Source organism: Pseudomonas sp. 1176_21 (genome assembly GCF_052850635.1).
On record NZ_VXCV01000005.1, the window covers coordinates 168277 to 281034 of the forward strand.

Sequence of the window (112758 nt, forward strand, 5' to 3'; positions counted from 1 at the left end):
ATTCTCGGTCACGCCCTCATGTACGCCATGATCGGCCTGTCCTACGGCTTCCTCGCGCTCGCCGTGAAGCGCGTGCCGCTGGGTGTGGCCTACGCCCTGTGGGAAGGCATCGGCATCGTGCTGATCACCGTGGTCAGCGTCACCTGGCTGGGTGAAAGCATCGGCCTGCTCAAGGCCCTGGGCCTGGGCGTGATGATCGCGGGTATCCTGCTGATCAAGTCCGGTACCCGCAGCGCCCGCCGTGAAACCACCGGGGAGGCCCTGCCATGCTGAGCCTGCAAGTGATCCCCTTTGCCTGGCTGGCACTGGCCATCGTGCTCGAGGTGCTCGCCAACCTGCTGCTCAAGTACTCCGATGGCCTGCGCAAGCGCTGGGTCGCGGCGGCGTCGATCGTCTGCGTGCTGGCTGCCTTCACGGCGCTGGCCCAGGCGGTCAAGGACATCCCTCTGTCGATGGCCTACGCCATCTGGGGCGGCTTCGGCATTCTTGCCACCGTGGCCATGGGCTGGGCCCTGTTCGGCCAGCGCCTGGCCGGCCGCGGCTGGCTTGGCCTGCTGCTTCTGCTGGGCGGCATGGGCCTGCTGAAACTGGCCTGATCGCAGCCCTTAGAGCCATTCGCGAAAATGCTTATGCACAAGCTGCATGCCAACTCGGCGCGTAGTGCATCGCCAGTGGCCAGCCCGTTCGTCTTTGCGCAAATGGCTGTTTTTGCTCAGGTTTAGAAGGTGAACAAAAAATGACCAGCTGTCGCCAGCCCTTGTCGGGCGGCTTTTTCAGCGATTCATCAAAATGTTGCGCACAGACTTATCCACAGGTTTGCACGTCAACCGCGCTCTGCCAAAAGCATCAGATTCCGAGGCGTGAGAGGGTAGGGGCAGAAGCTGCCAAGGCGCACCTCGAAGCCCTGTTCGCCCAGGTACAGTGCGCGATCCAACACCAGCCATAGCTCCAGCGGGCGGCGGAACAGGTTGCGCACCTGTTCAAGGTTGCGCACCCGGGCCAGTCGCGCCCAGCCAGCCTGTTCCAGTGCCGCCCAGTCGGGCGCACCCGTCACATGCAGCCCCTTGAGTTCGGCCAGGTCCTGGCAGTACTGGGCGAAGGGCTTGTGCAGCCAGTGGCTGGGCAGCGAAGGGGTGGGCAGGTAACTGTCGCAGCCGCGTACCTCGCGCTGCAGCAGGTCGAAGCCCAGGCGCCGCGCCATCGATGCGTCACGCTGGCGGCGCACGCGGTTGCCGGCGGTGACGGTTTCGCTCAGCGGCAGGCCCAGGTCGTCGACCGACAGGCTCAACGTCGAAGCTTGAGCGGCTGTGGATAACGGTTGGTAGTGCGCTGCGCTGATACGGTTGTAGCAGCACGGCGCAATCGCCAGCTGACGGCAGCCGCCAGCGCTGGCCAGTTGCATCAGGCGCACGTGCAGGTCGCCGCAGGCATGCAGCGCAACGGCGGTGTGCTGGCTGCCCAGCTGGGTGGCGGCATCGGCGGCCATCACGTCCTGCAGGCGATGCTCCGCAGGCAAGCGGTGGTGCTGGCTGAGCTGTTCGCCGGCCAACACCAGCGCGGGGTCGTGTTCCAGGCAGGTCAGTTGCTGCGCCGGGCCCAGCAGGCGCCGGCCCAGGTGCCCCTTGCCCGCACACCAGTCCAGCCAGTGCGTGGGCTGGCGGGCAAAATCAAGGCGCCCGGCAAAGGCCTCGATCTGCTGCCATTTGCGCCCTGGCACGTCCACGTTCAGGCGCGGGTTGGCAGGGGCCAGCTCGATTGTGGATAACTCGCCCACCGCCGACAGCGCCTGGCACTGTGCGGCCAGCTGTGGATAAGGCGCGGGGGCATGTTCAGGCGGGGTGTCGGCCTCGCTCAGCGGCCGCTGGCGCAGCCAGTGACTCAGGGCGGGGTGCTCGCGCTCCCACGGCAGGTGCAGCTGGGTAAACGGCCGCGGCCGCCACAGGCCCTGGTGCTCCAGCAAAAAGCTGTCCAGGGCCTGGAAGCGGCTATGCAGTGGCTCGCCCTGCAGTACCTCAGCGGCCCTGGCAGGCATCGACCCGCAACCAGCGCTCGAGCACCTTGAAGCCCTGCACCAGCAGGAACGAGATCAGCAGGTAGAACAGGCCGGCGGCAAAGAAGATCTCCACCGGCAGGTAGGTACGCGCGATGATCGTGCGTGCCATGCCGGTCAGTTCCAGCAGGGTCACGGTGCTGGCCAGGGCGCTGGCCTTGAGCATCAGGATCACTTCGTTGCTGTAGGCCGGCAGGCCGATGCGCGCCGCGCGCGGCAGCATGATGTAGAACAGCGCCTTGGCCCGGGACATGCCCAGCGCCCGCGCCGCCTCGATCTCCCCGCGCGGGATGGCCTGCAGCGCGCCCCGCAGGATCTCGGCGATGTAGGCGGCGGTGTGCAGGGTCATGGTCAGCACGGTGCACCAGAACGGATCGCGCAGGTACGGCCACAGGGCGCTGTTGCGCACGATCTCGAACTGCGCCATGCCGTAGTACACCAGAAACAGCTGCACCAGCAGCGGCGTGCCACGGAAGAAGAAGATGTAGCCATACGGCAGCGCGCGCACGTACCAGTGGCGCGAGGAGCGGGCGATGCCCAGCGGGATGGCCAGGATCAGCCCGGCGATGACCGCGATGGCCACCAGCTCCAGGGTCAGGGTCGCGCCCTGGGCCAGGCGTGGCAGCCACTTGATGATCACTTCCCAGTTCATTGGTTGGCCCTCGCGAAGCCGCGTGCGGCGCGTTTTTCCAGGAAGTGCATGCCGATCATCGCAAGGATGGTCAGGCCCAGGTAGATGATTGCCGCCACCATGTAGAAGGTGAACGGCTGCTTGGTGACGGTCACGGCCACCTGCGAGTGGCGCATGATCTCTTCAAGGCCGATCACCGACACCAGCGCGGTGTCCTTCATCAGGATCATGAACAGGTTGCCCAGGCCGGGCAGGGCGATGCGCCACATCTGCGGCAGGATCAGCCGCGAGAAGATCCGCGCCTTGGACAGGCCCAGGGCCAGGCCCGCTTCGCGGTGGCCCTTGGGGATGGCCAGGATTGCGCCACGGAACACTTCGGTGGCATAGGCACCGAAGCACAGGCCCAGAGCGATCACGCCGGCAGCAAAGGCGCTCAGCTCAAGGCCGGGAATATTCAGGAGGTCGCCCAGCTTGCTCATCAGGCTGACGGTGCCGAAGTAGATCAGCAACACCCACAGCAGCTCGGGCACGCCGCGCACCAGGGTCGAGTAGAAACCGCCAAGCCACTGCAGCGGCTTGTACGGCGAGGTCTTGGCCAGGGCGCCGAGCAACCCCAGCACCAGCCCCAGGCACAGGGCCGACAGCGCCAGTTGCACGGTCATCAGGGTGCCAGCCGCCAGGGCCGGACCGAATCCGTAGAGATCAATATTCATGGGCAGGCTTGTTCAGGGACGGGCACCGCCGCAGGGGCGGTGCCGGTCGGGCGAATCAATAGATGCTGAAAGGGAAGTACTTGTCGTTGATCTTCTTGTAGGTGCCGTCGGCAACGATTTCCTTGAGGGCGGCGTTCAGCCTGTCGCGCAGCTGGGTGTCACCCTTGCGCACGGCAATGCCGACCTTGTCGCTCTCGTTGACCGGGTCGCCCTTGAACTCGTAGTTCTTGCCGGCATCGGACTTGAGCCAGTCGTAGTTGGCGTACTTGTCGGCCAGGATGGCGTCCAGGCGGCCGGAGGTCAGGTCCAGGTAGGCGTTTTCCTGGCCGTCGTACAGGTTGACCTTGAAGTCGCCGTCCATGCCGCCGTTGTCGTCCAGCCAGGTCGCGGCCTGGGTGGCGCGCTGGGTGCCGATGGTCTTGCCCTTGAGCGAGGCGCGGTCGGTCTTGAAGTCGACGTTTTTCGGGGCGATGAACTGCTGCTTGTTGGAGTAGTACGGGTCGGTGAAGTCAACGGCCTGCTTGCGCTCGTCGGTGATCGACAGCGACGAGATCAGGAAGTCGAATTTCTTGGCGTTCAGAGCCGGGATGATGCCGTCCCAGTCGGAGGTGACCACTTCGCATTCGACCTTCATCTTGGCGCACAGGGCGTCGCCGATGTCCTTGTCGAAGCCTACGACCTGGCCGCTGGCATCCTTGTTGTTGAAGGGCGGGTAGGCCGCTTCGATGCCCATTTTCAGCTTTTCGGCGGCCATGGCGTTGGCCGAGAACACCAGAGTGGCGGCAGCGGCCAGGAGGAATTTCTTGTAGTTCTGCATGCGTGTTGCTCCGTTAGCGGTTGCTGGACATGAATTGTTTACAACGCGCCGAGTTCGGGTTTTCGAAAACCTGCTGCGGCGATCCTTGCTCTTCCACCAGGCCCTGGTGCAGGAAGATGACTTCACTGGACACCTGCCGGGCGAAGCTCATTTCATGGGTAACCAGTAGCATGGTACGGCCTTCTTCGGCCAGCGCGCGGATCACGTTGAGCACTTCCTGGACCATTTCCGGGTCCAGCGCCGAGGTGGGCTCGTCGAACAGAATGACCTTGGGCTTCATCGCCAGGGTGCGCGCAATGGCGGCACGCTGCTGCTGGCCGCCGGAGAGTTCGGCCGGGTAGCTGTGGCGCTTGTTGTGGATGCCGACCTTGTCCAGCAGCGCCTCGGCGTGCTCGATGGCATCGGCCTTGCTCTGGCCGAGCACGCGGCGCGGCGCCTCGATGATGTTGTCGAGCACGCTCATGTGCGGCCACAGGTTGAAGTTCTGGAACACGAAGCCGATCTCGCTGCGCAGGCGGTTGATCTGCCTGTTGTCGGCGGCGATCAGTTCGCCGTTCTTGCCGGCCTTGAGCCTGAGCTCTTCACCGGCGACCAGGATCTGGCCTTCGTGGGGGTTTTCCAGCAGGTTGATGCAGCGCAGCAAGGTGGACTTGCCGGAACCGGACGACCCCAGGATCGAAATCACGTCGCCGTCGCGGGCGGTCAGCGAAATGCCCTTGAGAATCTCCTGCGCGCCGTAGCGCTTGTGCAGGTTGCGGATTTCCAGCGCGGGCGTGGCCTGGGCCATGTGCGGTCCTCTTGAGTTCTGGTGCGTGCCTGCTGTTGTCGGCCTTCCTGGCGAGGCGCAACGCTAGCATAGCGCTCGAACGACAGCCAACAACGGCGGGCGGGGCGAAGGGCCTGTGGGCAGGTGGGTGTCGCATCGATGCAGCGGACTGTCGCGCGGATGACCGCGCGCCCCATTTCCACGGGCCGTAGCCGTGATGAAAAAAGGCGCGATGGTGCCAGTTTTGGCCGATGCTGGAAAGCCGTTTTTGACCGGTTGCACAGCATCCGGGGGTTTTGCCGGCCCTGGGCTGCGGCGCAGCCCGGGTCGTTGCTCAACCGAATTTCTTCTGCTTGGAGACGATCTCCGAGGCCTGCACATAGGCGTCCTGGAACTCGTCGCTCTCCAGCCACTGCATCGCTTGGGCCTCTTCGGTGCCGTCCAGCCAGTGGCGGTAGGCGCAGAACACCTTGCAGATGTAGTCGGTGGAGTGTTCTTCCTTGTGCCCCTTGAGCACCAGGGCCAGCAGCGGGTCGACCAGGAACACGGCAATCATCGAGGCCAGGCCGGTGTCCTGGGCCTGTTTCATCTTTTCGAACAGTGCGGTGTAGCTGCCCGATTCCATGGCCTTGGTGAACACCTGCTCGACGCTGGCGCTGGCGCTCTCGCCGCTGCTCTTGACCGCCTGGCCGCTGCGTACCATGCGGTTCTCGCGGGCCTTGCTGGCAGCGCGCTTGGCGCGTTTTTGCTGTTTGCTGCTGGAAGCCATTGCGGGTAATCCTTGAAAGAAGGTGATGCGTGGCGCTATTGAACCCCACTCCACGAGGAAACCCAAGCCGTCGACACCGGCCGCTGTGGCCAGCGGGCCAACCGATGCGCACGAAAAAGCCCCTGGGTCTCGCGACCCAGGGGCTTGGCAGTTACCGCCTCAACCTGCCAGTCAGAACGCCCAGCGCACTTTCAGCGATGCCGACTGGTTGAGGAAGTCCTCACGGTATTCGGCATCGTAGTTGGCGCTCAGCTCGGTGCTGTCGGTGACGCGGTAGCTGACGCCCACACCGCCACGACCCAGCCACGGGCTAGGGTCCAGGCCCTGGGTACGGAACGACAGGCCTGGCTCGCCAGCGTAGGCACTGGTGAGCGAGGCACGTTCGCCGATGGTGTCATAGCCCACGCCCAGCTTGAGGCTGGTGGACAGCCGCTCGCTGAACAGGTGCACCAGTTCGGCGTCGGCACCCAGTACCAGGCTTTCGCTGTCACGGCGATCGACATCCAGGTTGAGCGCGCCGGCACCGGTTTCGCGGTAGCCCTCGTCCCCGACCCAGGTATAGTCCGCGCGCACGCTCGGCGTCAGCTCGGTGGCTTGGCCCAGGCGTAGCGTGTGGCCCAGGCCCACGCCTGCATGCACGACCTGGCTGTCGTACCTGGACTTGGCCTCGGTGCCCATGAACAGGATCTTGCGCTTGCCCTCGGTGCGGCCCTGGCCATAATCGAGCTGGTAGGTCAGTTGGGTCGCGTCGTCCAGGTCGTAGCTGCCGTAACCGATCAGCTGGTACATATCCATGTTGGCGCTGTTGGGGGCTGCCTTGGAGTCACCGTTGATGTCGCTTTTGGCGTAGGCGAAGGCCAGGCCCACACGGCTCTGAGGGTTGATGGCCGCGTCGGCGCCGAAGACGATGCCCTGGCTGTTGACCTCGAAGCCCGAGACGCCATTGCGCTCGTTCTGATCGCCCCACGAACCGAAGGTCTTGACCCACAGTTCGCGATCGCCCAGCACCTCGTCACCCGAAGACAGGCCGCGGCCCTGGCTGACCCGCGCCTGTACCACATCGTGGATCGCGGTGAGCGAAGCATTGGCGGCCGCTTGCGAACTGCCGACCAGCAGCGGCAGGGTCTGGCTGACCGCGTCGGAGACCTGCTGGTTGGTGCTCAGCTTGCCCAGCGAGGTGATGACCTGCTGCATGCCGGCGTTATCGGTGCCCTGGCCGATGATGGTGTCCAGTACCTGAGCCGCGCCGCGTGCCGGCTTGTTGCCGCTGATGGACGGCTGGTTGTCTTCAGGTGTCGGGGTAGGCTTGGTCGGCGGCTTCGGCTTGGTTCCGCCATCGATGATGTCGACGATGGTCGTGGCCTTTACTACCTGGAAGTCGACGTGGCCGCCAACTCCGTTAGTGGCGACACTCTTGAAGTCGAACAGCGCACTGTTGTCGGTGACTTTCGCGAAGTTGCCGCTCAGCGCTGCGCTGGTGTACACCACGTTGTCCAGGCTCTGGCCGATGGCCAGGCGATTGGCCTGGGCCACGTCCACGGCAGCGTTGCCGGCCAGGGTGACGTTGCCCGAGGCGGACAGCCGGCTGTAGCCGCCCTCGCTGTCATTGGACTCGGCGGCAATGCGGTACACGCCATTTCTGCTCTGGCTGAAGCTGCCGTCCACATAGACATAGGGGCGGGGGCTGGCGGCGTGGCCCAGCTGCAGCGTGCCGTCGTTTACCAGTGCGCCATTGATGCGAGTGTTGCCCAGTTGCAATGTGCCGCCCTGCTGCACGTTGACGCTACCCGTCAGGGTGGTGCCGTTCGCGGTGCGCAGGGTGCCCTGCTTGACGTTCCAGCGAGAGAGGGTGGTGCCGGTGCTGTCGCCGCTCAGTGTCCAGGTGCTGGCATCGCGCTTGTCGAACGTGCCGAAACCGATGTACCGGGTGTTCAGCTCGCTTAGGTTGAAGGCGCTGTCTGCCGACCCGCCTAGGGCGAACGTGTCGGCGCTGCCGGCAAAGGTCAAGCCCTGGATGTTGGAGCCGTTTTCCAATACCAGGGTGTTGCTGCCCCCGCTGAGCATGATGGCCGTGCCGGAAATCGAGCTGTTGCTGATGGTGCCGGCGTTGTAGATGGTGGAGCCGCCGCTGCTCTGGATGGCAGGCCCACTGCCCATGAACATGCCACCCGGAGCGCTCGCGCCGCTGCTGATGGTGGCGCCGGTGTTGTTGCGGACCTCGAAGTTGGAGCCCGAGATGCCGCTACCGCCTTGCGAGCCGATCGGCATCATCGGGCTGCTGGTGCCACCGGCACCGCCAAGGACAATGCCGTTGTTGACCACGACAAAGCCATCGCCGCTCACCGCAGTTGCGCCACTGCCACCGATGCCGCCCATGCCTGGCATGGCCCCCATGCCGGCACTACCGCCCGCGCCGCCGACCACACTGCCGTCGTTGATCAGGGTGAAATGGTTGCCCGCCACGGCCTCGCCACCGTTGCCGCCGCTACTGTTCGCGCTGGGGAGCGGATTGATGTTGTCGCCACCTGCCCCGCCGTTGCCGCCAGCGATGGCGCTCTGGTTGCTCAGCCACAGGCCTGATGCAACAACGCCAGTGCCGCCTTTGCCACCGTTGCCTGGAGTGCTGTTCGGCAGAGCGCTGGAATTGCCGCCACGGCCACCGGCGCCGCCGCTGATGCTGGCGTTGTTGATGAAACGGCCGGCACCGCTCAAGCCCGCGCCACCTGCACCACCGGCGCTGCCGATACCTGCTTCGCTGTTGCCGCCCTGGCCGCCACCGCCGCCCACCAGTGTGGCGCTGCTGCTGTAGTCATAGCCGCTGCCTGTGGCGGCGGCAGTGCCGCTGCCGCCCGGGTCGCCGCTGGCGCCTGGTGCCGACATGCCGCTATCGCCCTGGCACACACCACTGAGGGTGCCGGTGCCGACCAGTGTGCAGCTGCCCGATGCAGCCATTGCCAGCGGGCTGCTCCCCAGCAGTGCCAGCAGTACCGCGTGTGCCAGAGGGCGCAGCCGTGCGCCCGTACCAATCGTGCCACTCCCCTTGCCGGCCGACCGTGCGGTCTCCGGCGCTACCTGAAAAACGCCCAGGTGGCGGTTCAAGATCAGCTTGTAGCTCTTGTTCATGGTGGTGCTTGCTCGATTGTAGTTTTAGGGTGTTGGCAGGGGCCTTTTCGGCCAAAAAGCATGCGATGCTAGCAGAGTGGCATCACGCTTTTAACATCCCCAAACAATTAGTTTTAGCGCTGTAGAATTGGCGTCAAAGCGCCGTCATCAGGACAATTCCGTGCACTATCTGATCATCCAAAACGCGTTGTCGGCGCCCTTGTTCACACAGGTTCGCGCAGCGCTCGGCAAGGGTTCTTTCAGCGATGGCCGGGCCACCGCCAACGGCCTCGCACAGGCGGCCAAGCGCAACCTGCAACTGGCGCCGGAGGGCCATGCTGAGCTGCTCGACTGCATCGCCCAGGCGCTGCTGGAGCAGCCGCTGCTGCAGGCTTTCGCGATGCCCTGGCATGTGGGTCGGCCGATGATCAATCGCTACGCGGTGGGCATGGCCTACGGCATGCATGCCGATGCTGCGCATATCGGCGACTTGCGAACCGATATCTCCTACACCCTGTTTCTGGATGATCCGGCCAGCTACGCGGGTGGTGAACTGGTCATCGACAGCGAGGGGCAGCAGTTCAGCTTCAAGTTGCCGGCCGGCAGCCTGCTGCTGTACCCGAGCGGGGCGCTGCATGAGGTAAGGGAGGTCACGGCAGGGGTGAGGCATGCCGCAGTGGGCTGGATCCAGAGCCGTATCCGTGATGCCGGGCAACGCGAGATCGTCGCCAAGCTCAAGGCAGTGCCGCCTGCGCTGGGGCAGGGCGGGCAGCATCAGGCACTGGCCGTGCAGACCAACGAGTGCATCCAGCGGCTGGTTCGCATGTGGTGCGACTGAGCGCCTGGCGGGTCAGGGCAGTCGCCCGCACAGCGCATTGCCTTCATAGCCGTGCATGATCGGCGCCAGGAACATGAACGGGCCGCAGGCATTGAGGTAGGGGTTCTTGTCGACGCTGTGGGTGGTGTACATCAGCACGCGCTCGTCGCCGAACCTGTCGTGGCCGAACGCGGCTTCGGTGTAGGTCGAGCACACCGGCAGCTTCAGCGGCACGGGCAGCACCACCAGCCACAGGCTGATGCCGCACCATTCCCGGGTGGCATCGGAACGTTCGGTGCGGGTGATGTGCGGGGTGATATCACGGCCGAGCAACTGGCGGTAGGTCTCGGTCTTTTCGACGCGGGTCTGGGGCGAGGCGGACTTGAAGCCGACGCAACCGTTCAGGCACACCAGCGCAAGCGCTGTCATCACAAGCCTTTTCATCCATGAACCCTGGTAGGCGCCGGCCTGGCCGGCGAAGGTGACGACCTGGCGAGCACCAAATCGCAGGCAATAAAAAACCCCAAGGAATCACTTCGCTTGGGGCTTTTCGGTATTAGTGGTGCCCAGAGACGGAATCGAACCGCCGACACGGGGATTTTCAATCCCCTGCTCTACCGACTGAGCTATCTGGGCAACGGGGCGCATTAAAAGCGTTTTTCGGATTTGCGTCAACGACTTTTTGAAAATTTATTAAATTAATTCCGTCGCTTACGAATTTCCGGGGTTATTCGGCAGGCGGCACGTAGCCTTCGGCCTTCTCGTATTCTTCGCCGGAGAAGAACTTGTCCATCTCGCCCTGGAGGTACTTGCGGTCCTCGGCGTTCATCATGTTCAGGCGCTTCTCGTTGATCAGCATGGTCTGTTCCTTCTGCCAGTCGGCCCAGGCCTTCTGCGAGATATGCTCGAAAATGTCCTGGCCCTTGGCGCCGGGATACGGCGGGCGCTCCAGGCCAGGCAGCTCTTCTTTGTACTTGCGGCACATTACGGTGCGGGTCATGACGACTCTCCTGCATTCAATACGTGGGCCGCGCGTTTGAGCAGTTTCTTGACCGGGGCAGCAAGGCCCAGGCGCGGCGGGGTGGCGAGGTTATACCAGAGCCAGTCGGCCTCGGTCACGTGGTCACCCTGGGGGGCCACCGGCACCAGCCAGGGTTGGATCGCCAGCTGGAAGTGGCTGAAGGTGTGGGTCAGGCTGTCCAGCGCCACGGGCTCGCCCAGGTTCACCCCGTGCTGCTCGGCCAGGTGTTGCAGGTCGTCGAGGCTGTCCAGCTCCGGCAGGCTCCACAAACCGCCCCACAGGCCGCTGGACGGGCGCCGGTACAGCAGGATGGCGCCCTCGTTGTTGGCCAGCAGCGGCATCAGTGTGCTGCGCTGGGGCAGGGTCTTGCGCGGCTTGGGGATCGGGTAGCGGATCTCCTGGCCGAGCATGTGCGCCTCGCAGCCGCGCTCCAGCGGGCACAGCAGGCAACTGGGCTTGCTGCGCGTGCACAGGGTGGCGCCCAGGTCCATCATCGCCTGGGTGTAGTGGTTGACCCGGCTGTGGGGGGTAAAGCGCTCGGCGTTGGCCCACAGCGCCTTGGCCACCTTGGGCTCGCCCGGGTAGCCTTCCTGCGCGGTGTAGCGGGCCAGCACGCGCTTGACGTTGCCGTCCAGGATCGGCGCACGCAGGCCCATGCTGATGCTGGCGATTGCCCCGGCAGTGGACAGGCCGATGCCGGGCAGCTCGGTGAGCTTCTCGACATCGCGCGGGAATTGGCCGGCGTACTGCTCCACCACGATCTTCGCGGTCTTCTGCAGGTTGCGCGCGCGGGTGTAGTAGCCCAGCCCGGTCCACAGGTGCAGCACCTCGTCCTCCGGCGCCGCGGCCAGGGCCTCGACGCTGGGCAGGGCTTGCATGAAGCGCCCGAAGTAGTTGAGCACGGTGCTCACCTGGGTCTGTTGCAGCATGATCTCCGACACCCACACCCGGTACGGGGTGATGCCCTGTTGCCAGGGCAGGTCGTGGCGGCCGTTACGGTCGTACCATTCCAGCACGGCGCTGGAAAACTGCTCGGGATTCATCGTTTGAACAGGCCCTTGAGTGCGTCTTTGAGTTCGGGACTGACCTTGTCACCCAGCTTTTCGTTGAGCTTTTCCTGCAGCTTGTTGCCCAGCGCCTTGCCGGCCAGCTTGCCCAGGCCGTCCTTGTCCACGCGGCAGGCCTTGGCGCCCAGCTCCAGCGGGCCACGGCAGCGCAGCGGGAACTCCAGCCCCACGTAGCGCTCGTTGACCTGGCAGGCCGGGTCGGGCATGTCGCGCTTGTCGCCCTCGACGATCACGCCCACGCGGTAGTCCATGCCCAGCACGCGCAGGTCGAGGTCGCCGTGGCCGTTGACGGTCAGGCCCGGGATGCGCACCTTCAGGTCCGGGTTGCTGGCCACGCCGTTGCGCAGCACCAGGCTGCCCTTGAGTTCCTGGAACGGGGTGTCCTTGCCGCGCGGTTCCCCGCTCAGGGCCTTGCGGTTGAGGGTGGCGATGCCCTGGCACAGCTGCTGCTCGAGGTTGGCATTGACCAGCACACCGTTGTTGATGACGAAGCTGGCGTTGCCATTGAGGGTGTCGATCAGCGCCTTCTGGCTATTGCCGCTGCCGGTCAGGTTGCTGCTCAGGGTCAGCAGGCCCTTGACCGGCGGGGTGTCGGTCTGGCTCTTGATGAAGTGCTCCACCGGTACGCGGTTGACCTGGGTACTCAGGCCGATCTGCGGTACCGCAGGGCGCACGTCGAGGGTGCCCTTGGTAGCGAAGTCGCCGTTGTAGAGGCCGCCCTGCAGGGTGTCCAGGGTGATCAGGCCACCCTGGCCACGGGCCTTGAGCACGGCGTTCTGGATAGGCAGCTGTTCAAGGGTGAGCACGCCGAAGCTCAGGTCTGCCTGCAGGTCGAGTACGCGCAGGCGGTCCACCGGCAGCAGCTTGTCGGTGCTCCAGGCGGTCTTGGTGGGTGCGTCCGGCAGCGGTGTGGTGCCGGCTCCTGCCAGCGCGCCGGCTTCGTTCTGCTGCACCTCGGCCTGGCGCGCGGCCTTGGCGCCGGTGGCGGCCTCGCTCTTGGCCGGCAGGTAGCGGTCGGCATTGAACGTGTCGGCTTTTAGCTGCACGCGCAGGGCTTGCTTGGCGAAGTCATCCACCGCCAGGCGGCCGGTGAAGGTGCTGTCGTCGAGCTTCACTGCCAGGTCTTCCAGAGCCAGGCGGGTGGGGCTGCCTTCCAGGCGGCTGACCAGCTCGAACTTGCCCAGGGTGGCGGCATCGGCCATCGGTGGCACTGCCACGCCGACGCTGTCGAGGAACGTGCGCAGGTCGAGCTGGGCGATGGACAGGCCGCCGGTGAGCTTGGGCGTGCTGTTCAGGTCACGCACGTTCAGCTCGCCCAGGGCGCGCAGCTGGTTGGCCGACAGCTTCAGGCCGTTCCATTCGGCGACGTTCGCGGCCATGTCCACCAGCAACTGGCCCTGGGCGGCGAAGGTCATGGTCTTGCCCTGCAGCGGCTCGCCGGAGGCTTCGCCGCTGAGCTTCATGTCTTCGAACTGGTAGCGCTTGAGCGCACGGTCGAAGCGCAGTTCGCCCTTGAGCTCGGTGCGGGCGCGCAGGGCCGGCTGGCCAGCGCTGAAGAAGGCGGTCATGGTCAGCGGAATGTTGACCCCTTCGTGAACCGCGCCGGTGCTCAGCTGGATGCTCTCGGCGCTGAAACTCTGGCCGCTTTGCGCATCGCTGTACTGCACCTTGGCGTTGTTCACGGTGAGGCTGTCGATGTCCAGCTTGACCGGGCGCTCGGCGGCGGCCGGCTTGGCCGGGGCCTCGCCTGGGGCCGGTGCGCCGGCGCTGCCTTCGGCCGGTGCAGCCGGGGTGGCGGCCGGCAGCGGCTTGCCGATGTCTTCCCAGTTGCCGTGGCCGTGTTCGTCGCGGGCCAGGGTCAGGTTAAGGCCCTCGACGCGCACGTCGCTCATCTGCACTTCACGGCGCAGCAGCGGCAGTACGCGCACCGACAGGCCGAGCATCTGCAGGTCGGCGAATGGCACCTTGGGATTGTTGAGCGTGGCGATGCTCGCCTCGTGCAGTTCCAGCCCCAGCCACGGGAACAGGCTCCAGCCGATGTCGCCGTTGAGCGTCAGCTCGACGTGGGCCTTGTCGCGTGCCAGCTGGCGGATCTCGTCTTTGTAGTCGTTGGGATCGAAGAGGTGGGTCAGGGCAAAGCCCAGCGCCACAATGATCAGCAACAACCCGAGTATCACCAGCCCCAGGATTTTGCCGAACGCTTTCATGGGCGAGTCCTTGTAGTCCGATTGTAAAATTCAGCCGCAGAGTATAGCCCCGTGCAGGGCGCGCGGGCGCGGCGCGACCCGGGTTTGGACAGCAACCGGCGGGGCAGTTCCTGACACGGGGGTATCAGTTTTCGCAAAAACCACAGTATCAGCCTAATTTCAGCGAGTGCGGCGAATGGTACTCTCTCGCGCCTCCACGGTCCCGTTGCGGCCGATTGTCGCGTCAAAGGGCCGGTTGCCAGATAAACGACGTGCTGCCCCTGGCAGCCAAAGTCGCAGGCAGCAGGCCTGGTCGGTGGAGCATCCATATCACGAGGGGAACAACAATGAGCAGCACTACGGTGGGCGGCATCGCCAGTACACCCGGCTTCCTGTCCAAGGAACGCATTGTCGCCAGGGCCGGTTTCAACCGCTGGCTGGTGCCACCGGCGGCCCTGGCCATTCACCTGTGCATCGGCATGGCCTATGGCTTTTCGGTGTTCTGGCTGCCGCTGTCGCAGGCCATCGGTATCAGTGCGCCGGAGATGAGCTTCGTGGCGCGCCTGTTCACCGCCGAGTGCGACTGGCCGATCTCGATGCTGAGCTGGATCTACACGCTGTTCTTCGTGTTCCTCGGTTGTTCGGCGGCCATCTGGGGCGGCTGGCTGGAGCATGCCGGGCCGCGCAAGGCCGGGGTGGTCTCGACCCTGTGCTGGTGCGGTGGCCTGCTGATGTCGGCGCTGGGGGTGTACACCCACCAGCTGTGGCTGATGTGGCTGGGCAGTGGCGTGATCGGCGGTATCGGCCTGGGGCTGGGCTACATTTCGCCGGTATCGACGCTGATCAAGTGGTTCCCGGACAAGCGCGGCATGGCCACCGGCATGGCGATCATGGGCTTTGGCGGCGGCGCCATGGTCGGCGCGCCACTGGCGGCGGCGCTGATGAGCCACTTCGCCGGCCCTGACGGGGTGGGCGTGTGGCAGAGCTTCGTGGTGATGGCGCTGATCTACTTCGTGTTCATGCTCGGCGGCGCCCTGGCCTACCGCGTGCCGCCCACCGGCTGGAAGCCCGAAGGCTGGAGCGCGCCGCAGAAAAAGGCCGGCAACGCGATGATCACCCACCGCCACGTGCACGTCAGCGTGGCGTGGAAGACGCCGCAGTTCGCGCTGATCTGGCTGGTGCTGTGCCTTAACGTGTCGGCCGGCATCGGCATTCTGGGCATGGCCTCGCCGCTGCTGCAGGAAGTGTTCGCCGGCAAGCTACTGGGCAACGACCTGAGCTTCAGCCAGCTGGATGCCACGCAACTGGCACAGATTGCCGCCATTGCCGCGGGCTTCACCGGGTTGCTGAGCCTGTTCAACATCGGCGGGCGTTTCTTCTGGGCCTCGTTCTCCGACTACATCGGGCGCAAGAACACCTATTTCGCCTTCTTCGCCCTGGGCGTGGCGCTGTATGCGCTGATCCCGAACATGGGCCACCTGGGCAACATCGCGCTGTTCGTGGCGGCGTTCTGCATCATCCTGTCGATGTACGGTGGCGGCTTCGCCACGGTGCCGGCGTACCTGGCCGATCTGTTCGGCACGCAGATGGTGGGCGCCATTCACGGTCGCCTGCTGACCGCCTGGGCGGCAGCCGGGGTGCTGGGCCCGGTGCTGATCACCTACCTGCGCGAATATCAGCTGGAGATGGGCGTGGAGCGGGCGGCGGCGTATGACATGACCCTGTACATCCTGGCCGGGCTGCTGGCGCTGGGCTTTTTGTGCAACGCGCTGGTGCGGCCGGTGGCCGACAAGTACTTCATGACCGATGCGCAACTGGCGGCCGAACAGGCGCTGGGGCACGACAAGGGCGCCAATGGCAGCACCGTGCTGGAGTGGAAGGCCGCGCCGGGCAGCCGGCCGCTGGTGATTGCCGCGTGGCTGGTGGTGGGCGTTCCGCTGGCGTGGGGGGTGTGGGTGACCCTGCAGAAGACTGCGGTGCTGTTCCATTAAAGGCATCGCGGGTCAAGCCCGCTCCTACAAGGATCTCTGCTGACCGTGTGGGAGCGGGCTTGACCCGCGATGAGGCCGGTACTGCTGACGCAAATTCCCCGCCAACTGTCTTCTTCGTTCCAAGCCACGCGTATCTAGGCCTATAATGGACACCTTTTTCGCCCAATGATTTTGCGGAGCTGGTGATGGTCGAACGTACGGCTAGCGTCGAGCGCAATACTCTGGAAACCCAGATCAAGGCCTCGATTAACCTGGATGGCAGCGGCAAGGCCCGATTCGATATCGGTGTGCCTTTCCTCGAACACATGCTCGACCAGATCGCCCGACATGGGCTGATCGATCTGGACATCGAGTGCAAGGGCGACCTGCACATCGACGATCACCATACCGTCGAAGACGTCGGTATCACCCTGGGCCAGGCATTCAACCAGGCCATCGGCGACAAGAAGGGCATCCGCCGCTACGGCCATGCCTACGTGCCGCTGGACGAGGCGCTGTCGCGCGTGGTCATCGACTTCTCCGGCCGCCCGGGCCTGGAGATGCACGTGCCCTTCACCCGCGCCACCGTGGGCGGTTTCGACGTCGACCTGTTCCAGGAATTCTTCCAGGGCTTCGTCAACCACGCCAACGTCTCGCTGCACATCGACAACCTGCGCGGGCACAACACCCACCACCAGATCGAGACCGTGTTCAAGGCCTTCGGCCGCGCACTGCGCATGGCCATCGAGCTGGACGAACGCATGGCCGGCCAGATGCCGTCGACCAAGGGCTGCCTGTAATGCAGACGGTAGCCGTTATCGACTACGGCATGGGCAACCTGCACTCGGTGGCCAAGGCCCTGGAGCACGTGGGCGCCGGCAAGGTGCTGATCACCAGCGATGCTGCGGTGATCCGCGAGGCTGACCGCGTGGTGTTCCCGGGTGTGGGCGCGATCCGCGACTGCATGGCCGAGATTCGCCGCCTGGGCTTCGACAGCCTGGTGCGTGAAGTCAGCCAGGACCGCCCCTTCCTCGGCATCTGCGTGGGCATGCAGGCCCTGCTCGACCACAGCGAAGAGAACGACGGCGTCGATTGCATCGGCCTGTTCCCGGGCAATGTGCGCTTCTTCGGCAAGGGCCTGCACGAGGACGGCGAGCACCTGAAGGTGCCGCACATGGGCTGGAACGAAGTGTCCCAGGCCATCGACCACCCGCTGTGGCACGACATCCCCGACCGTGCGCGCTTCTACTTCGTGCACAGCTACTACATCACCGCCGCCAACGCGGCGCAGGTGGCGGGCAGTGGTCACTATGGCGTCGACTTTGCCGCCGCGCTGGCCGACGGCTCGCGCTTTGCCGTGCAGTTCCACCCGGAGAAGAGCCATACCCATGGCCTGCAGCTGCTGCAGAACTTCGCCGGCTGGGATGGTCGCCGGTAATGGGCAAGTCCCGCGCCAAGCGGCCGATCCTCACCCTCGCGCCTGAAGAAGAGCGCGAGGCGCTGGCCAAGCTCAAGCGTTTTCTCGAAGACCGCTTCGAGCTTGAGCTGGGTTCGTTCGAGGTGGCTGAAGTGCTGGAGCTGTTCAGCCAGGAGATTGCACCGCATTACTACAACAGGGCGATTTTCGATGTGCAGGCGCACCTCAAAGAGAGGTTCGAAAGCATTGAAAGCGACTTGTGGTCGCTCGAGAAGAACTGACTTCCCGAGCTCACTGTTTACCGAATAGACAGGTTCCCCAGATGCTGATTATTCCCGCTATCGATCTCAAGGACGGTGCTTGCGTACGTTTGCGCCAAGGCCGCATGGAAGATTCCACGGTATTTTCCGATGACCCGGTGAGCATGGCCGCCAAATGGGTCGACGGTGGCTGCCGCCGCCTGCACCTGGTCGACCTGAACGGTGCCTTCGAAGGCCAGCCGGTCAACGGCGAGGTGGTGACTGCCATTGCCAAGCGCTACCCGAACCTGCCGATCCAGATCGGCGGCGGCATCCGCTCGCTGGAAACCATCGAGCACTACGTCAAGGCCGGCGTCAGCTACGTGATCATCGGCACCAAGGCGGTCAAGCAACCCGAGTTCGTGGCCGAAGCCTGCCGTGCGTTCCCCGGTAAGGTGATCGTGGGCCTGGACGCCAAGGACGGCTTCGTGGCCACCGACGGCTGGGCCGAGGTCAGCTCGGTGCAGGTCATCGACCTGGCCAAGCGTTTCGAGGCCGATGGCGTCTCGGCGATCGTCTACACCGACATCGCCAAGGACGGCATGATGCAAGGCTGCAACGTGCCGTTCACCGCCGCCCTGGCTGCCGCCACCAAGATCCCGGTGATCGCCTCCGGTGGCATCCACAACCTGGGTGACATCAAGGCCCTGCTCGACGCCAGGGCACCGGGGATCATCGGCGCCATCACCGGCCGTGCGATCTACGAAGGCACGCTGGATGTGGCCGAGGCGCAAGCCTTCTGCGACAGCTACAAAGGCTGAGGAGAACGGCATGGCGCTGGCCAAACGCATCATCCCTTGCCTGGACGTCGACAACGGTCGAGTGGTCAAGGGCGTCAAGTTCGAGAACATCCGTGATGCCGGCGACCCGGTGGAAATCGCCCGTCGCTACGATGAGCAGGGTGCCGACGAGATCACCTTCCTCGACATCACTGCCAGCGTCGATGGCCGCGACACCAAGTTGCATACCGTCGAGCGCATGGCCAGCCAGGTGTTCATTCCGCTGACCGTGGGCGGCGGCGTGCGCACTGTGCAGGATATCCGCAACCTGCTCAACGCCGGTGCCGACAAGGTCTCGATCAACACCGCAGCGGTGTTCAACCCCGAGTTCGTGGGCGAGGCCGCGCAGCATTTCGGCTCGCAGTGCATCGTGGTTGCCATCGATGCCAAGAAGGTCTCCGGCCCGGGCGAAACCCCGCGCTGGGAGATCTTCACCCACGGCGGGCGCAAGCCTACCGGGCTGGATGCGGTGGAGTGGGCGAAGAAGATGGAAGGCCTGGGCGCGGGCGAGATCCTGCTCACCAGCATGGACCAGGACGGCATGAAGAGCGGCTTCGACCTGGGCGTGACCCGCGCCATCAGCGACGCGCTGGGCATTCCGGTGATCGCCTCCGGTGGTGTGGGCAACCTGCAGCACCTGGCCGACGGCATCCTGGAAGGGCATGCCAGCGCAGTGCTGGCGGCCAGCATCTTCCACTTCGGCGAGTACACGGTGCCTGAAGCCAAGGCCTACATGGCGCAGCGCGGCATCTGCGTGCGCTGAGCGGCCGCATTCGCCGGCAAGGCCGGCTCCTACACTGCAGCGAACCTGTAGGAGCCGGCCTTGCCGGCGAAGCATTTGCTGTTAAGGTAATGCAGGCACATCGCCAGGGAATCGGGTCCATCCTATGTTCACACGCTTGCTCGTCGTGCTCGTCAGCCTCTTCTCCCTCGCTGCCACCGTCCGCGCCGCGGACCCGATGGTGCTGCTCACCGAAAACTTCCCGCCCTACAACATGGCCAGCGACGGCAAGAACTTCGCCCGCGAAGACAAGATCCAGGGCATCGCCGCCGACCTGGTTCGCGAGATGTTCAAGCGCGCCGCCATCCCCTACAGCATGACCCTGCGCTTCCCGTGGGAACGCGTGTACCAGCAGGCCCTGAACAGCCCCAATCACGGTGTGTTCGTGATGGCCCGCCAACCCGACCGCGAAAAGCTCTTCAAGTGGGTCGGGCCGCTGGGCCCCGACGACTGGATTCTGCTGGCCCGCCCCGACAGCCCCATCACCCTCGAACACCTCGGCGACGCGCGCGGCTACCGGATCGGTGCCTATAAAGGCGATGCCATCGCCCAGCACCTGAGCAGCAAGGGGCTCAAGCCGATCACCGTGCTGCGCGACCAGGACAACGCGCGCAAGCTGCTCGAAGGCCAGATCGACCTGTGGGCCACCGGTGACCCCGCCGGGCGCTACCTGGCCCGCCAGATCGGTATCACCCAGCTCAAGACCGTGCTGCGCTTCAACGGCGCCCAGCTGTACCTGGCACTCAACCGCCAGGTACCCGATGCGGTGGTGGAAAAGCTCCAGCACAGCCTGGACCAGTTGCGCGACGAAGGCTTCGTCGACGCCACCTTCGCCCGCTACCTGTAAGCGCCTAACTATGTAGTGCCGCGGCCATGCACCGGGCTGCTGTGATGGATCGTCGCTGTGAATTGCACAGCCCGATCACTCATGGAAGGTGTTAGATGCCACTGCATATCCTGCAAGACCTGCCCACGCCCGAACCCGACAATGCCCTCGCCGCCATGGTGGCCGAGCAGTTCGCCAGCCGCCCGACCCTGCGCAGCGCCAGCGTCACGCTGCTGGAGCGTTTGCTGCGCGAGTACTTCCCCGGGCTGTCCGCCGATGTGGAGGCGTTGCGTTTGTACGTGCCCGACAGCAGCGCGCAGTTCTATCAGGTACGCCCGCTGGTGGACGCTGCACTGGACAATCTGTGCACCTGGGAACCGTTGCAGATGCATGCGGGGGGCTTGTCCGGTTTTCTGGGCCAGGCCGACGCGGTGAAACTCAAGCTGCAGGGCCATGCACTTGATGCGGACACCCTGCGCGAAATGATCAAGGTGTTTGCCGACGGCATCGTGGCCGAGTTCCAGCGGGCCCTGATGAACTACTGGCAGGCCAGGGGCAGTGAAGGCGTTCCGCGCCTGAGCTGGCTGGCCAGAACCCTGGCCCAGGCCCTGGTGCCACACGCCGGCGGCAAACAGGCCTGGGCCGGGATGCTGGGCCAGGTGCTGCAATGGCCACGCTGGTCGCTGCGTCAGGCCCAGGGCGAGCAGGCCGTGCGGGTGTACCTGGTGCAACTGCAGCTCGACGCCAGCCTGACCAGCACGCAGATGCTGCTCAGCGATCTGGTGTTGGTCCGCGGCGAGCAGGTGCTGCGCTGTACGCCCGCAGGTCAGGTCAGCGCCCACGCCTCGCTGAAGGCGTTCGGCGAGGCGTTGACCGACGAACTCGAAGGCGCCTATCGGCTGGTCGGGCTGCAGTGGCAGTTGCTGGAGGTCGAAGGCAATCCGTTCAGGGTCCAGGCCGAGGCGTTGCTCGATCAGCAACTGCGCGACGTGCAGGCGCTGCGCCTGGGCGGGCAGTCGGTGACCGAGCTCGAGGGGTTGTTTGCCACGGTGTCCGATGTGGCTGCGTGCCTGGCCGGCAACCGGGCATTCGTGCCGACGCCTGCCGACACCCAGGTGCTTGGCCAGCTGCCGGCATGGCTCAAGCAGGCTTCGGGGGCCGATTACCTGGACTACCGCATGCAATGGCTGAGCATGGCGCTGGCGCACCAGCACAATGCCGGCAAGGCCTATGACCACGGTATCCCGACCCTGCGTGACTATGCCGCCAAGGCGCTGGGCGAGCGCATGGCGGCAGATCAACCGGGCGGGCCGACCTACGACCCCTACAAGCTGGTGCTGACCTTCCAGGTGCCCTATGGCCAGGGTGGCTTCGGCTTCGTCGAGACGGTCAGGCTGCTGCTGGTGGATGCCGCGCTGGAAAACCTGTCCGGCCTGCCCAAGGGCCCGATGAGCATTGCCCATGCCGATGGCGACGAGATCGCCGCATGGCTGAGCGCCGAGTATGTGATGACGCTCATCACCGCCGTGGATGTCGGGGCCAACTACCTGGCAGTGATCGAACAGGCCATGCGCACCGATGCACGCCAGGCCGACGAGCGTCGGCAGCTGTTCGCCGACACGCTGCGCGCACAACTGCCATTGCTGGCGCTGGAATACCGGATCAGGGGCGAGCAGGGCTTCACCCGCCAGGGCCTGCGCTGCGTGGACTACGCCATGAGCACCGACCAGACCGACCGGGTCGAGGTGCGCCCGCTGACCTTCCTCAGTGGCGAAGGGGCCAGCCCCGACGTGGTCGACAACATGTTCGTGTTCGCCCTGCCCGGCAGGCCCGAGCGGGTGCTGTACCGACCGCTGTTCGAGCCCCTGCTGCGCGAATTTGCCAGCGAGGCTGCATTGTTCAAGGCCCTCGAGGAGCCCGAGCTGCAAGCCAGCGTGCTGAGCTGGATGGGACGGGACGCCCGGCGCATCTATGCCAACGGCGGCTTTGCCAACCCTCACCTGGGTATCACGGTGGATGAACCGGTGGCTGTGCCGGGGGCGAACGTGCCGCGTCTTGGCGGCGCTGCGCTGACCGGTGACCTGCTGGCGCATTTCTACACCAGTACGGTGGATGCGCTGATCACCCTGGGTGACCGGCAATCGGTATCCAACGCCGAAGATCGCTGGCTGCGCTTCAAGGAGGCGGGCTGGCTGCTGTTCAATATCGCGCTGCCTTACCTGCGTGGGCCGACAGCTGTCGCCGGATGGCTGGTGCAACTGGTCAGCAGCCTGGACAGCGACTTCAAGGCGCTGCGCGAGGGGGATGACACCACGCGCGCCCAGGCCGTGGTCGACCTGCTGTTCAACCTGAGCACGGTGTTCATGCACGGGGCCGGGGAGGTCGGCATGGCGCGCGCGACGCCGATCAAGGTGCAGCCCTCGATGCTGCAGCAAACGTTGCCGGTGCGCGGCGAGCTGCCAATGACCGGCGTGCTGGTACCGGTGCAGCAACCCCTGGGTCCGCAACTGCGCAGTGCCGGTGCGTTGCCGACAGCCATGGACTTCTCCTGGAGCGGCATGCGCAACGAAGCGGCGCCCGAGCTGCGTGCGTTCCTGCGCCCGATGCAGGTCATGCCCGGCCAGGAGCCGACCGGCCTGATCGAGACGGGGGAGCGCCGCGGCCTGGCGCTGATCGACGGGCAAGCGCATGTAAAACTCGATGACCGCTGGTACCGCGTGCTGGAGGTGGAGGGGCGCTTCTGCATCGTCGACCCCCTCGACAGCAGCCGCCGTGGCCCGTGGCTGCGGCGCAGCAGCGAAGGCAGCTGGCAACTGGACCTGCGCCTGGGGCTGCGCGGGGGCGGGCCGAAAAAGCGCATGAGCCTGCAGGAGAAGAAGGCGCAGAACAGGCTGCAGCTTCAGCAGCTCAACGCCACGCTGGAGTCGGCGCAGCAGGATTGCCTCAGGCGCATTGTGGCCATGACCCCCAAGGTCAACGAGCTCAACGCCTTGCTCGACCCGATGTTCAAGGCCCAGCGCGAGTACCAGCTCGATCGCACGGCGACCCGGCTGGTAGCGATGAAGCAGGCACGCACGCGTGCGCAAGTGGCCGAGCAGGCACTCAAGGTCGAGCAGGACGCCTTCATCGAGGTGGCCAAGGACCTGCTGCGCACCACCCTCGAAGCCCGCGAAACCCTGAAACTGGCGGATTTCTACGGCCATATCACTGCGGCCGACTACAGCAAGGCGCTGAACCTGAACTTCAGGATGAACTTCCAGGCGCGCCTGCAGTTGCAGGCCCAGTACCACAGCAAGCAGTTCAAGATCTCGTTGCACGATGCCTGGATCGAGAATGCGTTCCAGGTCACCCTGGGTGATACCGCACAGCCGTTTTCCGCGTTGCTGGAGGCCAACACGCAGAACGAGACGTTCCACCTGCTGGCCCTGGAGCAGGCCGAGGCCTGCAGCGCCCTGGTCGAGGAGGTTCGCCGCGAGCCGGCCGTCAAGGCCACGGCCGACGAGATCATCCGCTATGGCGAGGCCAAGCGTGAAGAGCTCAAGGTGTTCAGCGCCCAGCGCATCCGTACGGCCTATCTGGAAATCCTCGGCTACATGAGCCTGGACACGCGTATCGCGGACGCCAACCAGCGCCCGTTCTACAAGGACTTGCTGCTGGACCCGGACATCGTCGCCGGGGTGCTTTCGCATGAGCAGCTGGGCATCGATGCCCAGGAGTTCACGCCCCAGGAGCGCATCCAGGTGCTGCGCGAGGCCTCGCACTGCTACTCGCGGGCCAAGGCGGTTGCCCAGTATGTGGGCGACCTGTTCGCGCCGGTGCCCGGCAAGGACTATCTGGCGGCGTTCGTGCAGACCCTCGACGAGCTCGATGCCAGCGCCAGGGCAGAACTGGACAGCCTGGTCACGGTGCCGGCCACCAGCACGGCGCCCCGGCCGACGCGCAAGCGCAAGGTGATCGTCACGCGTACCCGCCGGGTAGTGGTGGGGCGGGTACGGGCGCCATCGCCCGGCGAGCCGGTGCCGATCGTGGATATCGAGGATGCCAACCACCGCATCGTGGCGTCCTACCGCGAGCACGGCGGCGATGACTGGAACCCGATCAAGACCGTACTGCCCGCCACGCCGGTCGGCCTCAAGCCGCGCAAGGCCCTGCGCAGCGAGGCGCGCCAGGTGCTCGATCAGGTCGCCCCGCTCAAGGCCAAGCAGCAGGGGTTGTCCGGCAGCGGGCATCAACCGGGGGATATCGTGTTCCCGCTGACCATCCTGGCCGATCGGCTGATCCGCGTGGCGGATGACTTCGAGCGCCACAGCGGCCTGCCCGATACCGAGCAGGCCACCGTTGCCCAGCTGCGCCAGGAGGCCCAGGGGCTCAGGGACGCAGCCGATGCCCTGCGCCTGAGCATGTGCAAGGCGCAGAAGCCCACCGCGCGCAACCTGCTGTATCTGTGGGAGCGCAAGCAACTGCACATCGAATTCAAGGCGCCGCGCAAGGCCCTGGCGGCCGGCGACTTCATCGACGAGTACGAAGTGCGTGTGGCGGGCGGCGACAGATGGTACGTGCACCTGCACTATCCTGCCCTGGACACGCCCACGGCAGCGTTCAGCAAGGGCCACATCAAACTGGAGGCGCAACGCACCAAAGGCTATGCCGACCTGCTCGAAGAGGCGAAAACCACCGGCAAGATGGGCGTGATCTGGCGCGCCGACCTCACCCCGGCCTTCATCAAGGGCTGGTTTCCGCTACGCCCCCTGGCGTAGGCGCCTCACTGGCCGCCGGCGCTGGCGCGATAGCGCCCGCCGGCACCGTGGGCCGCCATTGCCTGGTTGCTGCGCAGGGCAATCATCTGGTGGATCTCGACCCACTCGATGCCCTGCGCCTTCAGGCGAGGCAGCTCGCGTTCGAGCACCTCCAGGGTTTGCGGGTAGGGGTGGCCGATCAGCACGGCCGAGCCCTGTCGGCGCGCCAGCTCCACGGCGATGCGCAGTTGCCCGGCAATCGCCTCGGGGGTGCGCACGTCATCCAGGAACACATCCCGCGACAGGCTTGCCAGCCCCTGTTCCTGTGCCTTGGCCGCAGCGACCGTGGCGGCGCTGGTGCGGCTGTCGACAAAGAACAGATGGCGGCGCTGCAGCTCGCCCATCAGCCAGGCCATGGGCAGCGGCTGTGCAGTCATGCGGCTGCCCATGTGGTTGTTGATGCCGCTGGCATAGGGCACCTTGGCCAGGGCTGCGCCCAGGCGTTGTTCCAGCTCCGGCAGCGGGGTATCCGGGTGCCAGGCGTAGGGGCCGGTGGCCGGGTCCATGGGCATGTGCAGGATCACCGTCTTGCCGGCCTTGTGCGCCTGGCGGGCGAACGCGGTGGCGTGCGGGGTATCGGGCATGATCGCGAGGGTGACCGGGCCGGGCAGGGCCAGGGTGCGCGCATCTCGCGCAGGGCTCTGCCCCAGGTCGTCGATGATCAGCGTGAGGTAGGCCTTGGCCGGTGCCGCGTGTGCGGTACCGGCCAGGCAGAGCAGGGCGAACAGCAGATAGCGCATCACTTGCCGCTGGTGATGCTCAGGCCCTTGAGCAGGTTCAGCGCCTGGCTGAGCTGGAAGTCGTCGTCCTGCGGACGGTCCTTCTTGCTCGCGGCCTTGCCCGAAGGCCGGTCGGCGCCGCCGTTGCCGTTGCCCAGGTGACCTTGCAGGTCGGCTTCCTTGAAGTTGTCGTTGTCCTGCTCGCTGGTGATCTTGGCGCGGCGCACCTCGATGTCCGGCACGATGCCCTGGGCCTGGATCGAGCGGCCGTTGGGGGTGTAGTACAGCGCGGTGGTAATCTTCAGGGCGCGGTCGTTGTTCAGCGGCAGCACGGTCTGCACCGAGCCCTTGCCGAAACTGTCGGTGCCCATCAGCACGCCGCGCTTCTGGTCCTGCAGGGCGCCGGCGACAATCTCGGAGGCCGAGGCGCTGCCGCCGTTGATCAGCACCACCAGCGGCACGCCTTCGCTGGCATCGGCCGGGTCGGCCGAGAAGCGCAGTTCGGAGTTGGCGATGCGGCCCTTGGTGTACACGATCAGGCCCTTGGTCAGGAAGTGGTCGGCCACTTCGACGGCGGCCTGCAGCACGCCACCGGGGTTGTTGCGCAGGTCCAGCACCAGGCCGCGCAGTTTCTTGCCGTTGTCCTTGCGCAGCTTGGCCAGGGCCTTGCCTACCTCTTCGCCGGTCTTGACCTGGAACTGGGTGATGCGGATATAGCCGTAGCCGTCCTCGAGCAGCTGCGACTTGACGCTCTTGACCTGGATGACCGCGCGGGCCAGGGTCACGTCGAACGGCGTGCCGCCGTCGCGCACCAGGGTCAGGGTGATCTTCTGGCCGATCTTGCCGCGCATCTTGTCGACCGCCTCGGTCATGGTCTGGCCGCGGGTCGGCTGGCCGTCGATCTTGACGATCAGGTCGCCCGCCTCGATGCCGGCACGCGAGGCCGGGGTGTCGTCGATGGGCGATACCACCTTGACGAAGCCGTCCTCCATGCCCACTTCGATGCCCAGGCCGCCGAACTCGCCGCTGGTGCTCTCCTGCAGCTCCTGGAAGTCTTCCGGGCCCAGGTAGGCGGAGTGCGGGTCGAGGTTGCTGAGCATGCCCTTGATGGCGTTTTCGAGCAGGGTCTTGTCGTCCACCGGCTCGACATAGGCGGCCTTGATGCGGTCCATCACCTCGGCGAAGGTGCGCAGCTCTTCCAGCGGCAGCGGCGCCTGGGCAGTGACCGTGGTCGGTGCCACCGTGGCTGGCTTGGCAGGCTCGGCCGCGTGGGCCAGTGGCGCGCCGATGACCAGGGCAATGGTCAGGGCCAGCGAGGTAAGGCGAGGCGTATGCAGCATGTCGAACGAACTCCTGATCCTGGTTTTGCCCCCGGGGGAGCGTCGCTGGCACCGGTTGGCGGGGCTAGCGTGAAATGAACGATGTGCCCCTATCCCTGGGCACGGCACCATTGTGTCGGGTCGCTCGGGCGGCCTTGCTGGCGAATCGCGAAGTACAGGGCGGCGGTGTCCTGGCCGCCGCTGTTGCCGACGGTGGAGATCGCCTCGCCCGACTTGACCACGTCGCCGGCATTCTTGAGCAGGCTCTGGTTGTGCCCGTACAGGCTCAGGTAGCCGTTGCCATGGTCGAGAATGACCAGAAGTCCGGCGCCGCGCAACCAGTCGGCGAACACCACGCGCCCGCCATGCACCGCATGTACCTGGCTGCCGGCGGAGGCGCTGATCATCACCCCGTCCCACTTGGCTCGCGAGTCGTCGCCGCGGGTTTCACCAAAACGTGCCAGCAATCGACCATTGACCGGCCATGGAAGTTTGCCCCGTGCTGCAGAAAAAGCGCCGCCGAAGGTGGCGCCGTCGCTGGAAACCAGCGGCCCGGGCACTGCCCTGGGCTTTTTCGGGGTGGCGTCCTGGTTGGCGGCCAGGGCTTCGCGCTGGCGCTGCTTCTCGGCTTCCTGGGCGGCCAGCAGGGCGCGCTGACGCGCCTCTTCGGCTTCGCGCGCCTGGCGTGCCAGGGTCTGCTCGATAGTCTTGAGCACCTGGGCGAGGTCGGCCTGGTCCTGTTCGCGGGCGGCCAGCTTCTGGTCGCGTGCCTTGACGTCGCTGTTGAGCTTGGCCAGCACCTGCTGGCGCTCGGCGCGGACCTTTTCCAGGTCCTGGCGCTGGGTTTCGAGGGTGCCTTGCTGGGCCAGCAACTGGGCCTGCTGCAGGGCGATGTCCTTTTCCACATTAGCCAGCTGGCGCAGGGTCTCGTTGAAGCTGCGCAGCTGCTCCAGGCGGGCCTGGCTCAGGTAGTCGTAATAGGTGAGGGTGCGCGCGAATTTCTCGGGGTTCTGCTGGTTGAGCAGCAGCTTGAGGTATTCCTCGCGACCGTTCTGGTAGGCCGAACGGGCCTGGATGGCGATCAGGCGTTGCTGTTCAACGCGGGCGCTCTGGAGTTTTTTTTTCTCTTTGTCGAGGCGCTCCAGCTCGCCTTCAGTCTTTTTTAGTTCCTGCTGCAGGGCCTCCACCTGCTTTTGCAGCTTGCCGATTTCGGTTTCGGTGCCGCGCAGGTCTTTCTGCACGCCGGACTTTTCCTGCTGCAACTGGCCAAGCAGCTTTTTCAGCTCGGCAATGTCCTGGCGCGTGGCGTCCAGTTGCTGCTGGGTTTGCGCGCGCTCGTCGGCGAATGCCGGGCCGAACAGGCAGGTCAGGGCTATGAGGATAAGTGCGCGAAGCATGGAGTAGGCGGAACCCAGGATGGAGACTGGCCTAGTATGCCCGCCATGGCGATCAAAAAAAACGACCTTCAAGCGGGATGCGATTCAGCTGCCTGTTTCAAGCTGCACGCCGCAAGAGGCGCAGCGCACGTGGCGCTGGCTCCTGCAGCTTGAACCGTGCAGCGTGGGGCGTGCAGTTCAGACGTCTACGAGAATCGAAGTACCGGTCATTTCGGCCGGTTTTTCCAGGCCCAGCAGCTTGAGCATGGTCGGCGCCACGTCTGCCAGCACGCCGCCTTCACGCACCTTGAGGTTGCGCTTGCCGACATAGATGAACGGCACCGGCTCGGTGGTGTGGGCGGTGTGGGCCTGGCCGGTGCACGCGTCTTCCATCTGCTCGACGTTGCCGTGGTCGGCGGTGATCAGCGCTTCGCCACCCACCTTGTCGAGGGCCTCGACGATGCGGCCCACGCACAGGTCCAGGGCCTCCACGGCCTTGACCGCAGCGTCGAACACGCCGCTGTGGCCGACCATGTCGCCGTTGGCGTAGTTGACCACGATCACGTCATGGCGCTGCTGTTCGATGGCCTCGACGATGCGGTCGGTGACCTCCGGCGCGCTCATTTCCGGCTGCAGGTCGTAGGTGGCGACCTTCGGCGACGGGATCAGGATGCGCTCTTCGCCTTCGAACGGTTCTTCGCGCCCGCCGGAGAAGAAGAAGGTGACGTGGGCGTACTTTTCGGTTTCGGCGATGCGCAGCTGGGTCTTGCCCTTCTTGGCCAGGTACTCGCCCAGTACGTTGTTCAGGCTGCCTGGGGCGAACGCCGCCGGGGCGGCGATCTTGGCCGAGTACTGGGTCAGGCCGATGTAGGCGGCCAGCTTGGGCAGGCGTGCGCGCGGGAACTCGTTGAAGTCCGGCTCGACGAATACCCGCGACAGCTCGCGGGCGCGGTCGGCGCGAAAGTTCATGAAGATCACCGCGTCGCCGTCCTCGACCCTGACCGCCTCGCCCACGCGGGTGGCCTTGACGAACTCGTCGCTCTCGCCGCGTGCATAGGCGGCTTCAAGGCCGGCGGTGGCGGTGCTGGCGCTGAACTCGGCGGTGCTGTCGACGATCAGGTTGTAGGCGGCGCTGACGCGGTCCCAGCGGTTGTCGCGGTCCATCGCGAAATAACGGCCGATGAGGCTGGCGATGCGGCCCTTGCCCAGGCGGGCGAAGGTGGCGTCGAGCAGTTCGATGGAAGACTGTGCGCTCTTGGGCGGGGTGTCGCGGCCGTCGAGGAAGGCGTGCAGGTAGATCTTCTCGGCGCCACGTTGCGCGGCCAGTTCGGCCATGGCCACCAGGTGGTCCTGGTGGCTGTGCACGCCACCGTCGGACAGCAGGCCGAGGATGTGCACGGCCTTGCCGGCACCGGCAGCCTTGTCCACGGCGTCGCACAGCACCGGGTTCTGGAAGAACTCGCCATCCTTGATGGCCTTGGTCACGCGGGTGAAATCCTGGTACACCACGCGCCCGGCACCCAGGTTCATGTGGCCGACTTCGGAGTTGCCCATCTGCCCGTCGGGCAGGCCCACGTCCATGCCCGAGCCCGAGATCAGGCCGTGCGGCTGGGTGGCGCGCAGGCGGTCGTAAACCGGCGTGGTGGCCGAATAGATGGCGTTGTATTCGTGGCTTTCGCTGTGACCGAAACCATCCAGGATGATCAGGACCAAGGGTTTTGGCGTGCTAGTCATCTATCCCACTCGCGCTTTTGTCAGGTGATAAAGACACGCATTTTAGGGCAAATTGGTCAGCAGTGACGAATTAACCTTGCGCGCCCGCCATTGCCGCCCGACGGGTAGCAGCCCGGCAATGAGAATTACTGTCGACAACCAGTGCCGGTGGGCTTTGGCCGGCCTTGGGTGCTGTGTATACTGCCCATCATTTTTAACGGCCCGGAACCCTCTGATGGTTGCTCACCTGATCGAATTCGCGACATCTCACTATCTGCTGGTTGGTATCTTCGTCGTTCTGCTGGTCCTGCTGATCGTCACCGAAGCGCGCAAGGGCGGCCGCAGCCTGAGCAACGGCGAACTGACCGCGCTGGTCAACGCCGACAAGGGCCTGGTCATCGATATCCGTGCCAGCAAGGAGTTCTCCGCCGGGCACATCGTCGGTGCGCTGAACATCCCGCAGGACAAGTTCGCCGCGCGTATCGGCGAGCTGGAAAAGCACAAGGCGACCAAGACCCTGATCGTGGTCGACAACCTGGGCCAGCATGCCGGCGCCGTGTGCCGCGACCTGCTCAAGGCCGGCTTCAACGCCGCCAAGCTGTCGGGCGGCGTGTCGAGCTGGAAGGCCGACAACCTGCCGCTGGTGAAGTGACATGAGCAACGTCATCGTCTACTCCAGCGACTACTGCCCTTACTGCTCGCGTGCCAAGCAGCTGCTGTCCAGCAAAGGTGTGGCCTTCGAAGAGATCAAGGTCGATGGCAAGCCCCAGCTGCGCGCAGAGATGAGCCAGAAGGCCGGCCGCACCTCGGTGCCGCAGATCTGGATCGGCAGCACCCACGTCGGCGGTTGCGACGACCTGTTTGCCCTTGAGCGCGCCGGCAAGCTCGACGCGCTGCTCAAGGCCTGAATTCCCTACAAGACCCTGCAAAGAAGGATCTGTCATGACTGAAGAACAGAACAACGGCGCTGCGGCAGCCGACGAAAGCTCCCCGCAATTCTCCCTGCAGCGCATCTATGTGCGTGACCTGTCGTTCGAAGCGCCGAAAAGCCCGGCGATCTTCCGCCAGCAGTGGGAACCGAGCGTCGCGCTGGACCTGAACACCAAACAGAAAGGCCTGGAAGGCGATTTCCACGAGGTCGTGCTGACCCTGTCGGTCACGGTCAAGAACGGTGAAGAGGTTGCCTTCATCGCCGAAGTTCAGCAGGCGGGTATCTTCCTGATCAAGAACCTCGACCCGGCTTCGATGAGCCACACCCTGGGCGCGTTCTGCCCGAACATCCTGTTCCCGTATGCGCGTGAAGCGCTGGACAACCTGGTGACCCGTGGTTCGTTCCCGGCCCTGATGCTGTCGCCGGTGAACTTCGATGCCCTGTACGCGCAAGAGATGCAGCGCATGCAGGAAGCAGGCGAAGCGCCTTCGCTGCAGTAAGCTGACTGCGGTACGTTGAAAGCGCCCTTCGGGGCGCTTTTTTCATGCCTCAGGCAAAACCTTGCTGGCGCCAGGCTTCGTACACCGCCACGGCCACGGTGTTGGACAGGTTCAGGCTGCGGCAGCCTTCACGCATGGGCAGGCGCAGGCGCTGGTCGCTGCCCAGCGGGTCGAGCACCTCGGGCGGCAGGCCACGGCTTTCGGGGCCGAACAGAAAGGCGTCGCCGGGGGCGAAGGCCACGTCGTGAAACGGCCGCGAGCCCTTGGTGGTGAAGGCGAACAGGCGCGGGTTGCCCAGGCTCTCGAGGCAGCTGGGCAGGTCGCTGTGGCGCTTGAGGGTGGCGTACTCGTGGTAATCCAGGCCCGCACGGCGCAGGCGCTTGTCGTCCAGTTCGAAGCCGATCGGGTCGATCAGGTGCAGCTGGCAGCCGCTGTTGGCGCACAGCCGTATAATGTTGCCGGTATTCGGTGGAATTTCCGGTTGAAAAAGGATGACGTGAAACATGCACGGCTCCGAGCATAAAGATGACGAGCATTCTACCCCCGAACCGGACCCGCGTTCGAAACTGTGGCCGCGGGTGCTGTTCTCCATGGCCCTGTTCGGCATGCTGGTGGGCCTGATGATCGGCCGCCTCACCGCGCCTGAACCACGGGTACTGGAGCGGGTGGAGGTGGTGGCCGATGGCCTGAACCTGTGGTTCAACGAAGAGCCGCAACTGCATGGCGAGGAGGTCGAGGGCACGCTGGCGCTGGTGTTCCAGGCCAGCGGGCGGAGCCAGAAGGGTCAGTTGCAGTTGGCGGGCAAGCCCGTGAGCTGGCGCCTGCAGAACAGCGACCAGGGCCTGTTGCTGAGCCTGGTGGCGGCCCGGCCGCTGCGCGGCGACTGGGCCGGCGAGCCGGTGCAGGGCCGCTGGAGGGTGCAGGTGAAACTGCACGAATAAAAGAGGGGATTCCCCGGCCTGCCTGTACCAAGGTCCCCAAAACTGGGTTGTGCTTAGGTATATGCAGGGGGTGTGCCAAGTTGGCCTGGGGCAATGGAACCTGGGGTTTTGCTGGGTTTGATGCGGTTGTGAGGGGTGTTTTTGCCTTCAGGCGGTGCAGCGGGGGCAGGCATGGTGCAGCAATGGGGCAAGCTGTTCGCCGGCAAGGCCGGCTCCTACAGGTACGGCGGCGTTTGTAGGAGCCGGCCTTGCCGGCGAAGAGGCCCCTGAGTCATGCCTCGTCGTCGCCCTCGTCGTCCCCGCCGTCGACCTTCATGCCCAGTTCCTTGATCTTGCGCGTCAGGGTGTTGCGCCCCCAGCCCAGCAGCACCGCTGCATCGCGCCGCCGCCCGGCGGTGTGCTTGAGCGCCGTCTCGATCATGATCCGCTCGAAACTCGGCACTGCGCTGTCCAGCAGGTTCGACTGGCCACGGCTCAGCGCCTGGTCGGCCCACTGGCGCAGCGCCTGCTCCCAGTTGGTCACCGGCGCCGCGTCCTGCGGCAGGTTCAGCAGCTCCGGCGGCAAGTCGCCGATATGCACCTCGCGCCCCGAGGCCATCACCGTGATCCAGCGGCAGGTGTTCTCCAGCTGGCGCACGTTGCCCGGCCACGGCAGGTTGCGCATGAACTCCTCGGTCTCGGGCTTGAGCAGCTTGGGCTCCACCGACAGCTCCTGCGCCGCACGCCCCAGAAAGTGCCGGGCCAGGGTCGGGATGTCTTCGCGGCGGTCGGCCAGGCGCGGGATGTGGATGCGGATCACGTTCAGGCGGTGGAACAGGTCTTCACGGAACTTGCCGGCCTGCACCAGGGTTTCCAGGTTCTGGTGGGTGGCGGCAATGATGCGCACGTCCACCTTCACCGGCACATGCCCGCCCACCCGGTAGAACTCGCCATCGGCCAGCACGCGCAGCAGGCGGGTCTGGGTGTCGGCCGGCATGTCGCCGATCTCGTCGAGAAACAGCGTGCCGCCGTCGGCCTGCTCGAAACGCCCGCGGCGCAGGTTGGCCGCGCCGGTGAACGCGCCCTTTTCATGGCCGAACAGCTCGGACTCCATCAGGTCCTTGGGGATCGCCGCCATGTTCAGCGCGATGAACGGCGAGGCGGCGCGTGGGCTGTGACGGTGCAGGGCGTGGGCCACCAACTCCTTGCCGGTGCCCGATTCGCCGTTGATCAGCACGGTGATGTTGGAATGGCTGAGCCGGCCGATGGCGCGAAACACCTCCTGCATGGCCGGCGCTTCGCCGATGATTTCCGGGGTGCGGGTCAGCGCCTGGGGCTCGGCCATGCCCTGCTGTTCCTGGGCGTGCTGGTTGGCACGCTTGACCAGCGACACTGCCTCGTCCACGTCGAATGGCTTGGGCAGGTACTCGAACGCGCCGCCCTGGTACGAGGCCACGGCGCTGTCCAGGTCCGAGTGCGCGGTCATGATGATCACCGGCAGACGCGGGTGCTGCTCGCGGATCTGCGCCAGAAGGTCCAGGCCGCTGGCACCGGGCATGCGAATGTCGGAGATGATCACGTCCGGCTGCTGGCGGGCCAGGCGGCTCATGACCCCATCGGCACTGTCGAAGCTCTGGGTGGTCATGCCTTCCTGTTGCAGGGCTTTTTCCAGGACCCAACGGATGGAGCGGTCGTCGTCGACGATCCAGACGGTTTCGCTTCGGCTCATGAAGAAGTGGCTCCTTGTTCCAGCGGCAGGAAGATCGAGAAGGTGGTGTGGCCAGGGTGGCTGTCACATTCGATCAGGCCCTGGTGCTGGCTGATGATGTTCTGGGTGATGGCCAGGCCCAGCCCGGTACCGTCCGGGCGACCGCTGACCATGGGATAGAAGAGGGTGTCCTGCAGTTCCGCGGGGATACCCGGGCCGTTGTCGATGATTTCGATGCGCGCCACCAGGCGGTGGCGGGTGTGGCCGATGGTGAACTGGCGCATGGCGCGGCTGCGCAGGGTGATGCGGCCCAGGCGCAGCTCGTTCTGCCCGCTGATGGCCTGCATGGCGTTGCGCACGATGTTGAGCACGGCCTGGATCATCTGCTCGCGGTCCACCAGCACGTCGGGCAGGCTCGGGTCGTAGTCGCGCACCAGGGTGATGCCGCCCTGGCTTTCGGCCTCCACCAGGCTGCACACGCGCTCGAGCACTTCGTGGATGTTGGTCATGGCCAGCGACGGCAGTTTGTTGGAGCCGAGCATGCGGTCGACCAGGTTACGCAGGCGGTCGGCCTCTTCGATGATGACGTTGGTGTAGTCCTTGAGGCCGTTGTCGGGCAGTTCGCGGGCCAGCAGCTGCGCGGCGCCACGGATGCCGCCCAGCGGGTTCTTGATTTCGTGGGCCATGCCGCGCACCAGCATCTTGGTGGTTTCCTGCTTGGACAGCTGCGCCTCTTCCTTGGTGATGCGCAGCAGGCGGTCGCGCGGGTGCACTTCGAGCAGCAGCAGGGTGCGGCCGTGGTTGAGGATCGGGGTGACGGCGTAGTCGACGGTCAGGGTCTGGCCGGTGAGGGCGGTGAGCATGGCTTCGCGCTTGGTGAACGGGTGCGCGTGCTCCACGGCCTGGCGCAGCGAGTTGAGCGCTTCGGTCGATTCGGTGAACAGCTCGCTGATGAACTGCCCGTGGCTGCGCTGGCCGCTGATGGCCAGGAGCATTTCCGCTGCCGGGTTCATGTACTCCAGGCGCAATTCGGCATTGAGCAGAATGGTGGCAGTGGTCAGGTTGTCCAGTAGCAGTCGGTGCAGTGCATCGCTGATGGTCATGGGGCGTCGTTGACCTCTTTTGGCACAGTACCGCCCTGATCGGGGCCAGGGTGGCGCGCGCTGGTAATCGGCTGATGCCAGGAAAATGCAAGAACCAAACCAAGGCTCCGAAAAGAAGCGCAATTCCCTGAAACCGGGCCTTGGCTGCGCAAAAAATGACTGGGTTAACGGGTTGCAGGCTGTTTTTGAACCAAAATGGGCTGTTGGTGCAGGGGTAGCGCTGCCTTGTGCACCATTGTAGAGCACTGCTGACTTCATCGCGGGTCAAGCCCGTTCCCACTGGTTTGTGGCAGCGGGCTTGACCCGCGATGAAGTCAGCGCAAAAAAAAGGCCTCCCGAATGGGAGGCCTCTCTCGTTACGCCGCGTGAGCGAGCGTCACTGGCTTAGCAGCTGTAGTACAGCTCGTATTCCAGTGGGTGTACGAAGGTGCGCACCTTGATTTCTTCTTCGCTTTTCAGGGCGATGTAGGCATCGATGAACTCGTCGGAGAACACGCCGCCCTTGGTCAGGAACGCACGGCCCTTGTCCAGCTCTTCCAGGGCTTCCTTCAGGCTGCCACAGACCTGCGGGATCTCTTTGGCCTCTTCAGGCGGCAGGTCGTACAGGTTCTTGTCGGCGGCATCGCCTGGGTGGATCTTGTTCTGGATGCCGTCCAGGCCGGCCATCAGCAGCGCAGCGAAGGCCAGGTACGGGTTGGCCGCCGGGTCCGGGAAGCGCGCTTCGATACGGCGGGCCTTGGGGCTCGACACGTAAGGAATGCGGATCGAGGCAGAACGGTTGCGTGCCGAGTAGGCCAGCATGACCGGGGCTTCGAAGCCCGGGACCAGACGCTTGTAGGAGTTGGTCGACGGGTTGGTGAAGCCGTTCAGGGCCTTGCCGTGCTTGATGATGCCGCCGATGAAGTACAGGGCGGTATCGGACAGGCCGGCATAGCCTTCGCCGGCGAAGGTGTTCTTGCCGTCTTTCCAGATCGACATGTGCACGTGCATGCCCGAGCCGTTGTCGCCGTACAGCGGTTTTGGCATGAAGGTAGCGGTGCGGCCATAGGCGTCGGCAACGTTGTGCACGACGTATTTCAGGGTCTGAACTTCGTCAGCTTTTTTCACCAGGGTGTTGAACTTGACGCCGATTTCGTTCTGACCGGCAGTCGCCACTTCGTGGTGGTGCACTTCGACGACCTGGCCCATTTCTTCCAGTGCGTTGCACATGGCAGTACGGATCTCGTGGTCGTGGTCGAACGGCGGAACCGGGAAGTAGCCGCCCTTGACGCCTGGACGGTGGCCCTTGTTGCCACCTTCCACGTCCTGGTCGGACATCCACGAGCCCTGCTCGGAGTAGATCTTGAACATCGAGCCCGAAATGTCGGACTTGAACTTCACTTCGTCGAAGATGAAGAACTCAGGCTCAGGGCCTGCGAATACGGTATCGCCGATGCCGGTGGAGCGCAGGAACTCTTCGGCCTGCTTGGCGATGGCGCGCGGGTCGCGGTCGTAGCCTTGCATGGTCGACGGTTCGATGATGTCGCAGACCAGGATCAGGGTCGGCTCTTCGGTGAACGGGTCGAGCACGGCGGTGGAGTCGTCCGGCATCAGGATCATGTCGGAGGCTTCGATGCCTTTCCAGCCAGCGATGGAGGAACCGTCGAACATCTTGCCGGCTTCGAAGAAGTCGTCTTCCAGCGCGTCACGGGCTGGCATGGTGACGTGGTGCTGGGTGCCCTTGGTGTCAGTGAAGCGCAGATCAATCCATTTAACGTCATGATCTTTGATGAGTTGAACCGACTTCGACATGGTGTCCTCCGGGTGGGGTAGAGCGTGCCTGTGCAGCCCTTGTAATTTGGGTGATGCCGGGCGCGAATAGTCGGCCAAGGCAACCTGCCTCACAAGGGAGCAAATTGCATGCCAGTGCCCCGAGTTGGGTTTTTCGCCCCATTCTCACGCGTTTACGGGTGCCAACGGCGCTTCAGGGGTTTTTCCTGCACTCTTAGGAGGCGTTTTTTCGTTTGAGTGACCCAAAATGGTGCGCGTGAAACCTTCTGTACAAAAGTTGCTCAAAGCTTGAGCGAATTCCGCTATAATCCGCGCCCCTTCTTTTTCGGCTGGCCACGCGCGCGCTGTTTTCATGAAACTAATCGTCAAAGTCTTTCCAGAGATCACCATCAAGAGCCGCCCGGTTCGCAAGCGCTTCATCCGTCAACTGGGCCGCAACATCCGCACCGTGCTCAAGGACCTGGATCCTGCGCTCGCGGTCGATGGTGTCTGGGACAATCTGGAGGTGGTCACCCGCCTGGACGACGAGAAGGTGCTGCGCGAAATGACCGAGCGCCTGAGCTGCATGCCGGGCATCGCGCATTTCCTCCAGGTCGATGAGTACCCGCTGGGCGACTTCGACGATATCGTCGCCAAGTGCAAGACGCATTTCGGCCACCTGCTGGCCGGCAAGCACTTTGCCGTGCGCTGCAAGCGCGGCGGCCACCATGATTTCAGCTCGATGGACGTCGACCGCTATGTCGGCAGCCAGCTGCGCCAGCAGTGCGGCGCCGCCGGCATCGACCTGCGCAACCCCGAAGTGGAAGTGCGCATCGAGATCCGCGACAAGCGCCTGTACGTGATCCACAACCAGCACAAGGGCATCGGCGGCTACCCGCTGGGCGCGCTGGAGCAGACCCTGGTGCTGATGTCCGGCGGCTTCGACTCCACCGTGGCGGCCTACCAGATGATGCGCCGCGGCCTGATGACCCACTTCTGCTTCTTCAACCTGGGCGGCCGTGCCCACGAGCTGGGCGTGATGGAAGTCGCGCACTACCTGTGGAAGAAGTACGGCAGCAGCCAGCGCGTGCTGTTCGTCAGCGTGCCGTTCGAAGAGGTGGTGGGCGAGATCCTCGGCAAGGTCGACAACAGCTACATGGGCGTGACCCTCAAGCGCATGATGCTGCGCGCCGCCACCAACATCGCCGACCGCCTGCAGATCGACGCGCTGGTCACCGGCGAGGCGATTTCCCAGGTGTCCAGCCAGACATTGCCCAACCTGGCGGTGATCGACTCGGCCACCGAGAAGCTGGTGCTGCGCCCGCTGCTGGCCAGCCACAAGCAGGACATCATCGACCAGGCCAATGAAATCGGCACCGCCGAGTTCGCCAAGCACATGCCCGAGTACTGCGGCGTGATCTCGGTGAACCCGACCACCTGTGCCAAGCGTCACCGCGTCGACCATGAAGAGAAGCAGTTCGACATGGCCGTGCTCGAGCGCGCCCTGGAACGCGCCCGCCTGGTGTCCATCGACCACGTGATCGATGAACTGGGCCAGGATATCCAGATCGAAGAAGTCAGCCAGGCGCTGGCCGGGCAGGTGGTGATCGACATTCGTCACCCCGACGCCCAGGAAGACCAGCCTCTGGAACTGGACGGCATCGAGGTCAAGGCCTTGCCGTTCTACGCCCTCAACAGTCGCTTCAAGGAGCTGGACCCCACGCGCCAGTACTTGCTGTATTGCGACAAGGGAGTGATGAGTCGCCTGCATGCCCACCATCTACTGAGTGAGGGGCATGCCAATGTGCGCGTTTATCGTCCGACATAAGATGCCGGGGTTGTATGGCGGCAGTATCCGCCATCGCCCTCCCGACCGACGAGCCCGTTGAGCGCCGTTCATTCACATTCGCCGCCTAGACTGGGCGGCAACCCGAATCCTCTGATCGAGATACACAAGTGATCGAAAATCTACGCAACATCGCCATCATCGCCCACGTTGACCATGGCAAGACCACCCTGGTAGACAAACTGCTGCGTCAGTCCGGCACCCTGGAGCGCAACGAGCTCAACGACGAGCGCGTGATGGACTCCAACGACCAGGAAAAAGAGCGCGGCATTACCATTCTGGCGAAAAACACCGCCATCAACTGGAACGGCTACCACATCAACATCGTGGACACCCCGGGCCACGCCGACTTCGGTGGTGAAGTAGAGCGTGTGATGTCTATGGTCGACTCCGTGCTGCTGCTGGTTGACGCCCAGGACGGCCCTATGCCGCAAACCCGTTTCGTGACCAAGAAGGCTTTCGAAGCCGGCCTGCGTCCGATCGTGGTGATCAACAAGGTCGACCGTCCGGGCGCGCGTCCTGACTGGGTTCTGGACCAGATCTTCGACCTGTTCGACAACCTGGGTGCCACCGACGAACAGCTGGACTTTAAGGTCGTCTACGCCTCGGCCCTGAACGGCATTGCCGGTCTGGACCACACCGAAATGGCCGAAGACATGACCCCGCTGTACCAGTCGATCGTCGACAACGTGCCAGCGCCAAGCGTCGACCGCGACGGTCCGTTCCAGATGCAGATCTCGGCACTGGACTACAACAGCTTCCTGGGCGTAATCGGTGTTGGCCGCATCGCCCGTGGTCGCGTCAAGCCGAACACCCCGGTTGTGGCCATCGACGTTGACGGCAAGCGCCGCAACGGTCGTATCCTCAAGCTGATGGGTCACCACGGCCTGCACCGCGTCGACGTCGAAGAAGCCCAGGCCGGCGACATCGTCTGCATCAGCGGTTTCGACGAGCTGTTCATCTCCGACACCCTGTGCTCCCCGGACGCAGTCGAGGCGATGAAGCCGCTGACCGTCGACGAGCCGACCGTTTCGATGACCTTCCAGGTCAACGACTCGCCGTTCTGCGGTAAGGAAGGCAAGTTCGTCACCAGCCGCAACATCAAGGAGCGTCTGGACAAGGAGCTGCTGTACAACGTTGCACTGCGCGTTGAAGAAGGCGACTCGGCCGACAAGTTCAAGGTATCGGGCCGTGGTGAGCTGCACCTGTCGGTACTGATCGAAACCATGCGTCGCGAAGGCTTCGAAATGGGTGTTGGTCGTCCGGAAGTGATCATCCGCGAAATCGACGGTGCCAAGCACGAGCCGTTCGAGAACGTCACCATCGACATCCCTGAAGATTCGCAGGGCAAGGTCATGGAAGAAATGGGCCTGCGTAAAGGCGACCTGACCAACATGGTGCCGGATGGCAAGGGCCGTGTACGTCTGGAATACAACATTCCAGCCCGTGGTCTGATCGGTTTCCGCAACCAGTTCCTGACCCTGACCAACGGTGCAGGCATCCTGACCTCGATCTTCGATCGCTACGCGCCAATGAAGTCCGGCCACATGTCCGGCCGTCAGAACGGCGTACTGGTATCGGTAGAGACCGGCAAGGCGCTGACCTACTCGCTGGAAACCCTGCAGGCGCGCGGCAAGCTGTTCGTCGAGCACGGCCAGGAGATCTACAACGGTCAGATCGTCGGTCTGAACAGCCGTGACAACGACCTGGGCGTCAACCCTACCAAGGGCAAGAAGCTCGACAACATGCGTGCTTCGGGCAAAGACGAAACCATCGCTCTGGTGCCACCTGTTCGCTTCACCCTGGAACAGGCCCTGGAATTCATCCAGGACGACGAGCTGTGCGAAGTCACCCCCAAGTCGATCCGTCTGCGCAAGAAGATCCTGGACGAAGGCGAGCGTACCCGCGCTGCCAAGAAAGCCAAGAACTGAGTTAGCTCAGGCTGAATGAAAACGCCCCCGGTCGAAAGGCCGGGGGCGTTTTTGTTTGTGCAAGGCCTGAAACTTGCGCTGGCCGAATCGCGGGTCAAGCCCGCTCCCACAGGTAAATGCACAACCTTGTGGGAGCGGGCTTGACCCGCGATGCTTTTCAGCGGGCCACGGGCTTTGGCTTGTACGCGCAGTACCCCGGCCGCGGGCCAATCCTTGGGTGGTTGCGGCAGGTGTCGGGGCGCTTGTCGTAAATGGTGCAGAACCGCGTCTTGCGGTCCAGGTACAGGCAATCGTCGTTGCTCATGCGCTGCAAGGTGAAGATCCCGGACTTCTGGTTGAAGCGCTCGACGATCCCATCCTTCTGCAGGCGCTTGGCGATGTTCTTGGGCGGCTCGCCCCGTTCGAATTCGTCCACCACGCCAATGCGGATCAGATCCGTGAGCTTGACCTCCACCGGCAAGGTGCAGCAACTGGACATGCAGCCCCCGCACATGTGGCTGGAATACCTCTGCCAGGTATCCAGGCGGTCGAGTTCGGCGGCGGCAATCAGGGTCGGTTTCATCAGGTTCGGTTTTTCAGATGGTCGGGTGGGCGCGCGATCATACCGGAGTTGGTCAAAATGTGAACAACCATTTGCCGGGTTCGTGCCAACCCGGTACCGCTTTTGCACAGAAACAAACGAACCCGCGCTACCGCGCCCGGTCGAACCGTCTAGGCTGAGAAATCCCCATCCGCATTCGTCAACTTGCCCGAGGACGTCGTATGTCTCAGGAACCACTCGCACGTGACGCACAGGTGGCTGCCTTTCGCACCGCTGTACTGGAAAAACTGACCTATGCCGTCGGCAAGGACCCCGAGCACGCCTTCGACCACGACTGGTTCGAGGCCATCGCCCTGGCCGCCCGCGACCACATGGTCGACCACTGGATGGACCACACGCGGCAGATCTACCGCAAGAGCCAGAAGCGCGTCTATTACCTCTCCCTCGAATTTCTCATCGGCCGCCTGCTGTACGACAGCCTGAGCAACCTCGGCCTGCTGGACATCGCCCGTGAAGCAATGACCGGGCTGGACGTGGACCTGGAGCGCATCCGCCTGCTCGAACCCGATGCGGCGCTGGGCAACGGCGGCCTCGGGCGCCTGGCGGCGTGCTTCATGGAGAGCATGTCGACCCTGGGCATTGCCGCCCACGGCTACGGTATCCGCTATGAGCACGGGCTGTTTCGCCAGGCCGTGGTCGACGGCTGGCAGCAGGAGCAGACCGAAAACTGGCTGGATTTCGGCAACCCCTGGGAGTTCGAGCGTGCCGAGGTGATCTACCCGATCAGTTTCGGCGGCAGCGTCGAGACCCGGCACGACGAATCCGGCCAGCCGCGCCAGGTGTGGTGGCCGGCCGAAACGGTGCGCGCGGTGGCCTACGACACGCCCGTGGTGGGCTGGCGTGGTGCCAGCGTCAATACCCTGCGCCTGTGGCGCGCACGGGCCCTGGAAGAGCTGCACCTGGAGCGTTTCAATGCCGGCGACCACCTGGGCGCGGTGGCCGAAGTGGCCCGCGCCGAGAGCATCTCGCGGGTACTGTACCCGGCCGACAGCACCGAGGCCGGCCAGGAGCTGCGCCTGCGCCAGGAGTACTTCTTCGTCTCGGCCTCGCTGCAGGACCTGCTGCGCCGCCACCTGAACATGAACCCCACGCTGCTCAACCTGCACGAAAAGGCCGCCATCCAGCTCAACGACACCCACCCCTCGATTGCCGTGGCCGAGCTGATGCGCCTGCTGGTGGACCAGCACGAACTGCCGTGGGACACCGCCTGGCAGCTCACCGTCGATACCCTGGCCTACACCAACCACACCCTGCTGCCCGAGGCGCTGGAAACCTGGTCGGTGGGCCTGATGGAGCGCATGCTGCCGCGCCACATGCAGATCATCTACCTGATCAACGCCTTTCATATCGACGCGCTGCGGGCCAAGGGCATCCATGACTTCGACGTGCTGCGCGCGGTGTCGCTGATCGAGGAGGACAACGGCCGGCGGGTGCGCATGGGCAACCTGGCGTTCCTCGGGTCGCACAGCGTCAACGGCGTGTCGGGGCTGCACACCAAGCTGATGCGCAGCACCGTGTTCGCCGAACTGCACAAGCTCTACCCCGAGCGGATCAACAACAAGACCAACGGCATCACCTTCCGCCGCTGGCTGTACCAGGCCAACCCGCCGCTCACCCGCATGCTGGTGGAGGCGCTGGGGCCCGAGGTGCTGGACGACCCCGAGAAGCACCTGCGGCGCCTCGAACCGTTCGCCGACAAGCCGGCGTTTCGCAAGGCCTTCGCCCAGCAGCGCCTGCACAGCAAGAAGGCCCTGGCCAACCTGATCCAGGAGCGCCTGGGCATCACGGTCGACCCCGAGGCGATGTTCGATGTGCAGGTCAAGCGTATCCACGAATACAAGCGCCAGCTGCTCAACCTGCTGCATACCGTGGCGCTGTACCAGGCGATCCGCGCCGAGCCGGGCACGCACTGGGCGCCGCGGGTGAAGATCTTCGCCGGCAAGGCCGCCGCCAGCTATCACCAGGCCAAGCTGATCATCAAGCTGGCCAACGACATCGCCAGGGTGGTCAACAACGACCCGACCGTGCGCGGGCTGCTCAAGGTGGTGTTCCTGCCCAACTACAACGTGAGCCTGGCCGAGAGCATCATCCCGGCGGCGGACCTGTCCGAGCAGATCTCCACCGCCGGCTACGAGGCCTCGGGCACCAGCAACATGAAGTTCGGCCTCAATGGCGCGCTGACCATCGGCACCCTGGACGGTGCCAACGTCGAGATGTGCGAGCAGGTGGGGGCCGAGCACATGTTCATCTTCGGCCTGACCTCCCAGCAGGTGGAGGCGCGCAAGCGCAGCGGCGATTTCGGTGCCAGCTCCGCCATCGGCGCCTCGTACCGGCTCAACGACGTGCTCCAGGCGATCCGCGGCGGGGTGTTCTCGCCGGACGACCCGGCGCGCTACGTGGGGCTGATCGATTCACTGGTGCCGTATGACCGCTTCCTGGTGTGCGCCGACTTCGATGCCTACTGGGAGGCCCAGCGCCGCGTCGAGGAGCTGTGGCACGACCCCCAGCAGTGGTGGCGCTCGGCCGTGCTCAATACCGCGCGCATGGGCTGGTTCTCGTCGGACCGCACCATTCGCGAATACGCCGGGGAGATCTGGAACGCGCTGGAGTAGGCGCCTGGCATCGGGCCCGGGGGCGTGAACCTTCGGGCCGATGTGTCGTCTGATCGGGCGAGCATGTCCTATTGCTCGCTAGCGCTTCACTCTCCCTGTAAACTGCGTGGGTTTTTTCTACCCCATCCTCCGGAGCCTTACATGTCCCGCGTTACCCTGAGTCGCTATCTGATTGAGCAGACCCGCAGCAACAGCACCCCTGCCGATCTGCGCTTCCTTATCGAAGTGGTGGCGCGTGCGTGCAAGGAAATCAGCCACAACGTGTCCAAGGGCGCCCTGGGCGGCGTGCTGGGCAGCATGGGCACTGAAAACGTGCAGGGCGAAGTCCAGAAGAAACTGGACGTGATTTCCAACGACATCCTGCTCGAAGCCAACGAGTGGGGCGGCCACCTGGCCGGCATGGCGTCCGAAGAGATGGACAATGCCTACCAGATCCCGGGCAAGTACCCCAAGGGTGCCTACCTGCTGGTATTCGACCCGCTGGACGGTTCGTCGAACATCGATGTCAACGTCTCGGTCGGCACCATCTTCTCGGTACTGCGCTGCCCCAACGAGTACCTGAGCCAGAACGAAAGCCTCAACGAACAGGCCTTCCTGCAGCCGGGCACCAAGCAGGTGGCCGCCGGTTACGCGATCTACGGCCCGCAGACCATGCTGATCCTGACCCTGGGCAACGGCGTCAAGGGTTTCACCCTGGACCGCGAGCTGGGCAGTTTCGTGCTGACCCACGAGAACATCCAGGTGCCGGAAACCACCGCCGAGTTCGCCATCAACATGTCCAACCAGCGCCACTGGGAAGCCCCGGTGACCCGCTATGTGGGCGAACTGCTGGCTGGCGAGACCGGCCCGCTGAAAAAGAACTACAACATGCGCTGGATCGCCTCGATGGTTGCCGACGTGCACCGCATCCTGACCCGTGGCGGCCTGTTCATGTACCCGCGCGATGCGCGCGAGCCATCCAAGCCGGGCAAGCTGCGCCTGATGTACGAAGCCAACCCGATGTCGTTCATCATCGAACAGGCCGGCGGTGCTTCCACCGACGGTCGCCAGCGCATCCTCGACATCCAGCCCGAGAGCCTGCACCAGCGTGTGGCGGTGTTCCTGGGTTCGAAGCAGGAAGTCGAGCGCGTCACCGGTTATCACCAGGAGTAAATCATGCTCGCACCTTGGCAGCCGTTGCTGGAGTGGTGGTTCGGCTGGGGCACCAGCCCCCAGGCCGTGGCTGACGAGAAGAGTACGCTGTGGTTCGGCAAGCACCACGACGACGAGGCGCGCGAGCGCTTCGGCGAGCTGGCCGCGCAGGCGCTGGCCGGCGAGCTGGACGAATGGCTGGCAAGCCCGCAGGGCTGGCTGGGCCTGGTGCTGCTGCTGGACCAGCTGCCCCGCATGATCCACCGCGACACGCAGCACGCCTTCGATGGCGACCGGCGTGCGCAGGTGCTGGTGATGCAGGGCCTGGACAAGGCCTGGGACTACCAGCTGCTGCCGATCCAGCGGGTGTTCATCCTGCTGGTGCTGGAGCATGCCGAGGTGCTGGACTGGCAGAACATCAGCATCGAGCGCTATCAGTTGCTGCTGGATGCGCAGCCGGACAGTGACCGGCGCCTGTTCGAAGGTTTCCTGGACTATGCCGAGCAGCACCAGCGGGTGATTGCGCGGTTTGGCCGCTTCCCGCACCGCAACCTGGTACTGGGGCGCCCGAGCACCGATGAAGAGATGGACTTTCTGCTGGAGCCGGGCTCGCGGTTCTGAGCTGAACCCAATCGCGGGTCAAGCCCGCTCCCACTAGGACTATCGCTGTCCTTGTGGGAGCGGGCTTGACCCGCGATTGTTTCACCCTAGATCCTGAAGCTGCCCACCAGTTGCTTCAACCTGTCCACCTGGCTCTGCAGGTCATTGCAGGCCCGCAGCGTCGCCTGCAAATTCTCCACCCCTTCCTGATTCAGCGTATTGATCTCGGTGATGTCGACATTGATCGATTCCACCACGGCCGTCTGCTCTTCGGTGGCGGTGGCCACCGACTGGTTCATCCCGTCGATTTCGCCAATGCGCACGGTCACGCTGCCCAGGCGCTCGCCGGCCTGGTTGGCAATGCCCACGCTGTGCTCGCTCTGGCGCTGACTCTCGGTCATGGTGCCCACCGCCACCTGTGCGCCGGCCTGCAACTGCTCGATGATCTTCTGCACCTGTTGCGCCGAGTCCTGGGTACGGTGGGCCAGGTTGCGCACCTCGTCGGCCACCACCGCAAACCCGCGACCGGCCTCGCCGGCACGTGCCGCCTCGATGGCCGCGTTCAGTGCCAGCAGGTTGGTCTGCTGGGAAATGCCGCTGATCACCTCGAGAATCTGACCGATGTTCACCGTGTTGGCGTTGAGCGTCTCGATATGGGTGCTGGCGTCGCTGATCTTGCTCGACAGCTGGTTCATCACCGCAATGGTCTGGTCGACCACCTGCTGGCCGTCCTCGGCCAGGTTGCGTGCTTCGCTGGAATGCTGTGAGGCAAGGGCGGCGTTGTGGGCGATCTCATGGGCGGCGGCGCCCAGCTGGTTGATCGCCGCCGCCACGCTGCTGGTGCGGCCCGACTGCTGGTCGGCATTGTGGATCGACGCGTTCGAGGCGCTGACCACGCGCAGGGCCACTTCATTGACCCGACCGGTGGCCGAGGACACTTCGCTGATCGAGTTGTGGATACGTTCCACGAAGCGGTTGAACGAGGAGCCCAGCGCGCCGAACTCGTCATGGGCATGAATGCGCAGGCGCCGGGTCAGGTCGCCTTCGCCTTCGGCGATATCGTGCATGGCGCGGCCCATCACATGCAGCGGCTCCATCAGGACGCGGATCAGCACGCCGAGCAAGGCGATGATGATCAACACGGCGATGGCCGTGGCCACGATGGCCGAGGTCCGAAACTCGCCGAGCATGGCAAAGGCGTAGTCCTGGTCGACCACCATCGCTACGTACCAGTCGGCCGAAGGCACGCCGTTGACGCGGGTGAAGCTGATGAACTGCCGGCGCCCGTCCTGCTCGACTTCCTTGAGGCCGCTACCCGGCTGCGGCGTGCCCTGCGGGTAGGCATCGGCCAGGCGCTTGAGGGTCAGCGAGCTGTCCGGGTGGATCAGGATCTTGCCCTCGGCATTGACGATGAACGCCAGGCCGTGGCCGTCGAAGTTCAGCGAGTTGATGATGCTGCTGATGGTGTCCAGGTCGGTGTCGGCACCGCTGACACCGATCAGGCGGCCAGCCTGCTGCACCGGGGTGGCAATGGTGATCACCAGCTTGCCCGAGGAGGCCGAGACGTAGGGTTCGGTAACGATGCTGCGCCCGGCCTCGCTGGCGCCCTTGTACCAGCCGCGTACCCGCGGGTCGTAGTCGGCGGCGCGGTTGCCCGTGGGCACCGATTGCATGCTGCCGTCCTGGCCGCCGAAGTAGGTCAGGTTGAAGTTGCTGGCATACACCGGCAACGCCATCAGCCGGTCCAGGCTCGGCTTGCCGGGGCCATCCACGGCCACCTGCTGGGCAAACGAATGCTGCAGCTGGATGCGGCTCTGCAGCCAGGTCTGGATGTTGCTGGTGGTAAGGCTGCCGAGCTCCTGCATCGTGGCCTCGGTGTTGCTGCGCAGCGACTGGCGCTGGCGGTAATCGTTGAACAGGATGAAACAGGTAAACGCCACCGCGACCACAAGGGCGGCGGCCAGCAGGATCTTGTGGCTGAACTTCAGGTTTTTGGTCATTGCGAGGTCTGTCTGCACAAGGCGGTCAACGGGGAGGGCGCGGCGAAACGTCGCAGCGCCCTCCTGTGTCGTCCGCGCCGGGCAAAAAATGAGGCGGATGTGCGACTAGTCGACAAATGGCAACGATAACCGTGCAGGTAAATGGGGTTGCCGGGAACCGGATAGGGGTTTTTGCTTCTAAGCTCGAGTCAGGCCCCGTGCTTGCACCCTCATGTTCAGGAGTGACCCCATGTCGTTGCGTTCCCTCGCCCTGTTGTCGTTGTGCGTGTTGCTGGCCGCATGCAGCAAGATCAACCAGGAAAACTATTCCAAGCTCCAGGCCGGCATGCCCAAGGCCGAGGTCGAGCGACTGCTGGGCAGCCCCACCGAGTGTTCCGGCGCGCTGGGCATGACCAGTTGTACCTGGGGCGACCAGAAAGCCTTCATCAGCGTGCAGTACGCCGCCGACAAGGTGCTGATGTACTCGGGGCAGGGTCTCAAATGAAACGCCTGCCCCTGCTGTTGAGCCTGTGCGCCGGCCTGCTGCTGACCGGTTGTGCGCATTCGCGCGACGACGGGCCGTTGCCGCCCAAGACCGTCGACAGCGTCGACCTCAAGCGTTACCAGGGCAAGTGGTTCGAGCTGGCGCGGCTGCCGATGTTCTTCCAGCGCAATTGCGCGCAGAGCGAAGCGCATTACAACCTCAAGCCGGACGGCACGGTGGGCGTGCTCAACCGCTGCATCACGCTCGAGGGCGAGTGGGAGGAGGCCAGTGGTACGGCGACGCCACAGGTGCAGGGCAAGACCGACAAGCTGTGGGTGGAGTTCGACAACTGGTTCTCGCGGTTGCTGCCGGGGGTGACGAAGGGCGATTACTGGGTGCTGTACGTGGACAAGGACTACCAGACGGCACTGGTGGGCAACCCGGACCGCAAGTACCTGTGGATACTGTCGCGCACGCCGACGATTCCGGCGCTGGAGCGCGAGAGCCTGCTGGCGCGGGCGCGTCAGCAGGGGTATGACACCACGCGGCTGATCTGGCGGGTTTCGGACAGGGACATCGCGCACAGTCAGTGAGGGCCTCTTCGCGGGCCAAGCCCGCTCCCACAGGATCAGCATAAACCCTGTGGGAGCGGGCTTGACCCGCGATAATCACGGCGTGGTTCTGGCTCAGCCCAGCACTTCGCGAAGCACCCCGGCAAACGCCTGCGCGCTCACCTCATCACCCGCATGCCGCCCCTGTTGCACCACCCACTTGCCATTGACCATCACATCGCGCACCTGCCGGTCGCCGCCGGCAAACAGCCAGCGATTGAGAACCCCGTCCCCGCTCGCCGTAGCGATGTACGGATCGGCCCCATCCAGCACGATCCAGTCGGCCCGCCTGCCCACCGCCAGCTCGCCAACCGGCTGCCCCAGCGCCTGCGCACCACCGGCCAGGGCCGCATCGAACAGGGTGCGCCCCACCATCGGCTGATCGGCCCCATGCAACCGGTTGCGCCGCTGGTCGCGCAGGCGCTGGCCATATTCGAGCCAGCGCAATTCCTCCACCACGCTCAGCGACACATGGCTGTCCGAGCCGATGCCCATGCGCCCGCCCTGGGCCAGGTAGTCGACGGCAGGGAAGATGCCGTCGCCCAGGTTGGCCTCGGTGGTCAGGCACAGGCCGGCCACCGCCTTGCTGCGCGCCATGGCGCTGACTTCGTCGGGCTCGGCGTGGGTGGCGTGCACCAGGCACCAGCGCTGGTCGACATCGACGTTTTCATACAGCCACTGCAATGGCCGGCGGCCACTCCAGGCCAGGCAGTCGTCGACTTCCTTCTGCTGTTCGGCAATGTGGATATGCACCGGGCAGGCCTTGTCGCCGGCAGCCATGACCTGGGCGATCTGCTGCGGGGTGACCGCGCGCAGGGAGTGAAAGCACAGCCCCAGGCGCTGCGCCGGTTGCTGGGCGAGCAGCGGCGCCAGTTGCGTGTGCAGGTGCAGGTACTGCTCGGTGCCGTTGATGAAGCGACGTTGCCCGTCATTGGGCGCCTGCCCGCCGAAACCCGAGTGGCTGTACAGCACCGGCAGCAAGGTCAGGCCGATGCCGGTGTCGGCGGCGGCCTGGCTGATGCGCAGCGACAGTTCGGCCGGGTCGGCATAGGCCTTGCCCTGGGCGTCATGGTGCACGTAATGGAATTCGGCCACCGAGGTGTAGCCGGCCTTGAGCATCTCGATGTACAGCTGGCGCGCAATGATGCCCAGTTGCTCGGGGCTGATCCGGCCCACCAGCCGGTACATCAGCTCGCGCCAGGTCCAGAAGCTGTCGTTGGGGTTGCCGGCCACTTCCGCCAGGCCGGCCATGGCGCGCTGGAAGGCGTGCGAGTGCAGGTTCGGCATGCCCGGCAGCAACGGCCCGGCCAGGCGCTCGGCGCCATCGGCCGAGGCGCCTGGCTGTACGCTATTCAACAGGCCGTCGGGGCCTGTCTCGATTCGCACGTTTTCTGCCCAGCCTGTAGGCAACAAAGCACGTTCGGCAAAGAACACGGACATCGGTACGCCACCCTTTTCTGGTTATTTGTATATACATATACAGACGTTTGCCTGCCCGGTAAACTGCGGCACTCTACCGGTCATACTCATCACCAAGGATTTTTGCCGTGTCGACACCTCCTGTCTCCGCGTTGGTTGCCCACATGGGCGAGGGCCCGGCGCCGCTGTATGCGCGGGTCAAGCAGATGATCGCCCAGCAGATCCAGAACGGCAGCTGGCCGCCGCATCACCGCGTACCGTCCGAGAGCGAACTGGTCACCGAGCTGGGCTTCAGCCGCATGACCATCAACCGCGCCTTGCGCGAGCTGACCGCCGAAGGCCTGCTGGTGCGCATGCAGGGCGTCGGCACCTTCGTCGCCGAGCCCAAGAGCCGCTCGGCGCTGTTCGAGGTCAACAACATCGCCGACGAGATCGCCGCGCGCGGCCACCAGCACAGCTGCAAGGTGATCACCCTGACCGAAGAGGCGGCAGGCTCGGAGCGGGCGCTGGCGCTGGACATGCGCGAAGGGCAGCGGGTGTTCCATTCGCTGATCGTGCACTACGAAAACGGCATCCCGGTGCAGATCGAGGACCGCTTCGTCAACGCCCAGGTCGCCCCGGACTACCTCAAGCAGGATTTCACCCGCCAGACCCCCTACGCCTACCTGTCCCAGGTGGCGCCGCTGACCGAAGGCGAGCACGTGGTCGAGGCGATCCTGGCCGAACCCGAGGAATGCCGCCTGCTGCAGATCGAGCCGGGCGAGCCGTGCCTGCTGATCCGCCGGCGCACCTGGTCGGGTCGCCAGCCGGTCACGGCGGCGCGCCTGATTCACCCCGGTTCCCGTCACCGCCTGGAAGGACGCTTCAGCAAATGAGTTCGTTGACCCTGTTACGTGCCGCCGACTACCCGCGCATGCCGTGGAAGAACGGCGGCGGCAGTACCGAAGAGATCACCCGCGATGGCGGGGCCGGCCTGGAGGGCTTTGGCTGGCGCCTGTCGATTGCCGACATCGCCGAGTCGGGCGGGTTCTCCAGCTTTGCCGGGTATCAGCGCGTGATCAGCGTGCTGCAGGGCGATGGCATGCGCCTGATGGTGGATGGCCAGGCCAGCCGCGAGCTGCTGGCGTTCGATGCCTTTGCCTTCAGCGGCGAAAGTGCAGTGAGCTGCAACCTGCTGGGCGGACCGATTCGCGACTTCAACCTGATCTACGCGCCGCAGCGGTTTGCCGCGCGGTTGCAGTGGCTGCCGGGTGAAAGCCGGGTGTACAGCTCGGCCCAGACGCTGCTGGTGTTCGCGGCGCACGAGCGGGTGCGGGTCAAGGTCGCAGGGCATGCCGAGCAGTGGCTGGGTCGCTATGACTGCCTGCGGCTGGACGGCAACCACGGGTTGCTGGAGTTCGAGGTCAGTGGGCAGATCTGCCTGATCGAGCTGACCGAACGTTAAGGGCTTCGCCAGCAAGGCTGTCTCCTGCAGGTTCCATTCTTTTTTTGCGTGTGGGAGCCGGCCTTGCCGGCGAAGCGGACGACACTGTTTTTTGGTTGCCTGTACTTGTACATACAAGTAAATATATGTTTGTATTGCATCCATGGCAGTGCCATCCCGAATTCGCCTTTCGCTCGAGGAGCCCTTACGTGACGAACAAGCACAATAAATTCCGTGACGTCGAAATTCGCGCCCCGCGCGGCACCCAGCTCACCGCCAAGAGCTGGCTGACCGAAGCGCCGCTGCGCATGCTGATGAACAACCTCGACCCGCAAGTTGCCGAGAACCCCAAGGAGCTGGTGGTGTACGGCGGCATCGGCCGCGCCGCGCGCAACTGGGAGTGCTACGACAAGATCGTCGAGAGCCTCACCCACCTGAATGACGACGAGACCCTGCTGGTGCAATCCGGCAAGCCGGTCGGCGTGTTCAAGACCCACAGCAACGCCCCGCGCGTACTGATCGCCAACTCCAACCTGGTGCCGCACTGGGCCAACTGGGAACATTTCAACGAACTCGATGCCAAGGGCCTGGCCATGTACGGCCAGATGACCGCCGGCAGCTGGATCTACATCGGCAGCCAGGGCATCGTGCAGGGCACCTACGAAACCTTCGTCGAAGCCGGCCGCCAGCACTACAACGGCAGCCTCAAGGGCAAGTGGGTGCTCACCGCGGGCCTGGGCGGCATGGGCGGCGCGCAGCCACTGGCCGCGACCCTGGCCGGCGCCTGCTCGCTGAACATCGAATGCCAGCAGAGCCGCATCGACTTCCGCCTGAGCAGCCGCTACGTGGATGAACAGGCCACCGACCTGGACGACGCCCTGGCGCGCATCGCCAGATACACGGGCGAAGGCAAGGCCATCTCCATCGCCCTGCTGGGCAATGCCGCCGAAATCCTGCCCGAGCTGGTCAAGCGCGGTGTGCGCCCCGACATGGTCACCGACCAGACCAGCGCCCACGACCCGCTCAATGGCTACCTGCCGGCCGGCTGGACCTGGGAGCAGTACCGCGACCGCGCGCAGACCGAACCGGCGGCGGTGGTCAAGGCTGCCAGGCAGTCGATGGCCGTGCACGTGCAGGCCATGCTCGACTTCCAGAAGCAGGGCATCCCGACCTTCGACTACGGCAACAACATTCGTCAGATGGCCAAGGAAGAGGGTGTGACCAACGCCTTCGACTTCCCCGGCTTCGTACCTGCCTATATCCGCCCGCTGTTCTGCCGCGGCGTGGGCCCGTTCCGCTGGGCCGCGCTGTCGGGCGACGCCCAGGACATCTACAAGACCGACGCCAAGGTCAAGGAACTGATCCCCGACGACGCGCACCTGCACAACTGGCTGGACATGGCCCGCGAGCGCATCAGCTTCCAGGGCCTGCCGGCACGTATCTGCTGGGTCGGCCTGGGCCTGCGCGCCAAGCTGGGCCTGGCGTTCAACGAAATGGTGCGCAGCGGCGAGCTGTCGGCACCGATCGTGATCGGCCGCGACCACCTGGACTCCGGCTCCGTCTCCAGCCCCAACCGTGAAACCGAAGCCATGCAGGACGGCTCCGACGCCGTGTCCGACTGGCCGCTGCTCAATGCCCTGCTCAACACCGCCAGCGGCGCGACCTGGGTCTCGCTGCACCACGGCGGCGGGGTGGGCATGGGCTTCTCGCAGCACTCGGGCATGGTCATCGTGTGCGACGGCACCGACGAAGCCGCCGAGCGTATTGCCCGCGTCCTGCACAACGACCCGGCCACCGGCGTGATGCGCCATGCCGATGCCGGTTATCAGATCGCCATCGACTGTGCGAAAGAGCAGGGCCTGAACCTGCCGATGATCACGCGCTGAGCGGCGCCCTGGTCGATACTGAATTCATGACGGGCGTGAACGCCTTTCGAGACGGAGCAATAACGTGACCCAACTGACCCTGAAGCCTGGCACCCTGACCTTGGCTCAGCTGCGTGCGATCTACCAGCAACCGCTGACCCTGCAACTGGACGCCAGCGCCGACCAGCAGATCGAAGACAGCGTGGCCTGCGTCGAGCAGATCCTTGCCGAGGACCGCACCGCCTACGGCATCAACACCGGTTTCGGCCTGCTGGCCTCGACCCGCATCGCCAGCCACGACCTGGAGAACCTGCAGCGCTCGCTGGTGCTGTCCCACGCCGCCGGCGTCGGCGCGCCGCTGGGCGACGCCCTGGTGCGCCTGATCATGGTGCTCAAGGTCAACAGCCTGAGCCGTGGTTTTTCCGGCATCCGGCGCAAGGTGATCGACGCGCTGATCGCCCTGATCAACGCCGAGGTCTACCCGCACATTCCGCTCAAGGGCTCGGTGGGCGCCTCCGGCGACCTCGCACCGCTGGCGCACATGTCGCTGGTGCTGCTGGGCGAAGGCAAGGCCCGCCACAAGGGCCAATGGCTACCGGCCACCGAAGCGCTGGCGGTAGCCGGCCTCGAGCCGCTGACCCTGGCTGCCAAGGAGGGCCTGGCCCTGCTCAACGGCACCCAGGCGTCCACCGCCTATGCGCTGCGCGGGCTGTTCGAAGGCGAAGACCTGTTCGCTGCCGCCGTTGCTTGCGGCAGCCTCACCGTCGAAGCGGTGCTGGGCTCGCGCTCGCCCTTCGATGACCGCATTCATCAGGCCCGCGGCCAGCGTGGCCAGATCGACTCGGCCGCCTGCTACCGCGACCTGCTGGGCGACGGCAGCGAAGTGTCGGCCTCGCACCAGAACTGCGGCAAGGTGCAGGACCCGTACTCGCTGCGTTGCCAGCCACAGGTGATGGGCGCCTGCCTGACCCAGTTGCGCCAGGCCGCCGAGGTACTGGTGGTGGAGGCCAACGCGGTGTCCGACAACCCGCTGGTATTCGCCAAGGAGGGTGACGTGATCTCCGGTGGCAACTTCCACGCCGAGCCGGTGGCCATGGCCGCCGACAACATGGCCCTGGCCATCGCCGAAATCGGTTCGCTGAGCGAGCGGCGCATCTCGCTGATGATGGACAAGCACATGTCGCAGTTGCCGCCGTTCCTGGTGGCCAATGGCGGGGTCAACTCCGGCTTCATGATCGCCCAGGTCACCGCCGCCGCGCTGGCCAGCGAGAACAAGGCGCTGGCGCACCCGCACAGCGTCGACAGCATTCCCACCTCGGCCAACCAGGAAGACCACGTGTCGATGGCCCCGGCCGCCGGCAAGCGCCTGTGGGAAATGGCCGAGAACACCCGCGGCGTGCTGGCCGTGGAATGGCTGGCCGCCTGCCAGGGCCTGGACCTGCGCACCGGCCTCAAGACCTCGCCCAAGCTGGAGCAGGCGCGCCAGGCCCTGCGCGGCCAGGTCGCGCACTACGACAAGGACCGTTTCTTCGCCCCCGACATCGAGGCGGCCATCGCCCTGCTGGCCGCGGGCACGCTGACCGGCCTGCTGCCGGCCAAGGTGCTGCCCAGCCTCTGACGCCACCGGCTGGCCGTGCAGGCCAGCCGTCTGCCGCGCGAACTCTGGCGGGTTCGCGCTGCTTTTCGCCTACAAAAAAAACAGGAACGCGAAATGCAATCTCAAGCACAAGGTCTCAAGCGCGGGCTTACGGCCCGGCACATTCGATTCATGGCACTGGGCTCGGCCATCGGCACCGGGCTGTTCTACGGTTCGGCCGCGGCCATCCAGATGGCCGGCCCGGCGGTGTTGCTGGCCTACCTGATCGGCGGCGCGGCGGTGTTCATGGTGATGCGTGCACTGGGTGAAATGGCCGTGCACAACCCGGTGTCCGGCTCGTTCGGCAAATACGCCAGCACCTACCTGGGGCCCATGGCCGGCTTCGTGCTGGGCTGGACCTACGCCTTTGAAATGATCATCGTGTGCCTGGCCGACGTCACGGCCTTCGGCATCTACATGGGCTTCTGGTTTCCCGAGGTGGCGCGCTGGGTGTGGGTGCTGGGCATCGTGTTCCTGATCGGCGGGCTCAACCTGTGCAACGTCAAGGTGTTCGGCGAGATGGAGTTCTGGCTGTCGCTGCTCAAGGTCGGCGCGATCGTGGCGATGATCCTGGCCGGTTTCGGCATCATGGCCTTCGGCCTGGCCAATGCCGAGGCGGGCAACACGGTGGGCATCGGCAACCTGTTCGATCACGGCGGCTTCATGCCCAACGGTGTCGGTGGCCTGATCGCCTCGTTCGCGGTGGTGATGTTCGCCTTCGGCGGCATCGAGATCATCGGTATCACTGCCGGTGAAGCCAAGGACCCGCAGCGCGTGATCCCCAAGGCGATCAACGCCGTGCCGCTGCGCATCCTGCTGTTCTATGTGCTCACCCTGTTCGTGCTGATGTGCCTGTACCCCTGGCCGCAGATCGGCAGCCAGGGCAGCCCGTTCGTGCAGATCTTCAGCAACCTGGGGATCGGTTCGGCGGCCACGGTGCTCAACATCGTGGTGATCTCGGCGGCGGTGTCGGCCATCAACAGCGATATCTTCGGTGCCGGGCGCATGATGTACGGCCTGGCCGAGCAGGGCCACGCGCCCAAGGGCTTCTCGAAGATCTCGCGCCACGGCGTGCCGTGGATGACCGTGCTGGTGATGGGCGCTGCGCTGCTCGGTGGCGTGGTGCTCAACTACCTGATTCCGGAAAACGTGTTCCTGCTGATCGCCTCCATTGCCACTTTTGCTACGGTATGGGTGTGGCTGATGATCCTGGTGACCCAGGTGGCCATGCGCCGCAGCATGAGCCGCGAAGAGGTCGCGCAACTGAAGTTCCCGGTACCGTTCTGGCCGTATGGGCCGGCCGCAGCCATCGCCTTCATGCTGTTCGTGTTCGGCGTGCTGGGCTACTTCCCCGACACCCAGGCGGCGTTGATCGTCGGCGTGGTGTGGGTGGTGTTCCTGGTGGCCGCCTACTGGCTGTGGTGCAAGCCGCGTGGCACGGCCACGCAGCCGGTGTCGACGCCTCAATAGTTACGGAGACTGTGCATGAAAACCCTCTGGCAGCACTGCCATGTGGCAAGCATGGCGCACGGCGCCTACTCGATCATCGAGGACGCGGCCATTGTCACCTGCGCCGGGCGCATCGAATGGATCGGCCCGCGCCAGGCGCTGGCAGACCCGGTGCCTGACAGCACGGTCGACCTGGGCGGTGCCTGGGTCACCCCCGGGCTGATCGACTGCCACACCCACGCGGTGTTCGGCGGCAACCGCAGCGGCGAGTTCGAACAGCGCCTGCAGGGCGTGAGCTACGCAGAGATCGCCGCCCAGGGGGGTGGCATCGCCAGCACCGTGCGCGCCACCCGCGCCGCCAGCGAAGACGAGCTGTATGCCAGCGCCCTGCGCCGGGTGCAGGCCCTGATGCGTGATGGTGTGACCACCCTGGAGATCAAGTCCGGCTACGGCCTGGACCTGGACAACGAGCGCAAGGTGCTCAAGGTGGCGCGCCGGCTCGGCGAAACGCTGCCGCTGACCGTGCGCAGTACCTGCCTGGCGGCGCATGCCTTGCCGCCCGAGTACGCCGAGCGCGCCGACGACTACATCACTCACATCTGCGAGCAGATGCTCCCGGCGCTGGCTGGCGAAGGGCTGGTGGACGCGGTGGATGCGTTCTGCGAATACCTGGCGTTTTCGCCGGCGCAGGTCGAGCGGGTGTTTCTCAAGGCCCGCGAGCTGGGCCTGCCGGTCAAGCTGCATGCCGAGCAGCTGTCGTCGCTGCACGGTTCGAGCCTGGCGGCGCGCTACCAGGCACTGTCGGCCGATCACCTGGAGTTCATGGACGAGGCCGATGCCATCGCCATGGCCCAGGCCGGTACGGTGGCGGTGCTGCTGCCGGGGGCGTTCTACTTCTTGCGCGAAACCCAGCTGCCGCCGATGGACGCGCTGCGCAGGCACGGCGTGAAGATCGCGATTGCCAGCGACCTCAACCCCGGCACCTCGCCGGCCTTGTCGCTGCGCCTGATGCTGAACATGGCCTGCACCCTGTTTCGCATGACCCCCGAAGAAGCCCTGGCCGGTGTCACCGTGCATGCCGCCACGGCGTTGGGGCTGGGCGACAGTCATGGCTCGCTGGAGGTCGGCAAGGTGGCCGACTTCGTGGCCTGGGACATCGAACGGCCGGCAGACCTGGCCTACTGGCTGGGCGGCGACCTGCACAAGCGGGTGGTGCGCCACGGCGTTGAACTGACCGATAAAGGGGAGGCTGCATGGACAAGGTCGTGAGTTTTCACCAGGGTACGCTGCCGCTGCTGGTCAGCATTCCCCATGCCGGGCTCAGGCTGACCCCGGCGGTCGAGGCCGGGCTGGTGGACGAGGCCAGGGGCCTGCCGGACACCGACTGGCACATTCCCCGCCTGTACGCCTTTGCCCGTGAGCTGGGCGCCAGCGTGGTGGTGGGCGAGTATTCGCGCTTCGTCATCGACCTGAACCGGCCCGAGGATGACCAGCCACTGTATGCCGGCGCCACCACCGGGCTGTTCCCGGCCACGCTGTTCGAAGGGCAGCCGCTGTTCAAGGCGGGGCTGGAGCCGAGTGCGGCCGAGCGGGCGGGCTACCTGGAGGCCATCTGGCGGCCGTATCACGACACCCTCACCGGCGAGCTGGCGCGCCTGCGCGAGCAGTTCGGCTACGCGTTGCTGTGGGATGCACACTCGATCCGCTCGGTGATCCCTCACCTGTTCGACGGCACGTTGCCGGACTTCAACATCGGCACCTTCAATGGCGCGAGCTGCGACGCGGCGCTGGCCGAGCGGGTCAGGGCGGTGGCGGCCGGCGCGCAGGGCTACAGCCATGTGCTCAACGGGCGCTTCAAGGGCGGGCACATCACCCGTCACTATGGCGCCCCGGCCAACAACGTGCATGCGGTGCAGATGGAACTGGCGCAGTGCAACTACATGGAGGAGGTGGCGCCGTTCACCTACCGCGACGATCTGGCGCAGCCGACCCAGCGGGTGCTGGAGCAGATGCTGGTGGCGAAGCTGGGGTGGGGGCGCGAGCGTTACCCGGCATAGGACCGCGGCGCTGCCTTCGCCGGCAAGGCCGGCTCCTGCAGACGGTTGCGAACCGTTAGGAGCCGGCCTTGCCGGCGAAGGGGCCCGAAAGCCGAACACAGGTACATGCTCAAAGCGCATTTCGGGTTTATGATGCCCAACGGCAGCCTATTTCCCCACACGGAGTGCGTAATGCAGACCTTGTACCCGCAGATCAAACCCTACGCCCGGCACGATCTGGCCGTGGAAGCACCGCATGTACTGTACGTCGATGAAAGCGGTTCCCCGGAAGGTCTGCCCGTGCTGTTCATTCATGGCGGCCCGGGCGCCGGCTGCGATGCGCAAAGCCGCTGCTATTTCGACCCCAACCTGTACCGCATCGTCACCTTCGACCAGCGCGGCTGCGGTCGCTCCACCCCGCACGCGAGCCTGGAAAACAACACCACCCAGGCCCTGATCGAAGACATCGAGCGTATCCGCGAGCACCTGAACATCGAAAAATGGGTGCTGTTCGGCGGTTCCTGGGGCTCGACCCTGGCCCTGGCCTACGCCCAGACTCACCCCGAGCGCGTGCAGGGGCTGATCCTGCGCGGCATCTTCCTGTGCCGCCCGCAGGAAATCGAATGGTTCTACCAGGCAGGTGCCAGCCGACTGTTCCCCGACTACTGGCAGGATTACATCGCGCCGATCCCTGCCGACGAGCGCGACGACCTGGTCAAGGCCTTCCACAAGCGCCTTACCGGCAACGACCAGATCGCCCAGATGCATGCGGCCAAGGCCTGGTCCACCTGGGAGGGCCGCACCGCGACGCTGCGTCCCAACCCGCTGGTGGTCGACCGCTTCTCCGAGCCGCAACGCGCCCTGTCGATTGCCCGCATCGAATGCCACTACTTCATGAACAACGCGTTCCTGGAGCCCGACCAGCTGATCCGCGACATGCCGCGTATCGCCCACCTGCCGGCGGTGATCGTGCACGGTCGCTATGACGTGATCTGCCCGCTGGACAACGCCTGGGCGCTGCACCAGGCCTGGCCCAACAGCGAGCTGAAAGTGATTCGCGACGCCGGCCACGCCGCCTCCGAGCCCGGCATCACCGATGCGCTGGTGCGCGCCGCCGACCAGATGGCCCGGCGCCTGCTCGACCTGCCGCTGGAAGAAGCGTGAAGGGCCTGCTGCAACGCGCGCGTGGCGCGCGGGTAGAGGTCGACGGCGAGATCGTCGGGTCCATCGACCAGGGCCTGCTGGTGCTGGTCGCCGTCGAGCCCGGCGACACCCCGGCCCACGCCGACAAGCTGCTGCACAAGCTGCTCAACTACCGGGTGTTCAGCGACCCCCAGGGCAAGATGAACCTGTCGCTCAAGGACATCGACGGCGGCCTGCTGCTGGTATCGCAGTTCACCCTGGCTGCCGACACCCAGAGCGGCCTGCGCCCGAGCTTTTCCACCGCCGCGCCACCGGCACTCGGTGCCGAACTGTTCGATTACCTGCTGGCCCAGGCGAGGCTCAAGCACCCCACGGTGGCGAGCGGGCGTTTCGGTGCGGACATGCAGGTTCACCTGGTCAATGATGGCCCTGTGACATTTATGCTACAAATATGAAGGTGAAAAGGCCGCTGCTTGCATGAAAACAGCGGCTTTTCAGCATAAATAGTTGCTTGGCCCTGATGCGTTGTAACGCGGCCTGCTGGATAATCGCGCGAAATGTGGGCCTGCGTTCGCAGGCCCGTTTTACTCTGACTTGAGCATCGTCCGGAACCGTTTGGGGAATCATTGTGCCCTTTCGGAGTCCGAACAGTGCTCGCCAACCCGGCATACGTCGCTGGCCGTTGGTTCTTTGATCTGTTTTCGGCGAGGGTTGCTCGTGATTGTAAGTCCCTGTAATGCACCAAGAACTTCCGCCAATCGGCTGCGCAAGGCCTTCGTGGCAGCCTCTGCACTGGTCTGCCTGCTCAGCGCGGGCCAGCTCTGGGCGTTCAACCTCGACGACGTGGCAGCCAAGGCCAAAGACCTGGCCGGGCAGAAGTACGAAGCACCCAAGAGCAACCTGCCGGCCGTGTTCCGTGACATGAAGTACGGCGACTACCAGAAGATCCGCTTCCTGCAGGACAAGGCCGAGTGGGCCCAGGACAAGACCCCGTTCAAGCTGTCGTTCTACCACCAGGGCATGCACTTCGACACGCCGGTGCGCATCAACGAAGTCACCGCCAACAAGGTGCAGGAGATCAAGTACGACCCGAGCCGCTTCGACTTCGGCGACGTGCAGTTCGACCCCAAGGCCACCGACAAGCTCGGCTACGCCGGCTTTCGCGTGCTGTACCCGATCAACAAGGCCGACAAGCAGGATGAAATCATGACCCTGCTTGGCGCCAGCTATTTCCGCGTGGTCGGCAAGGGCCATGTGTATGGCCTGTCGGCCCGTGGCCTGGCCATCGACACCGCGCTGCCGTCGGGCGAGGAGTTCCCGCGCTTCACCGAGTTCTGGGTCGAGAAGCCCAAGCCGACCGACAAGCACCTGGTGATCTACGCGCTGCTCGATTCGCCGCGCTCCACCGGCGCCTACAAGCTGACCCTGCGCCCGGGCACCGACACCATCGTCGACGTCAAGTCCAGGGTGTACCTGCGTGACCACGTCAGCCGCCTGGGCATCGCCCCGCTGACCAGCATGTTCCTGTTCGGCGGCAACCAGCCGTCCAAGGTGCCCAACTACCGCCCTGCGCTGCACGACTCCGAAGGCCTGTCGATCCATGCGGCCAACGGCGAATGGCTGTGGCGCCCGCTCAACAACCCCAAGCACCTGGCCGTGAGCAACTTCAGCGTCGAGAACCCGCGTGGGTTCGGCCTGCTGCAGCGCCAGCGCGAGTTCAGCCAGTTCGAAGACCTCGACGACAACTACCAGAAGCGCCCGAGCGCCTGGATCGAGCCGAGCGGCGACTGGGGCAAGGGCACCGTCGACCTGGTCGAGATCCCGACCGCCGACGAGACCAACGACAACATCGTGGCCTTCTGGAGCCCGGAAAAACTGCCTGAGCCCGGTGTGGCATCCGAGTTCAACTACCGCCTGCACTGGACCATCGACGAGTCCGAGTTCCACTCGCCGAACCTGGGCTGGGTCAAGCAGACCCTGCGCTCCACCGGTGACGTCAAGCAGTCCAACCTGATCCGCCAGCCCGATGGCAGCATCGCCTTCCTGGTCGACTTCGAGGGCCCGGTGCTGGCCGCCCTGCCGGAAGATGCCAACGTGCGCAGCCAGGTGACCACCGACGACAACGCCGAAGTGGTCGAGAACAACCTGCGCTACAACCCCGAGATCAAGGGCTGGCGCCTGACCCTGCGCCTGAAGGTCAAAGACCCGAGCAAGGCCACCGAAATGCGCGCCGCGCTGCTGCGCGACGTACCGGTCGAACAGCCCAAGCCGGCCAAGCCTGCCAAGCAGGACAAGGCCGCTGCCAAGCACGCCAAGCAGGAAAAACCTGCCCAGCCGCCAGCCGCCGATGCGGCGACCACCACCGGGGCACCGGCCACCACCGAACAGGTGTTGACCGAGACCTGGAGCTATCAGTTGCCTGCCGATGAGTAACTCTTCACAAAGGCCGGAATCGCTTGGCGAGTACCTGGCCCATCTACCCCTGAGCGACGAGCAGCGCGCCGAACTGGCCAGCTGCAGTTCGTTCAGCGAGCTGCACCGACGCCTGTCGGCGCAGCCGCCGGTGGGTGAAAACGGTTCGGTACAGGGATCGGTGGGCAGCCGCCTGACCCTGGACAGCGCCGCGGAACTGGAAGAGGCCGAGATGCTCGCCCTCGACGCCAGTGGCCGGGTGTGCCTGAAGGCCACCCCGCCGATCCACCGCACCCGGGTGATCCCCGAGCCATGGCGCACCAACATCCTGGTGCGCGCCTGGCGCCGGGTCACCGGACGTACCAACGCGCCGGCGCCTGAACAGCGCGAGCTGCCCAAGGCGCGCTGGCGCTGGGTGGGTTCGATGCGCCGCTACATCCTGCTGGCGTTGATGCTCGGCCAGACCGTGGTCGCCGGCTGGTACATGAAGGGCATCCTGCCGTACCAGGGCTGGTCGTTCGTCGACCTCGACGAAATCATGCACCAGTCGTTCATGCAGACCGTCACCCAGGTGTGGCCATATGCGCTGCAGACCAGCATCCTGATCCTGTTCGGCATTCTGTTCTGCTGGGTGTCGGCCGGTTTCTGGACCGCGCTGATGGGCTTTATGGAACTGCTCACCGGGCGTGACAAGTACCGGATTTCGGGCAGCAGCGCCGGCAACGAGCCGATCGAGGCCGGGGCGCGCACCGCACTGGTGATGCCGATCTGCAACGAAGACGTGGCCCGGGTGTTCGCCGGCCTGCGTGCGACCTTCGAGTCGGTGGCGGCCACGGGCAACCTGGACCGCTTCGACTTCTTCGTGCTCAGCGACACCAACGACACCGACATCGCCGTGGCCGAACAGCAGGCCTGGCTGGACGTATGCCGCGAGGCCAAGGGCTTCGGGCGCATCTTCTACCGTCGCCGTCGTCGCCGGGTCAAACGCAAGAGCGGCAACCTCGACGACTTCTGCCGTCGCTGGGGCGCGGACTACCGCTACATGGTGGTACTCGACGCCGACAGCGTGATGAGCGGCGAATGCCTCACCAGCCTGGTGCGGCTGATGGAAGCAAACCCCGACGCCGGGATCATCCAGACCGCGCCCAAGGCGTCGGGCATGGATACCCTGTATGCGCGCATGCAGCAGTTCGCCACCCGGGTGTACGGCCCGCTGTTCACCGCCGGCCTGCACTTCTGGCAGCTGGGCGAGTCGCACTACTGGGGCCACAACGCGATCATCCGCATGAAACCCTTCATCGAGCACTGCGCCCTGGCGCCGTTGCCGGGCAAGGGCGCCTTCGCCGGTGCGATCCTGTCCCACGACTTCGTCGAAGCCGCACTGATGCGCCGTGCCGGCTGGGGCGTGTGGATCGCCTATGACCTGCCGGGCAGCTATGAAGAGTTGCCGCCCAACCTGCTCGACGAGCTCAAGCGCGATCGGCGCTGGTGCCACGGCAACCTGATGAACTTCCGCCTGTTCCTGGTCAAGGGCATGCACCCGGTGCACCGTGCGGTGTTCCTCACCGGGGTTATGTCGTACCTGTCGGCGCCGCTGTGGTTCTTCTTCCTGGTGCTGTCGACCGCGCTGCTGGCGACCAACACCCTGATGGAGCCGCAGTACTTCCTCGAACCGCGTCAGCTCTACCCGCTGTGGCCGCAGTGGCACCCGGAAAAAGCCATCGCGCTGTTCTCCACCACCATCGTGCTGCTGTTCCTGCCCAAGCTGCTGAGCATCATCCTGATCTGGGCCAAGGGCGCCAAGGAGTTCGGCGGGCGCATCAAGGTCACCCTGTCGATGCTGCTGGAGATGCTGTTCTCCATGCTGCTGGCGCCGGTACGCATGATCTTCCACACCCGCTTCGTGCTGGCCGCGTTCCTGGGCTGGGCCGCGACCTGGAACTCGCCACAGCGTGACGACGACTCCACCCCGTGGAGCGAAGCGGTGCGCCGGCATGGCCCGCAAACCCTGCTGGGCGTGGCCTGGGCGCTGCTGGTGGCGTGGCTGAACCCGAGCTTCCTGTGGTGGCTGGTGCCGATAGTGGGCTCGCTGATGCTGTCGATCCCGGTGTCGGTGATTTCCAGCCGCACCAACCTGGGCCTGCGCGCCAAGGACGAGAAGCTGTTCCTGATCCCTGAGGAATACGCCACGCCGCAGGAACTGCTGGCCACCGACCAGTACACCCACGAAAACCGCTGGCATGCGCTGAAGGACGGTTTTGTGCGGGCCGTGGTCGACCCGCAACAGAACGCCCTGGCCTGTGCCCTGGCAACCGCGCGCCATGGCGTGGCGGAGGTGGTCGAGCGCAACCGTGCCGAGCGCATCGCCAAGGCCCTGGAAGTCGGCCCGGCCGCGCTGGATGGCGCCACGCGCCTGGCGCTGCTCAGCGACCCGGTCGCCCTGGCACGGCTGCACAGCCGCGTGTGGGCCGAAGACAACCGCGCCTGGCTGGATGTGTGGCGTGAGTCGATTGCCAACGACCCGCACTCGCCGCTGTTGCCGCTGCACCCGCAGCACGAGGGGCAGGCCGCACTCGCCGGGGCCTGATCTGCGGGCCCCTTCGCCAGCAACGCTGGCTCCTACAGGTCATCCGTGCCGTTGTAGGAGCCGGCTTTGCCGGCGATGTTTCACTCCTTTTTCTGATACCAACAACGCCCCCCATGCGTTAGCATCCCCCCCGATAATAAAACTCGAAGTTTTCCTGCTGGGGGATCTGGTGATGATGAAAAAGTATCTGTCGATGCTGATGATCGGCGTCGCGGCACTGATGACGGTGAACGCTGCACAGGCAGCCGGCGCCATCGATGACGCGGTCAAGCGCGGCACCTTGCGCGTAGGCATGGACCCTACCTACATGCCGTTCCAGATGACCAACAAGCGTGGCGAGATCATCGGCTTCGAAGTCGATATCCTCAAGGCCATGGCCAAGTCCATGGGCGTCAAGCTGGAAACCGTCTCCACCGCCTACGACGGCATCATCCCGGCCCTGATGACCGACAAGTTCGACATGATCGGCAGCGGCATGACCCTGACCCAGGAGCGCAACCTCAAGCTCAACTTCAGCGAACCCTTCATCGTGGTCGGTCAGACCCTGCTGATCCGCAAGGAGCTGGCCGGCGAGATCAAGACCTACAAGGACCTGAACAACGAGAAGTACCGCCTGACCTCCAAGCTCGGCACCACCGGTGAAATGGTCGCCAAGAAGCTGATCGGCAAGGCCAAGTACCACGGCTACGACAACGAGCAGGAAGCGGTGATGGACGTGGTCAACGGCAAGGCCGACGCCTTCGTCTACGACGCCCCGTACAACGTGGTGGCAGTGAACAAGGCCGGCGCCGGCAAGCTGCTGTTCCTCGACGAGCCGTTCACCTTCGAACCGCTGGCCTTCGGCCTGAAGAAGGGCGACTACGACAGCCTGAACTTCATCAACAACTTCCTGCACCAGATCAAGCACGACGGCACCTACGATCGAATCCACGACAAGTGGTTCAAGGACACCGCCTGGCTGAAGGACATGGAATAAGGCCGCGGCCCCACGCCCGGTTCGAAACCCGACGCGCAGGCTGGCCCTGCGCGTTCGCTTTTACGGAAGTACCCCCGTGATCAAACACAAGAAAGCCCAGTGGCCCTGGCATGGGCTGACGGCGCTGGTCCTGATCGGCCTGGCGCTGAGCCTGTATTACGCAACCTCGGTGATCTCCTACGAGTGGCGCTGGAACCGCGTGCCGCAGTACTTTGCCTATCAGGCCGAAGTTGCCCAGCGCGCCGCCGAAAACGGCGTGATCGAGGCGATCGAGCGCAAGGGCGACATGGCCCGCGTCACCTTGCGTGACGAGAGCGGCGCCGAACAGGTGCTGAACGTCGAGCAGGCCAGCCTGCAGATGGACCGTGGCGACGACGTGGCCGAGGGCGACCTGATCGGCGTGACCCACCAGTGGGCCGCCGGGCCGCTGGCCTGGGGCCTGTTCACCACCTTGTGGATCTCGGTGGCGGCGGGGGTGCTGGGGTTGGTGATCGGCCTGTTCGCCGGCCTGTGCCGGTTGTCCAGCAACCCGACCCTGCGCGACCTGTCGACGGTGTATGTGGAGCTGGTGCGCGGCACGCCGCTGCTGGTGCAGATCTTCATCTTCTACTTCTTCATCGGCACCGTGCTCAACCTGTCCCGCGAGTTTGCCGGGGTGGCGGCACTGGCGCTGTTCACCGGCGCCTATGTCGCCGAGATCGTGCGCGCCGGGGTGCAGTCGATTGCCCGCGGCCAGGGCGAGGCGGCCCGTTCGCTGGGCCTGAGCGCCGGCCAGTCGATGCGCCACGTGGTATTGCCGCAGGCGTTCAAGCGCGTGCTGCCGCCGCTGGCCGGGCAGTTCATCAGCCTGGTCAAGGACACCTCGCTGGTGTCGGTGATCGCCATCACCGAACTGACCAAGAGTGGCCGCGAGGCGATCACCACCTCGTTCTCCACGTTCGAGATCTGGTTCTGCGTCGCCGGGCTGTACCTGCTGATCAACCTGCCGCTGTCGCATTTCGCCAGCCGGCTCGAGCGGAGGCTTGCGCAAAGTGATTGAAGTCCGTGACCTGGTAAAAGTCTTCGACACCCGTGGGCAGGTGGTGCGTGCGGTGGATCACGTCAGTACCGACGTGGCCAAGGGCGAAGTGCTGGTGGTGCTGGGCCCGTCGGGCTCGGGCAAGTCGACCTTCCTGCGCTGCCTCAACGGCCTGGAAACCTTCGACGAGGGCACCGTGGCCATCGACGGCCTGCAACTGGCCGACCCGAAGACCGACGTGAATGCCTACCGGCGTGAAGTCGGCATGGTGTTCCAGCACTTCAACCTGTTCCCGCACATGACCGTGCTGGAGAACCTGTGCCTGGCGCAGAAGGTGGTGCGCAAGCGTGGCAAGGCCGAGCGTGAGGCCAAGGCGCGTGCGTTGCTGGAGAAGGTGGGCATTGCGCAGAAGGCCAACGAGTTTCCCTCGCGCCTGTCTGGTGGCCAGCAACAGCGCGTGGCGATTGCCCGTGCGCTGGCGATGGAGCCGAAGGTGATGCTGTTCGACGAGCCGACCTCGGCGCTGGACCCGGAGATGGTTGGCGAGGTGCTGGACGTGATGAAGACCCTGGCCCTGGAAGGCATGACCATGGTCTGTGTGACCCACGAAATGGGCTTTGCCCGGGAAGTGGCGGACCGCGTGCTGTTCTTCGACCATGGCAAGTTGCTGGAAGATTCGCCACCGGAGGCGTTCTTCACTGCGCCGAAGGACCCACGAGCCCAGGCGTTCCTGCGCCAGGTGCTGTAACCGCAGCGTGGCCTTCGCCACCAAGGCTGGCTCCTGCAGGGTTTCGCCGTACCTGCAGGAACCAGCCGTGCTGGCGTGCTGGCGAAGAGGCCGTTACAGGCTGAACCGCCCGACCAACGTCTGCAACTGCCCCCCCAGCCGCGCCAGCTCCACGCTCGACGCCGCAGTCTGCTGGCTCGCCGTGGTCGTCTGATCGGCAATATCCCTCACCGTCATCACATTGCGGTTGATCTCCTCGGCCACCGAGCTCTGCTCTTCACTGGCCGTGGCGATCTGCTGGTTCATGCCCTGGATGCTCGACACTGTCTCTGTGATCTGCCCCAGCGCCGCGCCCGCCCGCCGGCTCAGTTCGACGCTGTCGCGGCTCAGGTCGCGGCTGCTGTCGAGCAGGTGCACCACCTGCGCCGTACCACTGTGCAGGTTGCCGATCAGCTCCTCGATCTCCTCGGTGGACTGCTGGGTACGCTGGGCCAGGCCGCGCACTTCATCGGCCACCACCGCAAAACCACGCCCGGCCTCGCCCGCCCGCGCAGCCTCGATCGCGGCATTGAGCGCCAGCAGGTTGGTCTGCGACGAAACCGACTTGATCACATCCAGGATGCTGCCGATACGCTCGCTCTCCTGGGCCAGCTGCTGCATGGCCAGGATCGACTCCTCCACTTGCCTGGCCAACTGCTCGATCTGCCCGATGGCGTCGTTGACCACCTGGTTGCCTTCGCGCGCCTGGCTGTCTGCGGCAGTGGCTGCCGCCGAGGCGAACTCGGCGTTGCGCGCCACCTCCAGTACCGTGGCGGCCATCTCGTTCATCGCGGTGGCCACCTGGTCGGTCTCGTCCTTCTGGTTGCCGGTCATCAGCTGGGTGCGCTCGGCGACACTCGACAGCTCGCCCACCGCAGCGGTCAACTGGCCGGTGCCCTGGCCGATGCCACCGATCAGCTCGCGCAGGCTCAGGGCCATCTGCTGCATGCTGTTCTGCAACTGCCCCAGCTCATCCTGGCGTGATACCCGCAGGTCGCTGCGCAGGTCGCCCTTGGCGATGCATTGCGCCGCTTGCAGGGTGCGTCTGAGCGGTTCGGTGATCTGGCGCGTGATCAGCCACGCGGCCAGGCTGCCGAGTACCAGCGCCAGCAAGGCGATGACGCTGAGCATGCTGCGTGCCTCGAGGGCTTCTTCGTCGCGCAGCTGGATCTGGTGTCGGGTCAGTACGCGACTGGCATCGCGCAGCTGGTTGCCCATGGTCTCCAGCCCGCCCTGAAGCTGCTCTACCGCGATGGCGGCCTGGCGGTAGCGGTCCAGCAACTGCACATAGCTGGCGAGCGCGGCGGTAGTGGCCTGCAGGTCGCTGGGCGGCAGGTTGCGCCTCAGATCGGCCAGGCTGGCCTGGGCGGCGCCGAGCGCGCTGGCACCCACCTGCTCGAAGGCACTCAGCGGGCTGAAGGTATAGGCCGGGGCGCGGCTTTGCTGGCCGGCGGTCTCGATGTGTCGTGCAAGCGTTGCGAACAGGCGCTGCTCCGAGGCCTGCCGTTCGCTGCCCTGGCGCTCGCCCAGCAGGGTCTTCTGCTCCAGCGTGTCGATGCCATCGAGCAGGCGCTGCTCCTGTTCACGCAGGGCGGTTTCGTGCGTATGGCGCGTGCCGACGGCCTGCTGCAAGGTGTCGAAGTCGCGCACGAACTGGCCGACCACCTGCTGATTGGCCGTGATCACCTGGCGGTCGGCCGCATCGTCGAACTGCCCCAGCATGCTCTGCAGCAGGCGCTCCAGTTCGGTCAGGGTCGCGCTGATCCTGCGCCTGCTCTCGTCGTCCGCCAGCACCCGGTAGGTGATGCGCTCGGCACGCAGGTCCTTGCTCAGGTCGTTGATCGCGGCAATCTGGGTGAGGCGCTGCGAGCTGTCGATGGATTCGTTCAGTGCATGCCAGCCGCCCAGGGTGGTCGCCAGCGTCAGCAGCAGGACGCTGGCAAATCCCAGGGCCAGCTTGAGCCTGACGCTCAGGTTGCCAAGCATCCGGTACAAAGGTGCGAACATGACGGTTCTCCAGTGAAATGAGGGATGTAGCGCCTGGATAGGGTCGGGCGCAGCTACCTGTGCTCATCGGCCACTGGAGGCCAAGCTGGACCTGCAAATGCTGTAGGAAAATTCCCATCTTGCAGGCGGAAAATTCCACTTAGAGCTGGAAGCGCCCGACCAGCGCCTGCAATTGAACCCCCAGGCGTGCCAGCTCGATGCTGGAGGCCGCGGTCTCTTCGCTGGCGGCGCTGGTCTGGTCGGACACGTGGCGTACGTTGATCACGCTGCGGTTGATTTCCTCGGCCACTGCACTTTGCTGTTCGGCCGCGGCCGCAATCTGCTGGTTCATCGCCTGGATCGACGACACCGTGGTGCTGATGGTGGCCAGCGAGGTGCCGGCGCGTCGGGTCAGCTCGACGCTGCTCAGGGTCAGCTCGCGGCTGTTGTCCAGAATCCCGGCGACCTCGGAGGTGCCGCGGTGCAGGCCGGCGATCAGGCCTTCGATCTCTTCGGTGGATTGCTGGGTGCGTCGGGCCAGGCCGCGTACCTCGTCGGCGACCACGGCGAAGCCGCGCCCGGCCTCGCCGGCGCGGGCGGCCTCGATGGCCGCGTTGAGCGCCAGCAGGTTGGTCTGCTGGGCTACCGACTTGATCACGTCGAGCACGCTGCCGATCTTGTCGCTTTCGGCCTTGAGCTGGGCCATGGCTTCGCCGGAGTGGTCGACCGCCGCCGCCAGGCGCTCGATCTCGTCGATGGCCTCGCTGACCACCCGATCGCCTTCGCCGGCCTGCTGGTCGGCCAGGGTGGCGGCCTCGCTGGCCTGCTCGGCATTGCGCGCCACATCCTGCACGGTAGCGGCCATTTCATGCATGGCAGTGGCCACCTGGTCGGTTTCGACCTTCTGCGTGCTGACCCCGCTGCTGGTCTGCTCGGTCACGGCCGAGAGCTGCTCGGCGGCGCTGGCGATCTGGGTCACGCCCTCGCCGATGCCACCGACCAGCTCGCGCAGGCTCACGGTCATGCGCTGCATCGCACGCTGCAGCTCGCCCAGCTCGTCGCGTCGCTCGGCCACCAGGGTCTGGCTCAGGTCGCCGCCGGCCACCCGTTCGACCAGGCGCAGGGTCTGCTGCAGGGGCGTGGTGATCTGGCGGGTGATCACCCACGCGGCCGCGATGCCCAGCAGCAGCGCAATGGCGATCGCCAGGCCCAGGTTGTAGCGTGCCTGCAGGGCCTGCTGGTCGACCAGCTCGGTCTGCGACTGGGTCAGCTCGTCGCTCACCGCCAGCAGGCTGTCGCCCAGCTGTGCCAGGTGCTGCAGGGCCGAGTCGCTGGCGCTGCGCGCCGCGCTGAAGTCGAGCACGGCGGCGCGGTAGTCGGCCAGTGCCCCCGCGGCGGCACGCAAGGTGTCGCGATAGGTGCTCGGTAGCCTGTCGGGCAGTGCGTCAAGCTGGCTGGCCGCCTGGTCGATGGCGGCCAGTGCCGGTGCCTCGAATTCGGCGCGGCCGCTGTAGGTGTAGCCGCGCAGGTGAAAGCGGGCCTGCTGGATCTGCTGGTCCACCGTCACCAGGCTGGCGTAGGCGCTGAAGTCGGCACGCTCGCGCAGGGCCTGCCCGACTGGCGCCAGCAGCGCCACCGCGCGTTCGGCGCTGCTGCCCAGGGCGTCGCGTGCCTGCTGGCGCGCCTGCACCGTGGTCTGCAGCTCGGCGAAGGTGCGCCGGTACTGGTCGAGGGTGTTTTCCTGGCGTTGTACCCGGGCAAGGTTGGCGGGCACGTTGAGGCGCCGCTGCAGGTAGGCCAGGCGCTCGGCCACGTCGTCCAGCTCCTTGTCCATCTGCTGGCCGACGGCAGGCTCAAGGTTGCGCTCGTAGACCAGCCGCTGGTTGCGCACATCCTGGATCTCCTTGTTCACCGCCCCGATGTCGGTGAGCTTGTCACTGCGGTCGGCAAGGTCTTCCAGGGTGGTCCAGCCGATCAGGGCGATGCCTAGCGTCAGCAACAGAACCAGGGCAAAGCCCAGGGCCAGTTTCAGTTGAATGCTCAGGTTGCCCAGCATCCGATTCATCGTCACAAGCATGGTGGCTCTCCAGGTACGAGGTTCAGACGCACCCGTGGGTGCGCCAATGCGAACGCATCGGCTGGAGCGCCAAGGTCTGGACCTGCAAACGCTGTAGGACTTTTCGCTATTTGTTCGACGGCCACAGGGGGCCGGACACCGGCAGCGATCAACGCCGCTGCCGGCAGGGCGGGGGGTTACAGGCTGAAGCGGGCGACCAGGGTCTGCAGGTGGGTGCCCAGGCGCGCCAGCTCGACGCTGGAGGCGGCGGTCTCTTCGCTGGCGGCGCTGGTCTGGTCGGACACATCGCGCACCGTCATCACGCTGCGGTTGATCTCTTCGGCCACTGCGCTCTGCTGCTCGGCAGCGGCGGCGATCTGCTGGTTCATGGCCTGGATCGAGGACACGGTGCGGGTAATGGTTTCCAGCGAGGTGCCGGCGCGGCGGGTCAGCTCGACGCTGCTGCCGGTCAGGCTGCGGCTGTTGTCCATCACCGTGGCGACCTGCTGGGTGCCGTTCTGCAGGCCGGCGATCAGCTCCTCGATCTCTTCGGTCGATTGCTGTGTGCGCTGGGCCAGGCTGCGCACTTCATCGGCAACCACCGCGAAACCGCGCCCGGCCTCACCGGCACGAGCGGCCTCGATGGCGGCGTTGAGGGCCAGCAGGTTGGTCTGCTGGGCCACCGACTTGATCACGTCGAGCACGCTGCCGATCTTGGCGCTTTCGGCCTTGAGCTGACCCATGGCTTCGCTGGAGTGTTCCACCTCGGCGGCCAGGCGCTCGATCTGGTCGATGGCCTCGCCCACCACGCGGTCGCCTTCGCGGGCCTGCTGGTCGGCCATCTGCGCCGCCTCCGAGGCCTCTTCGGCGTTGCGCGCCACTTCCTGCACGGTGGCGGCCATCTCGTTCATGGCCGTGGCCACCTGGTCGGTCTCGACCTTTTGATTGTTGACCCCGGCGCTGGTCTGCTCGGTGACGGCCGAGAGCTGCTCGGCGGCGCTGGCGATCTGGGTGACACCATCGCCGATACCGCCGATCAGCTGGCGCAGGTTCACGGTCATGCGCTGCATGCTGTGCTGCAACTGGCCGAGTTCGTCGCTGCGCTCCACGCGCAGGTCGTGGCGCAGGTCGCCGCTGGCGATGCGGTCCACGGCGCCGAGGGTGTGGCGCAGGGGTACGACGATCTGGCGGGTGATGGCCCACGAGGCGAGGATGCCGAAGAACAGCGCCAGCGCCGTGGCCAGGGCCAGCATCGACTGGGCGTGCTGCGATTCGTCGTCGCGCAGTTGGGTGAGGCTGCGGCTCATCTGCTGGCTCAGGTCGATCAGCAGCGTGCCCTGTTCGGCCATGTGCTGCAGGGCCGCGTCATTGGCGGCCTGGGACAGGCTGAACTGCTCCACCGCGTTGCGGTAGGTGGCCAGCGCCTGGGTGGCGGCGGCCAGGGCATCGGCATGCTCGGCCGGCACCTTGGCCGGCAGGCTGCGGATGACGCTCAGGGCCTGGTCGATGGCCTGCAGGGCGGTCTGCTGTAGCTCGGCCTGCCCGCTGAAGATGTAGCCACGCACGTGGAAGCGGGCCTGCAGCATCAGCGCCTTGGCCTGCACGGCGCTGTTGAAGGTCTGGATATCGCCGCCTTGCAGCAGCCCGCGCTCTACCTGATCCAGCGATGCGGCGGTCTTTTCCGCGCTGCTGCTCATGGTCGCACGGCTGGCCTCGCGGGCCTGGGCCGCCTGCTTGAGGTCGGCGAAGGCGCGCTGGTACTGGGCAACCGCCTCGTTCTGGCGTTGCAGGCGGTCGCCGTTTTCGCTGGGCGGTATGTGCTGTTCCACGTTCTTGAGCTGGCGATCCAGCTCTACCAGGGCGTTCTCTACCGCGTCGGCGCTGGCAGCATCGCGTTTGTGCTCATAGGTCTGGCGGGCGATGCGCAGGTCCTGGGTGATCTGGTGAATCCGGGAAATCTCGCCCAGGGTGTCGCCGCGCTGGGTGACACCGTTGAGCCCCTGCCAACCGGTGAGTGCGATCAGCAGGGTCAGCAGCAACACGGTGCCGAAGCCGATGCCGAGTTTGAGCGTGACGCTAAAATTGCCCAGATGGTGGGCGAACCAACGGTACATGGGGTGACTCCATTGCGGTCAGGCGGGGGCGGATGCGTGGTCTGTGGCCAATGCATCGGCCTGGGGTCACAAAACTGAAGGTGTGTATGAAAGGCGTCGCCGGCAAGGCCGGCTCCTACGCACAGCAGCGGACGCGGTGCTAGAACAACCGCGCCAGCAGGGCGGTGACCGCCGTCTCCACGCGCAGGATGCGCTCGCCCAGCTGTACCGGGTTCAGCCCGGCCTTGCCCAGCAGCTCGACCTCATACGGGATCCAGCCACCTTCCGGGCCGATCGCCAGGGTCACCGGCTCGGTCAATGCGCGCGGGCAGGGCGGGTGGTTGCCTGGGTGGCCGACCAGGCCCAGGGTACCCTCGGCAATCGCTGGCAGGCGATCTTCGACGAAGGGCTTGAAGCGCTTCTCGATCACCACCTCGGGCAGCACGGTGTCGCGCGCCTGCTCCAGGCCCAGCACCAGTTGCTCGCGGATTGCCGCAGGCTCCAGGAAGGGGGTTTGCCAGAAGCTCTTCTCGACCCGGTAGCTGTTGACCAGGATGAGCTTGCCCACGCCCATGGTGGCCACGGTCTGGAACACCCGGCGCAGCATCTTCGGGCGCGGCAGGGCCAGCACCAGGGTCAGCGGCAGCTTGGCCGGCGGCGGCTGGGTGAACTCGACCGACAGTTCGGCTTCATGGCCCTCCAGGCGCAGCACCACGGCCTGCCCCATCAGCCCCCCCAGGCGTCCCACGCGCAGGGTGTCGCCCACCGCCACGCGGTGGATCTCCTGCATGTGGGTAAAGCGCCGGTCGCCCAGCACCACACGGTCGGCCGCGACGAAGTCGGCCTCCTCGAGCAGCAGCAGGTTCACGGCTGGGTGGCTGGCGGCTGGTCGTCAGGCTCGTCGGCCTGCACCGGGGCACTGCGCTTGCGGATCAGCCCGCCGAACAGCACGCCGACTTCGAACAGCAACCACATCGGCACGGCCAGCAGGGTCTGCGAGAAGATGTCCGGCGGGGTCAGCACCATGCCGACCACGAAGCAGCCGATGATGACGTAGGGGCGGATCTTCTTCAGGTACTTCACGTCGACCACGCCGATCCACACCAGCAGGATCACCGCCACCGGGATCTCGAAGGCCACGCCGAAGGCGAAGAACAGGGTCATGACGAAGTCGAGGTAGCTGGCGATGTCGGTCATCATCGACACGCCTTCGGGCGTGGCGCTGGCGAAGAAACCGAAGATCAGCGGGAACACCAGGAAGTACGCGAAGGCCATGCCGGCATAGAACAGGAAGATGCTCGACACCAGCAACGGCACTGCGATGCGTTTTTCATGGCGGTACAGGCCGGGGGCGATGAACCCCCAGATCTGGTGCAGGATCACCGGGATCGCCAGGAACAGCGAGACGATCATGGTCAGCTTGAATGGCGTGAGGAACGGCGAGGCCACGTCGGTGGCGATCATCGTGGCGTTGGCCGGCAGGTGGGCGCGCAACGGTGCCGAAACCAGGGTGTAGATCTGCTGGGCGAAGGCGAACAGGCCGGCGAAGATCACGAAGATGACCGCGACGCAGCGCAACAGGCGCGTGCGCAGCTCGGTAAGGTGCGAGACCAGCGGCATCGGCTGGTCGTTTTCCGGGATTTCGCTCATGGGGCTCGCGGCGGCTGTGTCGGTTCGGTGGGCGGTGCTGCTTCGACGGCAGGTGCAGGTGTCGGTGCAGTCACAGGTTCTGGTGCAGGCGCCGGCGCAGCCTCGGTGGCGGTGGCGGCTGGCTCCGCGCCGGGGGTGTGCGCCGGATCGGGCTGTACCGATTGCGGGTTGAGGATGCGCCGGGCTTCCTGCTCCATGGAGAGGATGTGCTCGTTGTGCAGCTGGCGCCGGATATCGTCGGCACCGATCTCGCGCTCCACCTCGTTCTTGATCGCGTTGAAGCTGCGTTTCAGTCGGCCGATCCACAGCCCGGCGGTACGCGCAGCGCCCGGCAGGCGCTCGGGGCCGAGCACCAGCAGGGCCACCAGGCCGACAAGCAACAACTCACTGAAGCTGATCCCGAACATGTGTTCACTCTTTCCTGGTCGGCTCTTCGACCTTGTGCGCCTGGCCATCGAAGGTCTGCGGCTGGTTCAGCGGTGCAGCGGCGGGCGGCGGGGTCGGCTGGGCAGGCTGTACGGTGGGCTGCTCCGGCTTGTCTTCCTCTTCGTTCATGGCCTTCTTGAAGCCCTTGATCGATTCGCCCAGGTCGCTGCCCAGGTTTTTCAGTTTTTTGGTACCGAACACCAGTACAACCACCACCAGCAGGACGATCCAGTGTTTCCAGTCAAAAATACCCATGGTGCAATCCTCGATTGAATTCGTTAGGCCGACGGCTGGCGGGCGGCCTTCTCGTCGTGCCCGGACAGGCCGAAGCGGCGGTCCAGTTCGTCCAGCACGGCCTGCGGGTGCTGGCCCAGGGCGGCGAGCATGACCATGCTATGGAACCACAGGTCGGCGGTCTCGTAGATGACATCGCTGCATTCGCCACTGACGGCGGCGTCCTTGGCGGCGATGATGGTCTCGACCGATTCCTCGCCGACCTTTTCCAGGATCTTGTTCAGGCCCTTGTGGTACAGGCTGGCCACGTACGAGGTGTCGGGGGCCGCGCCCTTGCGCGATTCGAGCACTTCGGCCAGGCGGATCAGGGTGTCGCTCATGTCAGTGTCCTGCGCTGTAGATGGCATGCGGGTCTTTGAGTACCGGGTCGACGGTCTTCCACGCGCCGTTCTCGTACACGCGGTAGAAGCAGCTTTCACGGCCGGTATGGCAGGCGATGTGGCCCAGTTGCTCGACCATCAGGATGATCACGTCGGCGTCGCAGTCCAGGCGCATTTCATGCAACTTCTGCACGTGGCCGGACTCTTCGCCCTTGCGCCACAGTTTGCCACGCGAACGCGACCAGTAGATGGCGCGCTGCTCGGCGGCAGTCAGGCTCAGGGCCTCGCGGTTCATCCAGGCCATCATCAGCACGCGCCCGGTCTTGTGGTCCTGGGCGATCGCCGGTACCAGGCCATCGCTGTTCCAGTTGATCTCGTCCAGCCAGTCTTTCATGTTCGACTCCAAAATAGGCCACGGTCCCGCACCGATGCCACCTGCTAGTGTGCCAGCCACGCAGCAGGCTGGCTATCGGCGCACGATCAGGTAAAGGCCCCCGGCCAGCATCAGCCAGGCCGGCCAGGCTGCCGGGGCGCTGAGGCTCACGGCACCTGCGGCGATGGTTGCGCCGCCCGCCAGCAGGCCGGCACCGAGCAGGCGCAGGGCCCAGCGATCGCGCTGCTGCCAGGGTGGCGGCGGGTCGTTCAGGTGCGGTTGCGACATGCGTTCTAGCAGGTCGCGGGTCATGCCGGCCAGGTGCGGCAGTTGCTCGACCTGGCTGTGCAGGTTCTGCAGCACGTTTTTCGGGCTGACCCGCTCGCGCATCCAGCGCTCCAGAAACGGCTGGGCGGTGCTCCACAGGTCCAGGTCAGGGTACAGCTGACGGCCCAGGCCCTCGATGTTGAGCAGGGTCTTCTGCAGCAGCACCAGTTGCGGCTGCACTTCCATGTTGAAGCGCCGCGCGGTCTGGAACAGGCGCATCAGCACCTGGCCGAAGGAAATATCCTTTAACGGTTTTTCGAAGATCGGCTCGCACACGGTGCGGATCGCCGCCTCGAATTCGTTGAGCTTGGTCTGCGCCGGTACCCAGCCCGAGTCGATGTGCAACTGGGCCACGCGGCGGTAGTCACGCTTGAAGAAGGCGAACAGGTTGCGTGCCAGGTAGTCCTGGTCCTCGGGGGTGAGGCTGCCCACGATGCCGCAGTCGATCGCGATGTACTGCGGGCTCCACGGCTTGACGGTGCTGACGAAGATGTTGCCCGGGTGCATGTCGGCGTGGAAGAAGCTGTCGCGAAACACCTGGGTGAAGAAGATCTCGACGCCGCGCTCGGCCAGCAGCTTCATGTCGGTGCGCTGGTCGGCCAGGGTGGCAAGGTCAGTGACCTGCACGCCATAGATGCGCTCCATCACCAGCACCTTGGGCCGGCACAGGTCCCAGTACACCTGGGGCACGTACATCATCTCCGAGCCTTCGAAGTTGCGTCGCAGCTGGCTGGCGTTGGCCGCCTCGCGCAGCAGGTCGAGCTCGTCGTAGATGGTCTTCTCGTAATCGTTGACCACCTCGACCGGGTGCAGCAGGCGGGCATCGGCCGACACCCGCTCGGCGCCGCGGGCGATCAGGAACAGCCAGGCCAGGTCCTGCGCGATGATCGGCTTGAGGCCTGGGCGCACCACCTTGACCACCACCTCCTCGCCGCTCTTGAGGCGCGCCGCGTGCACCTGGGCCACCGAGGCCGAGGCCAGCGGTTCGACGTCGAAGCGGCTGAAGATCTCGCCCACCTTGGCGCCGAGCTGCGATTCGATCAGCGCCACGGCCTTTTGCGGGTCGAAGGGCGGCACGCGGTCCTGCAACAGCATCAGCTCGTCGGCGATGTCGGCGGGCAGCAGGTCACGGCGGGTGGAGAGCAACTGGCCGAACTTGATGAAGATTGGGCCCAGGTCCTGCAGCGCCAGGCGCAGGCGCGCGCCACGGCTCAGGGGCGACGGCTTGCGCGGCAGCCAGCGCCAGGGCATGGCGAAGCGCAGGGTCATCAGCCACCAGGGCAGGGGCAGGTCGAACAGCAGGTCATCGAGACGGTAGCGGATCACGACGCGCTGGATGCGCAACAGACGGCGGACGGCAAGCAGCTTCATGCGTTATCGCTGGATTCAAGGGATCGGGCAAGGCGCGCAATGCGTGCCTCGAGGCGTTCTACATCGATTTTCAGGGCATCGAGCTCGGCGAAGCGCGCTTCGGCTTCGCGCTGGCCGACCAGGGTGCGGGCCTCTTCGGCCAGGTATTCGCCAAGGTTCTGGTTGAGGCTGGCCAGGCCCTGGCGGGTCCAGCGCGCGCGGCTGCGCAGGTGGCCGCCGATCAGCTGGGTGGCGACCGGGCCGAGCCAGCGCGAGAGTTCGTACTCCCAGTCCAGCTCCAGGTCCTGCAGCACGCCGACCAGGTCGAGCAGCACCGCGCTGTCGCCTTCGAGTTCCACCTGCGGGCTGTGCAGCACCGCCGGCTTGTCCTGGCTCAGGGCCAGTTGCAGCAGGCTGCTGGCCGGTGCACGCAGGGTGCAGTCGGCCTCGGTTTCCCAGTGGCTGGCGAGCATCAGGCCTTCATCGCCGGGCAGGATGTACAACTGCAGCGCCGGCTGGCGGCAGTCGATGGCAATGATCTTGCCCTCGAGCGCAGCCAGGCGCGGCAGCGCAGTGCTGTCCATGCGCAACACACGGTTGAGACCGTGTTCGACGCTGGCGAGCAGCCCGGCCAGCAACATCAGGGTTTGATACCGCGGTGCAGGGCCACGATACCGCTGGTCATGTTGTGGTAGGTGACGCGGTCGAAACCGGCGTCGACCATCATGGCCTTGAGGGTTTCCTGGTCGGGGTGCATGCGGATCGATTCGGCGAGGTAGCGGTAGCTGTCCGCGTCGTTGGTGATCAGCTTGCCGGCCAGCGGCATGAAGGCGAACGAGTAGGCATCGTAGACCTTGGACATCAGCTTGTTGGTCGGCTTGGAGAACTCCAGCACCAGCAGGCGGCCGCCCGGCTTGAGCACGCGCAGCATCGAGCGGATCGCGTCGTCCTTGTGGGTCACGTTGCGCAGGCCGAAGGCGATGGTCACGCAGTCGAAATGGTTGTCGGGGAAGGGCAGCTTCTCGGCGTCGGCCTGGACGAACTCGATGTTGCCGGCCACGCCCTTGTCGAGCAGGCGGTCACGACCGACCTTGAGCATCGAGGCGTTGATGTCGGCCAGTACCACCTGGCCGGTGGGGCCGACCAGCTGCGAGAACTTGCGCGCCAGGTCGCCGGTGCCGCCGGCGATGTCGAGCACGCGGTTGCCAGGGCGCACGCCCGACAGCTCGATGGTGAAGCGCTTCCACAGGCGGTGCATGCCGCCGGAGAGCACATCGTTCATCAGGTCGTACTTGGCGGCCACCGAGTGAAAGACTTCGGCGACTTTCTCGGCCTTCTGACTTTCGGGGACATCCTTGTAGCCGAAGTGGGTGGTGGGTTCGGCGTGTTCGCCTTTGCGCTGGTCGTTCATATCGCTTCACCGGAAAAAATTACTGGCCATTCTAGGGCGTGCGGCTGCATTTGTCTTGGCGGGGTGTGTCGCAGGCGGAGGCAGGGGCATAATGGGAGTATGCCCTTCTAGCCAGGATTGATTGAATGACCCAGATCAGCGTCGAACGCAAACACAGCCTGGGGCGCGCAGCGGCCCGGGAAAAGGCCGAAGCCCTGGTGGACAAGCTGACCCGCGAGTACGACCTCAAGGCACAGTGGAACGGTGACCGGGTCGAGGTCAGGCGCAGCGGTGCCAATGGCAGCATCGATATCGGCGACGACAGCATCCGGGTGGAGTTGAAGCTCGGGATGATGCTGTCGATGATGGGCGGCACGATCAAGGCCGAGATCGAGCGGGCCCTGGACAAGGCCCTGGCCTGAAACCGCTGTAGAGGGTCAAGTGGCCCCGCAGGTTCACTGCAGGCCCTGTGGGCGCGGGCTTGACCCGCGACAGGGGCCTTCGCTGCACAGCAAATCCTGCCCTTAGGGTGAGGATTCTAATTTTTCCCCCTACCTTTGTGCCCAAGCCCAACTTTCACGGGCGTAACTCCATTTCCGTTCAAGCGTGAGGTGCAGAGCATGGCCAAAGTGACCCTGAAGAAAATCGACGACGCCCCGGGCAAGGCCCTGGGCGAGGTGCGCGGCTACGCGCGCAAGATCTGGCTGGCAGGCCTGGGGGCCTACACCCGGGTCGGGCAGGAGGGCGCCGAGTACCTCAAGGAGCTGGTCAAGGCCGGCGAAACCGTGGAGAAAAAAGGCAAGAAACGCCTCGACCACGAACTCGATGCCGCCAACAGCGAGATCCAGTCCGCCAGGCAGGAACTGGGCAGCGTGAAGGGCAAGGTCGAAGTTCAGCTGGATAAAATCGAAAAGGCTTTCGACACACGGGTCGCCAGCGCCTTGAATCGCATCGGCATTCCGTCTAAACATGACGTGGAGGCACTTTCTGCCAAGCTCGAAGAGCTGACGCTGTTGCTCGATCGTGTCGCACGCAAACAATAAGGAGAGCGGGATGGCTGGCAAAAAGACAACTGAGAAAGAGAGCAGCTCCTGGGTCGGGGGGATCGAAAAGTATTCCCGCAAGATCTGGCTGGCTGGTTTGGGTATCTACTCCAAGATCGATCAGGACGGCAGCAAGCTTTTCGAAACCCTGGTCAAGGACGGTGAGAAAGCTGAAAAGCAGGCCAAGGGCAGCGTCAACTCGGCCAAGGCCAGTGCCAAGTCTGCGACCTCGCGCGTAGGCGACGTGAAAGACCGCGCACTGGGCAAGTGGAGCGAACTCGAAGAGGCTTTCGACAAGCGCCTGAACAGTGCCATCTCGCGCCTGGGCGTGCCCAGCCGCAATGAGGTCAAGGCACTGCACCAGCAGGTCGACACCCTGACCAAGCAGATCGAGAAACTGACCGGTGCCTCGGTCAAGTCGGTCTCGGCCAAGGCGCCGGCCAAGCCACTGGCCAAGGCAGCACCGAAAGCGGCGGCCAAGCCTGCGGCCAAAACTGCGGCGGCCAAACCGGCAGCGGCCAAGCCAGCAGCCAAGCCGGCCGCGGCGAAAACCGCAGCCGCCAAGCCTGCAGCGAAAGCGGCGGCCAAACCTGCCGCAAAACCTGCCGCCAAGCCGGCAGCAGTGAAAAAGCCAGCGGTGAAGAAAGCCCCGGCCAAGCCTGCTGCAGCCAAGCCCGCAGCGGCCAAACCGGCAGCGCCAAGTGCCAGTGCGGCACCGGCGCCAAGCCCGGCGGCCACTGCGGCGCCAGCCGCGTCGGCAGCACCAGCACCTTCGAGCCCGGCCAGCCAGGCCTGACTCGAGGTAGCTGTACAGAAAACGCCCGGCCTGTGTGCCGGGCGTTTTTATGTGGGGTGCCTGTGCTGGCCTCATCGCGGGTCAAGCCCGCTCCCACAGGGATCACTGCCTTCCTTGCAGGCGCGGGCTTGTTCCGCGATGGGACCCTCAGCCCTCCAGGTACCTCAGGGCCAACTGCTCCGCCGCCAGGCGTGACTCCACCTCCAGGTGCGGCGCCACCAGCATCATCACCTGGTACACCACGATCCCGACCTCGCCCTCGCGCGCCAGAATCCGCTGGTAGTCCAGCGAGAACAGCAAGGTCATGCTGATCTGCTCCACCAGTTGCCCCAGTGCGCGGGTATCGCTGGTCACCTGCCCATGCGCCTTGAGGCTCGCCAGCAATGCCGCCAGCGTGCGCTTGAGCGCATTGAGCAGGGTGCGCATGCCCCGCGCCAGCTTGGGCAGGCGCCCGGTAAGGTTGGACAGGTCCTGGAACAGAAAGCGGTACTGCGCCATGCGCTCCACGATCAGGTGCAGGAACAGCCAGTAGTCCTCGGCATCCAGGCGCACCTCCAGGGGCGGGTCGAGCAGGGGCGTCAGCTCCTCCTCGAAACGCTCGAACAGGCCCAGCACCAGCGGCTCCTTGCCGTGGAAGTGGTAGTACAGGTTGCCCGGGCTTATGCCCATCTCGTTGGCGATTTCCAGCGTCGAGACATTCGGCTCGCCCTGACGATTGAACAGGTGCAGGGCGCACTCCAGGATACGGTCGCGGGTCTTCATCCGTTCTTCTTGCTCAGCGCACCAGCACGTAGGTGCCGGGTGCGGGGTCCATGGGAGGGTAATTGGCGCTGCCCAGCGACAGGCGGGTTTCGCGCTGCGCACCGGAGCGCGCCTGTATCCAGTCGAGCCACTGCGGCCACCAGCTGCCCTCGACCTTCTGCGCATCGTGGTACCAGGCCCGCGGGTCGCTGCTCAGCCTGGGGTTCTCGACAAAATGCGCCTTGGGGTGGCCCGGTGGGTTGAGGATGCTCTGCACATGCCCGCTGTTGGCCAGCACGAAGCGCCGCTCGCCGCCCAGCAGCAGGGCCGAGCGGTACACCGCGTCCCACGGGGTGATGTGGTCGTTGCTGCCGGCCACGTGGAAGCTGTCCACCGTGACCTTGTTCAGGTCGATCGGCGTGCCGCATACCTCGAGGCCGTCGGCGTGCGTCAGCGGGTTGAATTTGAAGAAGTCCAGCAGATCGCCGTGCAGCGCGGCCGGCAGGCGGCTGTTGTCGTTGTTCCAGTACAGGATGTCGAATGCCGGGGGCGCCTTGCCCAGCAGGTAGTTGTTGACGAAGTAGTTCCAGATCAGGTCGTTGGGGCGCATCCAGGCGAACACCCGTGCCATCTCGCGGCCCTCCAGCACGCCCTGCTGGTAGGAGCGGCGCTTGGCCGCCTCCAGGGTCTGCTCGTCGGCGAACAGGCTGGCGGGGCTGTCGAACTGGCTGTCGAGCAGGCTGACCAGGTAGGTGGCGCTGTGCACCCGGCGCATCTGGCGCTTGGCCTGCAGGTGACCCTGCAGGGCCGCGATGGTCAACCCGCCGGCACAGGCGCCAAGCAGGTTGACGTCGCGGCTGCCGGTGATCGAGCGGCACACGTTCATGGCTTCCTCGACCGCCGCCACGTAGCTCGACAGGCCCCATTCGCGATGCCGGGCGTCGGGGTTGCGCCAGCTGATCATGAAGGTCTGCAGGCCGTTCTTGAGGGCGTACTGCACAAAGCTGTTGGTCGGGCTGAGGTCGAAGATGTAGAACTTGTTGATCTGCGGCGGCACCACCAGCAGGGGCCGGGCGTACTGTTTTTCGCTCATCGGGCGGTACTGGATCAGCTCCAGCAGCTCGTTGCGAAACACCACCGCGCCGGCGGTGCTGGCCAGGTTCCTGCCCACCTCGAAGGCGTCCGGGTTGACCTGGCGTGGCAGGCCGTCGTTGTGGCGCAGGTCGTCGAGCAGGTGGTTCAAGCCGCGCACCAGGCTCAGCCCGCCGGAGTTCAGCAGCTCCTTGACCGCCGCCGGGTTGAGCAGGGTGTTGCTGGGCGACATTGCATCGTTGAGCAGCGAGAACACGAAGTGTGCGCGGGCGCGGTCATCGTCGTCCAGCTGGCTCTCGTCGATCCACTGGCAGGTCTGCTGCTGCCAGGCCAGGTAGGCCTGCAGGCCGCGTCGGTACAGCGGGTTGAGCTGCCAGGCCGGGTCGTTGAAGCGGGTGTCGCGTGGCGAGGGCTGGTAGGGGGTATCGCCCAGCATCACGCGCCCCAGCTGGCCACCCAGCGCCAGCAGGTGGCGCGCCGTGTGCAGCGGGTGACGCAGGCCGTGGCGCCCCAGCTGGTGCACCGTCGACAGCAGGTCGCGACCGCGCAGGCCACTGATGGCGCTGCGCACGTTGAGATAGGCAGCGGGGGTCGGTACCCCGGGCTTCGCGGGCTTGTCTTTCATCCAGGCAACACTCCGTCGTCAGGCCATCAACCAATGTTTCAATGCAAGAGCGACACCAACCCGAACTGGCGCTGACATGCCCCGGCGCTCCTGCCGGGGGTGCAAGCGATAGAGGTGCTCAAGCGCTCGGGGCGGGCCGTGGATGCATGACGGCGCGTTGGCGCTCCTGCTGCAGGAATTTCATGATGATCGGGGCAACGGCTTCGGCCCGGGTGATCAGGAACAAGTGACCGTCGTCGATTATGTGTAGCTGGGCATTGGGAATTCGCCAGGCCAGCAGGCGCATATTGATCAGCGGGATCAGCGGGTCGTCGTCGCCGGCCAGCACCAGGGTCGGCTGCTGGATCTTGTGCAGCCAGTGGATGCTGGTCCAGCCCATGCCGGCGAACAGCTGCCAGTAATAGCCCAGCTTGCCCGAGGAACGCACCTTGGCCGCATGCGACGCGGCCAGGTTCGGGTCGCGGCGAAAGGCCCCGCCATAGATTTCCGGGGCGATGCGGATCACGTGGGACGGCTGTATGTAGCGCCTGGGGCTGGCCATCAGCCACAGCACCCGTGGCTTGCCCGGCACCATCACCGCACCGGCGGCGGTGGCCGCCAGCACCAGCTTCTTGCAGCGCTCGGGGTAATCGTGGGCGAACTGCTGGGCCAGCGCTCCGCCCCACGACACGCCGATGGCATTGACCTGCCCGTAGTCGAGGTAGTCGAGCATGCGCGCCGTCAGCTTGGCCAGCCCGGGAAAGCGGTAGGGCCGGCGCGGTGTCGACGAGCCGCCCACGCCGGGTACATCGAAGGCGATCACTTCAAGGTCCGGGTCCAGCGCATCGATGAACGGGAACACCAGCTCCAGGTTGGCGCCGATACCGTTGAAGATCAGCAGCGGCGTGAGGTGCGGCTTGCCGGGGCGAACGGCCGTGCGGATGGACTGGCCATCGAGCTCGACGGTTCTGAAGAGATACGGTTGCGGCATGCGCGAGCCCTGTCGTGAGTAGCAGCGCCGCCTTGCCTGCGGCGGCGCCGGGTGTTTTCAGCGTTCGTGGACGTAGGTGCCGGGCGACGCTTCGGCGCTCGGGTAGGCCTTGTTGCCCAGCTTGGCGGGTGCCGGCTTGAGTGCGCCGGAGCGCTCGGCCAGCCACGCCTGCCAGTACAGCCACCAGGAATCGGTGTGCTTGGTGGAGTTCTCCTGCCAGTCGTCGGCCTGGGCCGGCATCTCGCTGCTGGTCATGTAGCGCGACTTGGGGTTGCCCGGCGGGTTGAGGATGCTCTGGATATGCCCGCTGTTGGACAGCAGGAACTCGACCTTGCCGCCGAACAGCTGCGCCGACTTGTAGCAGGACTTCCATGGGGTGATGTGATCGTTGGTGCCGGCCACGCTGAAGATGTCGGTGGTGACCTGGCTCAGGTCGATCGGCGTGCCGCACACTTCCAGTGCACCGGGACGCACCAGCGGGTTGTTCTTGAACATTTCGATCAGGTCGCCGTGGAAGGCGGCGGGCAGGCGCGTGGTGTCGTTGTTCCAGAACAGGATGTCGAACACCGGCGGCTCGTTGCCGAGCAGGTAGTTGTTGACCCAGTAGTTCCAGATCAGGTCGTTGGGGCGCATCCAGGCGAACACCTTGGCCATGTCGCGGCCTTCGAGCACACCGGCCTGGTAGGAATGGCGCTTGGCCGACTCCAGGGTCTGCTCGTCGACGAACAGCGCCACCTGGGTGTCGAGGGTGGTGTCGAGCACGCTCACCAGCAGGGTCAGGGCATTGACCTTCTTCTCGCCCAGTGCCGCGTAGTGGCCCACCAGCGCGGTGCAGGTGATGCCGCCGGAGCAGGCACCGAGCATGTTCAGGTCCTTGCTGCCGGTGATTGCCAGCACCACGTCGACGGCCTCCTTGAGCGCATCGATGTAGGTCGACAGGCCCCACTCGCGCTGGGACTTGTTGGGGTTGCGCCAGCTCACGATGAAGGTCTGCACCGTGGAGCGCAGGCAGAAGCGCGCCAGGCTCTTTTCCGGGCTGAGGTCGAAGACGTAGAACTTGTTGATCTGCGGCGGTACCACCAGCAGCGGCTTTTCGTGCACCTGCTCGGTGATCGGGCGGTACTGGATCAGCTCCAGCACGTCGTTGCGAAACACCACGGCGCCCTCGGTGGTGGCCAGGTTCTTGCCCACCTCGAAGGCGTCCATGTTGACCTGGCTGGGCATGCCGCCGTTGTGCACCATGTCCTTGGCCAGGTGCGACAGGCCGTCGAGCAGGCTCTTGCCACCGGTTTCGAAGAACCGCTTGACCGCTGCCGGGTTGGCCGCGCTGTTGGTGGGGGCCATGGCCTCGGTCATCAGGTTGATGACGAAGTGCGCGCGGCTGATGTCCTGCTCCGACAGGTTGCTGTTGCCGATCCAGTCGTGCAGTTCCTTGCGCCAGGCCAGGTAGGTCTGAAGGTAGCGGCGGTACAGCGGGTTCTGGCTCCAGGCCGGGTCGCTGAAGCGGCGGTCGTCGCCCTCCGGCTGCAGGCCGGACTTGCCGAAGATCACGTCCTTGAGCTGCAGGCCGAAATGCGCGACGTGCTTGGCACTGTGCAGCGGTTGCTTGATGGCCTGACGCAGCACCATCCGGGCCGAAGACAGCAAATCCTTTCGGCGCAGGCCAATGATGGGGCTCAGGCCCAGGGTGTTTTCAGAGGCTTGGCGCTGCAGGTCATCGTTGTTCTTGTTACTCATCTACGACGCTCCGTTGTCCTGAGACGAGTACCGGCTGGGCTGTGGGCGTTGCACAGACGAATGCCCGGTACTACTGCTCGGGTGACCAGTGATAACGAACTGCGGTCCTGCGACCGGATGCGCGACGGTGATGAGCCCTGCGGGTTTATGCGTGTGAAGACAACCTGCTTTCGCTCGCGACCTCGGCATACCGGCCAGACCCTGCATCAACCCGCCCATGCAGGGTACTTGCCATATCCATTGGTTACCCGACTTTCATGGAATGCGCAAGCCGGCCAATCGCTGGCCGGCGCACGGGCATTCAAGCAAATAGAATTAGAAAATGCGCTCTAAAACGCCGGAGTGCCGGGCTAGAGCATCAGCTTGACGATCGACTCGGAAGGGTCGCGGGATTTGCCGGCCTTGGCCAGTTCGTCGAGGTACTCGGCCCACAGCTGGTCCTGGCGCAGGCACAGCTGTTCGAGGTATTCCCAGGTGAACAGGCCGCTGTCGTGGCCGTCGTCGAAGGTGAGCTTGAGCGCGTACTGCCCGGCGGGCTCTAGCTGGCTCAGGCCGACGCCGAGCTTGCCAAATTGTAAGATCGGATTGCCGTGGCCCTGGACCTCGGCGGAAGGGGAGTGCACGCGCAGAAATTCGGCGGGCAGGTGATACACCTCGTCGGGCCCGTAGGTCAGGCTCAGGGTCTTGGAGGCTTTGTGCAGATTGATGGCGGTAGGCAGACGGGGCATGGCTATAAGGCTCTTGGGCTTCAAGCTGCAAGCTACAAGCTGCAGGAGAAGGCGTCCAGCACCTCCGGCCTGCAGCTTGCCGCTTGCCGCTGAGCTACAGAATGTAGCGCGACAGATCTTCGTTCTGTGCCAATTCGCCCAGGTGGCTGTTGACGTACTCGGCGTCGATGCGGATCGGCGCTTCGCTGTGGGCGCTGGCCAGGTCGCCGGCGCTGAACGACACCTCTTCGAGCAGGCGCTCGAGCAGGGTGTGCAGGCGACGGGCACCGATGTTCTCGGTCTTCTCGTTGACCTGCCAGGCAATCTCGGCCAGGCGCTTGATGCCGTCGGCAGCGAACTCGATGTTCAGCCCCTCGGTCTTGAGCAGCTCGCGGTACTGCTCGGTGAGCGAGGCATGCGGTTCGCTGAGGATGCGCTCGAAGTCTTCCGGGCTCAGGGCCTTGAGTTCGACACGGATCGGCAGACGACCCTGCAGCTCGGGCACCAGGTCGCTCGGCTTGCTCAGGTGGAACGCACCGGAGGCGATGAACAGGATGTGGTCGGTCTTGACCATGCCCAGCTTGGTATTGACCGTGCAACCTTCGATCAGCGGCAGCAGGTCGCGCTGCACGCCTTCACGGGACACATCGGCGCCACCGACGTTGCCGCGCTTGGCTACCTTGTCGATCTCGTCGATGAACACGATACCGTGCTGCTCGACCGCCTCGAGGGCCTTGGCCTTGAGTTCTTCCTCGTTGACCAGGCGCCCGGCTTCCTCGTCGCGCACCAGCTTGAGCGCTTCCTTGACCTTGAGCTTGCGGCTCTTCTTCTTGCCCTTGCCCATGTTGGCGAACAGGTTCTGCAGCTGGTTGGTCATCTCTTCCATGCCCGGCGGCGCGGAAATGTCGACGCCGACCGCTTCGGCCACCTCGATCTCGATTTCCTTGTCGTCCAGCTGGCCTTCACGCAGGCGCTTGCGGAACAGCTGGCGGGTGTTGGAATCGCTGCTGTTGACCGGGTCTTCGTTGAAGCCGGTGCGGGCCGGTGGCAGCAGCGCATCGAGGATGCGCTCTTCGGCGGCGTCTTCGGCACGGTGGCGCACGCGCACGATCTCCTGCTCGCGCAGCAGCTTGATCGCGGCGTCGGCCAGGTCGCGGATGATCGACTCGACGTCACGGCCCACATAGCCCACTTCGGTGAACTTGGTGGCTTCGACCTTGATGAACGGCGCGTTGGCCAGCTTGGCCAGGCGACGGGCGATTTCGGTCTTGCCCACGCCGGTGGGGCCGATCATCAGGATGTTCTTGGGGGTGACTTCCACGCGCAGCTCTTCGGGCAGCTGCATGCGGCGCCAGCGGTTGCGCAGGGCGATGGCGACGGCGCGCTTGGCATCGTCCTGGCCGATGATGTGGCGGTTGAGTTCGTGGACGATTTCGCGGGGGGTCATGGACATAATGGTCGATGGTCCTGTGGGCAAGTGTTCAGCGTGGAAAAGCCCGACCGTCGGGGTCGGGCGCCAGAACAGCTGAATTACTCGGCCAGGTCCTGCTCCTCGATGGTCAGGTTGTGGTTGGTGAACACGCAGATGTCGCCGGCGATGTTCAGTGCGGTCTCGGCGATTTCGCGAGCCGACAGGTCGGTTTTCTGCAGCAGGGCGCGTGCGGCGGCCTGGGCGTAGGCGCCGCCGGAACCCATGGCGATCAGGCCGTCTTCGGGTTCGACGACGTCACCGTTGCCGGTGATGATCAAGGAGGCGTCCTTGTTGGCCACGGCCAGCATGGCTTCCAGACGGCTCAGCGAGCGGTCGGTACGCCATTCCTTGGCCAGCTCGACGGCGGCGCGAATGAGGTGGCCCTGGTGTTTTTCGAGCTGGGCTTCGAAGCGCTCGAACAGGGTGAAGGCGTCGGCGGTGGCACCGGCGAAGCCGGCGATGACCTGGCCGTGGTACAGGCGACGAACCTTCTTGGCGTTGCCTTTCATCACGGTATTGCCGAGGGAAACCTGGCCGTCGCCGCCCATGACGACTTTGCCGTGGCGACGAACTGAAACGATGGTGGTCAAGGGAGAGTCTCCACGCAGCGAGGCGAAAATGCCTGATGCAGACTCATATGGGGGTGGGGGGAAAGATTTCAACCTTTGCGGCCCCTTCGCCGGCAAGGCCGGCTCCTACCGGTAGGAGCCGGCCTTGCCGGCGAAGGGTTTGACTCAGGCTTCGTGGCTGATGTGCCCGTCAACCAGGGTGTAACGCACCGCACCCGGCAGGCAGTGCCCGATGAACGGGCAGTTTTCGCCCTTGGAGCGCCATTGTTCGCCAGCCACGGTCGAGGCCTGCGGGTCGAACAGCACCAGGTCTGCCGCCGCACCCACCTGCAACTGCCCGGCCGGCAGGCGCAGGGCCGCCGCAGGGCCTGCAGACAAACGCTGCAACAAGGTTGCCAGGTCGAGCAGGCCGTCCTCGACCAGTGTCATCGCCAGCGGCAGCAGCAACTCGACGCTGCTGATGCCCGGTTCGGTGGCACCGAACGGCGCCAGCTTGGCGTCGCGCTCATGCGGCTGGTGATGGCTGGAAATCGCCTGGATCACGCCCCGCTTGACCGCATCACGCAGGCCGTCGCGGTCGGCGCGGGTGCGCAGCGGCGGTTGCACGTGGTACAGGCTGGAGAAGTCGCGCAGCGCCTCGTCGGTGAGGATCAACTGGTACAGCGCCACATCCGCCGTCACCGGCAGGCCGCGGGCCTGGGCCTGTTCGATCAGCTTGGCGCCACGGGCGCTGGTCAGCTGGCTGAAGTGCGCACGCACGCCGGTCTGTTCCACCAGCAGCAGGTCGCGGGCCAGGGCCACGGTCTCGGCGGTTTCCGGAATGCCCGGCAGGCCGAGGAAACTGGCCATCGCGCCCTCGTGGGCGAGGCCGCCCTGGGCCAGGTCGCGGTCCTGGGAATGGAAGATCACCGTCAGGTCGAAGGTGGCCGCGTAGTCCAGCGCGCGGGCCAGGGTGCGGGTGTTGGTGAAGCTGTTCAGGCCGTTGCCGAAGGCCACGCAGCCGGCATCGCGCAGGGCGATCAGCTCGGCCAGTTGCTCGCCTTCCAGGCCCTTGCTCAAGGCGCCGATCGGGTACACCTTGCTGTGCCCGGCTTCACGGGCGCGGTCCAGGATCAGCTCGGTGACTGCCGAGGTGTCGAGCACCGGCCGGGTCTGCGGCGGGCAGCACAGGCTGGTCACGCCACCGGCGGCGGCGGCGCGGGTTTCGCTGGCGATGCTGCCCTTGCGGCTGTAGCCGGGCTCGCGCAGGGCAACGCTCAGGTCGACCAGGCCGGGCGCGGCCACCAGGCCGGTGGCGTCCAGGGTACGGGCGGGCTTGAAGCCGGCCGGGGCAGCGCCGATGGCGACGATCTTGCCGGCGTCGATGTGCAGGTCGCCGACCTGGTCCAGGCCGCTGGTTGGGTCGATGACACGGGCGCCGAGGATACTCAGGCTCACTGGGCGTTCTCCTGCTCGAATTGACGTTGCGCGGTCTGCCCGCTCATGGCCATGGACAACACCGCCATGCGCACGGCGATGCCGTAGGTGACCTGGTTGAGGATCACCGAGTGGGCGCCGTCGGCCACGGCCGACTCGATTTCCACGCCACGGTTGATCGGCCCGGGGTGCATCACGATGGCATCGGGCTTGGCCCCGGCCAGGCGTGCGGTGGTCAGGCCGAACAGACGGTAGAACTCGCCCTCGCTGGGCAGCAGGCCGCCGGTCATGCGCTCACGCTGCAGGCGCAGCATGATCACCACGTCGACGTCCTTCAGGCCTTGCTCCAGGTCGGTGTAGACCTTCACGCCGTACTGTTCGATGCCGATCGGCAGCAGGGTCTTGGGGCCGATCACGCGGATGTCCGGGCAACCCAGGGTTTTCAGCGCGAGCATGTTCGAACGCGCCACCCGCGAGTGCAGGATGTCGCCGACGATGGCCACCGAGAGGTTCTCGAAGCCGCCCTTGTGGCGACGAATGGTCAGCATGTCGAGCATGCCCTGGGTGGGGTGCGCGTGGCGCCCGTCGCCACCGTTGATGATCGCCACCTCCGGGCACACGTGCTCGGCGATGAAGTGCGCGGCGCCCGAGTCGGCGTGGCGCACCACGAACATGTCGGCGGCCATGGCTTCAAGGTTGCGCAGGGTGTCGAACAGGGTCTCGCCCTTGCTGGTGGAGGAGGTCGACACGTTCAGCGTGATCACGTCGGCCGACAGCCGCTGGGCGGCCAGTTCGAAGGTGGTGCGGGTACGCGTGGAGTTCTCGAAGAACACGTTGCACACGGTCTTGCCGCGCAGCAGCGGGACTTTCTTGACCGCACGCGCGCCGACTTCGAGAAACGAGTCGGCCGTGTCGAGAATTTCGGTCAGCAGTTCGCGGGGCAAACCGTCGAGCGAGAGGAAGTGGCGCAGCTGGCCCTGGTCATTGAGCTGCAGCGGGCGCTTGGCGTCGATTGGCGTCATCGCGGGGGACTCTTAAAGGGCGGAAGCGGAAGCGAGGTCCTGGCGCTCGAGTTCGAGCGGCGCGGGGCCGGACAATTTTACCCGTTCATGGGCTTGCAGCGACAGGGTGGCGCCCACCACGTTTGGCCGGATCGGCAGTTCGCCGGCATCCAGGTCCAGCAGACACACCAGGGTCACGCTGGCCGGGCGGCCATAGTCGAACAGTTCGTTGAGGGCGGCGCGGATGGTGCGCCCGCTCATCAGCACGTCGTCCACCAGTACCAGGTGCTGGCCTTCGATCTCGAACGGCAGCTCGGACGGGCGCACCTGCGGGTGCAGGCCGTTCTGGCTGAAGTCGTCGCGGTAGAACGACACGTCGAGGGTGCCCAGCGGCGAATCGCTGCCCAGCTCGGCCAGCAGCGCCTGGGCCACCCATACGCCGCCGGTGCGGATGCCGATGAAGCGCGGTTCGGCGATGGCGCGGCGTTGCAGGTGGGCGCGAAGGTCAACGGCCATCTGCCGGATCAGTTCGGCGGGGTTGGGTAGGCTCATGCTTGCTCCTCAAGAGGCCGGGGCAGAGAGCTGGCCCGGCGTGTAACCGATGGTCGGGTTCAGGCCTGTTCGGCGTGGGCGTCGAGCCAGCCTTGCAGCAGCAGGGCGGCGGCAATCGCGTCCACCGGGTTGTCGCGGTAGCTGCCACGCTGGCCGCCACGAGCCATGCGTTCGCCCTTGGCCTCGAAGGTGGTCAGGCGCTCGTCGTGGGTGTAGGCCGGCACGTTGAAGCGGCCGTTCAGGCGTCGGGCGAATTTCTCGGCGCGCGCGCTCATTTCGCTGGGCGTGCCGTCCATGTTCAGCGGCAGGCCGACGACTACCGCGTCGGGTTGCCATTCCTTGAACAGTTTTTCCACCTGGGCCCAGTCGGGTGCGCCGTTCTGCGCCTTCAGGGTGCACAGCTCGCGGGCCTGGCCGGTGATCACCTGGCCGACGGCGACGCCGATCTGCTTGGTGCCGTAGTCGAAGCCCAGCAGCAGTTTGAGCGCCGCCATCAGGCGTGCCCCGCCTGGCTGGTGAGCAGGCTGAGGTTGATGCCCAGGCTGGCTGCGGCGGCTTCGAGGCGTTGCTCGCAGGCCATGCCGAAGATGATCTCGGGGTCGAACGGGCAGTTGAGCCAGGCGTTGTCGGCCAGTTCCGCTTCCAGCTGCCCGGCTTCCCAGCCGGCGTAGCCCAGGGTGATCAGGCTCTGCGCCGGGCCAACGCCGTCGGCGATGGCGAACAGCACGTCCTGCGAGGTCGACAGGGCCAGCCCGTCGAGCTGGACGGTGGCCTGGAAGGTCTTGTCGTTGGTGTGCAGCACAAAACCGCGGTCGGTCTGTACCGGGCCGCCGATATGGATAGGCACGTGGATGCAGCGTGCCGGCGGCTCGGTGTCCGGGCGCAGCTGCTCGAGGATATCGGCCAGGTTCAGCTCCTGCGGGCGATTGACCACCAGCCCCATGGCACCGTTGGCATTGTGCTCGACGATGTAGGTCAGGGTGTGGGCAAAGTTCGGGTCGGCCATGTGCGGCATGGCAATCAGGAACTGATGCTTGAGGTAACTCGGGCTGAGGTTTTTCATGGGGGTTAGTGTGGCGGCGAGCGGCCACGCTGACAAGGTGCGTGTCGAGCCTGCGGGCCGATTATGCCTGTTTCTTGGCGGTGCTAATCGGCACGGGCTGCTGTGTGAGGCGCTAGTTAGGTGACCCTGCGGTTGCTGATGTCGCGGCACTGCGCTGCTTTTTGAAGCGGGTACATTTTTTTCGCGGCGACCTACAACTGGTAACTGTGTCAGGTGACAGGTGGTTTGGATCAACTCATAGTCTCACCGCAAACCGAGCATTTGGCTTATCTAAAGGAGAAGTGCAATGATCACTCGGATGTCTATCAACGAAGCAATCGGAAATTTCTTTACTAGTGAGGTAACGCTTACAGGACGCGGTGACCCCGAACGCGCTTATCTGGTCTGTGTCAGTGGGACCGGAGAATACTGCGGCGAGGGTAAGACGTACGAGAATGGGTGTTTCACAATTACCTTCAAGCCACCTGGCCCAAACCCTCACCATGGCTACCAATTTACGGTTAGGCATCTTGAAGACGATGGCACAGTAGGCAACAACCTGAACTGGTCTACTGCCGTCAACAACCCACTCGAAGGTTAATGATCTGACATGGCGAGTTGAAACTCTTCTCACTGTCTAGCAGTTGAGGCATGCCTCGCAGTTATTGTAAGTGCTGGTCCTGCTTCAATTTCGCGACAACATTTTTTGTTGGCCAGCTTCGGTAGTTTTGATTACGAACACTCGTACTTACAGGTGTTACTTGAGCCGCTTGACGATGTCAGGCGAGTACACCTTCGGCGATCAGTTGCTCGACAACCGATCCCCACGGGCGAAGCGCCACGTTCGAACAATTTCCAGCCGATCGATATCCGACAGGTCCCCGGTGAACGGCGCAAACGGCGCCGCCAGCCTCACGATGCGCTGCGCCGCCTGGTCCAGCAGCGGCTGCCCGGAAGATTCGAGCACCAGCACCTCGTACAGCGAACCGTCATGGTTGATCGACACCAACAGGCGCAAACTGCCGTAGATCTGCTGGCGGCGGGCCTCGTCCGGGTAGTTGAGGTTGCCGATGCGCTCGACCTTCTTGCGCCATTCATCCTTGTACCAGGCGCCCTTGTCGCGCATGGTCGAAGCCGCGCTCAGGCGGTGGATGCGCGGGCGCTTGGCATACAGCTGCTGTTCGTTGGCCAGCTCCGCCTCGAGGCTGGCGATCTGGCTGGACAGGTCGGCGCTGTCGAACGTCGGCGTGGCCGCCTTGGGTTGCATCTTGGGCTGCTGTTCCTTGGGGCGGGTCTCGACCTTCTGCGGCTTGGGCCTTGTGGTGGCCACCACTGCCTTGGGCGGGGCCGGCTGGGGCGCCACTTCGGGCTTCGCGGCCGGGGGCGGCGTCACCTTGTTGATCTTGCTGTCCTGGAACGGGGCAATCTCGGTGGTTTTGGGCACCGCCTTCTTGTCCAGCGTGCCGCTGCCCTGCTGGTTGTCCTGCGCCAGGTAATCGGCCTTCTTCGGCGGTGCCTCGCTCTTGAAGGTGGCCAGGGTGATTTCCATGGTGCGGCGGATTTCTTCAGGCTTGGCGAAGGTAAACCCCAGGCCCAGGATCAGCGCCAGGTGCAGCAGCGCCGCCAGGAACAGGGTAAAGCCCAGCCGGTCCGCCGCGCGGACACGGGGCGGGGCAAAATCGGCAGGAAGGTCGGCAGGAAGCGTCATCGATTATCCAGCAGCCGGGGCAGGGCCGGCGCAGCGGGGTGCCAGTCGAGAATGGACCGGCATGATACCCCACAACGCGGGCCCGCCACTTGTCGGCGGTCAGCGTGCCTTGAGCTTGCGATCAATGGCGTCCATCAGCTGCGCGCCGATCTGCGTGCCGTAGGCGTTGTCGATTTCGCGGATGCAGGTGGGGCTGGTCACGTTGATTTCGGTCAGGTGCTCGCCGATCACGTCCAGGCCGACGAACAGCAGGCCCTTCTCGCGCAGGGTCGGGCCCACCTGGGCGGCGATCCAGCGGTCGCGCTCGGTCAGCTCGCGGGCCTCGCCGCGACCGCCGGCGGCCAGGTTGCCGCGGGTTTCGCCGCTGGCCGGGATGCGCGCCAGGCAGTACGGCACCGGCTCGCCGTCGATCATCAGGATGCGCTTGTCGCCGTCCTTGATCGCCGGCAGGTAGGCCTGCGCCATGATCTGCTGGGTGCCCAGGGCGGTCAGGGTCTCGAGGATCACCGACAGGTTGGGGTCGCCCACGCGGTGGCGGAAGATCGAGGTGCCGCCCATGCCGTCCAGCGGCTTGAGGATCACGTCGCCGTGCTTGGCGGCGAATTCGCGGATGATGTCGGGGCGCCGGCTCACCAGGGTTGGCGGCGTGCACTGCGGGAACAGCGTGGCGAACAGCTTCTCGTTGCAGTCGCGCAGGCTCTGCGGACGGTTGACCACCAGCACCCCGGCGGCCTCGGCCTGCTCCAGCAGGTAGGTGCTGTAGACGAACTCCATGTCGAAGGGCGGGTCCTTGCGCATCAGGATCACGTCCAGCTCGCTCAGCGCGGCGTCGGTCTCGGCCTCCAGCTCGAACCAGTGCTCGGGGTCGGCGAACACCTTGAGCGGGCGCATGCGGGCACGGGCCACGCCTTCGCTCTGGTACAGGTCGTGCTGCTCCATGTAGAACAGCGACCAGCCACGGGCCTGGGCGGCCAGCAACATGGCCAGCGAGCTGTCCTTCTTGTAGGAGATCTGCGCGATGGGGTCCATGACAATCCCGAGGCGAACGCTCATGGGGTATTTCCTCTCGGCGGCGTGCTGCCGCAGTGGCTCGAATTGAAGTGCGTCAGGGTGGCGCCCGGCGGGCTGGCGGTCAAGGGGAAACGTCAGCCGGCAGGCATCGGCGCAGGGCGCGGCGAGGCTCGATGGAATGCACCCCCAGAGTGTGCTAAAAAGGCCTGGCACGTGGCCTGCAAGGCCCTTCCAGGCGATGGTAGAGCAATTATGGTACAGCCCGACACGGCGTTGAAGGTGATGGTGATCGATGACTCCAAGACGATTCGCAGCACTGCCGAAAAGCTGCTGGGCGAAGCCGGTTGCGAAGTCGTCACCGCGGTCGACGGTTTCGACGCCCTGGGCAAGATCGTCGACCACACCCCGGGGATCATCTTCGTCGATGTGCTGATGCCGCGCCTCGATGGCTACCAGACCTGCCTGCTGATCAAGCAGAACAGCGCGTTCAAGGACATCCCGGTGATCATGTTGTCGTCGCGCGACGGCCTGTTCGACAAGGCGCTCAGCCGCCAGGTGGGCTCTGATCAATTTCTGACCAAACCTTTCAGCAAGGAAGAACTGCTGGATGCGATCCGCGCCCATGTGCCGGGTTTCGCCGCAGAAGAACAACCCGCACCCTGACGCCGCCGCCCTCCTGGCCGCGGCGTCATGCCTTTATTGGGGAACAGCATGGCCCGAGTTCTGATCGTCGACGATTCGCCGACCGAAATGTACAAACTGACCGGAATGCTCGAAAAGCACGGGCACCAGGTGCTCAAGGCCGAGAACGGCGCCGATGGCGTGGCCCTGGCCCGCCAGGAAAAGCCCGATGCGGTGCTGATGGACATCGTGATGCCCGGCATGAACGGCTTCCAGGCGACCCGTCAGTTGAGCAAGGACGACGTCACCAAGGGCATCCCGGTGATCATCGTCACCACCAAGGACCAGGAAACCGACAAGGTCTGGGGCCAGCGCCAGGGCGCCAGCGACTACCTGACCAAGCCGGTGGACGAAGACACCCTGATCCAGGTTCTGAACAAAGTTCTCAAGGCTTGACCACGCGGCGCATGGGCGAATCGCTGACCGCCTTCGAGCTGTTGCTCGAAATCGACCGGCGCTGTCGCCTGCTGGCGGCCGACCTGCCATTGCAGGAAACCCGCCTGCAGACCTGGAGCGGCATCGGCTTTCGCATGGCCGAGCACTGGTTCGTGGCGCCCATGGGCGAGGTCGCCGAAGTGCTGCAGGAACCCCGGCTCAGCCGCATTCCCGGGGTCAAGCCGTGGGTGGCGGGGGTGGCCAACCTGCGCGGGCGGCTGTTGCCGGTGATGGACCTGTGCGGTTTTCTCGGCCTGGGCCTGTCGGTGGTGCGCAAGCAGCGGCGGGTGCTGGTGCTGGACCACGAGGAGCTGTTCGCCGGGCTGCTGGTGGACGAAGTGGTGGGCCTGCAGCACTTTGCCCTGCACGGCCTGGAGCTGTCGCCGCCGGCGCCGCTGCTGCCGGCTGCGGCCCCCTTCGTGCAGGGGCACTTTCAGCGCGAGCACTGCTGGGGCATTTTCAGCCCCTTCGCCCTGGCCCAGGCGCCAGGCTTTCTCGATGTGGCGTTGTAAAGGGATGCCAGACCTGTGACCAAGTTCAAGACCCGCCCCTCGGTACAAGGCTCGCGCAGCAGCGCGCAGATCGCCGCACTGTTCATCGTGCTGATCCTGTCGATCATTCTGCTGTTCGCCAACTTCGCCTACCTCAATACCCAGGCCAACTACGACAAGCAGTACATCGGCCATGCCGGCGAGCTGCGCGTGCTGTCCCAGCGCATCGCCAAGAACGCCACCGAGGCCGCCGCCGGCAAGGCCGTGGCGTTCAAGCTGCTCAACGATGCGCGCAACGATTTCGAACAGCGCTGGGGTTACCTGAAAAAAGGCGACCCGGCCACCGGCCTGCCGTCGGCCCCGGTGGCGGTACGCGGCGAGATGGATGCGGTGCAACGCGACTGGGAGAGCCTGCGCAAGAGCACCGACGCGATCCTGGCCAGCGAGCAGACCGTGCTGTCGCTGCACCAGGTGGCCGCGACCCTGGCCGAGACCGTGCCGCAGTTGCAGGTCGAGTACGAAAAGGTGGTGGAGATCCTGCTGCAAAGTGGCGCCCCCGCCAGCCAGGTGGCGGTGGCCCAGCGCCAGTCGCTGCTTGCCGAGCGCATCCTGGGCTCGGTCAACACCGTGCTGGCCGGCGACGACACCGCGGTGCAGGCCGCCGATGCCTTCGGCCGCGATGCCAGCCGCTTCGGCCAGGTGCTCGACGGCATGCTCGGCGGCGCGCCCTCGATCCAGGTCACCCGCGTCCAGGACCCGGATGCCCGTGCGCGCCTGGCCGAGATCGCCGAACTGTTCCAGTTTGTCGCAGGCTCCGTCGACGAGATTCTTGAAACCTCGCCCGAGCTGTTTCGCGTGCGCGAGGCGGCCGGCAGCATCTTCAGCCTGTCGCAGACATTGCTCGACGAAGCCTCGCACCTGGCCAACGGCTTCGAGAACCTGGCCTCCGGGCGCACCCTGGATACCGTCGGCGGCTACGTGCTGGGCCTGCTGGCGCTGGCCTCGATCATCCTGATCGGGCTGGTGATGGTGCGCGAAACCAATCGCCAGCTCAGCGAAACCGCCGAAACCAACGAACGCAACCAGCAGGCGATCATGCGCCTGCTCAACGAGATCCAGGAACTGGCCGACGGCAACCTGACCGTCACCGCCTCGGTCACCGAGGACTTCACCGGGGCCATCGCCGACTCCATCAACTATTCCATCGACCAGTTGCGCGACCTGGTGGCGACCATCAACCTCAGCGCCGAGGAAGTCGCCAGCGCGGTGCAGGAGACCCAGACCACCGCACACCTGCTGGCCAAGGCCTCCGAGCACCAGGCCCAGCAGATCACCGATGCGTCGATTGCGGTGGGCGACATGGCCGAGTCCATCGACAGGGTGTCGGGGCACGCCTACGAGTCGGCCAAGGTGGCCGAGCGCTCGGTGGCCATTGCCAACAAGGGCAACGAGGTGGTGCACAACACCATCAACGGCATGGACAACATCCGCGAGCAGATCCAGGACACTGCCAAGCGCATCAAGCGCCTGGGCGAGTCGTCCCAGGAAATCGGCGACATCGTCAGCCTGATCGACGACATTGCCGACCAGACCAACATCCTCGCCCTCAACGCGGCGATCCAGGCGTCGATGGCCGGCGAGGCCGGGCGCGGCTTTGCGGTGGTGGCCGACGAGGTGCAGCGCCTGGCCGAGCGCTCATCCTCGGCCACGCGCCAGATCGAGGCGCTGGTGCGCGCGATCCAGGCCGACACCAACGAGGCGGTCATCTCCATGGAGCAGACCACCGCCGAAGTGGTGCGCGGGGCGCGTCTGGCGCAGGATGCCGGGGTGGCGCTGGCCGAAATCGAGGGTGTATCGCAGACCCTGGCCGAACTGATCCACAGCATTTCCGATGCCGCGCAGTTGCAGACCTCGTCGGCCGGGCAGATCTCCCACACCATGGCGGTGATCCAGCAGATCACCTCGCAGACCTCGTCCGGCTCGACCGCCACCGCCGAGAGCATCGGCAACCTGGCGCGCATGGCCAGCGAGATGCGCCGTTCGGTGTCGGGCTTCACCTTGCCGCCAACCACGGAGCCGCGCTGACCGGCGCGTGGGACTTTATGGCTACTAAAGTGCGTATCGCCGAGCGCCACGACAAGGTGGCCCTGGCCTGGGTCAAGGGCCCCATCGACGACTGCCTGGCCCAGGCCCGCCAGGCGTTGGAGCAGTTTGCCGGCGACGCTGGCGACAGCCAGGTGCTGGAGCGTTTCGACGCGCCGCTGCGCCAGGTGCGCGGTTGCCTGCAGATGCTCGAGCTGGAAGGCGCGGCCTTGCTGACCCGTGAAATGCAGCAGCTGGCCCAGGCCCTGGGCGAAGGCCGCGTGGCCTCTCGCGGTGACGCGCTGGGCGCGTTGTTCAGGGCGCTGGAGCAGCTGCCGCAGTACCTGCAACGCCTGCGCGGCGCCCGGCACGAGCTGCCGTTGCTGGTGCTGCCACTGCTCAACCCGTTGCGTGCCGCGCGTGGCGCGCCGGCGCTGGCCCAGGCCAGCCTGCCGGGCGAGCAGACCGTCGCCGAGCCCGCTGCGGGGCTGGACCTGAGCCTCGGCGCGCTGCGTGACCCGCTCGAGGCGGTGCCGGGGCGCGATGCGATGCGTTCGGTGGTGCTGGCAGTGCGCGAAGACCTGGTGCGCATCAAGGAGCAACTGGACCTGTTCGTGCGCAGCGACCGCCAGCAGGTCGAGGCGCTGGCCCCGCTGCTGGCGCCGTTGCGCCAGATCGCCGATACCCTGGCGGTGCTCGGCTTCGGCCAGCCGCGCCGGGTGATCATCGACCAGGTGACGGTGCTTCAGGCCCTGGCCCAGGGCCAGCGGGTGCCCGAGGATGCGCTGCTGATGGATGTTGCCGGGGCGCTGCTGTATGTCGAGGCGACCCTGGGCGGCATGGTGGGCTCGATCGAGTCGGTCAGCCAGGCCAGCGTACCCGGCACCGACCTGGACGACATTCGCCGACTGGTGCTGGACGAGGCCCACGGCGTGCTGCTGCAGGCCAAGGACCTGATCGCCGATTGCCTGGAGGCCGGCTGGGATCGCCTGCGCCTGCAACCGCTACCGGGGCTGTTCACGCAGATCCGCGGGGCGCTGGCGATGCTCATGCTGCCCCGGGCGGCGGCGCTGGTGCGGCGCTGCCATGATTACGTCGAGACCCACCTGCTGTACGCCGAGCGGCTGCCGGACAACGCCGCGCTGGATCACCTGGCCGATGCCCTGTGCAGCCTGGAACTGTACCTGCAATGGCGCGCCATCGACCCCCAGGCCGACCTGGACGAATGGCTCGAGCGCACCCAGCTGGCCTTGGCCGCACTGGGGTTCCCGAGCCTGCCGCCGGCCCCGTCGGCACCCGCGCCTGCGCCCGAGATGCACGAGGCACCGCTGGACGACGAGCTGCGCGAGGTGTTCCTGGAGGAAGCCGAGGAGGTGCTGCAGCAATTGCAGCAGCACTGGGCGATATGGCGGGGCAACCCGGCGGCACGTGACGCGCTGGTGGAAATGCGCCGCGCCTTCCACACCCTCAAGGGCAGCGGCCGCATGGTGCGCGCCCAGGTGCTGGCCGAGCTTGCCTGGGCCGCCGAGCACCTGCTCAACCGCATGCTCGAAGGCCGCGTCGAAGCCAGCGGCGATGTGCTGGCCGGGCTCGAGCAGAGCATTGCGCTGCTGACGCCGTTGCTGGACGAATTCGCCCAGGCCCAGGCTCTGCCCCATGCCGAGGTCGAGCGCCTGGCCACGCGCCTGCATGCGCTGGCGATGAACGACCCGCTGGGCGTCACAGCCCCGGAGCCGGCCTTCGACCCGCGCCTGCTGGAGATCTTCCGCAACGAGGCGCAGACCCACCTGGCCAGTGTCGACGAGTTTCTGCAGGCCGCCGAGGTGCAGTTGCCGGTGCCGGTCAGCGACAGCCTGCAACGGGCGCTGCATACCCTCAAGGGCAGCGCCGCGATGGCCGGGGTGGTGCCGATCGCCGAGCTGGCCAGCGCACTGGACCTGCTTGCCCGCGAATTCAAGGCCCACCAGCTGGGCCTGGACCTTGACGAGCTGTACCTGCTGCAGATGGCCGAACCGCTGCTGCGCCGCGGTCTGGCACAGCTCGACACCACCCCGCTAGCACCCATCGGCGGTGCCCGGACCCTCATCGAACAGATCGACCAGGTGGTTGCTGCGCGCCTGCAGGCACTGCGCGATGCGCCGAGCCAGGGCCTGCGGGTCAAGCGCGACCCGCAACTGATCGCCAGCTTCCTGGCCCAGGGCATGGACATCCTGCTGGACGCCGAAACCCTGTTGCAACGCTGGCAGGAGCACCCCGGCGAGCGCCAGGAGCTGACTGCGCTGCTGGATGAACTGACCACCCTGGGGCAGAGCGCGCACCTGGCCGACCTGTGGCAGGTGGACGAACTGTGCGAGGCGCTGCTGGACCTGTACGGCGCGGTGGAGGAGAGCAGCCTGGCGGTCAGCGAGCGCTTCTTCGGCGAGGCGCAACGGGCCCATGAAGCCCTGATCGACATGCTCGACCAGATTGCCGCCGGCCAGGAAGTGGACCCGCAACCGCAACGCCTGCACGCATTGCGCGAGCTGCTCGAACAAGGCCTGGCGCCGGATGCCATGGGCCTGGTGCGCAGCCAGGGCGAGCAGCCCGGGCAGATCGCCGAACTGGGCGATGCCACCCGCGCGCTGCAACGCCAGGCGCACGACAGCGAGGTGGTCGAGCTGTTTCTGGAAGAGGCCCGCGACATCCTCGAAGGGGCCGACCAGGCCCTGGCGCGCTGGGCCGGCGACCCCGACAACGGCTCGGCGCTGTCGTCGCTGCAGCGCGACCTGCAGACCCTCAAGGGTGGCGCACAGCTGGCGCAGGTGGGGGCGGTCGAGGTGCTGGCCCAGGAGCTGGAGTTGCTCTACGAAGGCCTGGTCGATCGCCGTTACCAGCCCGGCAACCTGTTGCCGGGCCTGCTGCGTGAAAGCCATGCGTTGCTCGGGCGTCTGCTCGAGCAGGTGCAGCAGGGACAGGCAACGGAGCTGGTGGTGGAACAGCTGGCAGCCCTGCGCGAGTTCCGTCACACCGCACCGGCGCCCGAGCCCCAAGGCAAGCCGGCGGAGCCCCAGCGTCACGAGGGCGACAAGGAACTGCTGGAGATCTTTCTCGAGGAAGGCTTCGACATCGCCGAAAGTGCCGGTGCCGCGCTGCTGCGCTGGCAGGCCGACCCGCGCAACGGGGTGGAGGTGGAGAACCTGCTGCGCGACCTGCACACCCTCAAGGGCGGTGCGCGCATGGTCGAGATCGCGCCCATCGGCGACCTGGCCCATGAACTCGAATTCCTCTATGAACACCTGGCGGCCGGGCAGTTGCAACCCAGCCCGGCGCTGTTCAGCCTGCTGCAGAACTGCCATGACCGCCTGGCGCACATGCTCGATGCGGTGCGCCTGCACCAGCCGCTGCACGCTGCCACGGCGCTGATCGACTATATCCGCAATTTCAGCAGTGCTGCCCTGAGCGACACCGCCGCCGCAACGCCCGGCGCCGAGGTGGCCCCGGTGGAAGTGGCGGCGCCGAGCCCGGAGCGTGCCCCGGCCGACATGGTCAAGGTGACGGCCGAGCTGCTCGATGACCTGGGCAACCTGGCGGGCGAGAACTCGATCATTCGCGGGCGCATCGAACAGCAGGTGAACGATGCGCAGGTGGCCCTGGGCGAGATGGAAACCACGCTCGAGCGCATGCGCGACCAGCTGCGCCGGCTCGATACCGAGACCCAGGGGCGCATCCTCAGCCGCCAGCAGAGCGAAGGCGAGGCGCTGGGCTATGACGACTTCGACCCGTTGGAAATGGACCGTCATTCACAGTTGCAGCAGCTGTCGCGGGCCCTGTTCGAGTCGGCCTCCGATCTGCTGGACCTGAAGGAAACCCTGGCCGTGCGTGCCCATGACGCCTACAGCCTGCTGCAACAGCAGGCGCGGGTGAACAGCGAGTTGCAGGAAGGCCTGACGCGCACCCGCATGGTGCCGTTCGAGCGCCTGGTGCCGCGCCTGCAGCGGGTGGTGCGCCAAGTTGCCAGCGAGCTGGGCAAGCAGGTCGAGCTGGTGGTGGGCAATGCCGAGGGCGAGCTGGACCGCAGCGTGCTCGAACGCATGGTGGCGCCGCTGGAACACATGCTGCGCAATGCCGTCGACCACGGCATGGAAAACCGTGCGGCGCGCCTGGCGGCGGGCAAGCCGGAGCAGGGCACCATCGCCCTCAACCTGCTGCACGAAGGCGCCGATATCGTCATCGAAATGACCGACGATGGCGCCGGCGTGCCGCTGGAGGCGGTGCGGCAAAAGGCGATCAAGCGCGGCCTGCTGGACCCTGCCACCGAACTGAGCGATCACGAGGTGATGCAGTTCATCCTGCGGCCCGGGTTCTCCACTGCCGAGAAGATCACCCAGATTTCCGGGCGTGGCCTGGGCATGGACGTGGTGCACGAAGAGGTCAAGCAACTGGGCGGCTCGATGGTGATCAACTCGGTGCCGGGCAAGGGGGCGCGTTTTCTGATTCGCCTGCCGTTCACCGTGTCGGTCAATCGCGCACTGATGGTGAACTACGGCGAAGAACAGTACGCGGTGCCGCTGAACACCATCGAGGGCGTGGTCCGTGTACCGCCGGCCGAGCTCGAGGCCTGCTACCAGCTGGACCCGCCGTGCTACCGCTACGCCGGCCACCGTTATGAACTGCGCTACCTCGGCGAACTGCTGCAGGGCGAGGTGCAGCCGCGCCTGCTGGGGCAGAGTCTGCCGCTGCCGGTACTGCTGGTGCAGGCCCACGACCAGCAGTTCGCCGTGCAGGTGGACAGCCTGGCGGCCAGCCGTGAAATCGTGGTCAAGAGCCTTGGCCCGCAGTTTGCCGCAGTGCACGGTCTGGCCGGGGCGACCCTGCTGGGCGATGGCCGCGTGGTACTGATTCTCGACCTGCTGGCGCAACTGCGTGCGCTGCACCTGCAGTTGTCCAAGGTGGCCCAGGGCGCCGCACGCCTGCGCCTGGAGCACCCTGGCAATGCCGCCGCACGTCCGTTGCTGGTGCTGGTGGTGGACGATTCGGTCACGGTGCGCAAGGTGACCGGGCGCTTGCTGGAGCGCCATGGAATGAACGTGCTGACGGCCAAGGATGGGGTCGATGCCATGAGTGTGCTGGCCGAACACCGTCCCGACATCCTGCTGCTGGACATCGAGATGCCACGCATGGACGGCTTCGAGGTGGCCACCCAGGTGCGCCAGGACCCGCACCTGAAGGACCTGCCTATCATCATGATCACCTCGCGTACCGGCCAGAAGCACCGCGACCGGGCCATGGCCATTGGCGTCAACGACTACCTGGGCAAGCCCTACCAGGAGTCGGTGCTGCTGCAGAGCATTGCCCGCTGGAGTACCCCGCATGCTTGAACAGACCCCTCGCAACAATCGGCGCAACACCCTCACCGGGCTGTTGCTGCCGTTGAGCGACCGCAGCCTGGTGCTGCCCAACGTGGCGGTGGCCGAGCTGATCGGCTACCAGCCGTGCACGCCCTTGCCGCATCAGCCGGCCTGGTTGCTGGGCTGGATCGACTGGCGCAGCCAGCGCCTGCCGCTGCTGAGCTTCGAGGCGGCCTGCGGTGGCCAGACCCAGGTTGGCGAGCGCGCGCGCATCGTGGTGCTCAATGCCCTGGGCGATACGCCGCGGCGTTTCTTCGCCCTGCTGGTGCAGGGCATACCGCGCACGTGCAAGCTCGACAGCCAGCTCAACTACGTCGATGTGCCGCTGGCGCCGCTGGAGCTGGCGGCGGTGCAGGTGGGCGAGCAGGTGGCGCGGGTACCGGACCTGCCCGGGCTGGAACAGCTGTTGCAGACGGCCGGGGCCTAGTACCAACCACGTAATGCACTTGATGCCGGGCTTGTGTAGGGTAGAGGAGCGAATCATTCTACGGAGGGCATCAATGCATGTACCACGGTGAACGTTTCAATGCCTGGACCCACCTGGTGGGCGCGGTTCTGGCCTGCATCGGCGCGATCTGGCTGCTGGTGGTGGCCGGGATGCAGGGCGACCCCTGGAAGATCGTCAGCCTGGCCATCTACGGCTTCACGCTGATGCTGCTGTACAGCACTTCGACCCTTTATCACAGCGTGCGCGGGCGGGCGAAGGTGATCATGCGCAAGCTCGATCACCTGTCGATCTACCTGCTGATTGCCGGCAGCTATACCCCGTTCTGCCTGGTGAGCCTGCGCGGTCCGTGGGGCTGGAGCCTGTTCGGGGTGGTGTGGGGGCTGGCGGTTATCGGCATGCTGCAGGAGATCAAGCCGCGCTCCGAGGCGCGCGTGCTGTCCATCGTGATCTACGCACTGATGGGCTGGATCGTGCTGGTGGCGGTCAAACCGCTGCTGGCCAGCCTGGGTACGGCGGGGTTCGCCTGGCTGGCGGCGGGGGGCGCGCTGTACACCATCGGCATCATCTTCTTTGCCTATGACAGCCGCTTCCGCCATTGGCATGGCATCTGGCACCTGTTCGTGATTGCCGGCAGCCTGCTGCACTTTATCGCGATATTTTTCTACGTGCTTTAGGGCCCCTTCGCCGGCAAGGCCGGCTCCTGCAGTAGGAGCCGGCCTTGCCGGCGAACGCCGCGACGCGGTCTAGAAGTCGCCCCACAGCTGCTGCGCCACTGCCAGCGCCACCACTGGCGCCGTTTCGGTACGCAGCACCCGCGGGCCCAGGCGCGCGGCATGGAACCCTGCCGCCTTGGCCTGCTCCACTTCTACCTCCGACAAGCCGCCCTCCGGCCCGATCAGAAACGCCAGGCTCGCGGGCCTGGCATGGCTGGTCAAGGGTTCGGCCACCGGGTGCAGCACCAGTTTCAGCGCCTCGTCTCGCGCCTTGAGCCAGTCTGCCAGCAGCACCGGCGAATGGATCGTCGGCACTGTCGAGCGCCCGCATTGTTCGCAGGCACTGATCGCCACCTGGCGCCAGTGGGCCAGACGCTTGTCGGCACGTTCGTCCTTCAGACGCACCTCGCAGCGTTCGCTGACGATCGGGGTGATCACGCTGGCGCCCAGTTCGGTGGCCTTCTGGATCGCCCAGTCCATGCGCTCGCCACGGGACAGGCCCTGGCCCAGGTGCACGTGCAGGGGGGATTCGGCCTGGCCGGGGAGGGCCTGGGCGAGCGTGACGCGCACGCTCTTCTTGCCGACCTCGAGCAGTTCGCCCAGGTATTCCTGGCCGCTGCCGTCGAACAGTTGCACCGCATCGCCCGGCGCCATGCGCAGCACGCGGCCGATGTAGTGGGCCTGGGCCTCGGGCAGGTCGTGCTCGCCCAGGCTCAGGGGGGCGTCGATGAAGAAGCGGGACAGTCTCATGGTTCTGCTCTGAATAAGATGGAGGCAGTTCGGGCGCCATCGCGGGTCAAGCCTGCTCCTGTAGGGTTACAGGTGATCCCTGTGGGAGCTGGGACCCGCGATGCTGTTTAGCCCGGATCGCGGAAATCAGGATGGAAATCGGCCGGCACCGCCACGCTCACGCTGCTGCGCGTGGCGATATCGATGCCCTCGCTGGCCACCTCGGCCAGGAAGTCGATCTGTTCGGGGGTGATCACGTACGGCGGCAGGAAGTACACCACGCTGCCCAGCGGGCGCAGCAGCGCACCACGGGTCAGGGCATGCTCGAACACCTTCAGGCCGCGCCGCTCCTGCCACGGGTAGGCGGTCTTGCTGACCTTGTCCTGCACCATCTCGATGGCCAGGGCCATGCCGGTCTGGCGCACTTCGGCCACATGCGGGTGGTCGACCAGGTGCGCGGTGGCCGTGGCCATGCGTGTGGCCAGGGCCTTGTTGGCCTCGATCACGTTGTCCTGCTCGAAGATGTCCAGGGTCGCCAGCGCCGCGGCACAGGCCAGCGGGTTGCCGGTATAGCTGTGCGAGTGCAGGAACGCGCGCAGGGTCGGGTAATCGTCGTAGAACGCGCTGTACACCTCGTCGGTGGTCAGGCACGCGGCCAGCGGCAGGTAGCCGCCGGTGAGGGCCTTGGACAGGCACAGGAAGTCGGGGCGGATGCCGGCCTGCTCGCAGGCGAACATCGTGCCGGTGCGCCCGAAGCCTACGGCGATCTCGTCGTGGATCAGGTGCACGCCGTAGCGGTCGCACGCCTCGCGCAGCAGCCTGAGGTACACCGGGTGGTACATGCGCATGCCGCCGGCGCCCTGGATCAGCGGTTCGACGATCACGGCGGCGATGCTCTGGTGGTGCTCGGCCAGGGTCTGTTCCATGGCGGCGAACATCGTGCGCGAATGGTCTTCCCAGCTCACGCCCTCGGGGCGCAGGTAGCAGTCGGGGCTGGGCACCTTGAGGGTGTCGAGCAGCAGTGCCTTGTAGGTCTCGGTGAACAGCGGCACGTCGCCCACCGACATCGCCGCGATGGTCTCGCCGTGGTAGCTGTTGCTCAGGGTGACGAAGCGCTTCTTGTCCGGCTGGCCCTTGTTGAGCCAGTAATGGAAGCTCATCTTCAGCGCCACTTCGATGCACGAGGAGCCATTGTCGGCGTAGAAGCAGCGGTTCAGGCCCTCGGGGGTGAGCTTGACCAGGCGCTCGGACAGCTCGATCACCGGCTGGTGGCTGAAGCCTGCGAGGATCACGTGTTCGAGCTGGTCGACCTGGTCCTTGATGCGCTGGTTGATCTTCGGGTTGGCGTGGCCGAACACGTTGACCCACCAGGAACTCACCGCGTCGAGGTAGCGCTTGCCTTCGAAGTCTTCGAGCCATACGCCTTCGCCACGCTTGATCGGAATCAGCGGCAGGTGCTCGTGGTCTTTCATCTGGGTGCAGGGATGCCACAGGACCTTGAGGTCACGTTCCATCCACTGTTGATTCAGGCCCATGGGCTCTCTCCTGGCGACGCGGGTTCGGGTAACCGCGCAAGCCTATGCAAAGCGCCGGGGCAGGACAACCCATAAGGCGCAAACGGTGCGGGCATTAGTGGCAGGCCCGGGCGGCCTGACGTATCCTTCACCGACGTTTTTCCCGGGGGGTTCACCCCGCATTTTCCGCCTTTGATCCGGAGTTCGCCGAATGTCTGCTGGTTGGCTGCGCGCCTGCGCGCTGGTAATGATAGGGCTGTTCAGCGCGGGCGCCCTCGCGGCTGCCAAGCAGCCGACGGCCATCGTGGTCGGTGGCGGCCTGGCAGGTCTCACCGCCGCCTACGAACTGCAAAACAAGGGCTGGCAGGTGACCCTGCTGGAAGCCAAGCCGGGCATGGGCGGGCGTTCGGGCCTGGCCACCAGCGAGTGGATCGGCAACAGCAAGGCCCAGCCGACCCTCAACCGCTACCTCGACACCTTCAAGCTGGCCACCCTGCCGGCGCCGGAGTTCGTGCGCGTACCGAGCTACCTGATCGATGGCGAGTACTTCAGCGCCGCAGACCTGGCCACCAAGCAGCCGGCCACCGCCGAGGCACTCAAGCGCTACGAGAAGACCCTCGACGACCTGGCGCGCTCGATCAGCGACCCTGAAAACCCGGCGGCCAACAGCACCCTGTTCGCCCTCGACCAGCTCAACGTTTCCGGCTGGCTGGACAAGCTGCAACTGCCACCGACCGCGCGCCAGCTGGTCAACCAGCAGATCCGTACCCGCTATGACGAGCCTTCGCGCCTGTCATTGCTGTATTTCGCGCAGCAGACCCGCGTGTACCGCGATGTGAGCGATCGCGACCTGCGCGCCGCCCGTCTGCCCGGCGGCAGCCCGGTGCTGGCGCAGGCTTTCGTCAAGCAACTGAAGACCATCAAGACCAGCGCACCGGTCAGCGCGATCATCCAGGACAAGGACGGCGTCACGGTCAAGGTCGGCGCGGTGGGCTACAGCGCCGACTACGTGGTGCTGGCGGTACCGTTGCGCGCCCTGGCCAAGATCCAGATGACCCCGGGCCTGGACAACCAGCACCTGGCGGCGCTCAAGGGCACCAACTACGGCTGGCGCGACCAGCTGCTGCTCAAGTTCAAGACCCCGGTCTGGGAAAGCCGTGCGCGCATGTCGGGCGAAATCTACAGTAACACCGGCCTGGGCATGCTGTGGATCGAACCGGCGCTCAAGGGTGGCGCCAACGTGGTGATCAACCTGTCCGGTGACAACGCGCGCCTGCTGCAGGCGTTCGGCGACAAGCAGATGGTCGACCAGGTGCTGATTCGCCTGCATGCGTTCTACCCGCAGGCGCGTGGCGCGTTCACCGGCTATGAAGTGCGTCGCTACAGCACCGATGCCGGCACGGGCGGTGCGTACCTCGCCTACGGGCCGGGGCAGATCAGCAAGTTCTGGCGCCTGTGGGAGCGTCCGGTGCAGCGCGTGGCGTTTGCCGGCGAACACACCGATGCGCTGTACCCCGGCACCCTGGAAGGCGCTCTGCGCAGCGGCCAGCGCGCGGCGGGCCAGGTGGTGGACATGTCCAATGGCAAGTCGTTCGACCCGGCCAAGCTGGCGCCGGTGGCGGCCGGGGCCGCAGCGGCAGCGGTGGCGGCCGGGGCCGCAGCGGCAGCGGTGGCGGCCAAGGACAGCAAGCCTGGCTTCTTCTCGAGGTTGTTCGGTGGCGGTGACAAGCCGGTAGACAAAGCGCCGGCCAAGCCGGTTGATGCGGCGCCAGCTCCTGCCCCAGCCCCAGCCCCAGCCGCTGCACCTGCGCCGGCGCCAACGCCCGCTGCGGCTGCGCCGGTAGCCAGGCAGGCGCCGGCAAAGGCGGCGCCTGCTGCCAAGAAGGCCCCGGCGAAAGCCGCGCCAGCCAAGAAGCCTGCGGCCAAGGCCCAGCCGGTCAAAAAGCCTGCGGCCAAGCCGGTGGCGAAGAAGCCGGCCACAGCGACCCAGGCCAAGGCGCAGTGATGCGTTGAACCCTTCGCCGGCAAGGCCGGCTCCTACAGGTGCAGCACAAGCCCGTAGGAGCCGGCCTTGCCGGCGAAGGGGCCACCTCAATTCCTTCCTGCCGAGTTAATGTTTCCTTAACCTGTTCGTCTCACACTAAAGATCATGTTTCTCGATCGTTCAAAGCGAAATTTTCCGCTTTAATTCGATAGATAACCGGTTAGTCTTGGGCACAGTTCTTACAGGGAAACACGGCAATGCAACTGCGCAATTCTCCTTCTCGCTATGGCGTGGTCAGTATCGTCCTGCACTGGGGCGTGGCCCTGGCGGTCTTCGGCCTGTTCGGCCTGGGGCTGTGGATGGTCGGCCTGGACTACTACAGTGCGTGGCGCAAAACGGCACCCGACCTGCACAAGAGTATCGGCCTGACCCTGCTGGCGATCATGCTCGGTCGCGTGCTGTGGCGCTTCATCAGCCCGCCACCACCGGCCCCGGCCAACCACGGCCCGCTTACCCGCTTCGCCGCCAAGGCCGGCCACGGCCTGCTGTACGTGGGCCTGTTCGGGGTGATGATCACCGGCTACCTGATCTCCACCGCCGACGGCGTGGGCATCCCGGTGTTCGGCCTGTTCGAGGTGCCGGCACTGGTCAGCGACCTGCCCAACCAGGCGGATGTCGCCGGGGAAATCCATTTCTACCTGGCCTGGGGGTTGGTGATCTTCGCCGGCCTGCATGGCTTGGCCGCCCTCAAGCACCACTTTATCGACCGTGACGCGACCCTCACCCGCATGCTGGGCCGCAAAGCTTGATGTTCAACCTCAACTCCAAAGGAATAGAAGTAATGTTGAAAAAGACTTTTGCCGCTCTGGCGCTCGGTACCGCCCTGTTCACCGCTGGCCAGGCCATGGCTGCCGACTACAAGATCGACAAGGAAGGCCAGCACGCCTTCATCGACTGGAAAGTCAGCCACCTGGGCTACAGCTTCATCCACGGCACCTTCAAGGACTGGGACGGTACCTTCAGCTGGGATTCCGCCAAGCCGCAGGACAGCAAGATCTCGGTAGACGTGAAGACCGCCAGCCTGTGGTCCAACCACGCCGAGCGTGACAAGCACATCGCCAGCAAGGACTTCCTGGACGTTTCGAAATTCGCCGACGCCAAGTTCGTCTCCACCGCCGTCAAGCCCACTGGCGACAAGACTGCCGACGTGACCGGCGACCTGACCTTCCACGGCGTGACCAAGCCAGTGACCTTCAAGGCCACCTTCAACGGTGAAGGCAAGGACCCATGGGGCGGCGAGCGCGCCGGTTTCAACGCCACCACCACGCTGGATCTGAAAGACTTCGGCATCAAGCTGCCTGGCGACGTGGCACAGACCGCCCAGCTGGACATCTCGCTGGAAGGCGTCAAGCAGAAGTAATTGCCTGGCCTGTAAACAAGAACGCCGCCCCTAGGGGCGGCGTTTTTGTGTGCGCAGTGGCGGGATCAGCGGTTGCGCGTCAGCAGCGCAGGCTTCTCGCCACGTGGGCGGCTTGGCAGCTGCTCGAGCTGTTCGGCGGTCGGGAACCGGTCGATCTTGGATTCCTTGTGCACGATCTTGGGCTGCGACTGGCCGTCACGCGGGTTGCGCACTGCCGGTTCCTGCGACGACTGATCGTCACGGGCCGGGCGACGGTTGCGGTTGTTGCTGCCGTCGCGGCGCGCCTGGCCATCGCGACCACCGCCACCGCTGCGTGCACCACCGCGCTTCTCGCCATTGCTGCCGGCGCCACCGCTACGTGCACCACCACCGGTGTTGCTGCGTGGCTGGCCACCGCGGGGTGCGCCGGTGCCGGTACCGGCGGCTGCCGGTGCGCCCGGGCGACGGTTGCGGCCCTGGCCGCCCTTGTTCTGGTACGGGCTGACGTAGTCGGCACGGTTGCCGAAGTTGTCCACTTCGTCGTCCAGGAAGGCTTCAGGGTCACGGTCGGCCGGGATTTTCGGAACTACTGCTGCCTGACCCGAGGGTGCCTGGCGGGTTTTGCTGTTGTCACGGGGCTTGCGCTCTTGGCGCCCGCCGGCGGCCTTCTCAGTGGCTCTGTCGCCTGCGGGCTTATCCTTTTCCTGGCCTTTGTCCTTGCCCTTGTCCTTGCGCCCGCCGGCATTGCTGCCGTCGGCACGCTGGCCACGGCCACCGCG

100 protein-coding genes, 1 tRNA gene and 3 pseudogenes (2 of these 104 cut by a window edge) are annotated in these 112758 nt (G+C 65.5%); 49 read left to right on the top strand and 55 right to left on the bottom strand.

Annotated features, from left to right (window positions below; genetic code table 11):
* Positions 1-273 carry the 3' portion of a multidrug/spermidine efflux SMR transporter subunit MdtJ gene (locus FW760_RS14090; protein WP_043862223.1) on the top strand. Its footprint begins 87 nt before the window's first position, so 273 of the gene's 360 nt are visible here — the last part of the coding sequence; the start codon falls outside the window, past its left edge; the stop codon is at positions 271-273.
* Entirely contained in the window at positions 267-596 is a 330-nt protein-coding gene (mdtI, locus tag FW760_RS14095) for a multidrug/spermidine efflux SMR transporter subunit MdtI (protein ID WP_043862222.1), read from the top strand. Before FW760_RS14090 ends, mdtI begins: the two co-directional genes overlap by 7 nt.
* Positions 597-823: 227 nt before the next feature.
* Here mdtI and FW760_RS14100 read toward each other — a convergent pair whose 3' ends face one another.
* The 7 genes from FW760_RS14100 to FW760_RS14130 all read right to left on the bottom strand — a co-directional run bounded on the left by FW760_RS14100 (position 824) and on the right by FW760_RS14130 (position 8869).
* Positions 824-2032, bottom strand: a complete 1209-nt coding sequence (locus FW760_RS14100; RefSeq protein ID WP_446443834.1) for a methyltransferase — start codon at positions 2030-2032, stop codon at positions 824-826.
* The gene (locus tag FW760_RS14105) at positions 2013-2702 is read right to left on the bottom strand and encodes an ABC transporter permease (RefSeq protein WP_043862220.1); all 690 of its coding nucleotides are present in this window, start codon (positions 2700-2702) and stop codon (positions 2013-2015) included. Before FW760_RS14105 ends, FW760_RS14100 begins: the two co-directional genes overlap by 20 nt.
* Positions 2699-3394, bottom strand: coding sequence for an ABC transporter permease (locus FW760_RS14110; RefSeq protein WP_043862219.1), 696 nt, complete (start codon positions 3392-3394; stop codon positions 2699-2701). Before FW760_RS14110 ends, FW760_RS14105 begins: the two co-directional genes overlap by 4 nt.
* 55 nt (positions 3395-3449) lie before the next feature.
* Complete coding sequence (locus FW760_RS14115) at positions 3450-4211, bottom strand: ABC transporter substrate-binding protein (RefSeq protein ID WP_043862218.1); 762 nt, start codon at positions 4209-4211, stop codon at positions 3450-3452.
* A 13-nt stretch (positions 4212-4224) separates the two neighbouring features.
* On the bottom strand, positions 4225-4998 hold the full coding sequence (locus tag FW760_RS14120; RefSeq protein ID WP_116052505.1) for an ABC transporter ATP-binding protein: 774 nt from the start codon (positions 4996-4998) through the stop codon (positions 4225-4227).
* A gap of 313 nt (positions 4999-5311) precedes the next feature.
* A complete protein-coding gene (locus FW760_RS14125; protein WP_043862216.1) occupies positions 5312-5746 on the bottom strand; it encodes a hypothetical protein in 435 nt (144 codons plus the stop codon).
* A 171-nt stretch (positions 5747-5917) separates the two neighbouring features.
* Positions 5918-8869, bottom strand: coding sequence for an autotransporter domain-containing protein (locus tag FW760_RS14130; protein ID WP_446443835.1), 2952 nt, complete (start codon positions 8867-8869; stop codon positions 5918-5920).
* Positions 8870-9029: 160 nt separating this feature from the next.
* Between FW760_RS14130 and FW760_RS14135 the strand changes: the two genes are divergently transcribed.
* On the top strand, positions 9030-9686 hold the full coding sequence (locus FW760_RS14135) for a Fe2+-dependent dioxygenase (protein WP_158554924.1): 657 nt from the start codon (positions 9030-9032) through the stop codon (positions 9684-9686).
* Positions 9687-9698: 12 nt separating this feature from the next.
* On the opposite strand, the gene FW760_RS14140 is transcribed toward FW760_RS14135, so the two are convergent.
* From FW760_RS14140 to FW760_RS14160, 5 genes are all read right to left on the bottom strand, one after another.
* Positions 9699-10094: a hypothetical protein gene (locus FW760_RS14140; RefSeq protein ID WP_446443836.1), complete on the bottom strand. Its 396-nt coding sequence runs from the start codon at positions 10092-10094 to the stop codon at positions 9699-9701.
* A gap of 131 nt (positions 10095-10225) precedes the next feature.
* Positions 10226-10301, bottom strand: a tRNA-Phe gene (locus FW760_RS14145).
* A 91-nt stretch (positions 10302-10392) separates the two neighbouring features.
* Positions 10393-10665 (bottom strand): oxidative damage protection protein, encoded by a 273-nt coding sequence (locus FW760_RS14150; RefSeq protein ID WP_043862214.1) that lies wholly within the window; start codon positions 10663-10665, stop codon positions 10393-10395.
* Positions 10662-11729 carry an A/G-specific adenine glycosylase gene (gene mutY / locus FW760_RS14155; RefSeq protein WP_116052509.1) on the bottom strand — a complete coding sequence of 356 codons (1068 nt, stop codon included), beginning with the start codon at positions 11727-11729 and terminating at the stop codon, positions 10662-10664. The genes FW760_RS14150 and mutY overlap by 4 nt, the downstream gene beginning before the upstream one ends.
* On the bottom strand, positions 11726-13960 hold the full coding sequence (locus FW760_RS14160) for an AsmA family protein (RefSeq protein WP_088514667.1): 2235 nt from the start codon (positions 13958-13960) through the stop codon (positions 11726-11728). Before FW760_RS14160 ends, mutY begins: the two co-directional genes overlap by 4 nt.
* Before the next feature lie 326 nt (positions 13961-14286).
* Between FW760_RS14160 and FW760_RS14165 the strand changes: the two genes are divergently transcribed.
* The 8 genes from FW760_RS14165 to FW760_RS14200 all read left to right on the top strand — a co-directional run bounded on the left by FW760_RS14165 (position 14287) and on the right by FW760_RS14200 (position 24768).
* Positions 14287-15930 carry an OFA family MFS transporter gene (locus FW760_RS14165; protein ID WP_446443837.1) on the top strand — a complete coding sequence of 548 codons (1644 nt, stop codon included), beginning with the start codon at positions 14287-14289 and terminating at the stop codon, positions 15928-15930.
* A gap of 185 nt (positions 15931-16115) precedes the next feature.
* On the top strand, positions 16116-16709 hold the full coding sequence (hisB, locus tag FW760_RS14170; RefSeq protein ID WP_043862210.1) for an imidazoleglycerol-phosphate dehydratase HisB: 594 nt from the start codon (positions 16116-16118) through the stop codon (positions 16707-16709).
* Complete coding sequence (gene hisH, locus FW760_RS14175) at positions 16709-17347, top strand: imidazole glycerol phosphate synthase subunit HisH (protein WP_043862209.1); 639 nt, start codon at positions 16709-16711, stop codon at positions 17345-17347. The genes hisB and hisH overlap by 1 nt, the downstream gene beginning before the upstream one ends.
* On the top strand, positions 17347-17607 hold the full coding sequence (locus tag FW760_RS14180) for a DUF2164 domain-containing protein (protein WP_043862208.1): 261 nt from the start codon (positions 17347-17349) through the stop codon (positions 17605-17607). The genes hisH and FW760_RS14180 overlap by 1 nt, the downstream gene beginning before the upstream one ends.
* A 41-nt stretch (positions 17608-17648) precedes the next feature.
* Positions 17649-18386 (top strand): 1-(5-phosphoribosyl)-5-[(5-phosphoribosylamino)methylideneamino]imidazole-4-carboxamide isomerase, encoded by a 738-nt coding sequence (gene hisA, locus FW760_RS14185; protein ID WP_043862207.1) that lies wholly within the window; start codon positions 17649-17651, stop codon positions 18384-18386.
* Between the two features lie 10 nt (positions 18387-18396).
* On the top strand, positions 18397-19167 hold the full coding sequence (hisF, locus tag FW760_RS14190) for an imidazole glycerol phosphate synthase subunit HisF (protein ID WP_116052511.1): 771 nt from the start codon (positions 18397-18399) through the stop codon (positions 19165-19167).
* Between the two features lie 124 nt (positions 19168-19291).
* Positions 19292-20032, top strand: coding sequence for a substrate-binding periplasmic protein (locus FW760_RS14195; RefSeq protein ID WP_054915786.1), 741 nt, complete (start codon positions 19292-19294; stop codon positions 20030-20032).
* A 95-nt stretch (positions 20033-20127) separates the two neighbouring features.
* Positions 20128-24768, top strand: coding sequence for a hypothetical protein (locus FW760_RS14200; RefSeq protein WP_116052512.1), 4641 nt, complete (start codon positions 20128-20130; stop codon positions 24766-24768).
* Between the two features lie 5 nt (positions 24769-24773).
* On the opposite strand, the gene FW760_RS14205 is transcribed toward FW760_RS14200, so the two are convergent.
* From FW760_RS14205 to gpmI, 4 genes are all read right to left on the bottom strand, one after another.
* The gene (locus FW760_RS14205; RefSeq protein WP_043862203.1) at positions 24774-25547 is read right to left on the bottom strand and encodes a divergent polysaccharide deacetylase family protein; all 774 of its coding nucleotides are present in this window, start codon (positions 25545-25547) and stop codon (positions 24774-24776) included.
* Complete coding sequence (locus FW760_RS14210) at positions 25547-26866, bottom strand: S41 family peptidase (protein WP_043862202.1); 1320 nt, start codon at positions 26864-26866, stop codon at positions 25547-25549. Before FW760_RS14210 ends, FW760_RS14205 begins: the two co-directional genes overlap by 1 nt.
* Before the next feature lie 89 nt (positions 26867-26955).
* Positions 26956-28242, bottom strand: a complete 1287-nt coding sequence (locus FW760_RS14215; protein WP_043862201.1) for a murein hydrolase activator EnvC family protein — start codon at positions 28240-28242, stop codon at positions 26956-26958.
* Positions 28243-28419: 177 nt separating this feature from the next.
* On the bottom strand, positions 28420-29955 hold the full coding sequence (gene gpmI / locus FW760_RS14220; protein ID WP_088514671.1) for a 2,3-bisphosphoglycerate-independent phosphoglycerate mutase: 1536 nt from the start codon (positions 29953-29955) through the stop codon (positions 28420-28422).
* 214 nt (positions 29956-30169) lie between these two features.
* On the opposite strand from gpmI, the gene FW760_RS14225 reads away from it, so the two are divergent.
* Genes FW760_RS14225 through secB form a run of 3 tightly spaced genes read left to right on the top strand, consistent with a single transcriptional unit; the run spans position 30170 to position 31365 of the window.
* Positions 30170-30586 (top strand): rhodanese-like domain-containing protein, encoded by a 417-nt coding sequence (locus FW760_RS14225; RefSeq protein ID WP_043862199.1) that lies wholly within the window; start codon positions 30170-30172, stop codon positions 30584-30586.
* A 1-nt stretch (position 30587) separates the two neighbouring features.
* Entirely contained in the window at positions 30588-30842 is a 255-nt protein-coding gene (grxC, locus tag FW760_RS14230; protein ID WP_043862198.1) for a glutaredoxin 3, read from the top strand.
* Positions 30843-30876: 34 nt separating this feature from the next.
* Entirely contained in the window at positions 30877-31365 is a 489-nt protein-coding gene (gene secB / locus FW760_RS14235; RefSeq protein WP_043862197.1) for a protein-export chaperone SecB, read from the top strand.
* Positions 31366-31414: 49 nt separating this feature from the next.
* On the opposite strand, the gene FW760_RS14240 is transcribed toward secB, so the two are convergent.
* Positions 31415-31870: a tRNA (cytidine(34)-2'-O)-methyltransferase gene (locus tag FW760_RS14240; RefSeq protein ID WP_043862196.1), complete on the bottom strand. Its 456-nt coding sequence runs from the start codon at positions 31868-31870 to the stop codon at positions 31415-31417.
* Here FW760_RS14240 and FW760_RS14245 point away from each other — a divergent pair.
* Positions 31869-32306, top strand: coding sequence for a hypothetical protein (locus FW760_RS14245; protein ID WP_058541653.1), 438 nt, complete (start codon positions 31869-31871; stop codon positions 32304-32306). The two genes, FW760_RS14240 and FW760_RS14245, sit on opposite strands and share 2 nt — an antisense overlap.
* A 271-nt stretch (positions 32307-32577) precedes the next feature.
* Here the strand turns inward: FW760_RS14245 and ntrC are convergent, their stop codons facing one another.
* The 3 genes from ntrC to glnA form a co-directional block, all read right to left on the bottom strand.
* Positions 32578-34014 carry a nitrogen regulation protein NR(I) gene (gene ntrC / locus FW760_RS14250; protein WP_043862194.1) on the bottom strand — a complete coding sequence of 479 codons (1437 nt, stop codon included), beginning with the start codon at positions 34012-34014 and terminating at the stop codon, positions 32578-32580.
* Positions 34011-35096 (bottom strand): nitrogen regulation protein NR(II), encoded by a 1086-nt coding sequence (glnL, locus tag FW760_RS14255; RefSeq protein WP_043862193.1) that lies wholly within the window; start codon positions 35094-35096, stop codon positions 34011-34013. Before glnL ends, ntrC begins: the two co-directional genes overlap by 4 nt.
* A gap of 384 nt (positions 35097-35480) precedes the next feature.
* Complete coding sequence (gene glnA, locus FW760_RS14260) at positions 35481-36887, bottom strand: glutamate--ammonia ligase (protein WP_043862192.1); 1407 nt, start codon at positions 36885-36887, stop codon at positions 35481-35483.
* A gap of 331 nt (positions 36888-37218) precedes the next feature.
* On the opposite strand from glnA, the gene thiI reads away from it, so the two are divergent.
* Together thiI and typA are read left to right on the top strand one after the other, a co-directional pair.
* A complete protein-coding gene (gene thiI, locus FW760_RS14265; protein WP_043862191.1) occupies positions 37219-38673 on the top strand; it encodes a tRNA uracil 4-sulfurtransferase ThiI in 1455 nt (484 codons plus the stop codon).
* A gap of 128 nt (positions 38674-38801) precedes the next feature.
* On the top strand, positions 38802-40622 hold the full coding sequence (gene typA / locus FW760_RS14270; RefSeq protein WP_043862190.1) for a translational GTPase TypA: 1821 nt from the start codon (positions 38802-38804) through the stop codon (positions 40620-40622).
* A 157-nt stretch (positions 40623-40779) separates the two neighbouring features.
* On the opposite strand, the gene FW760_RS14275 is transcribed toward typA, so the two are convergent.
* Positions 40780-41184, bottom strand: coding sequence for a YkgJ family cysteine cluster protein (locus FW760_RS14275; RefSeq protein WP_043862189.1), 405 nt, complete (start codon positions 41182-41184; stop codon positions 40780-40782).
* Between the two features lie 200 nt (positions 41185-41384).
* Here FW760_RS14275 and FW760_RS14280 point away from each other — a divergent pair, with 200 nt between their 5' ends.
* From FW760_RS14280 to FW760_RS14290, 3 genes are all read left to right on the top strand, one after another.
* Entirely contained in the window at positions 41385-43835 is a 2451-nt protein-coding gene (locus tag FW760_RS14280) for a glycogen/starch/alpha-glucan phosphorylase (protein ID WP_058541651.1), read from the top strand.
* Between the two features lie 141 nt (positions 43836-43976).
* On the top strand, positions 43977-44987 hold the full coding sequence (locus FW760_RS14285; RefSeq protein WP_043862187.1) for a class 1 fructose-bisphosphatase: 1011 nt from the start codon (positions 43977-43979) through the stop codon (positions 44985-44987).
* 3 nt (positions 44988-44990) lie between these two features.
* The gene (locus FW760_RS14290; protein ID WP_043862186.1) at positions 44991-45587 is read left to right on the top strand and encodes a DUF924 family protein; all 597 of its coding nucleotides are present in this window, start codon (positions 44991-44993) and stop codon (positions 45585-45587) included.
* An 86-nt stretch (positions 45588-45673) separates the two neighbouring features.
* Here FW760_RS14290 and FW760_RS14295 read toward each other — a convergent pair whose 3' ends face one another.
* Together FW760_RS14295 and FW760_RS14300 are read right to left on the bottom strand one after the other, a co-directional pair.
* On the bottom strand, positions 45674-46534 hold the full coding sequence (locus FW760_RS14295; RefSeq protein WP_370409076.1) for a methyl-accepting chemotaxis protein: 861 nt from the start codon (positions 46532-46534) through the stop codon (positions 45674-45676).
* Positions 46532-47566, bottom strand: a pseudogene (locus FW760_RS14300) (HAMP domain-containing protein); the annotation flags it as partial. The pseudogene FW760_RS14300 and the gene FW760_RS14295, both read right to left, overlap by 3 nt.
* A 229-nt stretch (positions 47567-47795) precedes the next feature.
* Here FW760_RS14300 and bamE point away from each other — a divergent pair.
* Both bamE and FW760_RS14310 read left to right on the top strand, forming a co-directional pair.
* Complete coding sequence (gene bamE / locus FW760_RS14305; RefSeq protein ID WP_043862184.1) at positions 47796-48050, top strand: outer membrane protein assembly factor BamE domain-containing protein; 255 nt, start codon at positions 47796-47798, stop codon at positions 48048-48050.
* Positions 48047-48622 carry a lipocalin family protein gene (locus FW760_RS14310; RefSeq protein WP_043862183.1) on the top strand — a complete coding sequence of 192 codons (576 nt, stop codon included), beginning with the start codon at positions 48047-48049 and terminating at the stop codon, positions 48620-48622. The genes bamE and FW760_RS14310 overlap by 4 nt, the downstream gene beginning before the upstream one ends.
* A 93-nt stretch (positions 48623-48715) precedes the next feature.
* On the opposite strand, the gene FW760_RS14315 is transcribed toward FW760_RS14310, so the two are convergent.
* Complete coding sequence (locus FW760_RS14315; RefSeq protein WP_116052514.1) at positions 48716-50080, bottom strand: formimidoylglutamate deiminase; 1365 nt, start codon at positions 50078-50080, stop codon at positions 48716-48718.
* A gap of 143 nt (positions 50081-50223) precedes the next feature.
* Here FW760_RS14315 and hutC point away from each other — a divergent pair, with 143 nt between their 5' ends.
* The 14 genes from hutC (at position 50224) to FW760_RS14385 (ending at position 67352) form a co-directional block, all read left to right on the top strand.
* Positions 50224-50934 (top strand): histidine utilization repressor, encoded by a 711-nt coding sequence (gene hutC, locus FW760_RS14320; RefSeq protein ID WP_162484873.1) that lies wholly within the window; start codon positions 50224-50226, stop codon positions 50932-50934.
* Entirely contained in the window at positions 50931-51503 is a 573-nt protein-coding gene (locus FW760_RS14325) for a HutD/Ves family protein (RefSeq protein WP_116052515.1), read from the top strand. Before hutC ends, FW760_RS14325 begins: the two co-directional genes overlap by 4 nt.
* A gap of 188 nt (positions 51504-51691) precedes the next feature.
* Complete coding sequence (hutU, locus tag FW760_RS14330) at positions 51692-53368, top strand: urocanate hydratase (protein WP_043862179.1); 1677 nt, start codon at positions 51692-51694, stop codon at positions 53366-53368.
* A gap of 64 nt (positions 53369-53432) precedes the next feature.
* Entirely contained in the window at positions 53433-54965 is a 1533-nt protein-coding gene (gene hutH, locus FW760_RS14335) for a histidine ammonia-lyase (RefSeq protein WP_116052516.1), read from the top strand.
* Between the two features lie 93 nt (positions 54966-55058).
* Positions 55059-56453 (top strand): amino acid permease, encoded by a 1395-nt coding sequence (locus FW760_RS14340; RefSeq protein ID WP_043862177.1) that lies wholly within the window; start codon positions 55059-55061, stop codon positions 56451-56453.
* A 15-nt stretch (positions 56454-56468) separates the two neighbouring features.
* On the top strand, positions 56469-57701 hold the full coding sequence (hutI, locus tag FW760_RS14345; protein ID WP_116052517.1) for an imidazolonepropionase: 1233 nt from the start codon (positions 56469-56471) through the stop codon (positions 57699-57701).
* Positions 57686-58489: an N-formylglutamate deformylase gene (gene hutG / locus FW760_RS14350; protein WP_446443838.1), complete on the top strand. Its 804-nt coding sequence runs from the start codon at positions 57686-57688 to the stop codon at positions 58487-58489. Before hutI ends, hutG begins: the two co-directional genes overlap by 16 nt.
* A 171-nt stretch (positions 58490-58660) precedes the next feature.
* Positions 58661-59632, top strand: coding sequence for a prolyl aminopeptidase (pip, locus tag FW760_RS14355; protein ID WP_043862174.1), 972 nt, complete (start codon positions 58661-58663; stop codon positions 59630-59632).
* Entirely contained in the window at positions 59629-60066 is a 438-nt protein-coding gene (gene dtd / locus FW760_RS14360; protein ID WP_088514678.1) for a D-aminoacyl-tRNA deacylase, read from the top strand. The genes pip and dtd overlap by 4 nt, the downstream gene beginning before the upstream one ends.
* A gap of 262 nt (positions 60067-60328) precedes the next feature.
* A complete protein-coding gene (locus FW760_RS14365) occupies positions 60329-62044 on the top strand; it encodes a glucan biosynthesis protein G (protein WP_080922881.1) in 1716 nt (571 codons plus the stop codon).
* Positions 62037-64610 carry a glucans biosynthesis glucosyltransferase MdoH gene (gene mdoH / locus FW760_RS14370; protein WP_116052518.1) on the top strand — a complete coding sequence of 858 codons (2574 nt, stop codon included), beginning with the start codon at positions 62037-62039 and terminating at the stop codon, positions 64608-64610. The genes FW760_RS14365 and mdoH overlap by 8 nt, the downstream gene beginning before the upstream one ends.
* Positions 64611-64785: 175 nt before the next feature.
* Entirely contained in the window at positions 64786-65586 is an 801-nt protein-coding gene (locus FW760_RS14375) for a transporter substrate-binding domain-containing protein (RefSeq protein WP_043862230.1), read from the top strand.
* Between the two features lie 76 nt (positions 65587-65662).
* Positions 65663-66625 (top strand): amino acid ABC transporter permease, encoded by a 963-nt coding sequence (locus tag FW760_RS14380; RefSeq protein ID WP_043862170.1) that lies wholly within the window; start codon positions 65663-65665, stop codon positions 66623-66625.
* On the top strand, positions 66618-67352 hold the full coding sequence (locus tag FW760_RS14385; RefSeq protein ID WP_043862229.1) for an amino acid ABC transporter ATP-binding protein: 735 nt from the start codon (positions 66618-66620) through the stop codon (positions 67350-67352). Before FW760_RS14380 ends, FW760_RS14385 begins: the two co-directional genes overlap by 8 nt.
* Before the next feature lie 93 nt (positions 67353-67445).
* On the opposite strand, the gene FW760_RS14390 is transcribed toward FW760_RS14385, so the two are convergent.
* The 14 genes and pseudogenes from FW760_RS14390 to ubiE all read right to left on the bottom strand — a co-directional run bounded on the left by FW760_RS14390 (position 67446) and on the right by ubiE (position 79656).
* A complete protein-coding gene (locus FW760_RS14390; RefSeq protein WP_370409078.1) occupies positions 67446-68318 on the bottom strand; it encodes a methyl-accepting chemotaxis protein in 873 nt (290 codons plus the stop codon).
* Positions 68301-69377 (bottom strand): annotated as a pseudogene (locus FW760_RS14395) (methyl-accepting chemotaxis protein); the annotation flags it as partial. The gene FW760_RS14390 and the pseudogene FW760_RS14395, both read right to left, overlap by 18 nt.
* Before the next feature lie 139 nt (positions 69378-69516).
* Positions 69517-71433, bottom strand: coding sequence for a methyl-accepting chemotaxis protein (locus FW760_RS14400; protein ID WP_116052520.1), 1917 nt, complete (start codon positions 71431-71433; stop codon positions 69517-69519).
* Positions 71434-71609: 176 nt separating this feature from the next.
* Positions 71610-72482: a methyl-accepting chemotaxis protein gene (locus FW760_RS14405; RefSeq protein WP_411269358.1), complete on the bottom strand. Its 873-nt coding sequence runs from the start codon at positions 72480-72482 to the stop codon at positions 71610-71612.
* A pseudogene (locus FW760_RS14410) lies at positions 72465-73526 on the bottom strand (methyl-accepting chemotaxis protein); the annotation flags it as partial. The gene FW760_RS14405 and the pseudogene FW760_RS14410, both read right to left, overlap by 18 nt.
* A 139-nt stretch (positions 73527-73665) precedes the next feature.
* Entirely contained in the window at positions 73666-74373 is a 708-nt protein-coding gene (locus tag FW760_RS14415) for a 16S rRNA (uracil(1498)-N(3))-methyltransferase (RefSeq protein ID WP_043862166.1), read from the bottom strand.
* Complete coding sequence (gene tatC, locus FW760_RS14420; RefSeq protein ID WP_043862165.1) at positions 74370-75155, bottom strand: twin-arginine translocase subunit TatC; 786 nt, start codon at positions 75153-75155, stop codon at positions 74370-74372. The genes FW760_RS14415 and tatC overlap by 4 nt, the downstream gene beginning before the upstream one ends.
* Positions 75152-75562, bottom strand: coding sequence for a Sec-independent protein translocase protein TatB (tatB, locus tag FW760_RS14425; RefSeq protein WP_058541639.1), 411 nt, complete (start codon positions 75560-75562; stop codon positions 75152-75154). Before tatB ends, tatC begins: the two co-directional genes overlap by 4 nt.
* Before the next feature lie 4 nt (positions 75563-75566).
* Complete coding sequence (locus FW760_RS14430) at positions 75567-75836, bottom strand: twin-arginine translocase TatA/TatE family subunit (RefSeq protein ID WP_043862163.1); 270 nt, start codon at positions 75834-75836, stop codon at positions 75567-75569.
* Between the two features lie 23 nt (positions 75837-75859).
* The gene (locus FW760_RS14435; RefSeq protein ID WP_043862162.1) at positions 75860-76195 is read right to left on the bottom strand and encodes a phosphoribosyl-ATP diphosphatase; all 336 of its coding nucleotides are present in this window, start codon (positions 76193-76195) and stop codon (positions 75860-75862) included.
* 1 nt (position 76196) lies between these two features.
* Positions 76197-76589: a phosphoribosyl-AMP cyclohydrolase gene (hisI, locus tag FW760_RS14440; protein WP_043862161.1), complete on the bottom strand. Its 393-nt coding sequence runs from the start codon at positions 76587-76589 to the stop codon at positions 76197-76199.
* A gap of 72 nt (positions 76590-76661) precedes the next feature.
* Entirely contained in the window at positions 76662-78266 is a 1605-nt protein-coding gene (gene ubiB, locus FW760_RS14445; RefSeq protein ID WP_058541638.1) for a ubiquinone biosynthesis regulatory protein kinase UbiB, read from the bottom strand.
* Complete coding sequence (locus tag FW760_RS14450; RefSeq protein WP_043862159.1) at positions 78263-78886, bottom strand: ubiquinone biosynthesis accessory factor UbiJ; 624 nt, start codon at positions 78884-78886, stop codon at positions 78263-78265. Before FW760_RS14450 ends, ubiB begins: the two co-directional genes overlap by 4 nt.
* Positions 78886-79656, bottom strand: coding sequence for a bifunctional demethylmenaquinone methyltransferase/2-methoxy-6-polyprenyl-1,4-benzoquinol methylase UbiE (gene ubiE / locus FW760_RS14455; protein WP_043862158.1), 771 nt, complete (start codon positions 79654-79656; stop codon positions 78886-78888). The genes FW760_RS14450 and ubiE overlap by 1 nt, the downstream gene beginning before the upstream one ends.
* 125 nt (positions 79657-79781) lie before the next feature.
* Between ubiE and FW760_RS14460 the strand changes: the two genes are divergently transcribed.
* The 3 genes from FW760_RS14460 to FW760_RS14470 all read left to right on the top strand — a co-directional run bounded on the left by FW760_RS14460 (position 79782) and on the right by FW760_RS14470 (position 81474).
* Positions 79782-80057, top strand: a complete 276-nt coding sequence (locus FW760_RS14460; RefSeq protein ID WP_043862157.1) for a polyhydroxyalkanoic acid system family protein — start codon at positions 79782-79784, stop codon at positions 80055-80057.
* Between the two features lie 198 nt (positions 80058-80255).
* Positions 80256-80678: a phasin family protein gene (locus FW760_RS14465; RefSeq protein ID WP_043862156.1), complete on the top strand. Its 423-nt coding sequence runs from the start codon at positions 80256-80258 to the stop codon at positions 80676-80678.
* Between the two features lie 10 nt (positions 80679-80688).
* A complete protein-coding gene (locus FW760_RS14470) occupies positions 80689-81474 on the top strand; it encodes a phasin family protein (protein ID WP_116052521.1) in 786 nt (261 codons plus the stop codon).
* Positions 81475-81621: 147 nt separating this feature from the next.
* Here the strand turns inward: FW760_RS14470 and FW760_RS14475 are convergent, their stop codons facing one another.
* From FW760_RS14475 to gshB, 14 genes are all read right to left on the bottom strand, one after another.
* Complete coding sequence (locus FW760_RS14475) at positions 81622-82236, bottom strand: TetR/AcrR family transcriptional regulator (RefSeq protein WP_043862154.1); 615 nt, start codon at positions 82234-82236, stop codon at positions 81622-81624.
* Positions 82237-82249: 13 nt separating this feature from the next.
* Positions 82250-83932, bottom strand: coding sequence for a class II poly(R)-hydroxyalkanoic acid synthase (gene phaC / locus FW760_RS14480; RefSeq protein ID WP_116052522.1), 1683 nt, complete (start codon positions 83930-83932; stop codon positions 82250-82252).
* Positions 83933-84050: 118 nt separating this feature from the next.
* Entirely contained in the window at positions 84051-84902 is an 852-nt protein-coding gene (gene phaZ, locus FW760_RS14485) for a poly(3-hydroxyalkanoate) depolymerase (RefSeq protein WP_043862152.1), read from the bottom strand.
* A 57-nt stretch (positions 84903-84959) separates the two neighbouring features.
* Positions 84960-86639 (bottom strand): class II poly(R)-hydroxyalkanoic acid synthase, encoded by a 1680-nt coding sequence (gene phaC, locus FW760_RS14490; RefSeq protein WP_043862151.1) that lies wholly within the window; start codon positions 86637-86639, stop codon positions 84960-84962.
* A gap of 350 nt (positions 86640-86989) precedes the next feature.
* Positions 86990-87367 carry a gamma-butyrobetaine hydroxylase-like domain-containing protein gene (locus tag FW760_RS14495; protein ID WP_043862150.1) on the bottom strand — a complete coding sequence of 126 codons (378 nt, stop codon included), beginning with the start codon at positions 87365-87367 and terminating at the stop codon, positions 86990-86992.
* Between the two features lie 94 nt (positions 87368-87461).
* Complete coding sequence (hslU, locus tag FW760_RS14500) at positions 87462-88799, bottom strand: ATP-dependent protease ATPase subunit HslU (RefSeq protein WP_054915767.1); 1338 nt, start codon at positions 88797-88799, stop codon at positions 87462-87464.
* Between the two features lie 77 nt (positions 88800-88876).
* Positions 88877-89407 carry an ATP-dependent protease subunit HslV gene (gene hslV, locus FW760_RS14505; RefSeq protein WP_116052523.1) on the bottom strand — a complete coding sequence of 177 codons (531 nt, stop codon included), beginning with the start codon at positions 89405-89407 and terminating at the stop codon, positions 88877-88879.
* A gap of 144 nt (positions 89408-89551) precedes the next feature.
* Complete coding sequence (locus tag FW760_RS14510; protein WP_043862148.1) at positions 89552-90823, bottom strand: dihydroorotase; 1272 nt, start codon at positions 90821-90823, stop codon at positions 89552-89554.
* On the bottom strand, positions 90820-91824 hold the full coding sequence (locus tag FW760_RS14515) for an aspartate carbamoyltransferase catalytic subunit (protein ID WP_043862147.1): 1005 nt from the start codon (positions 91822-91824) through the stop codon (positions 90820-90822). The genes FW760_RS14510 and FW760_RS14515 overlap by 4 nt, the downstream gene beginning before the upstream one ends.
* Positions 91825-91836: 12 nt before the next feature.
* Positions 91837-92355, bottom strand: coding sequence for a bifunctional pyr operon transcriptional regulator/uracil phosphoribosyltransferase PyrR (pyrR, locus tag FW760_RS14520; RefSeq protein WP_054915766.1), 519 nt, complete (start codon positions 92353-92355; stop codon positions 91837-91839).
* 59 nt (positions 92356-92414) lie between these two features.
* Positions 92415-92849 carry a Holliday junction resolvase RuvX gene (ruvX, locus tag FW760_RS14525; RefSeq protein ID WP_043862145.1) on the bottom strand — a complete coding sequence of 145 codons (435 nt, stop codon included), beginning with the start codon at positions 92847-92849 and terminating at the stop codon, positions 92415-92417.
* A complete protein-coding gene (locus FW760_RS14530) occupies positions 92849-93418 on the bottom strand; it encodes a YqgE/AlgH family protein (protein ID WP_043862144.1) in 570 nt (189 codons plus the stop codon). The genes ruvX and FW760_RS14530 overlap by 1 nt, the downstream gene beginning before the upstream one ends.
* 781 nt (positions 93419-94199) lie before the next feature.
* Positions 94200-95105, bottom strand: a complete 906-nt coding sequence (locus FW760_RS14535) for an energy transducer TonB (RefSeq protein ID WP_116052526.1) — start codon at positions 95103-95105, stop codon at positions 94200-94202.
* 99 nt (positions 95106-95204) lie between these two features.
* Complete coding sequence (gene gshB, locus FW760_RS14540) at positions 95205-96158, bottom strand: glutathione synthase (RefSeq protein ID WP_043862142.1); 954 nt, start codon at positions 96156-96158, stop codon at positions 95205-95207.
* A 210-nt stretch (positions 96159-96368) separates the two neighbouring features.
* On the opposite strand from gshB, the gene pilG reads away from it, so the two are divergent.
* The 7 genes from pilG (at position 96369) to trhA (ending at position 106314) form a co-directional block, all read left to right on the top strand.
* Entirely contained in the window at positions 96369-96779 is a 411-nt protein-coding gene (pilG, locus tag FW760_RS14545; RefSeq protein WP_043862141.1) for a twitching motility response regulator PilG, read from the top strand.
* A gap of 48 nt (positions 96780-96827) precedes the next feature.
* On the top strand, positions 96828-97193 hold the full coding sequence (gene pilH / locus FW760_RS14550; protein ID WP_043862140.1) for a twitching motility response regulator PilH: 366 nt from the start codon (positions 96828-96830) through the stop codon (positions 97191-97193).
* Entirely contained in the window at positions 97190-97744 is a 555-nt protein-coding gene (locus FW760_RS14555; protein WP_078479846.1) for a chemotaxis protein CheW, read from the top strand. The genes pilH and FW760_RS14555 overlap by 4 nt, the downstream gene beginning before the upstream one ends.
* 15 nt (positions 97745-97759) lie before the next feature.
* Positions 97760-99808: a methyl-accepting chemotaxis protein gene (locus FW760_RS14560; protein ID WP_043862138.1), complete on the top strand. Its 2049-nt coding sequence runs from the start codon at positions 97760-97762 to the stop codon at positions 99806-99808.
* Positions 99809-99825: 17 nt separating this feature from the next.
* Entirely contained in the window at positions 99826-105162 is a 5337-nt protein-coding gene (locus FW760_RS14565) for an Hpt domain-containing protein (RefSeq protein WP_446443839.1), read from the top strand.
* The gene (locus FW760_RS14570) at positions 105155-105619 is read left to right on the top strand and encodes a chemotaxis protein CheW (RefSeq protein ID WP_043862137.1); all 465 of its coding nucleotides are present in this window, start codon (positions 105155-105157) and stop codon (positions 105617-105619) included. The genes FW760_RS14565 and FW760_RS14570 overlap by 8 nt, the downstream gene beginning before the upstream one ends.
* 77 nt (positions 105620-105696) lie before the next feature.
* Entirely contained in the window at positions 105697-106314 is a 618-nt protein-coding gene (gene trhA, locus FW760_RS14575; RefSeq protein ID WP_043862136.1) for a PAQR family membrane homeostasis protein TrhA, read from the top strand.
* A 69-nt stretch (positions 106315-106383) separates the two neighbouring features.
* Here the strand turns inward: trhA and FW760_RS14580 are convergent, their stop codons facing one another.
* Together FW760_RS14580 and FW760_RS14585 are read right to left on the bottom strand one after the other, a co-directional pair.
* Complete coding sequence (locus FW760_RS14580; RefSeq protein ID WP_043859631.1) at positions 106384-107103, bottom strand: 16S rRNA (uracil(1498)-N(3))-methyltransferase; 720 nt, start codon at positions 107101-107103, stop codon at positions 106384-106386.
* A gap of 107 nt (positions 107104-107210) precedes the next feature.
* The gene (locus FW760_RS14585; RefSeq protein ID WP_078479848.1) at positions 107211-108617 is read right to left on the bottom strand and encodes an adenosylmethionine--8-amino-7-oxononanoate transaminase; all 1407 of its coding nucleotides are present in this window, start codon (positions 108615-108617) and stop codon (positions 107211-107213) included.
* A 190-nt stretch (positions 108618-108807) separates the two neighbouring features.
* On the opposite strand from FW760_RS14585, the gene FW760_RS14590 reads away from it, so the two are divergent.
* The 3 genes from FW760_RS14590 (at position 108808) to FW760_RS14600 (ending at position 112000) form a co-directional block, all read left to right on the top strand.
* Complete coding sequence (locus FW760_RS14590; RefSeq protein WP_446443840.1) at positions 108808-110601, top strand: flavin monoamine oxidase family protein; 1794 nt, start codon at positions 108808-108810, stop codon at positions 110599-110601.
* A gap of 236 nt (positions 110602-110837) precedes the next feature.
* A complete protein-coding gene (locus FW760_RS14595) occupies positions 110838-111389 on the top strand; it encodes a cytochrome b (protein ID WP_043863618.1) in 552 nt (183 codons plus the stop codon).
* 32 nt (positions 111390-111421) lie between these two features.
* Complete coding sequence (locus FW760_RS14600; protein ID WP_043863617.1) at positions 111422-112000, top strand: YceI family protein; 579 nt, start codon at positions 111422-111424, stop codon at positions 111998-112000.
* Between the two features lie 65 nt (positions 112001-112065).
* Here the strand turns inward: FW760_RS14600 and FW760_RS14605 are convergent, their stop codons facing one another.
* Positions 112066-112758: the final stretch of a DEAD/DEAH box helicase gene (locus tag FW760_RS14605; RefSeq protein WP_043863616.1), read on the bottom strand. The gene runs 1200 nt beyond the window's last position; only the last 693 of its 1893 coding nucleotides appear in the window; its start codon lies beyond the right edge, outside the window — the gene reads right to left on this strand; the stop codon is at positions 112066-112068.

What these genes read in the sequence shown, in the direction of transcription:
- FW760_RS14375 (WP_043862230.1), top strand. Translation starts at nt 64,786, where the DNA reads ATGAAAAAGTATCTGTCGATGCTGATGATCGGCGTCGCGGCACTGATG.
- pilG (WP_043862141.1), top strand. Translation starts at nt 96,369, where the DNA reads ATGGTACAGCCCGACACGGCGTTGAAGGTGATGGTGATCGATGACTCC.
- FW760_RS14460 (WP_043862157.1), top strand. Translation starts at nt 79,782, where the DNA reads ATGACCCAGATCAGCGTCGAACGCAAACACAGCCTGGGGCGCGCAGCG.
- FW760_RS14180 (WP_043862208.1), top strand. Translation starts at nt 17,347, where the DNA reads ATGGGCAAGTCCCGCGCCAAGCGGCCGATCCTCACCCTCGCGCCTGAA.
- FW760_RS14600 (WP_043863617.1), top strand. Translation starts at nt 111,422, where the DNA reads ATGTTGAAAAAGACTTTTGCCGCTCTGGCGCTCGGTACCGCCCTGTTC.
- mdoH (WP_116052518.1), top strand. Translation starts at nt 62,037, where the DNA reads ATGAGTAACTCTTCACAAAGGCCGGAATCGCTTGGCGAGTACCTGGCC.
- phaC (WP_043862151.1), bottom strand. Translation starts at nt 86,639, where the DNA reads ATGAGTAACAAGAACAACGATGACCTGCAGCGCCAAGCCTCTGAAAAC.
- FW760_RS14225 (WP_043862199.1), top strand. Translation starts at nt 30,170, where the DNA reads ATGGTTGCTCACCTGATCGAATTCGCGACATCTCACTATCTGCTGGTT.
- tatC (WP_043862165.1), bottom strand. Translation starts at nt 75,155, where the DNA reads ATGAGCGAAATCCCGGAAAACGACCAGCCGATGCCGCTGGTCTCGCAC.
- FW760_RS14150 (WP_043862214.1), bottom strand. Translation starts at nt 10,665, where the DNA reads ATGACCCGCACCGTAATGTGCCGCAAGTACAAAGAAGAGCTGCCTGGC.
- FW760_RS14240 (WP_043862196.1), bottom strand. Translation starts at nt 31,870, where the DNA reads ATGTTTCACGTCATCCTTTTTCAACCGGAAATTCCACCGAATACCGGC.
- hisA (WP_043862207.1), top strand. Translation starts at nt 17,649, where the DNA reads ATGCTGATTATTCCCGCTATCGATCTCAAGGACGGTGCTTGCGTACGT.
- FW760_RS14195 (WP_054915786.1), top strand. Translation starts at nt 19,292, where the DNA reads ATGTTCACACGCTTGCTCGTCGTGCTCGTCAGCCTCTTCTCCCTCGCT.
- FW760_RS14120 (WP_116052505.1), bottom strand. Translation starts at nt 4,998, where the DNA reads ATGGCCCAGGCCACGCCCGCGCTGGAAATCCGCAACCTGCACAAGCGC.
- FW760_RS14595 (WP_043863618.1), top strand. Translation starts at nt 110,838, where the DNA reads ATGCAACTGCGCAATTCTCCTTCTCGCTATGGCGTGGTCAGTATCGTC.
- FW760_RS14515 (WP_043862147.1), bottom strand. Translation starts at nt 91,824, where the DNA reads ATGACGCCAATCGACGCCAAGCGCCCGCTGCAGCTCAATGACCAGGGC.
- hisI (WP_043862161.1), bottom strand. Translation starts at nt 76,589, where the DNA reads ATGAAAGACTGGCTGGACGAGATCAACTGGAACAGCGATGGCCTGGTA.
- FW760_RS14450 (WP_043862159.1), bottom strand. Translation starts at nt 78,886, where the DNA reads ATGTTGCTGGCCGGGCTGCTCGCCAGCGTCGAACACGGTCTCAACCGT.
- FW760_RS14325 (WP_116052515.1), top strand. Translation starts at nt 50,931, where the DNA reads ATGAGTTCGTTGACCCTGTTACGTGCCGCCGACTACCCGCGCATGCCG.
- FW760_RS14315 (WP_116052514.1), bottom strand. Translation starts at nt 50,080, where the DNA reads ATGTCCGTGTTCTTTGCCGAACGTGCTTTGTTGCCTACAGGCTGGGCA.
- FW760_RS14590 (WP_446443840.1), top strand. Translation starts at nt 108,808, where the DNA reads ATGTCTGCTGGTTGGCTGCGCGCCTGCGCGCTGGTAATGATAGGGCTG.
- FW760_RS14340 (WP_043862177.1), top strand. Translation starts at nt 55,059, where the DNA reads ATGCAATCTCAAGCACAAGGTCTCAAGCGCGGGCTTACGGCCCGGCAC.
- FW760_RS14435 (WP_043862162.1), bottom strand. Translation starts at nt 76,195, where the DNA reads ATGAGCGACACCCTGATCCGCCTGGCCGAAGTGCTCGAATCGCGCAAG.
- hutI (WP_116052517.1), top strand. Translation starts at nt 56,469, where the DNA reads ATGAAAACCCTCTGGCAGCACTGCCATGTGGCAAGCATGGCGCACGGC.
- mutY (WP_116052509.1), bottom strand. Translation starts at nt 11,729, where the DNA reads ATGAATCCCGAGCAGTTTTCCAGCGCCGTGCTGGAATGGTACGACCGT.
- FW760_RS14275 (WP_043862189.1), bottom strand. Translation starts at nt 41,184, where the DNA reads ATGAAACCGACCCTGATTGCCGCCGCCGAACTCGACCGCCTGGATACC.
- FW760_RS14465 (WP_043862156.1), top strand. Translation starts at nt 80,256, where the DNA reads ATGGCCAAAGTGACCCTGAAGAAAATCGACGACGCCCCGGGCAAGGCC.
- gpmI (WP_088514671.1), bottom strand. Translation starts at nt 29,955, where the DNA reads ATGACTAGCACGCCAAAACCCTTGGTCCTGATCATCCTGGATGGTTTC.
- FW760_RS14100 (WP_446443834.1), bottom strand. Translation starts at nt 2,032, where the DNA reads ATGCCTGCCAGGGCCGCTGAGGTACTGCAGGGCGAGCCACTGCATAGC.
- FW760_RS14290 (WP_043862186.1), top strand. Translation starts at nt 44,991, where the DNA reads ATGCTCGCACCTTGGCAGCCGTTGCTGGAGTGGTGGTTCGGCTGGGGC.
- FW760_RS14115 (WP_043862218.1), bottom strand. Translation starts at nt 4,211, where the DNA reads ATGCAGAACTACAAGAAATTCCTCCTGGCCGCTGCCGCCACTCTGGTG.
- FW760_RS14280 (WP_058541651.1), top strand. Translation starts at nt 41,385, where the DNA reads ATGTCTCAGGAACCACTCGCACGTGACGCACAGGTGGCTGCCTTTCGC.
- hisF (WP_116052511.1), top strand. Translation starts at nt 18,397, where the DNA reads ATGGCGCTGGCCAAACGCATCATCCCTTGCCTGGACGTCGACAACGGT.
- thiI (WP_043862191.1), top strand. Translation starts at nt 37,219, where the DNA reads ATGAAACTAATCGTCAAAGTCTTTCCAGAGATCACCATCAAGAGCCGC.
- pilH (WP_043862140.1), top strand. Translation starts at nt 96,828, where the DNA reads ATGGCCCGAGTTCTGATCGTCGACGATTCGCCGACCGAAATGTACAAA.
- FW760_RS14475 (WP_043862154.1), bottom strand. Translation starts at nt 82,236, where the DNA reads ATGAAGACCCGCGACCGTATCCTGGAGTGCGCCCTGCACCTGTTCAAT.
- glnA (WP_043862192.1), bottom strand. Translation starts at nt 36,887, where the DNA reads ATGTCGAAGTCGGTTCAACTCATCAAAGATCATGACGTTAAATGGATT.
- FW760_RS14530 (WP_043862144.1), bottom strand. Translation starts at nt 93,418, where the DNA reads ATGAAAAACCTCAGCCCGAGTTACCTCAAGCATCAGTTCCTGATTGCC.
- FW760_RS14130 (WP_446443835.1), bottom strand. Translation starts at nt 8,869, where the DNA reads ATGAACAAGAGCTACAAGCTGATCTTGAACCGCCACCTGGGCGTTTTT.
- bamE (WP_043862184.1), top strand. Translation starts at nt 47,796, where the DNA reads ATGTCGTTGCGTTCCCTCGCCCTGTTGTCGTTGTGCGTGTTGCTGGCC.
- ubiE (WP_043862158.1), bottom strand. Translation starts at nt 79,656, where the DNA reads ATGAACGACCAGCGCAAAGGCGAACACGCCGAACCCACCACCCACTTC.
- gshB (WP_043862142.1), bottom strand. Translation starts at nt 96,158, where the DNA reads ATGAGCGTTCGCCTCGGGATTGTCATGGACCCCATCGCGCAGATCTCC.
- FW760_RS14580 (WP_043859631.1), bottom strand. Translation starts at nt 107,103, where the DNA reads ATGAGACTGTCCCGCTTCTTCATCGACGCCCCCCTGAGCCTGGGCGAG.
- FW760_RS14205 (WP_043862203.1), bottom strand. Translation starts at nt 25,547, where the DNA reads ATGCGCTATCTGCTGTTCGCCCTGCTCTGCCTGGCCGGTACCGCACAC.
- hisH (WP_043862209.1), top strand. Translation starts at nt 16,709, where the DNA reads ATGCAGACGGTAGCCGTTATCGACTACGGCATGGGCAACCTGCACTCG.
- grxC (WP_043862198.1), top strand. Translation starts at nt 30,588, where the DNA reads ATGAGCAACGTCATCGTCTACTCCAGCGACTACTGCCCTTACTGCTCG.
- FW760_RS14390 (WP_370409078.1), bottom strand. Translation starts at nt 68,318, where the DNA reads ATGCAGCAGATGGCCCTGAGCCTGCGCGAGCTGATCGGTGGCATCGGC.
- FW760_RS14245 (WP_058541653.1), top strand. Translation starts at nt 31,869, where the DNA reads ATGCACGGCTCCGAGCATAAAGATGACGAGCATTCTACCCCCGAACCG.
- pyrR (WP_054915766.1), bottom strand. Translation starts at nt 92,355, where the DNA reads ATGAGCCTACCCAACCCCGCCGAACTGATCCGGCAGATGGCCGTTGAC.
- hslU (WP_054915767.1), bottom strand. Translation starts at nt 88,799, where the DNA reads ATGTCCATGACCCCCCGCGAAATCGTCCACGAACTCAACCGCCACATC.
- FW760_RS14285 (WP_043862187.1), top strand. Translation starts at nt 43,977, where the DNA reads ATGTCCCGCGTTACCCTGAGTCGCTATCTGATTGAGCAGACCCGCAGC.
- ntrC (WP_043862194.1), bottom strand. Translation starts at nt 34,014, where the DNA reads ATGAGCCGAAGCGAAACCGTCTGGATCGTCGACGACGACCGCTCCATC.
- FW760_RS14495 (WP_043862150.1), bottom strand. Translation starts at nt 87,367, where the DNA reads ATGCCCCGTCTGCCTACCGCCATCAATCTGCACAAAGCCTCCAAGACC.
- FW760_RS14140 (WP_446443836.1), bottom strand. Translation starts at nt 10,094, where the DNA reads ATGACAGCGCTTGCGCTGGTGTGCCTGAACGGTTGCGTCGGCTTCAAG.
- FW760_RS14105 (WP_043862220.1), bottom strand. Translation starts at nt 2,702, where the DNA reads ATGAACTGGGAAGTGATCATCAAGTGGCTGCCACGCCTGGCCCAGGGC.
- FW760_RS14165 (WP_446443837.1), top strand. Translation starts at nt 14,287, where the DNA reads ATGAGCAGCACTACGGTGGGCGGCATCGCCAGTACACCCGGCTTCCTG.
- FW760_RS14565 (WP_446443839.1), top strand. Translation starts at nt 99,826, where the DNA reads ATGGCTACTAAAGTGCGTATCGCCGAGCGCCACGACAAGGTGGCCCTG.
- FW760_RS14535 (WP_116052526.1), bottom strand. Translation starts at nt 95,105, where the DNA reads ATGACGCTTCCTGCCGACCTTCCTGCCGATTTTGCCCCGCCCCGTGTC.
- FW760_RS14215 (WP_043862201.1), bottom strand. Translation starts at nt 28,242, where the DNA reads ATGCTTCGCGCACTTATCCTCATAGCCCTGACCTGCCTGTTCGGCCCG.
- tatB (WP_058541639.1), bottom strand. Translation starts at nt 75,562, where the DNA reads ATGTTCGGGATCAGCTTCAGTGAGTTGTTGCTTGTCGGCCTGGTGGCC.
- FW760_RS14125 (WP_043862216.1), bottom strand. Translation starts at nt 5,746, where the DNA reads ATGGCTTCCAGCAGCAAACAGCAAAAACGCGCCAAGCGCGCTGCCAGC.
- FW760_RS14570 (WP_043862137.1), top strand. Translation starts at nt 105,155, where the DNA reads ATGCTTGAACAGACCCCTCGCAACAATCGGCGCAACACCCTCACCGGG.
- secB (WP_043862197.1), top strand. Translation starts at nt 30,877, where the DNA reads ATGACTGAAGAACAGAACAACGGCGCTGCGGCAGCCGACGAAAGCTCC.
- mdtI (WP_043862222.1), top strand. Translation starts at nt 267, where the DNA reads ATGCTGAGCCTGCAAGTGATCCCCTTTGCCTGGCTGGCACTGGCCATC.
- trhA (WP_043862136.1), top strand. Translation starts at nt 105,697, where the DNA reads ATGTACCACGGTGAACGTTTCAATGCCTGGACCCACCTGGTGGGCGCG.
- FW760_RS14585 (WP_078479848.1), bottom strand. Translation starts at nt 108,617, where the DNA reads ATGGGCCTGAATCAACAGTGGATGGAACGTGACCTCAAGGTCCTGTGG.
- FW760_RS14310 (WP_043862183.1), top strand. Translation starts at nt 48,047, where the DNA reads ATGAAACGCCTGCCCCTGCTGTTGAGCCTGTGCGCCGGCCTGCTGCTG.
- pip (WP_043862174.1), top strand. Translation starts at nt 58,661, where the DNA reads ATGCAGACCTTGTACCCGCAGATCAAACCCTACGCCCGGCACGATCTG.
- hutC (WP_162484873.1), top strand. Translation starts at nt 50,224, where the DNA reads ATGGGCGAGGGCCCGGCGCCGCTGTATGCGCGGGTCAAGCAGATGATC.
- FW760_RS14110 (WP_043862219.1), bottom strand. Translation starts at nt 3,394, where the DNA reads ATGAATATTGATCTCTACGGATTCGGTCCGGCCCTGGCGGCTGGCACC.
- FW760_RS14405 (WP_411269358.1), bottom strand. Translation starts at nt 72,482, where the DNA reads ATGCAGCGCATGACCGTGAACCTGCGCCAGCTGATCGGCGGTATCGGC.
- phaZ (WP_043862152.1), bottom strand. Translation starts at nt 84,902, where the DNA reads ATGCCGCAACCGTATCTCTTCAGAACCGTCGAGCTCGATGGCCAGTCC.
- FW760_RS14430 (WP_043862163.1), bottom strand. Translation starts at nt 75,836, where the DNA reads ATGGGTATTTTTGACTGGAAACACTGGATCGTCCTGCTGGTGGTGGTT.
- FW760_RS14400 (WP_116052520.1), bottom strand. Translation starts at nt 71,433, where the DNA reads ATGCTTGTGACGATGAATCGGATGCTGGGCAACCTGAGCATTCAACTG.
- FW760_RS14470 (WP_116052521.1), top strand. Translation starts at nt 80,689, where the DNA reads ATGGCTGGCAAAAAGACAACTGAGAAAGAGAGCAGCTCCTGGGTCGGG.
- hutG (WP_446443838.1), top strand. Translation starts at nt 57,686, where the DNA reads ATGGACAAGGTCGTGAGTTTTCACCAGGGTACGCTGCCGCTGCTGGTC.
- glnL (WP_043862193.1), bottom strand. Translation starts at nt 35,096, where the DNA reads ATGACCATCAGCGATGCACTGCACCGACTGCTACTGGACAACCTGACC.
- phaC (WP_116052522.1), bottom strand. Translation starts at nt 83,932, where the DNA reads ATGAAAGACAAGCCCGCGAAGCCCGGGGTACCGACCCCCGCTGCCTAT.
- ruvX (WP_043862145.1), bottom strand. Translation starts at nt 92,849, where the DNA reads ATGGCGGCGCTCAAACTGCTGCTGGGCTTCGACTACGGCACCAAGCAG.
- ubiB (WP_058541638.1), bottom strand. Translation starts at nt 78,266, where the DNA reads ATGAAGCTGCTTGCCGTCCGCCGTCTGTTGCGCATCCAGCGCGTCGTG.
- FW760_RS14200 (WP_116052512.1), top strand. Translation starts at nt 20,128, where the DNA reads ATGCCACTGCATATCCTGCAAGACCTGCCCACGCCCGAACCCGACAAT.
- FW760_RS14160 (WP_088514667.1), bottom strand. Translation starts at nt 13,960, where the DNA reads ATGAAAGCGTTCGGCAAAATCCTGGGGCTGGTGATACTCGGGTTGTTG.
- FW760_RS14210 (WP_043862202.1), bottom strand. Translation starts at nt 26,866, where the DNA reads ATGCTGCATACGCCTCGCCTTACCTCGCTGGCCCTGACCATTGCCCTG.
- hisB (WP_043862210.1), top strand. Translation starts at nt 16,116, where the DNA reads ATGGTCGAACGTACGGCTAGCGTCGAGCGCAATACTCTGGAAACCCAG.